Annotated in this window: 110 protein-coding genes and 2 tRNA genes (1 of these 112 running past the window's edge); 55 read left to right on the top strand and 57 right to left on the bottom strand. The window is 69.3% G+C overall.

The window, feature by feature from the left end:
* Positions 1-361 carry the 5' portion of an ABC transporter ATP-binding protein gene (locus IEY21_RS06680; protein ID WP_188902629.1) on the bottom strand. The gene continues 578 nt to the left of window position 1, outside the view, so 361 of the gene's 939 nt are visible here — the first part of the coding sequence; it begins with the start codon at positions 359-361; its stop codon lies off the left edge, out of view.
* Positions 362-488: 127 nt separating this feature from the next.
* Here IEY21_RS06680 and IEY21_RS06675 point away from each other — a divergent pair, with 127 nt between their 5' ends.
* Complete coding sequence (locus IEY21_RS06675; protein ID WP_188902627.1) at positions 489-1,667, top strand: aminotransferase class V-fold PLP-dependent enzyme; 1,179 nt, start codon at positions 489-491, stop codon at positions 1,665-1,667.
* Positions 1,668-1,736: 69 nt separating this feature from the next.
* Here the strand turns inward: IEY21_RS06675 and IEY21_RS06670 are convergent, their stop codons facing one another.
* A complete protein-coding gene (locus tag IEY21_RS06670; protein ID WP_188902625.1) occupies positions 1,737-2,360 on the bottom strand; it encodes a CBS and ACT domain-containing protein in 624 nt (207 codons plus the stop codon).
* Between the two features lie 202 nt (positions 2,361-2,562).
* Here IEY21_RS06670 and IEY21_RS06665 point away from each other — a divergent pair, with 202 nt between their 5' ends.
* Both IEY21_RS06665 and IEY21_RS06660 read left to right on the top strand, forming a co-directional pair.
* The gene (locus tag IEY21_RS06665; RefSeq protein WP_188902622.1) at positions 2,563-3,054 is read left to right on the top strand and encodes an OmpH/Skp family outer membrane protein; all 492 of its coding nucleotides are present in this window, start codon (positions 2,563-2,565) and stop codon (positions 3,052-3,054) included.
* 93 nt (positions 3,055-3,147) lie between these two features.
* Positions 3,148-3,621: an OmpH family outer membrane protein gene (locus IEY21_RS06660; protein ID WP_188902620.1), complete on the top strand. Its 474-nt coding sequence runs from the start codon at positions 3,148-3,150 to the stop codon at positions 3,619-3,621.
* Positions 3,622-3,716: 95 nt separating this feature from the next.
* Here IEY21_RS06660 and IEY21_RS06655 read toward each other — a convergent pair whose 3' ends face one another.
* The 8 genes from IEY21_RS06655 to IEY21_RS06620 form a co-directional block, all read right to left on the bottom strand.
* A complete protein-coding gene (locus IEY21_RS06655; protein WP_188902618.1) occupies positions 3,717-4,238 on the bottom strand; it encodes a pyridoxamine 5'-phosphate oxidase family protein in 522 nt (173 codons plus the stop codon).
* Between the two features lie 82 nt (positions 4,239-4,320).
* Positions 4,321-5,580, bottom strand: a complete 1,260-nt coding sequence (locus tag IEY21_RS06650) for an MFS transporter (protein ID WP_188902616.1) — start codon at positions 5,578-5,580, stop codon at positions 4,321-4,323.
* A gap of 58 nt (positions 5,581-5,638) precedes the next feature.
* Entirely contained in the window at positions 5,639-5,956 is a 318-nt protein-coding gene (locus tag IEY21_RS06645) for a helix-turn-helix domain-containing protein (protein ID WP_188902614.1), read from the bottom strand.
* A gap of 13 nt (positions 5,957-5,969) precedes the next feature.
* Positions 5,970-8,195, bottom strand: coding sequence for a ferrous iron transport protein B (feoB, locus tag IEY21_RS06640; RefSeq protein ID WP_188902612.1), 2,226 nt, complete (start codon positions 8,193-8,195; stop codon positions 5,970-5,972).
* Positions 8,192-8,422, bottom strand: coding sequence for a FeoA family protein (locus IEY21_RS06635; RefSeq protein WP_188902610.1), 231 nt, complete (start codon positions 8,420-8,422; stop codon positions 8,192-8,194). Before IEY21_RS06635 ends, feoB begins: the two co-directional genes overlap by 4 nt.
* Before the next feature lie 157 nt (positions 8,423-8,579).
* Entirely contained in the window at positions 8,580-9,314 is a 735-nt protein-coding gene (locus tag IEY21_RS06630) for an RluA family pseudouridine synthase (RefSeq protein WP_229752935.1), read from the bottom strand.
* A complete protein-coding gene (locus IEY21_RS06625) occupies positions 9,311-9,901 on the bottom strand; it encodes an NADPH-dependent FMN reductase (RefSeq protein ID WP_229752934.1) in 591 nt (196 codons plus the stop codon). The genes IEY21_RS06630 and IEY21_RS06625 overlap by 4 nt, the downstream gene beginning before the upstream one ends.
* Positions 9,902-10,058: 157 nt before the next feature.
* Complete coding sequence (locus IEY21_RS06620; RefSeq protein WP_188902605.1) at positions 10,059-10,340, bottom strand: cold-shock protein; 282 nt, start codon at positions 10,338-10,340, stop codon at positions 10,059-10,061.
* Between the two features lie 468 nt (positions 10,341-10,808).
* Here IEY21_RS06620 and IEY21_RS06615 point away from each other — a divergent pair, with 468 nt between their 5' ends.
* Positions 10,809-11,381 carry a gamma carbonic anhydrase family protein gene (locus IEY21_RS06615; protein ID WP_188902603.1) on the top strand — a complete coding sequence of 191 codons (573 nt, stop codon included), beginning with the start codon at positions 10,809-10,811 and terminating at the stop codon, positions 11,379-11,381.
* Positions 11,378-12,346: a hypothetical protein gene (locus IEY21_RS06610; RefSeq protein ID WP_229752933.1), complete on the top strand. Its 969-nt coding sequence runs from the start codon at positions 11,378-11,380 to the stop codon at positions 12,344-12,346. Before IEY21_RS06615 ends, IEY21_RS06610 begins: the two co-directional genes overlap by 4 nt.
* Here IEY21_RS06610 and IEY21_RS06605 read toward each other — a convergent pair.
* A complete protein-coding gene (locus IEY21_RS06605) occupies positions 12,328-13,233 on the bottom strand; it encodes an SDR family oxidoreductase (protein WP_188902601.1) in 906 nt (301 codons plus the stop codon). The two genes, IEY21_RS06610 and IEY21_RS06605, sit on opposite strands and share 19 nt — an antisense overlap.
* Positions 13,234-13,542: 309 nt before the next feature.
* Here IEY21_RS06605 and IEY21_RS06600 point away from each other — a divergent pair, with 309 nt between their 5' ends.
* Positions 13,543-14,283, top strand: coding sequence for an alpha/beta hydrolase (locus IEY21_RS06600; RefSeq protein ID WP_188902599.1), 741 nt, complete (start codon positions 13,543-13,545; stop codon positions 14,281-14,283).
* On the opposite strand, the gene IEY21_RS06595 is transcribed toward IEY21_RS06600, so the two are convergent.
* Positions 14,280-14,753, bottom strand: coding sequence for a peroxiredoxin (locus IEY21_RS06595; protein ID WP_188902597.1), 474 nt, complete (start codon positions 14,751-14,753; stop codon positions 14,280-14,282). The two genes, IEY21_RS06600 and IEY21_RS06595, sit on opposite strands and share 4 nt — an antisense overlap.
* Positions 14,754-14,801: 48 nt before the next feature.
* Between IEY21_RS06595 and tilS the strand changes: the two genes are divergently transcribed.
* Together tilS and lysA are read left to right on the top strand one after the other, a co-directional pair.
* Entirely contained in the window at positions 14,802-16,409 is a 1,608-nt protein-coding gene (gene tilS / locus IEY21_RS06590) for a tRNA lysidine(34) synthetase TilS (protein WP_188902595.1), read from the top strand.
* 41 nt (positions 16,410-16,450) lie between these two features.
* Entirely contained in the window at positions 16,451-17,650 is a 1,200-nt protein-coding gene (gene lysA / locus IEY21_RS06585) for a diaminopimelate decarboxylase (RefSeq protein ID WP_373290489.1), read from the top strand.
* 24 nt (positions 17,651-17,674) lie between these two features.
* Here the strand turns inward: lysA and IEY21_RS06580 are convergent, their stop codons facing one another.
* On the bottom strand, positions 17,675-18,307 hold the full coding sequence (locus IEY21_RS06580) for a phospholipase A2 (RefSeq protein WP_188902593.1): 633 nt from the start codon (positions 18,305-18,307) through the stop codon (positions 17,675-17,677).
* A 153-nt stretch (positions 18,308-18,460) separates the two neighbouring features.
* Between IEY21_RS06580 and IEY21_RS06575 the strand changes: the two genes are divergently transcribed.
* Together IEY21_RS06575 and IEY21_RS06570 are read left to right on the top strand one after the other, a co-directional pair.
* Complete coding sequence (locus tag IEY21_RS06575; RefSeq protein WP_188902591.1) at positions 18,461-19,066, top strand: TetR/AcrR family transcriptional regulator; 606 nt, start codon at positions 18,461-18,463, stop codon at positions 19,064-19,066.
* 212 nt (positions 19,067-19,278) lie between these two features.
* Entirely contained in the window at positions 19,279-20,046 is a 768-nt protein-coding gene (locus IEY21_RS06570) for a TerC family protein (RefSeq protein WP_188902589.1), read from the top strand.
* A 40-nt stretch (positions 20,047-20,086) separates the two neighbouring features.
* Here the strand turns inward: IEY21_RS06570 and IEY21_RS06565 are convergent, their stop codons facing one another.
* The gene (locus tag IEY21_RS06565; RefSeq protein WP_229752932.1) at positions 20,087-21,049 is read right to left on the bottom strand and encodes a DMT family transporter; all 963 of its coding nucleotides are present in this window, start codon (positions 21,047-21,049) and stop codon (positions 20,087-20,089) included.
* Positions 21,050-21,218: 169 nt separating this feature from the next.
* Between IEY21_RS06565 and IEY21_RS06560 the strand changes: the two genes are divergently transcribed.
* Entirely contained in the window at positions 21,219-21,476 is a 258-nt protein-coding gene (locus tag IEY21_RS06560) for an NAD(P)H-dependent oxidoreductase subunit E (RefSeq protein WP_188902587.1), read from the top strand.
* Between the two features lie 18 nt (positions 21,477-21,494).
* On the opposite strand, the gene IEY21_RS06555 is transcribed toward IEY21_RS06560, so the two are convergent.
* Complete coding sequence (locus IEY21_RS06555) at positions 21,495-22,790, bottom strand: S41 family peptidase (RefSeq protein WP_308424825.1); 1,296 nt, start codon at positions 22,788-22,790, stop codon at positions 21,495-21,497.
* Between the two features lie 187 nt (positions 22,791-22,977).
* Here IEY21_RS06555 and IEY21_RS06550 point away from each other — a divergent pair, with 187 nt between their 5' ends.
* From IEY21_RS06550 to IEY21_RS06520, 7 genes are all read left to right on the top strand, one after another.
* Positions 22,978-24,138 carry a class I SAM-dependent rRNA methyltransferase gene (locus tag IEY21_RS06550; RefSeq protein WP_188902726.1) on the top strand — a complete coding sequence of 387 codons (1,161 nt, stop codon included), beginning with the start codon at positions 22,978-22,980 and terminating at the stop codon, positions 24,136-24,138.
* A 46-nt stretch (positions 24,139-24,184) separates the two neighbouring features.
* Positions 24,185-24,856 carry a TrmB family transcriptional regulator gene (locus tag IEY21_RS06545; RefSeq protein ID WP_188902586.1) on the top strand — a complete coding sequence of 224 codons (672 nt, stop codon included), beginning with the start codon at positions 24,185-24,187 and terminating at the stop codon, positions 24,854-24,856.
* Between the two features lie 74 nt (positions 24,857-24,930).
* Positions 24,931-25,006 (top strand) — tRNA-Ala (locus tag IEY21_RS06540).
* Positions 25,007-25,064: 58 nt separating this feature from the next.
* Positions 25,065-25,141 (top strand) — tRNA-Met (locus IEY21_RS06535).
* Positions 25,142-25,359: 218 nt separating this feature from the next.
* Positions 25,360-26,334 carry an aldo/keto reductase gene (locus IEY21_RS06530; RefSeq protein ID WP_188902584.1) on the top strand — a complete coding sequence of 325 codons (975 nt, stop codon included), beginning with the start codon at positions 25,360-25,362 and terminating at the stop codon, positions 26,332-26,334.
* A 428-nt stretch (positions 26,335-26,762) separates the two neighbouring features.
* Entirely contained in the window at positions 26,763-27,551 is a 789-nt protein-coding gene (locus IEY21_RS06525; protein WP_188902582.1) for an amino acid ABC transporter permease, read from the top strand.
* 50 nt (positions 27,552-27,601) lie between these two features.
* A complete protein-coding gene (locus tag IEY21_RS06520) occupies positions 27,602-29,779 on the top strand; it encodes a HelD family protein (RefSeq protein ID WP_308424824.1) in 2,178 nt (725 codons plus the stop codon).
* Positions 29,780-29,836: 57 nt separating this feature from the next.
* Here the strand turns inward: IEY21_RS06520 and IEY21_RS06515 are convergent, their stop codons facing one another.
* Positions 29,837-30,391 carry a hypothetical protein gene (locus tag IEY21_RS06515; protein WP_188902580.1) on the bottom strand — a complete coding sequence of 185 codons (555 nt, stop codon included), beginning with the start codon at positions 30,389-30,391 and terminating at the stop codon, positions 29,837-29,839.
* Between the two features lie 115 nt (positions 30,392-30,506).
* The gene (locus IEY21_RS06510) at positions 30,507-31,118 is read right to left on the bottom strand and encodes a hypothetical protein (protein ID WP_188902578.1); all 612 of its coding nucleotides are present in this window, start codon (positions 31,116-31,118) and stop codon (positions 30,507-30,509) included.
* Positions 31,119-31,231: 113 nt separating this feature from the next.
* Here IEY21_RS06510 and IEY21_RS06505 point away from each other — a divergent pair, with 113 nt between their 5' ends.
* Entirely contained in the window at positions 31,232-31,690 is a 459-nt protein-coding gene (locus IEY21_RS06505; RefSeq protein WP_188902576.1) for a hypothetical protein, read from the top strand.
* A gap of 81 nt (positions 31,691-31,771) precedes the next feature.
* On the opposite strand, the gene miaB is transcribed toward IEY21_RS06505, so the two are convergent.
* Entirely contained in the window at positions 31,772-33,151 is a 1,380-nt protein-coding gene (gene miaB / locus IEY21_RS06500; protein ID WP_188902574.1) for a tRNA (N6-isopentenyl adenosine(37)-C2)-methylthiotransferase MiaB, read from the bottom strand.
* 257 nt (positions 33,152-33,408) lie between these two features.
* Here miaB and IEY21_RS06495 point away from each other — a divergent pair, with 257 nt between their 5' ends.
* Complete coding sequence (locus IEY21_RS06495; RefSeq protein ID WP_188902572.1) at positions 33,409-34,326, top strand: aminoglycoside phosphotransferase family protein; 918 nt, start codon at positions 33,409-33,411, stop codon at positions 34,324-34,326.
* Between the two features lie 7 nt (positions 34,327-34,333).
* Here the strand turns inward: IEY21_RS06495 and IEY21_RS06490 are convergent, their stop codons facing one another.
* The 5 genes from IEY21_RS06490 to IEY21_RS06470 form a co-directional block, all read right to left on the bottom strand.
* A complete protein-coding gene (locus IEY21_RS06490) occupies positions 34,334-34,813 on the bottom strand; it encodes a hypothetical protein (RefSeq protein WP_188902570.1) in 480 nt (159 codons plus the stop codon).
* A 39-nt stretch (positions 34,814-34,852) separates the two neighbouring features.
* Positions 34,853-35,266: a hypothetical protein gene (locus tag IEY21_RS06485; protein ID WP_188902568.1), complete on the bottom strand. Its 414-nt coding sequence runs from the start codon at positions 35,264-35,266 to the stop codon at positions 34,853-34,855.
* 71 nt (positions 35,267-35,337) lie between these two features.
* Positions 35,338-36,162, bottom strand: a complete 825-nt coding sequence (locus IEY21_RS06480; protein WP_188902566.1) for a hypothetical protein — start codon at positions 36,160-36,162, stop codon at positions 35,338-35,340.
* A 10-nt stretch (positions 36,163-36,172) separates the two neighbouring features.
* On the bottom strand, positions 36,173-37,372 hold the full coding sequence (locus IEY21_RS06475; RefSeq protein WP_188902563.1) for an amidase: 1,200 nt from the start codon (positions 37,370-37,372) through the stop codon (positions 36,173-36,175).
* 36 nt (positions 37,373-37,408) lie between these two features.
* Positions 37,409-37,918: an LEA/WHy family protein gene (locus IEY21_RS06470; protein ID WP_188902561.1), complete on the bottom strand. Its 510-nt coding sequence runs from the start codon at positions 37,916-37,918 to the stop codon at positions 37,409-37,411.
* 107 nt (positions 37,919-38,025) lie between these two features.
* On the opposite strand from IEY21_RS06470, the gene IEY21_RS06465 reads away from it, so the two are divergent.
* Together IEY21_RS06465 and IEY21_RS06460 are read left to right on the top strand one after the other, a co-directional pair.
* Positions 38,026-39,051 carry a hypothetical protein gene (locus IEY21_RS06465; protein ID WP_188902559.1) on the top strand — a complete coding sequence of 342 codons (1,026 nt, stop codon included), beginning with the start codon at positions 38,026-38,028 and terminating at the stop codon, positions 39,049-39,051.
* Positions 39,052-39,102: 51 nt separating this feature from the next.
* Entirely contained in the window at positions 39,103-39,801 is a 699-nt protein-coding gene (locus IEY21_RS06460) for an outer membrane lipoprotein carrier protein LolA (protein WP_188902557.1), read from the top strand.
* A 142-nt stretch (positions 39,802-39,943) separates the two neighbouring features.
* Here IEY21_RS06460 and IEY21_RS06455 read toward each other — a convergent pair whose 3' ends face one another.
* Positions 39,944-40,570 carry a C40 family peptidase gene (locus tag IEY21_RS06455; protein ID WP_188902555.1) on the bottom strand — a complete coding sequence of 209 codons (627 nt, stop codon included), beginning with the start codon at positions 40,568-40,570 and terminating at the stop codon, positions 39,944-39,946.
* Between the two features lie 389 nt (positions 40,571-40,959).
* Between IEY21_RS06455 and IEY21_RS06450 the strand changes: the two genes are divergently transcribed.
* From IEY21_RS06450 to serA, 8 genes are all read left to right on the top strand, one after another.
* A complete protein-coding gene (locus IEY21_RS06450) occupies positions 40,960-41,337 on the top strand; it encodes a hypothetical protein (protein WP_188902553.1) in 378 nt (125 codons plus the stop codon).
* A 21-nt stretch (positions 41,338-41,358) separates the two neighbouring features.
* Positions 41,359-42,048, top strand: coding sequence for a uracil-DNA glycosylase (locus tag IEY21_RS06445; protein WP_308424823.1), 690 nt, complete (start codon positions 41,359-41,361; stop codon positions 42,046-42,048).
* Positions 42,049-42,140: 92 nt separating this feature from the next.
* Positions 42,141-42,413 (top strand): DUF1844 domain-containing protein, encoded by a 273-nt coding sequence (locus tag IEY21_RS06440; protein ID WP_188902551.1) that lies wholly within the window; start codon positions 42,141-42,143, stop codon positions 42,411-42,413.
* A gap of 2 nt (positions 42,414-42,415) precedes the next feature.
* Positions 42,416-42,868: a D-aminoacyl-tRNA deacylase gene (gene dtd, locus IEY21_RS06435; protein ID WP_188902549.1), complete on the top strand. Its 453-nt coding sequence runs from the start codon at positions 42,416-42,418 to the stop codon at positions 42,866-42,868.
* A gap of 70 nt (positions 42,869-42,938) precedes the next feature.
* Positions 42,939-44,045, top strand: a complete 1,107-nt coding sequence (locus IEY21_RS06430; RefSeq protein WP_188902547.1) for a LysM peptidoglycan-binding domain-containing M23 family metallopeptidase — start codon at positions 42,939-42,941, stop codon at positions 44,043-44,045.
* 107 nt (positions 44,046-44,152) lie between these two features.
* Positions 44,153-44,584, top strand: a complete 432-nt coding sequence (locus tag IEY21_RS06425; RefSeq protein WP_188902545.1) for a PaaI family thioesterase — start codon at positions 44,153-44,155, stop codon at positions 44,582-44,584.
* A 35-nt stretch (positions 44,585-44,619) separates the two neighbouring features.
* The gene (aat, locus tag IEY21_RS06420; protein ID WP_188902543.1) at positions 44,620-45,252 is read left to right on the top strand and encodes a leucyl/phenylalanyl-tRNA--protein transferase; all 633 of its coding nucleotides are present in this window, start codon (positions 44,620-44,622) and stop codon (positions 45,250-45,252) included.
* Between the two features lie 95 nt (positions 45,253-45,347).
* On the top strand, positions 45,348-46,970 hold the full coding sequence (gene serA / locus IEY21_RS06415) for a phosphoglycerate dehydrogenase (RefSeq protein WP_188902541.1): 1,623 nt from the start codon (positions 45,348-45,350) through the stop codon (positions 46,968-46,970).
* A gap of 104 nt (positions 46,971-47,074) precedes the next feature.
* On the opposite strand, the gene sodA is transcribed toward serA, so the two are convergent.
* Positions 47,075-47,698, bottom strand: coding sequence for a superoxide dismutase [Mn] (gene sodA / locus IEY21_RS06410; RefSeq protein WP_188902539.1), 624 nt, complete (start codon positions 47,696-47,698; stop codon positions 47,075-47,077).
* 221 nt (positions 47,699-47,919) lie between these two features.
* Here sodA and IEY21_RS06405 point away from each other — a divergent pair, with 221 nt between their 5' ends.
* Positions 47,920-49,557, top strand: coding sequence for a chloride channel protein (locus IEY21_RS06405; RefSeq protein WP_188902538.1), 1,638 nt, complete (start codon positions 47,920-47,922; stop codon positions 49,555-49,557).
* Positions 49,558-49,643: 86 nt separating this feature from the next.
* Here IEY21_RS06405 and IEY21_RS06400 read toward each other — a convergent pair whose 3' ends face one another.
* The 4 genes from IEY21_RS06400 to mqnC all read right to left on the bottom strand — a co-directional run bounded on the left by IEY21_RS06400 (position 49,644) and on the right by mqnC (position 53,584).
* Positions 49,644-51,158 (bottom strand): glycine--tRNA ligase, encoded by a 1,515-nt coding sequence (locus tag IEY21_RS06400; protein WP_188902536.1) that lies wholly within the window; start codon positions 51,156-51,158, stop codon positions 49,644-49,646.
* A 356-nt stretch (positions 51,159-51,514) separates the two neighbouring features.
* Positions 51,515-51,934, bottom strand: coding sequence for a hypothetical protein (locus IEY21_RS06395; RefSeq protein WP_188902534.1), 420 nt, complete (start codon positions 51,932-51,934; stop codon positions 51,515-51,517).
* Positions 51,935-51,997: 63 nt separating this feature from the next.
* The gene (locus IEY21_RS06390; protein WP_188902532.1) at positions 51,998-52,399 is read right to left on the bottom strand and encodes a hypothetical protein; all 402 of its coding nucleotides are present in this window, start codon (positions 52,397-52,399) and stop codon (positions 51,998-52,000) included.
* A 3-nt stretch (positions 52,400-52,402) separates the two neighbouring features.
* The gene (gene mqnC, locus IEY21_RS06385) at positions 52,403-53,584 is read right to left on the bottom strand and encodes a cyclic dehypoxanthinyl futalosine synthase (RefSeq protein ID WP_188902530.1); all 1,182 of its coding nucleotides are present in this window, start codon (positions 53,582-53,584) and stop codon (positions 52,403-52,405) included.
* A gap of 178 nt (positions 53,585-53,762) precedes the next feature.
* On the opposite strand from mqnC, the gene gnd reads away from it, so the two are divergent.
* From gnd to IEY21_RS06360, 5 genes are all read left to right on the top strand, one after another.
* The gene (gene gnd, locus IEY21_RS06380; RefSeq protein WP_188902528.1) at positions 53,763-54,842 is read left to right on the top strand and encodes a phosphogluconate dehydrogenase (NAD(+)-dependent, decarboxylating); all 1,080 of its coding nucleotides are present in this window, start codon (positions 53,763-53,765) and stop codon (positions 54,840-54,842) included.
* A complete protein-coding gene (zwf, locus tag IEY21_RS06375; RefSeq protein ID WP_188902526.1) occupies positions 54,839-56,626 on the top strand; it encodes a glucose-6-phosphate dehydrogenase in 1,788 nt (595 codons plus the stop codon). Before gnd ends, zwf begins: the two co-directional genes overlap by 4 nt.
* 40 nt (positions 56,627-56,666) lie before the next feature.
* On the top strand, positions 56,667-57,608 hold the full coding sequence (locus IEY21_RS06370) for a glucose-6-phosphate dehydrogenase assembly protein OpcA (protein ID WP_188902524.1): 942 nt from the start codon (positions 56,667-56,669) through the stop codon (positions 57,606-57,608).
* 82 nt (positions 57,609-57,690) lie between these two features.
* Positions 57,691-58,365 (top strand): 6-phosphogluconolactonase, encoded by a 675-nt coding sequence (gene pgl, locus IEY21_RS06365; protein ID WP_188902521.1) that lies wholly within the window; start codon positions 57,691-57,693, stop codon positions 58,363-58,365.
* Between the two features lie 106 nt (positions 58,366-58,471).
* Entirely contained in the window at positions 58,472-59,326 is an 855-nt protein-coding gene (locus IEY21_RS06360; protein WP_188902519.1) for a metallophosphoesterase family protein, read from the top strand.
* A 57-nt stretch (positions 59,327-59,383) separates the two neighbouring features.
* Here the strand turns inward: IEY21_RS06360 and IEY21_RS06355 are convergent, their stop codons facing one another.
* Together IEY21_RS06355 and IEY21_RS06350 are read right to left on the bottom strand one after the other, a co-directional pair.
* Positions 59,384-61,183: a fasciclin domain-containing protein gene (locus IEY21_RS06355; protein ID WP_188902517.1), complete on the bottom strand. Its 1,800-nt coding sequence runs from the start codon at positions 61,181-61,183 to the stop codon at positions 59,384-59,386.
* 179 nt (positions 61,184-61,362) lie between these two features.
* Positions 61,363-64,587, bottom strand: coding sequence for a DNA translocase FtsK (locus IEY21_RS06350; protein WP_188902515.1), 3,225 nt, complete (start codon positions 64,585-64,587; stop codon positions 61,363-61,365).
* 105 nt (positions 64,588-64,692) lie between these two features.
* Between IEY21_RS06350 and IEY21_RS06345 the strand changes: the two genes are divergently transcribed.
* Positions 64,693-65,118: a M67 family metallopeptidase gene (locus tag IEY21_RS06345; RefSeq protein ID WP_188902513.1), complete on the top strand. Its 426-nt coding sequence runs from the start codon at positions 64,693-64,695 to the stop codon at positions 65,116-65,118.
* Between the two features lie 13 nt (positions 65,119-65,131).
* Here the strand turns inward: IEY21_RS06345 and IEY21_RS06340 are convergent, their stop codons facing one another.
* Both IEY21_RS06340 and recG read right to left on the bottom strand, forming a co-directional pair.
* Positions 65,132-66,094, bottom strand: a complete 963-nt coding sequence (locus IEY21_RS06340) for a nucleoside hydrolase (protein ID WP_188902511.1) — start codon at positions 66,092-66,094, stop codon at positions 65,132-65,134.
* Positions 66,095-66,139: 45 nt separating this feature from the next.
* Positions 66,140-68,488, bottom strand: coding sequence for an ATP-dependent DNA helicase RecG (recG, locus tag IEY21_RS06335; protein ID WP_188902508.1), 2,349 nt, complete (start codon positions 68,486-68,488; stop codon positions 66,140-66,142).
* 151 nt (positions 68,489-68,639) lie between these two features.
* Here recG and IEY21_RS06330 point away from each other — a divergent pair, with 151 nt between their 5' ends.
* Positions 68,640-69,863 carry a cysteine desulfurase-like protein gene (locus IEY21_RS06330; RefSeq protein WP_188902506.1) on the top strand — a complete coding sequence of 408 codons (1,224 nt, stop codon included), beginning with the start codon at positions 68,640-68,642 and terminating at the stop codon, positions 69,861-69,863.
* On the opposite strand, the gene pyrF is transcribed toward IEY21_RS06330, so the two are convergent.
* Together pyrF and IEY21_RS06320 are read right to left on the bottom strand one after the other, a co-directional pair.
* Entirely contained in the window at positions 69,846-70,676 is an 831-nt protein-coding gene (pyrF, locus tag IEY21_RS06325) for an orotidine-5'-phosphate decarboxylase (RefSeq protein ID WP_188902504.1), read from the bottom strand. The genes IEY21_RS06330 and pyrF overlap by 18 nt on opposite strands.
* A 10-nt stretch (positions 70,677-70,686) precedes the next feature.
* On the bottom strand, positions 70,687-71,433 hold the full coding sequence (locus IEY21_RS06320; RefSeq protein ID WP_188902502.1) for a 3-keto-5-aminohexanoate cleavage protein: 747 nt from the start codon (positions 71,431-71,433) through the stop codon (positions 70,687-70,689).
* 47 nt (positions 71,434-71,480) lie between these two features.
* On the opposite strand from IEY21_RS06320, the gene IEY21_RS06315 reads away from it, so the two are divergent.
* Both IEY21_RS06315 and IEY21_RS06310 read left to right on the top strand, forming a co-directional pair.
* On the top strand, positions 71,481-72,335 hold the full coding sequence (locus IEY21_RS06315; RefSeq protein WP_188902500.1) for a DUF1028 domain-containing protein: 855 nt from the start codon (positions 71,481-71,483) through the stop codon (positions 72,333-72,335).
* A gap of 80 nt (positions 72,336-72,415) precedes the next feature.
* Positions 72,416-72,883, top strand: a complete 468-nt coding sequence (locus IEY21_RS06310; protein WP_188902498.1) for an Rrf2 family transcriptional regulator — start codon at positions 72,416-72,418, stop codon at positions 72,881-72,883.
* Positions 72,884-72,973: 90 nt separating this feature from the next.
* Here IEY21_RS06310 and IEY21_RS06305 read toward each other — a convergent pair whose 3' ends face one another.
* Positions 72,974-73,639 carry a hypothetical protein gene (locus IEY21_RS06305; protein WP_188902496.1) on the bottom strand — a complete coding sequence of 222 codons (666 nt, stop codon included), beginning with the start codon at positions 73,637-73,639 and terminating at the stop codon, positions 72,974-72,976.
* A 144-nt stretch (positions 73,640-73,783) separates the two neighbouring features.
* Here IEY21_RS06305 and IEY21_RS06300 point away from each other — a divergent pair, with 144 nt between their 5' ends.
* A complete protein-coding gene (locus tag IEY21_RS06300; RefSeq protein WP_308424822.1) occupies positions 73,784-74,962 on the top strand; it encodes an N-acetylmuramoyl-L-alanine amidase family protein in 1,179 nt (392 codons plus the stop codon).
* 19 nt (positions 74,963-74,981) lie between these two features.
* On the opposite strand, the gene IEY21_RS06295 is transcribed toward IEY21_RS06300, so the two are convergent.
* Positions 74,982-76,205, bottom strand: coding sequence for a hypothetical protein (locus IEY21_RS06295; RefSeq protein ID WP_188902494.1), 1,224 nt, complete (start codon positions 76,203-76,205; stop codon positions 74,982-74,984).
* 211 nt (positions 76,206-76,416) lie between these two features.
* On the opposite strand from IEY21_RS06295, the gene proB reads away from it, so the two are divergent.
* The 3 genes from proB to IEY21_RS06280 are packed head-to-tail and all read left to right on the top strand — an operon-like array spanning position 76,417 to position 79,261.
* Positions 76,417-77,508 (top strand): glutamate 5-kinase, encoded by a 1,092-nt coding sequence (gene proB, locus IEY21_RS06290; RefSeq protein WP_188902492.1) that lies wholly within the window; start codon positions 76,417-76,419, stop codon positions 77,506-77,508.
* A 60-nt stretch (positions 77,509-77,568) separates the two neighbouring features.
* Positions 77,569-78,321, top strand: a complete 753-nt coding sequence (locus IEY21_RS06285; protein ID WP_229752930.1) for a glucodextranase DOMON-like domain-containing protein — start codon at positions 77,569-77,571, stop codon at positions 78,319-78,321.
* Between the two features lie 25 nt (positions 78,322-78,346).
* Positions 78,347-79,261 (top strand): DMT family transporter, encoded by a 915-nt coding sequence (locus tag IEY21_RS06280; RefSeq protein ID WP_188902490.1) that lies wholly within the window; start codon positions 78,347-78,349, stop codon positions 79,259-79,261.
* A 12-nt stretch (positions 79,262-79,273) separates the two neighbouring features.
* Here IEY21_RS06280 and IEY21_RS06275 read toward each other — a convergent pair whose 3' ends face one another.
* The 6 genes from IEY21_RS06275 to IEY21_RS06250 form a co-directional block, all read right to left on the bottom strand.
* On the bottom strand, positions 79,274-80,677 hold the full coding sequence (locus IEY21_RS06275; RefSeq protein ID WP_229752929.1) for a hypothetical protein: 1,404 nt from the start codon (positions 80,675-80,677) through the stop codon (positions 79,274-79,276).
* Positions 80,678-80,681: 4 nt separating this feature from the next.
* A complete protein-coding gene (locus IEY21_RS06270; RefSeq protein WP_188902488.1) occupies positions 80,682-81,377 on the bottom strand; it encodes a VWA domain-containing protein in 696 nt (231 codons plus the stop codon).
* Between the two features lie 68 nt (positions 81,378-81,445).
* Positions 81,446-83,584: a transglycosylase domain-containing protein gene (locus tag IEY21_RS06265; RefSeq protein ID WP_229752928.1), complete on the bottom strand. Its 2,139-nt coding sequence runs from the start codon at positions 83,582-83,584 to the stop codon at positions 81,446-81,448.
* Positions 83,571-83,852, bottom strand: coding sequence for a hypothetical protein (locus tag IEY21_RS06260; protein WP_188902486.1), 282 nt, complete (start codon positions 83,850-83,852; stop codon positions 83,571-83,573). The genes IEY21_RS06265 and IEY21_RS06260 overlap by 14 nt, the downstream gene beginning before the upstream one ends.
* A gap of 174 nt (positions 83,853-84,026) precedes the next feature.
* Positions 84,027-85,508 carry a glycoside hydrolase family 13 protein gene (locus IEY21_RS06255; protein ID WP_188902484.1) on the bottom strand — a complete coding sequence of 494 codons (1,482 nt, stop codon included), beginning with the start codon at positions 85,506-85,508 and terminating at the stop codon, positions 84,027-84,029.
* A 40-nt stretch (positions 85,509-85,548) separates the two neighbouring features.
* A complete protein-coding gene (locus IEY21_RS06250) occupies positions 85,549-86,874 on the bottom strand; it encodes an HD domain-containing protein (RefSeq protein WP_188902695.1) in 1,326 nt (441 codons plus the stop codon).
* A 188-nt stretch (positions 86,875-87,062) separates the two neighbouring features.
* Here IEY21_RS06250 and IEY21_RS06245 point away from each other — a divergent pair, with 188 nt between their 5' ends.
* Together IEY21_RS06245 and IEY21_RS06240 are read left to right on the top strand one after the other, a co-directional pair.
* The gene (locus IEY21_RS06245) at positions 87,063-88,736 is read left to right on the top strand and encodes an acyl-CoA carboxylase subunit beta (RefSeq protein ID WP_188902482.1); all 1,674 of its coding nucleotides are present in this window, start codon (positions 87,063-87,065) and stop codon (positions 88,734-88,736) included.
* Positions 88,737-88,799: 63 nt separating this feature from the next.
* Positions 88,800-90,011 (top strand): acyl-CoA dehydrogenase family protein, encoded by a 1,212-nt coding sequence (locus IEY21_RS06240; RefSeq protein WP_188902480.1) that lies wholly within the window; start codon positions 88,800-88,802, stop codon positions 90,009-90,011.
* Between the two features lie 96 nt (positions 90,012-90,107).
* Here the strand turns inward: IEY21_RS06240 and IEY21_RS06235 are convergent, their stop codons facing one another.
* Together IEY21_RS06235 and IEY21_RS06230 are read right to left on the bottom strand one after the other, a co-directional pair.
* The gene (locus IEY21_RS06235; protein WP_188902478.1) at positions 90,108-91,256 is read right to left on the bottom strand and encodes a GGDEF domain-containing protein; all 1,149 of its coding nucleotides are present in this window, start codon (positions 91,254-91,256) and stop codon (positions 90,108-90,110) included.
* Between the two features lie 112 nt (positions 91,257-91,368).
* Complete coding sequence (locus tag IEY21_RS06230) at positions 91,369-92,304, bottom strand: nucleoside hydrolase (RefSeq protein WP_229752927.1); 936 nt, start codon at positions 92,302-92,304, stop codon at positions 91,369-91,371.
* A 372-nt stretch (positions 92,305-92,676) separates the two neighbouring features.
* Between IEY21_RS06230 and IEY21_RS06225 the strand changes: the two genes are divergently transcribed.
* The 3 genes from IEY21_RS06225 to IEY21_RS06215 are packed head-to-tail and all read left to right on the top strand — an operon-like array spanning position 92,677 to position 96,466.
* Positions 92,677-94,950: a RelA/SpoT family protein gene (locus IEY21_RS06225; protein WP_188902474.1), complete on the top strand. Its 2,274-nt coding sequence runs from the start codon at positions 92,677-92,679 to the stop codon at positions 94,948-94,950.
* Positions 94,947-95,474: a PH domain-containing protein gene (locus IEY21_RS06220; RefSeq protein WP_188902472.1), complete on the top strand. Its 528-nt coding sequence runs from the start codon at positions 94,947-94,949 to the stop codon at positions 95,472-95,474. The genes IEY21_RS06225 and IEY21_RS06220 overlap by 4 nt, the downstream gene beginning before the upstream one ends.
* On the top strand, positions 95,471-96,466 hold the full coding sequence (locus tag IEY21_RS06215) for a hypothetical protein (RefSeq protein ID WP_188902470.1): 996 nt from the start codon (positions 95,471-95,473) through the stop codon (positions 96,464-96,466). Before IEY21_RS06220 ends, IEY21_RS06215 begins: the two co-directional genes overlap by 4 nt.
* 21 nt (positions 96,467-96,487) lie before the next feature.
* Here IEY21_RS06215 and IEY21_RS06210 read toward each other — a convergent pair whose 3' ends face one another.
* Positions 96,488-97,204, bottom strand: a complete 717-nt coding sequence (locus IEY21_RS06210; RefSeq protein ID WP_188902468.1) for a YqjF family protein — start codon at positions 97,202-97,204, stop codon at positions 96,488-96,490.
* A gap of 198 nt (positions 97,205-97,402) precedes the next feature.
* Here IEY21_RS06210 and IEY21_RS06205 point away from each other — a divergent pair, with 198 nt between their 5' ends.
* Complete coding sequence (locus IEY21_RS06205) at positions 97,403-97,858, top strand: PA2169 family four-helix-bundle protein (protein WP_188902466.1); 456 nt, start codon at positions 97,403-97,405, stop codon at positions 97,856-97,858.
* 112 nt (positions 97,859-97,970) lie between these two features.
* Here IEY21_RS06205 and IEY21_RS06200 read toward each other — a convergent pair whose 3' ends face one another.
* The 4 genes from IEY21_RS06200 to abxC all read right to left on the bottom strand — a co-directional run bounded on the left by IEY21_RS06200 (position 97,971) and on the right by abxC (position 101,771).
* Positions 97,971-99,530 carry a HAMP domain-containing protein gene (locus IEY21_RS06200; protein WP_188902464.1) on the bottom strand — a complete coding sequence of 520 codons (1,560 nt, stop codon included), beginning with the start codon at positions 99,528-99,530 and terminating at the stop codon, positions 97,971-97,973.
* Positions 99,531-99,630: 100 nt separating this feature from the next.
* Positions 99,631-100,035, bottom strand: a complete 405-nt coding sequence (locus tag IEY21_RS06195) for a DUF8082 domain-containing protein (RefSeq protein WP_188902462.1) — start codon at positions 100,033-100,035, stop codon at positions 99,631-99,633.
* Positions 100,032-100,883 carry a hypothetical protein gene (locus IEY21_RS06190; RefSeq protein WP_229752926.1) on the bottom strand — a complete coding sequence of 284 codons (852 nt, stop codon included), beginning with the start codon at positions 100,881-100,883 and terminating at the stop codon, positions 100,032-100,034. Before IEY21_RS06190 ends, IEY21_RS06195 begins: the two co-directional genes overlap by 4 nt.
* A 231-nt stretch (positions 100,884-101,114) precedes the next feature.
* Complete coding sequence (gene abxC, locus IEY21_RS06185; RefSeq protein ID WP_188902460.1) at positions 101,115-101,771, bottom strand: monothiol bacilliredoxin AbxC; 657 nt, start codon at positions 101,769-101,771, stop codon at positions 101,115-101,117.
* A 116-nt stretch (positions 101,772-101,887) separates the two neighbouring features.
* Between abxC and IEY21_RS06180 the strand changes: the two genes are divergently transcribed.
* Complete coding sequence (locus IEY21_RS06180; RefSeq protein ID WP_188902457.1) at positions 101,888-102,109, top strand: hypothetical protein; 222 nt, start codon at positions 101,888-101,890, stop codon at positions 102,107-102,109.
* An 8-nt stretch (positions 102,110-102,117) separates the two neighbouring features.
* Here IEY21_RS06180 and IEY21_RS06175 read toward each other — a convergent pair whose 3' ends face one another.
* From IEY21_RS06175 to IEY21_RS06155, 5 genes are all read right to left on the bottom strand, one after another.
* Positions 102,118-103,062, bottom strand: coding sequence for a class I SAM-dependent methyltransferase (locus tag IEY21_RS06175; protein WP_188902456.1), 945 nt, complete (start codon positions 103,060-103,062; stop codon positions 102,118-102,120).
* A 61-nt stretch (positions 103,063-103,123) separates the two neighbouring features.
* Positions 103,124-104,041 (bottom strand): phospho-N-acetylmuramoyl-pentapeptide-transferase, encoded by a 918-nt coding sequence (locus tag IEY21_RS06170; RefSeq protein ID WP_188902454.1) that lies wholly within the window; start codon positions 104,039-104,041, stop codon positions 103,124-103,126.
* A gap of 152 nt (positions 104,042-104,193) precedes the next feature.
* Positions 104,194-104,655, bottom strand: coding sequence for a hypothetical protein (locus IEY21_RS06165; RefSeq protein ID WP_229752925.1), 462 nt, complete (start codon positions 104,653-104,655; stop codon positions 104,194-104,196).
* Positions 104,656-104,704: 49 nt separating this feature from the next.
* Positions 104,705-105,325 (bottom strand): GNAT family N-acetyltransferase, encoded by a 621-nt coding sequence (locus tag IEY21_RS06160; protein ID WP_229752924.1) that lies wholly within the window; start codon positions 105,323-105,325, stop codon positions 104,705-104,707.
* Between the two features lie 103 nt (positions 105,326-105,428).
* Positions 105,429-105,869, bottom strand: a complete 441-nt coding sequence (locus tag IEY21_RS06155) for a 23S rRNA (pseudouridine(1915)-N(3))-methyltransferase RlmH (protein ID WP_188902452.1) — start codon at positions 105,867-105,869, stop codon at positions 105,429-105,431.
* A gap of 231 nt (positions 105,870-106,100) precedes the next feature.
* Between IEY21_RS06155 and IEY21_RS06150 the strand changes: the two genes are divergently transcribed.
* The 4 genes from IEY21_RS06150 (at position 106,101) to pfkA (ending at position 108,838) form a co-directional block, all read left to right on the top strand.
* Entirely contained in the window at positions 106,101-106,529 is a 429-nt protein-coding gene (locus IEY21_RS06150; protein ID WP_188902450.1) for a hypothetical protein, read from the top strand.
* A complete protein-coding gene (locus tag IEY21_RS06145; RefSeq protein ID WP_188902747.1) occupies positions 106,526-106,807 on the top strand; it encodes a hypothetical protein in 282 nt (93 codons plus the stop codon). Before IEY21_RS06150 ends, IEY21_RS06145 begins: the two co-directional genes overlap by 4 nt.
* Positions 106,800-107,747, top strand: a complete 948-nt coding sequence (gene rsmI, locus IEY21_RS06140; protein WP_188902448.1) for a 16S rRNA (cytidine(1402)-2'-O)-methyltransferase — start codon at positions 106,800-106,802, stop codon at positions 107,745-107,747. Before IEY21_RS06145 ends, rsmI begins: the two co-directional genes overlap by 8 nt.
* A gap of 83 nt (positions 107,748-107,830) precedes the next feature.
* A complete protein-coding gene (pfkA, locus tag IEY21_RS06135; RefSeq protein WP_188902446.1) occupies positions 107,831-108,838 on the top strand; it encodes a 6-phosphofructokinase in 1,008 nt (335 codons plus the stop codon).
* 70 nt (positions 108,839-108,908) lie between these two features.
* Here pfkA and IEY21_RS06130 read toward each other — a convergent pair whose 3' ends face one another.
* Both IEY21_RS06130 and IEY21_RS16810 read right to left on the bottom strand, forming a co-directional pair.
* The gene (locus IEY21_RS06130) at positions 108,909-110,063 is read right to left on the bottom strand and encodes a branched-chain amino acid ABC transporter substrate-binding protein (RefSeq protein ID WP_188902444.1); all 1,155 of its coding nucleotides are present in this window, start codon (positions 110,061-110,063) and stop codon (positions 108,909-108,911) included.
* Positions 110,064-110,092: 29 nt separating this feature from the next.
* The coding region (locus tag IEY21_RS16810; RefSeq protein ID WP_229752923.1) for a hypothetical protein at positions 110,093-110,273 on the bottom strand (181 nt) is incomplete at its 5' end.

Here is a 110,273-nt window from a genome sequence, read left to right as displayed (position 1 = left end):
GCCCCAGCCGCCGGGCCACCTCCACGCCGTAGTGGGTGTCTGTGCCCCTTCGCAGGCGCACGCTGCGGTTCATCAGCTCGCGGGCGCTGTGGCCACGGGGCAGGTGCAGCTCGCCGGACAGATAGCCCACCTGCCGGTGAACGGCCACACGCTGCGCCCATACGTCGTGTCCCAGGATGCGTCCGCTGCCGCCCGAGGCCCGCAGAAAGCCCAGCAGCGTGCGGATGGCGGTGGTCTTGCCCGCTCCGTTGGGGCCGATGAACCCAAAAATCTCGCCCACCGGCACCGTGAGGTTCAGCGGCAACAGACCCACGCCGGGGGCATACAGTTTGCTCAGGCGGTCGGTTTCTATGGCGTGCACTGGCCTCACCTCGTTTGTGGGTCAGTACGCGCCGCCCCGCCCCTTCGTTCCCTGCGGGCGTGTCCCGGCTCGGGGTGGGTCAGACCTCTCGCTTCTATATGCCGCCTGCAGGACTACCCTGGAAGGCATGACCCAGACGGCCCCCGATCTCCAGACTGCCGCCCATGACGCCCACGTGTCCCTCAACCGCGAGCGCCTGATTGCGCCGGGACCGGTGGAGGTCGACCCGCGCGTGCTGCTGGAGCTGGCCCAGCCGCAGATGCACCACCGCGCCCAGGCCGGCATCGAGAAACTGATGGAGGCGCGCCAGAAGCTGACCCGGCTGCTGGGCGATCCCTACGACGCCGTGATCACCACCAGCAGCGGCACGGGAGCCTTCGAGGGCGCCCTAGTGAGCACCACGCCCGCCGGGGCCCGGGTGGTCAATGCCCAGGCTGGGAAGTTCAGCGAACGCTGGGGCGAGATGGCCCAGCGCTTCGGCTACGACACCCGCATCGTGGCGCGGCCGTGGGGCGACGTGCTGGACCCGCAGGAGGTGGCCGAGGCCTCACGCGGCGTCCACACCCTGCTGATCACCCACAGCGAGACGAGCACCGGGGCGCTGCACGATCTCGCCGCCATCGCGGGCGCGGCGCGGGCCCAGAATCCTGACCTGATCATCATTGCCGATGGCGTGACCAGCTACGGCGTGGCCGAGCTGCGGCCCGCCGCGTGGGGGGTGGATGTGATCGTCTCGGGCAGCCAGAAGGGCACGGCCACCCCGCCGGGACTGGGTTTCGCGCTGTTCAGCCCGCAGGTGCAGGAACGCATGGTGCAGGACACCGCCCATGGTTTTTACCTGGACCTGACCCGTGAACTCAAGGGTCAGAAGGCCGGCAACACGCCGCAGACCCCCAACATCAACCTGATGTACGCGCTGTCTGCTGCGCTCGACCGCCCGCTGAGCGTGCCGCTGGAGGTGCTGTGGACCGAGCAGCGCCGCAAGACCGACGCGCTGATCGCCGCCGGCACCGCCCTGGGTTGCCCGCCATGGGCTGAGCGCACCAGCCCCGCCGTGGCCGTGCTCCGGGCCCCCGAGGGCCTGACCGGCCGACAGATTGCCGCCCGGCTGGCCGAACTGGGGCAGCGTGCCCTGCCGGGTCAGGCCCCCCATGAGGACACCGTGTTCCGCATCAGCACCATGGGGTACGCCGACCGCTACGACGCCCTGGGCATCGCGGGCATTCTGGAAGACGCCTTCGCGGGCCTGGGCCGCCGCTTTGAACGTGGTGTGGCGGTGCAGGCGGCGTGGGCCGCGCTGGGGTAAAGCACAGGGTGTTGTAGGCCAAGACCCCCGCCGGGAAGGTGTTCGCCCGGCGGGGGTCTGTGGCACAGCTCAGTCCAGCACGGTGATGCCCGAGTCGCGCACGCGCTGCTTGACGCTCTCGGTCTGCTCGCCGTTCACGCGCAGCACGAAGCGGCGGCGGTCGCCCCGTCCGTCGTAGGTGGCGACGCTGATGATGTTGCTGGGCATGACCGCCTTGGTGGCCCGTTCCAGGCTGCCGGGCGTGTCGGGCATCTCCACCGTGATGCGCTGACCGCCCTCCCGCATGCCCAGAATGTCGGTGAAGGCGCGCAGCACGTCCATGGTCGTGATGATGCCGCTGAGCTTGCCGCTGTCATTCAGAACCGGCAGACCTCCCACGTGGTGTTCCTGCATGCGCAGCGCGGCGTCTTCCATGTACTCGCCCTCGGCCGCCGTGATCACGGGGCGGGCCATCATCTCGGCCACCGTGAGCTTGCTCAGCAGGTAGTTCAGCTCCCACACGCTCAGGGTGGTCGCTTTGCTGGGCATGGCGTCTTTGAGGTCCTTGCGGGTGGTGATGCCCACCAGTTTGCCGCCGTCCATCACCGGCAGGCGGCGGAAGTTGCCCTCCTTGAGGATCTTCAGGGCGTCCATGACGGGCGTGTCGGGGGTGACGGTCACGGGGTCGGCGGTCATCCAGTCGCGTACGAGCATGCTTTGAAGTGTAGTGGATTCCAGGCGGGAGTCGGGGAGGGCAGAAACGTCGCTGCAAGCAGCCGGAGTGGTCCGAACGGGCGGCCGAAGTGGACCGAGGAGCGCAGAGAAAAGCCCCGTCTGACCGGCCCCTGACCGGGGATGTGAGGGGGCTGTGGAGCGGTTCATTCCGCTCAGAAAACAGCGTGCTAGCTTTCATTTTATGAAGATGACCGCCAAAGCCCTGGCTCCCCTTGCTCTCGTCGCCACGTTCGGCCTGGGCACCCTTGCCCCGCACGCACAGACTGCTCCGCAGAAGGTCGGTTTTGTGGACGTTTCCAAACTCCTGGCCGCCCACCCCAACGACAAGGACATCAAGGACATCCAGTCCAAGGCCGATGCCGAACTGGGCGCCCTCGACAAGCAGATCAAGGCCATTGATGCCAAGGGTGCGGGCGCCTCGGCAGCCGAGAAGCAGCAGCGCGAGACGCTGATCAAGACCATTCAGAGCAAGGCCGACGGCTACGACAAGCAGATCAATCCCAAGATCGCGGTTGTGGAGAAGGCCGTCGATACGGCCGTGTCTTCGGTGGCCAAGGCCAACGGTTACGCCGTCGTGATGGACCGGGACGTGGCGGCCAAGAGCGGTCTGGTGATCTACGCCGACCCCACCGCCGAGCTGACCGACGCGGCCCTCAAGGCCCTGAAACCCTGATCTCCGCGTAGCGACGAAGTCCTCACCGCCCAGCGAACGCCCCGCGCCGCACAGCCGCGGGGCTGATCGTGTGCCCCCTCCGGAGGTTTTTTCGTGAACAGATTTCTGATGCTCCTGCCGCTGGCGCTGCTCGCCACCGTTCCGCATGCCCAGAGTGGCAAGAACCGCGTGGGGTTCGTTGACGTGCAGGCCGCCGTCAAGGCGCTGCCCGACAGCAAGGCGTATCTGGACCTCAGCGCCCGCGTGGAGACGGACCTCAAGGCCAAGCAGCAGGGCCTCCAGACGCTGGCTGCCAAGGCGGCCGCCACCGGCAGCGCCGCAGACCGGCAGGCGCTCGTGAAGGCCCAGCAGGCCTACGCCAGCGCGCAGAGCGCCTACCGCGACCGCGTCGCCACGGCTTTCCAGCCGGTGGCGTCCAAGCTGAACGTGGCGGTCGCCAAGGTGGCCAAGGCCAACGGCTACAGCGTGGTTCTCGACCGTCAGGTGGCGGCCCAGAACAACCTCGTGCTGTATGCCAACGACAGTGCCACCAACCTGACCAGCGCCGTGATCAAGGCCCTCAAGTAGTCCCGGGCGTCCACGCCACAGCTCCACAGGAAACCGCCCGGCGAATCTGACCGGGCGGTTTCTTTGGGTGGTGTTTGGACGGGTGGTGTTCGGGTCTACAGGTCGACCGTCTCGTTGGTGCCCATGTCGCCGCGCCGGCCGGTGACCGCTCCCTTGGCCAGCTCGTACAGCGCCTTGATCTTGCCGGGACCCGCCCACAATTCCGCACCGTGGGCGTTGATCTTGATCAGCTGAATGTTGGGATCGTCCTTGCCCCCATCGAAGTAGGTCTTGTAAAAGTCGCTCCACAGCTCGTCGAGCTTGGCGCGGTCCTCGACGAGCTCGGCTGTGCCGGTGATGCTCACGTATTCGCTGGCGTCGGGGTTGGAATAGCTGACGTTGACCTGCGGGCGCCGGCGCATGTCGTGCACGCCCTCGGTGTCCTTGCCGCCGATAAACCACAGGTCACCGTCGAACTCGGTCTGCTGGGTGGTCATGGGTCGGGCGTGCATCCGGCCCGTGTCGGCGGTGGTGGTGAGCATGGCGAACTTGGTGTCCTTGATGATCGCGGCGATCTTCCTGACCGCGTCTTCGTGGCTCAGGTCCTGGCCCGCGTTGTGGTTCGTGTCGTTGGTCATGTTCTGGAGGCTGCCACACCGCGCCGGGCGGGTCTGGGAGGCACGGCACCGTCTGAAGTCGCGGTCAAGGTTTCCGGCACGCTCAATGAGCGAGCTGCGTGCGCTGCGCCCGGTCCGGCACCCTGCGCACGAGCAGCACCCCCAGCATGAAGAACACGGCGGCAATGCCGAAGACCAGGGTGTAGCCCAGGTTGCCGCCCCGCGCGTTGCCCCAGTCCAGCAGGGCGCCCTGCGGAGCGCTGCTCATCTGCGGAGCGACGAAGGCCACATGCCAGATGCCCATGTCGCGGGCGTAGCTGCTCGCACTGGGCATGGCGTCGCTGCCCAGCGCCCAGTCCACGCTGGTAAAGGCCCCGAAGCCCAGGCCGAACAACACGGCGAGCGCCAGGGCCGCTTCGTACCCCGGCGCGACAAGCAGCAGCAGGGCAGCGACCGCCATGGTGGAGCCCGCCACATAGATCACCGGCTTGCGTCCCACCCGGTCGCTGATGCGTCCCCCCACAAGGGCCGAGAGAATGCTGCCCACGATGATGCACGCGAGCATGATGGAGGTGCTTGTGCCGGCATCGCGCTGGCCCAGCACGTCGCGGTTGTAGTACTGCAAGAAGGGCTGCACGCTGTACTGCCCCAGCGCGAACAGCACCCGCGTGACGAACACCCACAGGAACGCCTGATGCGCGAACAGTTCCGTGACGCTCAGGGTGCGGCCCCCGGCGCGGATGGGCGCGGTGCCGGTCGCCTCGGGAATGCCGCGCATGGTCACCAGTGCGGGCAGCAGCAAGACCACGGCGATCAGCACGAACGATACGACCACCGGCAGCTTCAGCAGGCCCACCACAAAGGCGGCGACCGCGCCCAGCAGCTGTCCGGCGGCCTGCAGCATCGCCATCACACCGCTGTAGCGTCCACGCTGCTCGGGGGGAACGAGCTGCGGAATCAGGGCCGAATACGGCGCGGTGGCGTAATTGTTGCCAAATTGCACCAGCAGGAAACCCAGCACGTACACCCAGAACCCGGTCATGCCGCTCAGGGTCATGGCCGCAAAGCCCATGACCGCCAGCCCGACCAGGTTCACGCCCACGCCCAGGCGCAGGTACGGCAGCCGCCGCCCGGTGCGGTCACTCTGCGCGCCCACCAGCGGCGGCAGCACCAGCGCCATGACCGCGCCGATGGCGACGAGTGCGCCCAGGTACGTGCCCTTGCTCGCGGAACCCACGAAGGTCTCCACGTTGGCGGGCATCAGGATCAGCAGCAGAACCAGCCAGTGAAAGGCCGTGCCGAACCAGAAGGCAGACAGCACCCACGGACTGACCGGTGGGCGACCTGGGGCGGTGGAGGTCATGGCGCGGAGTATAGGTGGCGTGGTGGGCACACGGGACGAACTCCGGCCGGGGTCAGCCTCAGCCCGCAGTGCGCTGCAGGTACGCCTCTCCGCGCGGGGTCAGCCGCAGCAGGCCCAGCGGTGTGGCCTCGGCGGGGACGGTGTGATCATCATCTGCGCCGCTGTCGGCGTTGCGGCACATGCTCTTGAGGGCACAGGGCCCGCACGCGCAGCCGCCTATCTCGGGCACGGCCTCCTGCACGTAGCCGCTGGACTGCAGGGTTCTGAGCATGCCGCTCAGGGCCGCCTCGCTGCTGCCCAGGTCGCGGGCGAGCTCGGCGGGCGTGCGCGGCGCTCCGGCCACGGCACGCAGAATCACGGCCAGCGGAGCGCTCACCACCCACCCCCCATCACAGCAGCCTCACGGCGATCTGGTACACGAGGAAGGCCACGATCCAGGCGGTTGCCAGCTGCCACGCCACCGTGGTCCACGCCAGTCGCCGTCCGTGTTCCTGGGCCATGGCCCCCACCGTGGCGATACACGGCGTGTACAGCAACACAAACACCAGATACGACAGTGCCGAGGCGGGGGAAAAGGCCCGGGCGAGCGCCGCCGCCAGAGGCGTCTGGGTATCTGCGGAGGTGTCTGCCCCCAGGCTGGGCAGCGCCAGCACGGTGGGAATGGCCGAAACGCTGGCCTTGATGGTGTCCCAGGTGGCGCTCAGGGTCTGCTGCACGCCGTCCAGCACGCCCAGCGGCTCGGGGTTGGCGGCAATCTCACCCAGGTAGATCTGGCCCAGGGTGCCCACCACGACCTCCTTGGCGATAAAACCGGGCACCAGCGCGCCGGTTGCCTGCCAGTCCCCGAAGCCCAGCGGCGCGAAGATGGGAGAGACGGCCTGGCTGACCGTGCCGAACAGGCTGTCCTGCGGCGGCACGCTGGCAAATTTCTCGCCCGAGACGGCGGGCAGCGCGAGCAGCAGCCACACCACGGCCACGGTGCCCATCACGGTGGTGCGGGCACGGCGCGCAAAGCTGGCGGTCCGCCGCCACGCGTGCTTCCACAGCACCTTCCACGCGGGAAAACGGTACGGGGGCAGTTCCAGCAGCACGCCGCCGCCCTCGGCGGGCAGGGTGGTGCGGCGCAGCACCAGGGCAAAGCCGAAGGCCACCACCATGCCCAGCACGTACATGGCCCACACCAGCCAGCTGCCCGAGCGCGGAAACAGCGCGGCGGCGAACACCACGTACACCGGCAGCCGCGCCGAACAGCTCATGAACGGCAGGATCATGCTGACCAGCACGCGGTCGCTGCGCCGTTCCAGCGCTCGGGTGGCGTAGATGGCCGGCACGTTGCACCCGAAGCCCAGGATCAGCGGAATGAACGAGCGTCCGTCCAGGCCGATGTTGCGCATGGCCCGGTCCATCAGGAAGGCGGCGCGGGCCATGTAGCCGCTGTCTTCCAGAAAGCTCATGGCGAGGTACAGCACAAGCAGGGTAGGCAGGAAGCTCAGGACCGTGCCGACCCCCGGAATGATCGCCCCGACCACCAGATCGCGGCCCAGCGGGAACCAGCTCAGTGCCGCCGCGGCCCAGCCGCCGATGACTTCCTGCAGCGGTCCGCCGATCAGGTCCACAAAGGGCGAGGCCACGCTGAAGGTCAGGCGGAAGACCAGCAGCACCAGCGCCAGGAAAATGGGAATGCCCAGCAGCGGGTGCAGGGCGAGCCGGTCCAGCCGTTCGCTGAGGGTCCGCCGCGCCTGTGCCTGGGGCACAGCCAGCCGCGCGAGGTCGCCCGCACGCGCGTAGCGGGCCTCGGCAATCTCGATCAGTGGGTCAATGCCCTCTGTTTCCAGCGCCGCGAGGTGTGCGTCCGCCGCGTCCAGCAGCGCCGTGTGGCCGGTGGCGGCCAGCCGCCCGCGCACGCTGGGGTCTCCTTCCAGCAGCGCCAGCGCGAGGTAGCGGTGGGCGTGTGGCGGCAGGGTGGGCAGCGCCGCCATGCGGTTGGTCAGGTCGCTGGCGGCGGCCTCGATCGGGACGGGGTAGCGCACCGCTACTCCCAGAGTGGCTCCCTGGAGAACATCACCCATCAGCGCGCCCGTGCCCTGGCTGCGGCTGGCCACCGTTTGTGTGACCGGTACGCCCAGCGCGCGGGACAGCGCGGCGGCGTCCACGGTCATGCCCTTGTTCTTCGCCTCGTCCACCAGATTGAGGGCCACCGCCACCGGCAGCCGGAAGTCAAGCAGCTGCAGGGTCAGGTACAGGTTGCGCTCCAGGTTCCCGGCGTCCAGCACATTCAGCACGGCGTCGGGGGCCTCGTCGAGCAGGGCGGTGCGGGCAACCAGTTCCTCGGGGGTGTGCGGGCTGAGCGAATACGCGCCGGGCAGGTCGAGCAGGTGTACCGGCCGTCCGGCGTGTTCCAGCCGCGCCTCGCGCTTCTCGATGGTTACGCCGGACCAGTTGCCCACCTTCAGCCGCGTTCCGGCGAGCACGTTGATCAGGGTGGTCTTGCCCACGTTGGGATTGCCCACCACCACCACCCGGGGCTCGCTGGCCCCCTTGAGGCGGTCCAGGGTGTCCTGGCACGCGGCCTCGTCGGGAATATGGACATCAGCGGGGGGAAATACGGCAGTCACTGGCGCACTCGGATGCCGCGCAGGTCGCCCGCGCGCAGCGCCAGATCGGTGCCGTTCACCCGGATTTCCAGGGGATCGCCCAGCGGGGCGCGGCGCACCACCGTCACCCGCGCTCCGCGCACAAAGCCCAGTTCCAGCAGGCGGCGGCGCAGCGGATGGGCCGGGTCCAGCCCCACCACATGGGCACTCTCACCCGGGCGCAGGCGATCCAGGGTGCCGCTGTTCACGCGCTCTCCAATATGATACTTCCCATACCCGATCAGTTTAGTCGGGTTTAGAAAAAAGGCAAGGGTGAAAAGCAGCACTGGGGTGGGGACGCCGGAAGAGGGGCCGTGGGGTCCCTCTGGGTGTTCGGAGCTCGTTGGGTGCCCGCCCTCCAGGCGTCTACCCCAGCCCGTCCCAGTACCCCCGCAGGTCTCCGGGCAGGTCCACCTCGGCCACCACCTGTGCCCCGGCCCAGGGAAAGGCGATGCGGGCGGCGTGCAGCGCCTGTCGCGGCAGGCCCAGTCGGGCAGTCAGTTCGGGGGTCTGGCCTGTTTCCATAAAGTCCAGGAAAGCGTCGGGGTCGGCGCCATAGATCTTGTCGCCCACCATCGGCAGGCCCAGGTGAAACAGGTGCGCGCGGATCTGGTGCAGGCGACCCGAACGGGGATACGCCTGGATCAGGGCGTGCCCGGCCCGCCGCTCCAGTACCCGGAAGTCGGTCACAGCAGGGCGCCCGTCTGGAACGACGGCCTGCCGGATGAGCACGCGGTTCGCGCCGCCCAGACCCAGGTCGCCCAGCGGGGCGTCCACGGTACGCCGGTCCCAGTCCGGGGTGCCGCGCACGATGGCCAGATAGGTCTTGCCCACCAGATGGGTCTTGAACAGGGTGAAAAAGCGCCGGGCGGCGTCGGTGTCACGCGACAGGACCTGTGCGCCGCTGGTCTCGCGGTCCAGGCGGTGCGGGGGGGCGAGGGACGGCTCGCCGGTCTCCCGGATCATGAAGCCCAGGACATCGGGCACCTCGGCCCGCGCTCCTGCCCGGACCCGGTGCGTCAGCCACAGCGCCGGTTTGTGGACCACGTAGAAGTCGGGATGTTCCAGAACCACCCGCGGTTTCTCGGCCGGGGCGCTCACAGTTCCCAGACGCTGTGGTAATCGCGCCCCCGCAGCCGCTGCGAGAGGTCCACCGTCCGGTCCACCGTGCGCGCCAGCCGCTCCGAGAGCCATCTGCCCGGCACGCCCGGCGCTTCCCAGTGCGCCGAGGTCGCGTACACGAAATGCGGGTTGATCACGCAGCGAAAGTCGTACATCAGGCCCAGCGCGAAGGCTCCGTGGCTGAGGTAGCCGTGGTCCAGCCCACCCGAGACCAGAAACGTCACCGGTTGGTCAAACCACGCGCCGTGCAGGCCGCGCTCGGTGTCCGAACTGCCGGTGAGTTCCACCAGTGTCCGCGCGCCCGAGCCCAGGCCCCAGTTGTAGACCGGCACGCCCAGCAGCACACCGTCGGCCTCGCGGATGGCCCGGTGGTAGACCTCGGCATTCGGGTGGGCGTAGCAACTGGCGTTGTCGAAGGGGGGCAGCGGGGTGTGCCGCAGGTCCAGGTGGGTGACCGTGTGGCCCGCGTCCTGCAGGTGCCGGGCGGCCAGTTCACACAGCCACACGCTGCGGCTGTCAGGATCGAGACTGGTAGAGAGAACGGCGAACTTCAGGGGCGCGGACATACGCGCAGGCTAGCGTCCCCGCCCGCTGCGGGCACGGTGGGCAGGAGGACGCCACACGCACAACGGAAAGCGGACGCCCGAAAGCGCCCGCCAAGAGAAGATGATGTTGGATGAACTTAAATCTCAGGTTCCCGTCTACAAGAGCGGGGCCTCAGATTTACCAGCGGCTGCCGCCACCACGGTTGCCGCCGCCCATGCCGCCGGTGCTGCCGCCCATAGGAGCGGGAGCGGCGTTGGTCACAACGACATTCTTGGCCTGGGGGCCTTTGTTGCCCTGTCCGGCCTCGACTTCGAACTCGACTTCATCGCCTTCGTTCAGCTTGCGGAAACCGCCGCTCTGAATGGCGCTGTAGTGCACGAACACGTCGGGGTTGCCGGGATGCTCGATGAAGCCGTAACCTTTCTCGACGTTAAACCACTTTACTCGACCTTGAGCCATAACTCTCCTTGCATCTCTAAGTCCGCTGCACCGGTTGACCGCCCTCTGGGCTGACACCGCAATATGGCGCGAGGCTGGAGACTCATGCAGTATCGCATATCCGGAGCATGCTGTGTTCGTATTTGCTGGATGCCCCCGGATTCTAAAGGCCGGATAGACGTCTGGCAGGGGGTTTCTGATCTTTTTGAACTCGGTTGACTTGGCCTGGTGCTCCGCGGACCTCCGGTGAATCGGGAACCAGTCTGGGAACTTGTCCTGAAAGCTCGGCCTGCGAAGTTCGGTGCCGGGACCGGCGTTGTGCGGGCCGGGGGGATGGACAGGTCAACCGGGTGTGATGCCCACGGGGACGCATGCTACGCTGGGGCCCAGTTCATCAGGGTTAAACCCGCTGAGGTGTTTTCGCCAGCGTCCGCTCCGGCTTCCCCAAGTTCCGGGGGCTGGTGGTCACCGCAGCCCACGGAGGATGTCATGGCGCGCTACGCCCTAGAGGGGCATGTTCCTGAAATTCATGCCACGGCCTTTATCGCGCCCAGCGCCGAGCTGATTGGCCGGGTGCAGGTGGCGGCCCAGGCCAGCGTGTGGTTTGGTGCCGTGCTGCGCGGCGATCTGGAGGCCATCACCATCGGGCGCGGCAGCAACGTGCAAGACGGCGCGGTGCTGCACACCGACGAGGGCTGGCCGTGCACGCTGGAGGAGGAGGTCACGGTGGGCCACCGTGCCATTGTCCACGGGGCCAGTTGCGGGCCGGGCAGTCTGGTGGGCATGGGAGCGGTGATGCTCAGCGGGTCCAGTCTGGGTGCCGGGGCCGTGCTGGGAGCGGGCGCCGTGCTGCCCGAGGGTGCCCATGTCCCCGACGGCATGCTGGCCGTGGGCGTGCCGGCCCGCGTCATCCGCTCGGTGCAGGTGGGCGGCAACGCCACGCGCTACATCGAGAATGCCCGGCGGTTTCGCCGCCACCTGCAGCTTGTGGAGGATTCCGGAACCCTGGCGGCACAGGAGAATCCGGTTGCCGGAGTTCCGGAACTCGTGGAGGGTCTGTGAGCGACGAGTTGCGCCGTCCGCCGGCTCCGCCGCCCGCCGCCGGGCCGGACGTCACCGCTGCTCCGCAGGACACGGTGGCCCCACCGGACCCGGTGCCGACCACCGTGGCCCGCGCGACCGCAGGCGGCGTGGGACCCGACCCGGACGCTGAACGCGGCGGAGAAGCCCACAGCGATACCCGGGGCAGCGACGACCTTGCGGAGCTGATTCCGGTCCTCAGCCCCATGTTTCCGGGAGCCGCGCCCTTCCTGGCCCGCTTTCTGCCCCACTCTCCGGCCACGCACGCCGGCCTGAACGAGAGCTTCTGCGACCTGCACGCTTTTTTCAAGTATCTGCACGAGCACTCGTGGTACGGCTACCTGCACGCCCAGCTTGGGGACCAGAGCGCCTATGTGCTGCTGTTCGAGGGCCGCACCGTGACGGCCGCCGCCGGCAGCGCCACCGGGGAACAGGCCCTGGGTGAACTGCTCAACCTCTACGAGCAGGGAGCTTCCCTGAGTGCGCATCCGTTGCCGGCGGCCCACGCCCACCTGCTGAGCGGAATCGGTTCGCGCGCGTGGAAGTTCAACCTGACCGAGGATTTCACCGGCCTGCATGCCCGGCCGACCGGGGCCATCTTCTACCTGCGCGGAGAGATCGTGGCGACCCTGCCTGCCGGTCTGCCCTACGAGGGAGCGTTTCCGGCTCCGCTGCGCCCCCAGACCCTGATTCTGCCGCGCAGTCTGGCCGGCTGGGCGCACCGCCACTATACCCTGACCCTGCGCGGCAAGGACGCCATGAACGCCATTACCAGCGTCTACCAGGGCTTCCGCAGTGAATACGGAGCGGTGGGCCTGGGCTTCCTGCGGGCCCTGGGCGAGCAGCTGACGCCCGCCGAGTACGCCATGCGTTCGGACGCCGCGCTGCACGATTTAGAACCCATGATCGGCAGTTTCCTGAAGACGGGTTACATCCGCTCGGGGTAGGGGCGCTCCCCGCTGGGGTCGGGCAGCGACACGGTGGCCTCCTCGCGGTCCGGGGCATCCTGCTCCAGATACGCCTCGCTCAGCTGCCACAGCCGCAACGCCGCGCCGTCATCAAGGGCCTGCGGAGCGGGGGCCGTCTCGCGCGATTCGGCAAAGTAGCGCCCCGAGACCCGGATGTCGTCCGCCGCCAGATGCACGCTGGTCTGGGCGCCCTGTTCGGGCGTGATGGCAAAGCGGTCCACCACTCCGTACAGCCGGCTGGTCAGGCCGCCGTTGTTGTGGGCAAACCCGGTGGCAACCATGCCGGGGTGCAGGCTGTTGCTCTGCAGCCCCGGTTCGCGCCGGGCAAGTTCGCGGGCAAACAGGACGTTGGCCAGTTTGCTCTGGGCATAGGCGGCCCAGCCGCTGTATCCCCGGCGGAATTCCGGATCATCAAAATGAATGCGGCCCATGGCGTGGGCGCCCGAGGCCACCGTCACGACCCGGGGGGCCTCTCCCCGGCGCAGCAGGGGCAGCAGCTCCCGGGTCAGCAGAAAGGGGGCGAGGTGATTGAGGGCCCAGGTCATCTCGGTACCGCCGCGGTTTTCCTGGCGCGTGCTGTACATCGCCCCGGCGTTGTTGATCAGGACATCCAGTGCTCCGGCGCGGTCGCGGAACTCCGCGGCGGCCCGCCGGACCTGCGCCGGTTCGGACAGGTCGGCGATCAGCGTACCGGCCGCCCCGATCTCTGCGGCGACGCGCAGGGTTCTGTCGAGGTCCCGGCCCACGATGGTGACCTGTGCGCCCCGGCGGGCCAGGTCGCGCGCCGTGATTCGCCCGATGCCTCCGGTGGCCCCGGTGATCAGGACCGTGCGGCCCTGCATGGTTGCGGTGGTGTCTTTGCTCATGGGCGCAGCATACGGGGCCGCGAAAGGCGGGGACGGCGACGCCGCCTACAGGCCACGCTCCACGGCCACTGGGCGCAATAAAGACGAGGCTGAATCGATTTTGATCCGCCCCGTCGCGCTGCGAACTTCACTCGGTTCGCATCTGAGTTGTGCGCTATGAATGTAGTTTAGCCCCTCTGCCGTCACAGGCTTGTCACAGCCAGATGAGAGCGGATTTACCCTTTGTTGACCCTTGGGCCGGTGGACCAGCCGGCGAAGGACTGGGGGCGAGACGGGCGGCAACAGGACCGGGGATGGCACAATCGGCGCATGGAACAGTTTGCGCAGTTCAGCGTGGAGGGGCAGCGGCTGTACGGCATGCTGCATACGCCCGATACGCCCGCGCCGGAATCCGGCTGGCCCTCGGTGGTGCTGGTTCACGGCTTTACTGGCAACCGCAGCGAGCACCACCGCCTGTTCGTGCGGCTGTCGCGGCTGCTCGCGGCCCGGGGCATCGCCAGCCTGCGCTTTGACTGCCGGGGCAGCGGCGACTCGCAGGGGGAATTCGAGGAGATGACGGTGACCCGCGAGGTCGAGGACACCGCCGCCGCCTGCGCCTACCTGCGCCGCCAGCCGGGCGTGGACCCCGAACGGGTGATGCTGCTGGGGTACAGCATGGGAGGCATGGTGGCGGCGCTGGCCGCCCGGGACGTGCGGGCCCACCGGCTGCTGCTGTGGGCCCCGGCCCTGGCCGAGGCGTGGTTGCCGCTGATGCGCGGCGGCCTGTTGCCCCCCGGCGTGACCGACGCGGACGGCTGGCCGGTGGGCCGCGCCTTCTTGCAGGAACTGCCCCGGCTGCGTCCGCTGGAGGCCGCCGCCGCCTGGGGCGGGGTGGCCCATGTGCTGCACGGCGACGCCGACGTGGTCTGTCCGCCCGAGTGGGGCGTGCGGTATGCGGCGGCGCTGGGCTGTGACGCGGTGGCCATTCCCGGCGGCACCCACAACTTCACCAGCCTGGAGACCACCGACATGCTGTACAGCCAGACGCTGCGTTTTTTGAGGGGGGGCTAGGACTGCCCGGCCCCGCTGCGCCGACGCAATTCGTTCAGTGCCGCCGCAGCGTGGGTGGCGGGATCGGCGCCGCGGTGGATATGGGCCAGCGTGCCCTGGGGATCGATCAGAAAAGTAACGCGCGCACTCAGGCCCAGCCACGCTCCCAGGCCGCCCGGCACCCCGTAGGCCCGCGAGATCCGGCGCGTTCCGTCGGGCAGCAGGGGATACGACAGCCCGCAGCGCTCGCGGAAGCTGGCCTGCCGCGCCTCGGTATCGCCGCTGACGCCGACCACCTGTGCGCCCAGCCGCGTGAACTCCGGCAGCGCGGCCTCCAGTCCCTGGGCCTGAACCGAGCAGCCCGGGGAAGCGGCCCGAGGGTAGAACGACAGCACCACCCACCGGCCACGCAGGTCACGCAGGCGGACCATGCGCCCGTCGTCGCTGCGGCTCTCGAAGTCGGGGGCCGGCTGTCCGGCGCGGAGAAACATGCGCTCCATTGTACTGGCGACCGCAAACCGGGGCCGTAAACTGGGGCCGTGTCGCCGTTGATTCGTTTCCTCGCGCCCTACGCGGGACAGGTGGTGGTGCTGGGCGTCTCGGGCGGCGCGGACTCGGTGGCGCTGTTGCGGGGCCTGCTGCTTGCCGGAGCACGTCCGGTGGCCGTTCATCTGGACCACGCCCTGCGTCCCGAGTCGGCCGAGGATGCCGGGTGGGTCGCCGCGCTGGCCGGGGCCCTGGAAGTTCCCTACCACGGGGCGCGGGTGGATGTGGGGGTGGTGGCCGCGCGGCGCGGCTGGAATCTGGAAGACGCCGCCCGCCGGGTGCGCTACGACCTGCTGGGCCGCGTGGCCCGCGAGCACGCGGCCACGGCGGTCCTGACTGCCCACACCCGCCGCGATCAGGCCGAGACGGTGCTGATGGAGGTGCTGCGCGGCGAGGGCGTGATCCAGGGGATTCCGTCGGTCCGGGGCCGGGTCCAGCGCCCATGGCTGGCCGTGGCGCGCCCGGAGGTCGAGGCCTTTTTGCGCGACCTGGGCCAGGGCTGGCGCGAGGACGCCTCCAACGCCGACCCGCGTTTTACCCGCGCGTGGCTGCGCCGTGAGGTGATGCCGGTCCTGAGCGCCCGCTTTCCGGGGGTCGAGGCCGCGCTCGCCCGGCTGGCCCACCACGGAGCCGAGGATGACGCCGCGCTGGAGGCCCTGGCTGCCCGCCTGACCCTCCACGCGCCCCTGCGGGGACAGCCGGAGGCGGTGCTGCGCCGCTGGGTGCGCCGGCAACTGCAGGCCGCCGGGCTGGAATTCCATACCAGCCACCTGCAGGGGCTCGCGCGGGCGCTGGCGGACGGCCAGACCGCGCACCTTACCCTGCCCGGCGCGCGCGACGTGACCGTGACGGCGGGTCGGCTGGACCTGGGGGACAGCCAGGCCACATCACCCGCCGCCGAAGCTGAGTTTGCGCTGCCACCCGGCTGGCACCGGCGCCAGCGCATGCCGGGAGACCGCATCCGGCTGCCGGGGGGAACGCGCAAGCTCAGCGACGTTCTGACCGACCTGAAGGTGCCGCGGGGCGTGCGCGACGCCGTGCCGCTGCTCGTGTCCGGTGACGGGGTGCAGTGGGTGGGCCTGAATCCAGCGGTCTGGGCGGTCGGGGCACGGGAAACGGTGGGTGCGGCGCCCGGGCCCTGGCACACGGCGATGGGCGAGGCGCTGACCCTGGCCCGCCTGTCGGCGCAGGAAGGAGAGGTGCCGGTGGGAGCGGTGGTGCTGGGGCCGGACGGCGCGGTGGTGGGGCGCGGTCGCAACACCTCGCGCGCCGACGGGGACATGACCCGCCACGCCGAACTCGCCGCGCTGAGGGAGGCGGCGGTCACGCTGGGCACGCCGTACCTGGGAGACTGCACGCTGGTGGTCACGCTGGAACCCTGTCCGATGTGTCTGGGCGCGGCGCTGGAAGCGCGGGTGGGTGCCGTGGTCTACGGCGCCGCCAACCCGAAAGCGGGGGCGCTGGGCGGGGTCAGCGATCTGCTGGGCCACCGCTGGGGCCACGCGCCCGCGGTCACGGGCGGCGTCCGCGCCGGAGAAGCGGCCCGGCTGCTCCGGGACACCTTCCGGGGGCTCCGGGAAAGGGCACAGGCCCGGAGCTGAGGAGGATGCCTTAGGCCGCCCCAGCCTCTACACTCGCAGCCGTGAGCGCCTCCCTGTCTCCTGCCGCCCGGACCCCGTCTGTCGCCCGCATTCCCGCCGCCGCGCTGCACGACGCTGCCGGGCGCTTCGGCACACCGCTGTACGTCTACAACGCCGCCGAACTGGACGCCGCCGTGGCGCGGGTGCAGGCCGCCTTCGGAGACGCACGGGTGTACTACGCCATGAAGGCGAACCCCAACCTGAGCGTGCTGCGCCGTCTGTTTGCGGCCGGGGTGGGCTTCGAGTGCGTCAGTCCCGGCGAAATTGCCCGCGCCGAACACGTGGGGGCGGCAGGCGACGCCCTGCTGGTCAACGGGCCGGCCAAGTCGGACGCGGAATACGCGGCGGGCGGGCGGCTGGGGGCCACCTTCATCGTGGACCGCGCCGGGGAGGCCCCACTGCTGCCCCCCGGGTCACGGGTGCTCGTGCGGGTGAATCCGGCCCTGGCGGTCAGCACCCACGACCACCTCGCAACCGGCGCGGCGAACAGCAAGTTCGGGGTGACGCCCGAGCAGGTGCCGCCGCTGCTGGACGCCCTGCGTGCGGCCGGGCACACCCCGCTTGGCCTGCATGTTCACATCGGCAGCGCGATCCGCGACGCCCACGACTTCACGGCGGCCTTCGGGCGGCTCGCCGAGCTGCGTCCCCACACCGGTCCGCTGGCCGTGCTGGACGCGGGCGGCGGCTGGGGGCTGGACGCCGATCTGCCGGGCATCGCCCGCGAGGCCTGGGCCGCCGCCCACGCTTTCGGAGCGCAGCTGTGGGTCGAGCCGGGCCGTTACCTCGTCGCGCGGGCCGGCACGCTGCTCACGCGGGTGGTGGGGACCAAGCGCACCGGGCGTGACTTCTGTCTGGTGGACGCAGGCATGACCGAACTGATGCGGCCGATGCTGTACGGCGCGGTTCATCCGGTGACCGCTGTCGGTAAGGCGGCTGTGGATGAGGCAGCAGGCGAGGTCGGCCTCTGGGATCTTGCCGGCCCCGCCTGCGAAAGTGGCGACGTGCTTGCCCGCGATGTGCCGCTGCCTGCCCCGCAGCGCGGTGACCTGCTCGCCATCGGCGAGGCCGGGGCCTACGGGGCGGCCATGAGCAGCAGCTACCTCACGCGCTCCCGCCCCGCCGAGGCGCTGTGGGACGGCAGCGACTGGACGCTGATCCGCCGCCGCGAGACGCCGCAGGACGTGTGGGCAATGGAACTCTGAGCGGCGTCTCGGTGGGCTGACCGTCTAGAAGCTGTCGTCACCCCCGACCCGGACTCCCTGGTAGTACGCATAGGCGGCGCTGTAACACGCCGGACGCTTGTACCAACTCTTGGCCGCGCAGATGCTCTTCATGTTGGTGTAGAAGGCCTCGTCGGTGGTCTTGCGGTTGGCGCTGGTCCGCTCGTACACCTTGAGGTTGCGGTAGCCGAAGTCGTGAACATTGCACGCGGGCCTGAAGTCCTCGCGGTAGCCCAGGCCCAGGCCGTCGGGGGCGCTGCAGCCGTCGCGGGTCCAGTCCAGGCCCGGATACGGCTGGCCGGTAAAGGCGTAGGCCGCGTACTGGGCATTGTAATTGCCCACGGTTCCCCAGCCGGTGCGCTTGACATACGCCAGCCGGTCGCTGTTCAGGTCCAGACCCGTGATGGCGGGTGCGGCGGGCAGCGTCAGGGTGCCGGGACGCTCGCCGTAGGCTTCCTGCAGGGCGGCGAGCAGGCCCGGATCGTTGCCGTAGCGCTGCAGGATGGCCTGGCTGCCCGCGTCCTGCAGTTCCGGGCGCTGGGCGTAGGCGGCGGGGGCCGTGACGGCCTGAGGGGGCGTCTGACCACAGGCCATCAGGGTGAGGGACAGCGCGGCGGCGGGCAGCAGGATTTGACGCATACAGGCTCCTGAAAGGGGAGGAGAGATGGAGGAGGGCAGGCCGGGGTCTGGCCCACAACTGGGTTGTGTCTTCGTGCGTATGGTAAACCCCGGACCCTGCGGACGGAAAGGTGGGCCGGGCTGACAATGGGGGTATACGGGTCTGCGGGTATCATGAAAGGCGTGACCGTGCCCTCCAGCTCCGCTTCTGCCCCGTTGCCCGAAACCACCCGCGCCCGCATCGGGCAGGAGGCGGCTCGGCTGTTCGTGGCAAGCGGGTACCACGGCGTGTCCATGCGCGAGGTCGCCGAGGCGGTGGGCGTGACCAAGCCCGCGCTGTACCACCACTACGCCGACAAGGAATCGCTGTTTCTGGCGATGCTCGACGGCGCGCTGGCCGGGCTGGCCCGCCTGATCGAACACGCCGCGGCCCAGAGCGGCCTCTCGGCGCAGCTGGATACGCTTGTCAGCGAGCTGGTGGACAGTGCCCCCGAGCAGCGCCTGGGATTGCAGCTGGCCTCGGAGTTGCGGCATGTCTCGCCCGAACGCCGCCGCAGTTTCGAGACCGAGTACCGCCGTGTGTGGATGGGCGGGCTCAGCGCCCTGTTCGAGGCCGCCGCCGCCCGCGGCGAGCTGCGCGCCGACCTGCCGCCACCGGTCCTGACCCGCGCGTTCCTGGCCCTGATCTACCCGCTGGTGACGGGCACGCCGCCCGCCGATCCGCAGGGCACGGCGCGGGCGCTGCTCTCGGTGTATCTGGACGGCGCCAGGCCGCGCTGAGGGCCATTTCGGGCGGCCGGGGATGGCGGGTGGTGTGCGGCGTGCGGTGTCAAACCTAAAGGCCCTTCATCCAGGCGGCATGAACGGTGGTCTGTTTCTCACGGACCATGACGCATAACACGCCGTCAGGGGCGTGCCTCGTGACACACACGACTGGTTGCCAGCGCGGTTCCTGTTCGCGCTTCTCTGGACCCGTGAGGTACTGACCTGTCATGGAAAGTCTGTTTGGCTGGGTGACCCAGCCCGAAGCGTGGCTCGCCTTTGCCACCCTGTTGATGCTGGAAATTGTGCTGGGCATTGACAACGTGATCTTTATTTCTATTCTGGCGGCCAAACTGCCCCCTGAGCAGCGGCAGCGGGCACGCACCGTGGGTCTGCTCGGGGCCATGCTGATGCGGCTGGCGCTGCTGTTCTCCATCGCCGTCATCTACCGCCTGCAAGATGATGTGTTGCGGGTGTTCGGCATGGGGTTTTCGGGGCGCGACCTGATCCTGCTGTTCGGCGGGCTGTTCCTGCTGTACAAGGCCGTCAGGGAGATGCACGAGCAGCTCGAAGGCCCCGGCTCACACGAAGTGGGGGTGGGAGGCGCGGTGTCGGCGAGCTTCGCGGCGATCATCGCGCAGATCATGGTGCTCGACATCGTCTTCAGCCTGGATTCAGTGATCACGGCGGTGGGCATGGCCGACGACATTGGTGTGATGGTCAGCGCCGTGGTCCTGACCGTGCTGATCATGCTGGTCGCCGCGCGGCCCATCGGGGACTTTGTGCAGGCGCACCCCACGGTCAAGATGCTGGCGCTGGCCTTCTTGCTTCTGATCGGCGTGAACCTGATTGCCGACGGCCTGGGCTTCAAGATTCCCAAGGGCTACACGTACTTCGCCATGGGCTTCGCCATCGGCGTGGAACTGCTGAACCTGCGGGCGCGCAGGGGCCGAGCGGTGGAACTGCACGGGTCGGGCCGTCAGCCGGACGCAAACTGAGCCGACCGCACCCCCGGGCCCGATACCTTCAGACCGAAATTCAGGACGCCTTCCCCGTGAGGGCGTCCTGCTCTGTCTCCCGGGCGCTCCGGTCCGTTTTCGGCCAGTTCGCCAGCGTTCCTCCGGCGAGAATGATCCCGGCGACACCCCAGACACTGGGCGGCAGCCGCTCGTGCAGCAACGCGGCGCTCAGGACCAGCGCCACCACCGGGGCCAGCGCCTGCCACACGCTGGTGCGGGCCGCTCCCAGCACCTGTGCGCCGCGTGCCCAGGCTAAGTAGGCCACCACATTGGCCCCCAGGGCGCTGAACAGCACGCCCACCCACGCGAGCAGCGGCGCGCCCGTGCCCGCCTCTGTGCCCAACTGCAGGTGCGGCAGCGCGTACAGCAGGTACGGCACACTACCCAGCACCAGACTGAAGGCCACGAAGGGCAGGGCCCCCAGCCGCGCCGACAGCGGACGGTTGAACAGCGTGTACAGCGCCCAGATCACGGCGGCGCCCACCAGCCACAGCAGCCCCGCAGGCGTAACGGCCACCCCCGGCGCACGGGTGAGCAGCAGCAGGCCCAGCAGTCCGGCAAACGCCACGCCCACCCCCAGCCCCTGACGGCGGGTAAAGCGCTGGCCCAGCAGCAGGCCCAGTGGCAACACCAGCACCGGCACCAGTCCGTTGACCAGTCCCGCCACCCCCGCCGGATTCAGCCGGATGCCGGTCAGAAAGGTCGCCTGAAACAGCGTGTTGCCCAGCAGCCCCACACCGGCCACCGTGAACCAGGTCCGCGCGTTCCAGCGCGGCCAGCCGTGGGCGCGCACGGCCAGCGTCATCAGCACCGCTCCTGCGATGAGCATGCGCCCGGTGTTGGTGGTCTCGGGATTCAGCACCCCCAGCACGGCCTTGAGGACCACCACGTTGGCTCCCCACAGGCAGATGGTGATCAGAACGCCCAGCAGCGCCTGCCGGGTCTGCTGTTCGGTGGGGGGTGAAGAAACGGGCGCAGTCACGCCGCCGAGCATACGCCCCCCGGTCATTTGCAATGGGTCATCTGGAACGGGTCCTCCGGGCGCCGGCCAGCCGGAAGCAGGCCAGCCGTTAGCAGGCCAGCCGTTAGCAGGCCAGCCGTTAGCATGGCCGGACCCGCCCCCCGTTTCCCTCATCGCCCCAGGAGCGCCCATGCCCATCACCCGTCTGGAAATCTGCAACGAACACCTCACCGTGGATCAGCGCGAGGCGCTGCTGGACGCCGTCTGGGCGGCCCTGCGGATCAGTCCCGGTATGGTCACGGCAGACGGCAACGTGGAGCTGGCCCTGTCGCAGTGCGGCCCCGCCGTCCGTGCCGAGGACGCCCCGCTGGTGCGGGTGGACGGACAGGAGTACACCAATGTCACGCCGGCCTTGCTCGTTACCCTGCTGCGGCGCTGGGCCCGCTGAAGTTCGGTCGGGTCCGCGTCAGCGTTCGCTCCCGCTCGGCCCCCCCGCCGAGCGGGGGTCCAGCGTGCCCAGCGCCGCTTCCAGGGTCAGGTCGCGGCCCTGCTCGGTCAGCGCCCGCAGGTCGGTCGGGGCCAGCACGTCGGGCGTGATGCGGTCGGGCAGCGGCTGATCGGCCTCGTTGAAGGCGCGCAGCACCGTCACCGAGACCACGCCGCCGTCGGGCAGCGCATCGAACACCACGCCGCTGTTGCCCACCCCACGGGTCGGTTCGCCCACCGCGACCGCGCCCGCCCGACGGGCGTAGTAGGTAAAGACCTCGGCGCACGAGGCGGTGTTCGGTCCCACCAGAATGGCGGACGGGCCCTTCCAGACCGCGCTGCCGGGCGGAGCGATCTGGCGGTCCAGAAAACGGCCCGACTGCCCGTTCAGGCCGGTGTAGCGGTAGGTGGCCACCGCCTGACCCCGGCGGGTCTGCGAGCGGTACTCGACCGGCGCGAACACGCTGGCGGCAGCCACACATTCGTTCAGGCTGCCGCCGCCGTTGTAGCGCAGGTCCACGATCAGGCCCCTGGCCCCCCCCGAGATCGCCTCGCGCACCCGCGTCAGGAAGAGTGCGGCGGCGTCCTGCGACAGGAAGGACGGATACGAGATCACCGCCACCTTGCCGTCCATGCCGGCCCAGGCCAGCGTGGGCACGTCGCGCGCCTGCAGGCGGCGGGTGCTCAGGATCAGGTTCAGCGGGACGGTGGCGGCCCGCATGACGCTCACGCGGATGGGCTGCGCGGCCCGTTCCAGCCGGATGAACTCGCCGGGGCCAACCGGGGCGTTCTCGCTGCCGCGCTTGCCCGCCGCCTCGCCGTTCACGGTGGTGAGCAGGTCAAAGACCCGCAGCCCTTCTTCCTCGGCCGGGCTGCCGGGCATCACCGACACCACGAGCAGCCCGCCCTCGACCCGCACCACCCGCGCCCCGGTGCGCTGCACGGCCAAGTCCTGCGTGACCTCGCGCAGCCGCTCGGCTCCCTCCGGATCACGGACATTGGTGTGGGCGTCCCCGAATTCCTTGAACAGGTCGCCCAGGACCTCGCGGCCGGTGGCGTAGGAGCAGGCCTCGCCCTCGGGCGCACACTTCACGCGCAGCATGGCGCCGTACTTCTCGCTCAGGACGCGCAGATCGGCCGTGGACCAGCCGTAGTACTCGCGCGTGACCTGCTCGGTCGCGGCCCGGAACAGCTCGCTGGCCGGACTCGCGCCCGCGATGGAGAGGGCGAGCAGCAGGGCCGCAGGAAGGACACGGAACAGCCGGATTGTGGGCACGCCCCAGGGTAACGCGGGGCCGGTGGGGGCAATGGGGGAGGCGCTCTCAATCTGCCTGAACCGGGGGGGCGGTCTTGCCGCGGCCACGCACCCGCCGACCAGGGTTACAGGCCCGTTCCTGCGCCTGCGCTAGCCTGGAGCCGTGAAGTCCGTTCCTGTCAAGAAGGCCACGAGCAAGGCCGCCAGCGTGACCCTCCAGCCCGCCGCCGTCCGGCGCATTGCCGGGCGCTACCCCTTTGGCCACAGCGGCGACATCGCCGACGCCGACGCGGGCATCGCTCCGGGCGAGGTCGTGGATGTCAAGGCCCCCGGCGGGCAGTTCGTCGCGCGCGGCTACTTCAACCCGGAGGGCGCGACCCCACTGCGGCTGCTGACCTGGGAGCGCGAGGACATTGACCTGAAATTCTACCGCGCCCGCGTTCGCTCGGCCCTGAAACGCCGTGCCGGACGCATCCTGAACACCGACGCCCTGCGGGTGCTGCACGCCGAGGCCGACGGCATGCCGGGCGTGGTTGCCGATCAGTTCGGCGCGGTGCTGGCCGTACAGCTGCGCAACGCGGGCGTCGAGCGCCACCGCGACTTGATTCTGAAGGCGCTGCGCGAGGAGACGGGAGCGGCGTGTGCCTACGAGCGCAGCGACACCGGCGAGCGCCGCCGTGAGGGGCTGGAGCTGAAGACCGGGCCGCTGTGGGGCGACCTCCCCGAGCGCGTGACCTTCCATGAAGATGACCTGACGCTGCACTTTGCCCCCATGGAAGCCCAGAAGACCGGTTTCTTTCTGGATCAGCGCGACAACCGCCGCCTGATGCGGTCTCTGGTCACCCCGGGCATGGGCTTTCTGGACGTGTATTCGTACACCGGGGGTTTCAGCCTGCACGCGGCCAGGGCCGGAGCGAACAGCGTGGCGGTGGACAAGGATCAGACCGCGCTGGCGGCGCTGGAGGGGGCCGCGCGGACCAACGGCGTGCAGGTGGGCGTGCGCTGGGGCGACGCGCTGGACGTCCTCGCGGCCCTGGAGCGCGAGAAACGCAGTTTCGGGGCCGCCGTGCTGGACCCGCCCACCCTGGCCAAGCGCCGTGACGACGTGCCGCGTGCCAAGCGCATCTTCACCCAGGGCGCGGCCCACGCGCTGCGGATGCTCACGCCGGAAGGCCACCTGCTGATCAGCACCTGCGCCCACTACATCCGGGTGGACGATCTGCTGGACGCCGCCCGCGTGGCCGCCGCCGAGGCCGACTGCGACGCAGAGGTGGTGGACGTCACATACCAGCCCGCCGACCACCCGCACCTGCTGAGCGTGCCCGAGAGCCTGTACCTCAAGAGCATCCTGCTGCGCAAGCAGGGCTGAGGGCCACGGACGCCGTGCCCCCGCCATCCCTTATGCTGGCGAACAGATGAGCGCCGTGATTCACCTGCAAGCGTTGGGCCTGACCGAATATGAAGCCCGCGCATATACCGCGCTGCTCGCCCTGGGCCGTGCCGTTCCGGCCCGTGTGGCGCGGCAGGCGGGCATCCCCCGTCCCAAGATCTACGAAACGCTGGAGCGTCTGGAGGGCCGCGGGCTGGCCGCCAAGGTGGGGCAGAACCCGCTGGAATACGCGCCCCTGAGCGCCCGCGAGTACCTGGCCCGCGCCCGCCGCTCCTTTGACGACCGGCTGGGGGCACTGGACCGTGACCTCTCGCGCCTGGCCCCCGACCCCGCCCCCGAGGCGGTGTACCACCTGTACGGCGAGGCCGCCATCCGCAGCCTGTGCGAGGACCTGACCCTGAATGCCCGGCACAGCCTGTACATAGCCGGGGAGGCCAGCTTTGCCGAGCATCTCGAGCGCCTGACCCCACGAGGCGTGGAGCTGCGCCGCAGCCACCTTACCGGTCTGCCCGGCATCGCCGCCGAGGGGCAGCGGGCGTTTTTGCTCGCCCGTGACGGAGAGGCGGCCCTGATCGCCCACTTCATCGTCGAGGGCGGGGTGGGCGACCCGCACGGCGTCCACACGCACAATCCGGTGATCATTCACCTGATCGAGGGCTACGTCAATCTGGCGTCTCTTCAGGCCGCATCGGGGTGACCGGCGGCCCCCCGTTGACAAGATGGGGGACCGCTGTTAACCTAGCTGAGCCTTGAGAGAGGCGAAAGAAATCTGGGGCTGTGGCGCAGTTGGGAGCGCGTCTGAATGGCATTCAGAAGGTCAGGGGTTCGAATCCCCTCAGCTCCACCAGATGCCCCGCCGCAGTGCGGGGCGACTTTTTAAGTCTGTGCCTCAGGCACAGCGCTCCGGCGATGTAGCTCAGCTGGTTAGAGCGAACGACTCATAATCGTTAGGTCCGCGGTTCAAGTCCGCGCATCGCCACCAAATGGAGAATCCTGTCCTAGACGGGGTTCTTTTTTTTAGGTTGTGCCGCTTTGCGTGTGGCGGGGCGGGAATCGTTCGCTCCCGCCGTGTTCAGGAGAAAGGCGTTGGCCGGCGCTCTGGGGGTATGGGCTGCCATTCCCCTGCCGCGCGCAACTCAGAAGGCCGGTCCAAGTCCCTCCTCACCGCCCGGGGTGCTGGCCAGGGCTACAGTTCCGGGCATGGACTATGTTCGGCTGGGCAACAGCGGTCTCAAGGTCTCGCGCATCGCCCTGGGCACCATGACCTACGGTGACCCGGAGTGGCGTCCCTGGGTCCTCGGGGAGGAGGAGAGCCGCCCCTTTATCCAGCGGGCGCTGGAACTCGGCATCAACTTCTTTGATACCGCCGACATGTACAGCGTGGGCCGCAGCGAGGAGGTCGTGGGCCGCGCCCTGAAGGACTTTGCCCGGCGCGATCAGGTCATCATCGCCACCAAGGTCTTTAACGCGATGGGACCGGGTCCCAATGACCGGGGCCTGTCGCGCAAGCACGTCATGGACGCGGTGCAGGCGAGTCTGAAACGACTGGGCACCGATTACATCGACCTGTATCAGATCCACCGCTTCGATCCGGAGACGCCGCTGGAAGAGACCCTGGAGGCGCTGCACGATCTGGTCAAGCTGGGCATGGTGCGCTACATCGGGGCGAGTTCCATGCTCGCGTATCAATTCGCCCGCAGCCTGTACTTGGCCGACCTGCGCGGCTGGACCCGCTTCGTGTCCATGCAGAACCATTACAACCTGGTCTACCGCGAGGAAGAGCGCGAGATGATGCCGCTGTGCCGCGAGGAGGGGATTGGCGTGATTCCGTGGAGCCCGCTCGCCCGCGGCTTTCTGGCCGGCAACCGCCGGGGTGGGGAGGCGCGGACCACCCGTGCAGGCAGCGATCCCTTCGCCGACCGGCTGTACCAGACCGAGGGCGACTATGAGATCGCCGACCGCGCCGCGCAGGTAGCCGAGCGCTTAGAGGTCACCCCGGCCCAGGTGGCGACCGCGTGGTTGCTCGCTCAGCCGGGTGTGAGCGCGCCGATCATCGGGGCGAGCAAGATGCCGCATCTGGAACAGGCGGTTGCTGCACTGTCGGTACGCCTTTCGTCCGAGGACATGAAGCAACTGGAAGAACCGTACCGGCCGCATCCAGTGCTGGGCATCTGAAGCGCTGGCCCTGACTGAGTCCATCTGTGGTCAGGGCTGCCGCGCGGGGGCCGTGAGGTTGGACCTGAGGTCTTGCGCCAGAAGGGTTCAGCGCGGGGAAACAGGGAACATGGCAAAAGAAGAAGGCGACCCGCAGGCCGCCTTTGATTTCTTAAAGATAGCGTGGAATGCAGGGCAAGTCAAGATATGCATCTGGAATCCGGGGGGTAGCCGTCGCCGGACAGCCGGCCGGCCGGCCCAGACGGTGTTGACACCCCGCAGACCGGTCGGTGGGCGGTGACTTCCGTTGCCGTTGCACTGCAGAGATGGCGGCCACCCCGCAACCCAGAGCGCTCCCCGGAACAGTCCACGGTCTGTTGTGTCATCATCCACCAAATGAAAACCAGCCAGACATACATTCTCCGTGACGCTCGACCCGGACGAGGCGTATGACGGCTTCGAAACCGGCCCGGCCCACCCCGGCAGGAGGACCGCTGGCCCTGTGGTTGGTGGGCGCGGTGGTGGCCTTTTTGGCGCTGTTCTTCGTGATCACCGCCGTGCTGCGGCAGATGCCCGACCCCATCGGCCCCCGCGCCGACCTGTTTGTGGAGGGGGCGCGCATGACCCTTCAGCTCACGGTGGTCAGCGGCCTGATCGGGCTGGCGATCGGCATGATCGCCGGTATCCAGAAGTCCAGCACGTCGTGGCTGGTGCGCGCTCCGGCGAGCTTTTTCATCTGGCTGGTGCGCGGCACGCCGCTGCTCGTGCAGATCCTGTTCGTATACAACGCGCTGCCGGGCATCCTGGGGGCGATGGGCATCAACCTGCAGCTCAACGAATTCTGGTCGGCAGTGATCGCGCTGTCCCTGAACGTGGGGGCCTACAACGCCGAGGTGATCCGCGCCGGGATTCTTGCCATTCCACGCGGGCAGGGCGAGGCGGCGCGCAGCCTGGGCCTCAGCGGGGGCCAGACCATGACCACCGTGATCTTGCCCCAGGCGCTGCGCATCGTGGTGCCGCCGCTGGTGAACAATGTCGTGGCGCTGCTCAAGGACTCCTCGCTGGCGTCGAGCATCGCGCTGCTGGAACTCACCCTGGCCGGATCGCGCGTCAGTTCCGAGAGCTTTCAGCCCATCCCGGTCCTCACCACCGTGGCGGTCGTGTACCTGGCCCTGACCACGGTCCTGACCCTGTTCACGGACCAGCTGGAAAAACGCACCAAGATCGCCAGCCGGTAAGCTGCCAGCCGGTAAGCTTCAGTCATCCCTGACCCGGTATCCTGGGAGGGATGTCTGCACCCGTCTCCACCCGCCCGCCCGTCCACGACTCCCATCCCGACTTTGAATCCGAGGCCGCCCACCTGACGGGGACCGTGGACGCCATGTTGCGCCAGATCGACTTCTGGGAGGACCGTGACCGCCAGATGGGCGCGGACCTGGAAACGAGCATCATCCTAGGCGATGAGGCCGGTGAACACGCCGCGATGCTCTCGCCGCACGTCCACCACCCGTACTTCGGCAGCCTGAAGGTGCGGGTGGGTGGGCGCGAGCAGACGCTGTACGTGGGCAAGCACGCCTTTCGCGACCTCAAGGGGCCACACAGCGTGGTGGGCTGGGACAGCGAGGTGGGCAGCCTGTTCTACTCGGACGCGCTGGGCTGGATTCCGCGCCGGGGCGGGCAGGGCGTGATCAAGCGCCGGCGTCAGCTGGACATCGCGGCCAAGACCCTGCACCGCGTCACCGACCTGTACGACGACGAGCGCGGCGGCGACACCGGGGGCCGCGAGGAGGTGCTGCTGCGCCGCCTGGAGGAGGGCAGCACTGCCGGGATGCGTGACGTGGTGGAGACCCTGCAGCCCGAGCAGAACACCGCCATGCGCTATCCCGCCGGAACGCCGGTGATCATTCAGGGAGCGGCGGGCTCGGGCAAGACGACCATCGGTTTTCACCGGCTGTCGTGGATGACCCATGCCGAGCGCGGTCCCCACCAGGCGCGGGCCGAGGCGTGCATGGTCCTGATGCCCAACCGTGTGCTCGCCACCTACGCCGCGCGCATCCTGCCCGAACTGGGCATCGGCGGCGTGACCGTCACCACGCCCGAGGGCTGGGCCACCGGGTTGCTGGGCCTGGAAAAGCTGGAGGTCACCGACCGCACCCTGACCCTGCTGCTTACCGACCACGACAACACCCGCCGGGCGCTGGCGTGGCGGCGCGCCAAGTTGCTGGGCGACGCCCGCATGCTGGACGTGGTCCGCACCCACCTGTGGAACCGCTATAACGCCGCCCTGCGTGGTCAGGGCCTGCGCGAGGAGGTGGCGCTGCGCCACCGCGACCCACAGATCTTCACGGTCACGGACACCCAGCTGCACGCCATGCTGCGCGACGTGTTCGCCGCCGACCCGCTGGACGGCTACCGCGCCGGGTTCCGGCGGGCCATCGAGGCCCAGGCGCTGTCGCAGCTGAACGTGACGGACGACGAGGAGGCGGGCGTGCTGCGCCAGCTCTCGGTGCCGGTAACGGCGCTGCTGGGGCGCGTGTTCGCGAGCACCACCCCCGTGACCGAGGCCCGCCGTCTGCTGGCCAGCCCCGAGTCCCTGGCGGCCAGCGGCCTCCTGTCCGAGCGCGAGATTGCCCTGCTGGGCACCGACCCCCTGAGCGGCATTCCCACCCCGCGCCGCGCCCACGCCGACGTGACCGAGCTGCCGCTGATGCTGGCGGTGCAGGCCTTCACCGGGGGTATCGGGCGGCTGGACGGGCGCACCCTGGAACCATTTGACCATGTGGTGCTGGACGAGGCGCAGGACTACTCGCCGCTGCTGTACGCCCTGCTGGGCCGCGCCACCCGCCCCGGCCACCTCACCGCGCTGGGCGACCTGAACCAGGGGATGCACGGCTACAAGGGTCCCAGCAACTGGGAAGCGGTGGGGGCCGTGCTTCCGGGGGCCGAGGTGCTGACCCTGGGCCGCACCTACCGCTCCACCCGCCAGATCACCGAACTCGGTGCGCGGATTGCCGCCACCTACAACCGCGCCGCGCAGGTGCAGGGCGTGGACCGCGACGGTGCCGAGGTTCAGCGGTACACCGCGCCCGAGGACGCCCCATACGGCGAGTTGCCGTTGATTGCCCAGGCGGTCAAGGACGCGCAGGCGGCGGGCCACACCAACATCGCCATCGTTACGCGCCGGGCCGTGGACGCCGACCGGCTGGCCGAACAACTGCGCGACTTCGACACCGACGCCCAGCCCATCACCACGCAGGAACACCGCTTCAAGGGTGGGCTGGTGGTGCTGCCGGTCAGCCTCGCCAAGGGCCTGGAGTTCAGCGCGGCCATCGTCAGCAGCGCCAACGTCCAGACCTACGACGAGAGCACCGAGTACGAGCGCCGGTTGCTGTACGTCAGTGCCAGCCGCGCCCTGCACTGGCTCGCGCTGGTCAGCGTGGGCGAACTGCACCCGCTGGTGGCGTAGGAGAGGGCATAGGAAAAACCGCCCCGGTGTGGGGGCGGTCTGGGCAGGGATGGAGGTTCAGATGCCGCAGTCGGCGACTGGAATGGCCTGCACACTCTTGACGAGGTTGCTGTTCGTGCCGTCGGCGCTCTGGGCCTGCACACTCACGAAGGTTGCGCCCTTCACGGTAAAGGTGTTGACAGGGGTCACCACGATGGCCTGTGCGCCCAGCTTGCCCGCCTTGACGCTGAGGGGAGCGGTGTTCGGTCCCACCACGAATTCAAACGTGGAAGGGTTGCCGGAGGTTGTGTTTCCCAGAGGTTGCGAGTAAACGGTCTTGGTGGTCCCTGTGTCGCGGCCTTCCAGACGGGCCCCAAAAAGGTTGATGGTGCCGTTGAAGGTCACGTCCACGCTCAGGCGAGTATTCAGATTGTCGCAGATGATTGAGGAACCCTTCGCGTAGGTTTGCCCTGTTTGGGTATCGGTATAGGCTGTGGGCAAGGTGTACTGGCTCTGGTAGCTCTTGAGCTGGAGGTTGCTGACCGGCACCACTCCCGGGTCCACCACCACATCCACGCCACAGCTTGCCAGCACGCCCGTCAGTCCCACCGCCGCCATCATTAGTCTTTTCATACAGCTCACTCTCCGGTATGAAGCTGATGCGGGCGTGACTGTCGCCTTCAGAAAACCTGAGGACGGCACAAAGAAAAACGCCGGAGCGGTAGCCCCGGCGCAGTGTAGGAAACGGTTACAGCGAGAGAGGGTTGGCGGTCTGCAACGTGCAGGAGCGGTAGACCGGAATGACCCGCAGGAACCGGCTGTTGATGGTGAAGCTGGCGGTATCGGTGTTGACTGTCAGCTCGGTATAGAAGCCCCCATCCACTTTGTTCTGACCCGTCACGGCCTTCACGGGCAGCGGGTCCTGATCCACAGGCGTGACCTCAATGCCCTGAGAGTTCAGGTTATTGGGCAGGAAGGCACCGGTCGCCGAGTTGGCGTCGAACGTAACACGGTAGTTGCCGTTCGCCAGCTTCTTCAGGCTACTGGCTGGGACGTTCTTGTTGAAGTTGTTGTCGTAGGTGTTCGTGTTCGTTCCCTTGAGCCGCACATCCACGGAGTTGATCGAGCCTGCGGCGGCAAATTCCACCACGACCTGCGTGGAGTACTTGCGGGACGGGTCGCTGGGATTGGTGATGACGTCACACCCGGCGTACTGCGCGGTAGGCGTCAGGCTGGTGGCGTATTCCGTTCTCAGATCTACGATGCGGGCGCTGCCGCTGCCGTCCGGCGCGGAGCCGGAGGAACCACAGCTGGCCAGAATGCCCGTCATACCGATTGCCGCGAACATTAGCTTCTTCATGGCTCCTACTGTCTCTCATCTGCCCGGCGTGTGGGTGATGGCGAAATTTACCGAACCTGAGTTCAAAAGTCATGCTTCACCCATTCTTCGGGTGGGCTGCTACCCTGGAGTCCATGTCCCGACTTCTTCCTCTGCTGCTGGCGGGCCTGCTGGGGGCGGCGACCTCCTGCGCGCCGCGCGTCACCGTTCCCCAGACCCAGATCAATTCCGCCGTCAGCGTCAATGGCCGGCTGCTGACCGTCTCGCTGGTCAACGCCGGCCCGCGCGATCTGCTGCTCAAGAACGACTGCCCCCGGCCCTTCAAATTAAACGTGCTAGACGCTGCCGAGGCCACCCGCCCCGAGATCAAGTTCGGGCAGTTCCAGACCTGTGTGGCTTCTTACCTGCCGCCGCTGCCGTGGCGCGTGGGCGAGCGCATCTCGGCGGTGGTGGAGTTCCCGCTGCAACTGGGCACCCGCACCCTGGAGGCCGAGGCCAGCGTGAACGTCAAGCTGGCCTCGGAGGGCACCGGCAGCGACGGCTTCCGGACCATTCAGGTGAACATTGCGCCGTTTCAGGTGGATATTCGCTGACGTCTATCTTGATCAGAGGCTGTAAAAGAGCGTGGAGCGTGTGGCACCTGGGGCCCACGCTCCACGCTTCTGTGCTGGTTCCTATGCCATCTGCAGGGGACTGCTCAGCGCCGCTGCCTGAGGCTCCAGCCGGGGGACCTCGGGCAGCGGCTGACCGTCTGCGCCCAGGATCTGGCCGTAGAGCATGTGCGGCGTGGCGTGGCCAATCTGCACGCGGTAGATGCCCGCGCCCTCCGCGCCGATGGCCTTGGGCACCACGGTGGGGTGGTTGCCGCGCGTGTGGCCTTCCAGAAAGCCCTCGCTGTGGGCGTCACCGCGCAGCAGCACTTCCTGCACCGTGCCGACCTTCTCGGCGTTCTTGCGGTTGCTCCATTCCTTTTGCTTCACGATCAGGCGCTGGAGCCTCTCGGTCTTCAGCTCACGGGGCAGGTCGGCAAAGTGTTTGTAGCTGGGCGTGCCGGGGCGCGGGCTGTAGATGAACATGTAGGCGCTGTCGTAGCCGACCTCGTCGTACAGGCTCAGCGTTTCCTGAAAGTCTTCCTCGGTCTCGCCAGGGAAGCCCACGATGATGTCGGTCGCCAGGACCACGTTGGGCAGATGCTTTTTGATGTCGGCGATGTGGCCCAGGTACTTCTCGCGGGTGTACTCGCGGGCCATGCGGCGCAGGACCCGGCTGCTGCCGCTCTGCACCGGCAGATGCACGAACTCGCACACGGCGGGCGTCTCGGCCATGGCGGCGGCCACGTCCTCGGTGAAGTTCATGGGGTGGCTGGTCGTGAACTTGATGCGCCGCACGCCGCTGCGCCCCACCAGCCGCAGCAGATCGGCAAAGCTGGGGTACCCGGCCAGCCGCGCTCCTCCGTCCACGCCATAGGCATTCACGTTCTGGCCGAGCAGGGTCACTTCCTGCACGCCCGCCGCCAGCTGCATGTCCAGCTCGCGCAGGATGTCGTCGGGCGAGCGGCTGACCTGGGGGCCGCGTGTGGTGGGCACGATGCAGTAGGTGCAGTGGTGGTCGCAGCCGCGCATGATGGTCAGGTGCGCCTGCAGCTTGCCGCTGGGGGGCGGCGGAATGTGTGCGTGCAGTTCGTCCTTGAACTGCAGGCCCCAGAAGCGCTCGTTGCTCTCCAGCGCCGCCCCGATGTCCAGCAGGCTGCCCGGCCCCAGCAACACGTCCACCTCGAACTTGCGGGCCATCTGCTGGCCCTCTTCCAGCTGCGCGAGGCAGCCCATCATGCCGACCACCAGCGGGCGTGTGGCCTTGACCTTGCGCAGCTGTCCCAGCACGCTGCGGACCTTGTCCACCGGCTTGCCGCGCACCGCGCAGGTGTTGATCAGCACGAAATCGGCCTCGTCGATGCTGCCCACCAGGTCCGCGCCGAAGCTGACCAGCTGAGACTCGACCAGGTGCGTGTCGTACTCGTTCATCTGACACCCGTAGGTGATCATGTGTGCTTTCATCTCGTTTCTCCTCGCTGCCTGACGGAGGGATTCCGGGGCTGGCTCCAGCGTCGCCCGGGTCTGGACCCGGCGGCCACAGGAGAGTTTAGCGTGTCGCCGCGTGCTCTCAGGCCAGCTGGCGTATTCCCTGGGGGTGGCGGGGCCGCTACGCTGGCCGGGTATGTTGCCTTTGTCCCCGCCGTTTGACCATCCGGGCCTGCCGGGGTGGTCCGGGACGTCTCCACGGTGCCCGGTGTGCCTGCCGGGAAGTCCAGCCCATGACTGACCCCTCCGGCCACCCGCCAGAGATCACGTCCGCCCTCGTCCGGCGCCTGATCGCCGCGCAGTTTCCGCAGTGGGCCGATCTGCCCGTGACTCCGGTGGCCTCCGGCGGCTGGGACAACCGGACCTTTCATCTGGGGTCCACCATGACCGTGCGCCTGCCCAGCGCCGGGGCCTACGCCCCGCAGGTGGACAAGGAGCAGCGCTGGCTGCCGGTGCTCGCGGGGCATCTGCCGCTTCCCATCCCGGTTCCGCTGGGGTTGGGTCGTCCCGGCGAGGGCTATCCCTGGCCGTGGTCGGTGTACCGCTGGCTGGAGGGCGAGACCATGATCCCATCATGCACCGCCGACCTGCCACGCCTCGCCGCCGACCTGGGCCGGTTCCTGGGAGCGCTGCAGGCGGTGGACGCCACGGATGGGCCCCCGGCGGGCGCCCACAGCTTCTTTCGCGGCGCCTCCCTGCAGGTGTATGACGCGCAGACTCGGCAGGTCCTGACCGCCCTGGCGGATGAGGTGGGTGTCCGGGCGGCCACGGCGGTCTGGGAAGCGGCCCTGCACACACCGTGGCCGCGCCCGCCCGTGTGGTTCCACGGCGACGTCGCGGCGGGCAACCTGCTCATCCGGGAAGACCGGCTGGCCGCCGTCATCGACTTCGGCTGTGCGGGGGTGGGCGACCCCGCCTGCGATCTGGTGGCCGCCTGGACGCTGTTCTGGGGCGAGAGCCGGGAGGTGTTCCGCGCAGCCCTGCCGCTGGACGCCGCCACCTGGGCGCGGGGCCGGGGCTGGGCGCTGTGGAAGGCGCTGATCACCCTGGAGGAACACCGGGAACCGGAAGCCGGCGCCGACCCGCTCAGGGCTGCTGAGGCCCGGCGGGTCCTGGGTGAGGTGCTGGCCGATTCAGTCCGGGGTTCCTGAAGCCCGTCTACGGTGTGGAGGACACAGGGGCCGCCGGAGCGGCGACCGGAGCCGTTTCCACCCGGTTGAGTTCTACCGTGTAGCCCAGCAGTTCCCGGCCCAGCACCACGGTCCTGAGCACGCCGCTGATCTTGGGACCGTTCAGGACGGCATGCAGGTTGGCGCGGTGCTGGTCTCCGTTCTCGTACAGGTTGAGTTCCAGCGCCCCGCCCGCCTCGCTGCGTTTGAAGGTGCCACTGGCAGCGTAGGCCTTGCGGCTTTCCAGGTTCACCAGAACGCCGGTGGCGCGGCCCTCGCGCTCCTGCACGGTCAGGGTCAGGCGGTACGGCACGCGGCCCGTGCCGCCCACGCCGATGCCTTCGTAGGTGCCGTTGGCGGCGCGTTCCAGCGGGGTCAGCGGGCTGAGGTAGGCCCCCAGGGCACATCCGCTCAGGACGGGGGGCAACAGCAGGGCGGCGGCAGCGGCCAGCGGGCGGTTTGAACGCATACTGGAGCGTACCGGCGTCTCATGAAGTCCCGCTGACCGTTACTGCACGCGCTTGAGGTTCAGCGGGTAGCGCACGCCGCCCACCCGCAGGCTGCCCGTGAACAGGTCGCCGGTCACCCGGCCCCCCAGCAGCGCGTCGGCCTTGGGGGACAGGCCGCTGACCCCAAATCCCAGGACGCTGGCATTCAGCCGCGGAGAGTCTCCGGCGGTGAGCTGGGCGGTCAGCTCGGCTCCGTCGGGTCCGGGCAGCAGCGTGCCCCGCGCCTCAAAACGGTCCCCGCTGCTGCGGTTGTCCAGGCTGCCGCTGAGCAGGTGCGTGACCGGGTCAACCGTGAAGGTCAGGCGGTAGTCCTGGGTCCGGAGCAGGATACGCGCCGAGCCCTCCCAGACCTGAACCGGCTGAGGCCGCACGGCGGGGGCACAGGCGGTCAGCGCGAGTACCGGCAGCCACACAGCCCGCTTGCTCCGGATTCGGGGAACGTCGCCTGCCGGTCCTGACGGCCCCGGAGGCAGAAGCTTGCGGATCACGGCTGGTCGGGTTCCCTGACCGGATAGCTGGAGCTGTTCACCGCCCGCACGCGGCCCTCGGGCTGGGCGTAGGTGGCGTTGATCAGGTCGGTGCGGTGGGCCGTGAACCACGCCCGCAGACCGGGAGCCCGCGCAAAGACCTGGGCGGCCAGCACCCGCTCGGCCTCGGCCCCCCGGCCCGCCAGGATCATGTTCGCGTAATAGCCCGACAGACGGGGTTTCAGGGCGTCCGTTCCCTGACCTTCCGCCAGACCGTCCAGCACCACCTTCAGCTCTCGGGCCGCCTCCTGGCCCGGCACGTAGGCATAGGCGCGGGTCCGGTCGGCAAGCCGCACGCCGTCCCAGCCCAGCACGGTCAGCGGAAAGGGACTCTCGGCAAAGGACCAGTCGTAATACGTCAGGGTGTTGCTGCCCCACACGAATTCTCGGGTGCCGTCGCCGTTCAGGTCGGTCCAGCGGCCCGGGTCGTCGGCAGCGTCAAAAACAGCCAGATTCTCCACCCGCCCGCCGTCCTGCGTGAAGACATACTGGGTAAAGCAGCAGTGTGCTCCGCCCGAGAACGCGCTCAGCACCAGTTCGGGCAGACCGCCGGGCCGGATGGGCTGCAGCGTCGCCTCAATGTCCCAGTCGGTCACGGTCAGCACCGTGCGGGCACCGTTGCGGACGACGGCACGTGCCTGCGCCTCGAAGTTTCCTGCCGGGCGCGGCGTCACCGTCACGGTCAGGGCGCCCCATTTCAGTGGGGTGGGCGCGGCCCCGGCGGCGGGGGTCAGGAGCAGCGCGGACAGCACGGCGGCCAGTGGCAGCAAGGAGCGCTTCATGTCCGTCACTCTAGCCTTCCCAGGCCAGTCCCAGCCCCAGCAGGCGGTCGTCCTCGCCGTGCCGCCCCACCAGCTGCACGCCCACAAAGGGGGTGGCGGTGGGCAGCGACACGGTGGGGGTTCCCAGCAGGCTGAAGGGGGCCGTCAGCCGCAGCACGGCGCGGCGCAGCGGCATGACCTCCTCGGACACGGTGACCCCACCCACCGTGCCCCCGCCCACGGTCACCTCGTCCTGGCCGCTCAGCGGGGGCGGGGTGGGTACGGCGGGGGCCAGGAGGACATCAAAGGCCGTCAGCAGGCCGTCCAGCAGCGCGCGGTACTCGGCGCGGCGGTCAAAGGCGTGCTGGACCTGGGTCTGCGTCAGCGCCGCTCCCTGGCGCAGCGCTCCCAGCGTGAAGGGCAGGAAGCCGGGGTCCTCCGCGCGCAGCGCCTCCGCGTGAACCGCCGCCGCCTCGCTGAGCACGATGGGAGAGTAGGCGTCCAGCATTTCCGGAAGCTGCACAGGGGAGACCTCGGCCCCGCGCGCGGCCAGCCCGGCGGCGAAGGCCAGGGTCGCTTCCCGCACCGCCGGGTCGGTCCAGCCGTCCGGCAGCCACAGGCCCACGCGCACGCCGGTCCAGTCCTGGGGTTCAATGGGCCGCCCGGTCAGTGCGCCGTGTACCCGCGCCAGGGTCGCCACCTCGCGGGCCAGCGGTCCGGCATGGTCACAGGTCCACGACAGCGGCAACACCCCCCCCGTGCTCCAGTCCGGGTGGCCCTGGGTGGGCTTGTAGCCGGCCACGCCGCACCACGCCGCCGGAACGCGGATGCTGCCGCCCGTATCGGTGCCCAGCGCAAAGTCCACCTGATTCAGCGCCACGCTCACGGCCGCCCCACTGCTGCTGCCGCCCGCCACCCGCTGCGGATCATGGGGGTGGGCGGTGCCGCCGAAGCCGTTCATACCGGTGATGCCCAGCGCGACCTCGTGCAGGTGCGTTTTGCCCACAGCACACGCGCCCAGGTCCAGCAGGCGGCGCACGAGCACGCTCTCACCCGGGTCCGGCACGGGCGCGCGGGTGCTCGCATGTAGGGGCCAGCCGGGCACGCCGTACAGGTCCTTGACGCTGAAGCTCAGGTCCGACAGCGGCCCGCCGGGCGCACCCGCCAGGGGCTGCGCCGGGCGGTAGGCCCAGGCACGCTGGGGGTCATAGAAATCCGGGGACAGGGGCATGGGCACAGGGTACGGCCTGGGCGGAGAGGCGGCGGCCTAGAACGGCAGGACCGGCGGCTGCTTCCACTGGCCCTGGCTCAGCGTGAACGGCCCGAACTCCTTCAGGCCCAGCGGCCCGAAATCGGCCGTGAAGGTGCCGTCCAGGCGGTAGGACACCTGCTGGCCGCGCGCCACTTTCAGGAAGGAGGCGGCGGTGTTCAGGGTCACCGGGATGCTCAGGTCGGCGTCCTGATCCGCTGATCCGCGTGCGGGAACGTTCACGCGCGGAAAACTGGCCTGACCCACGTCCGCGCCGTCAATGACCAGCGTGGCAGAGATGTTGGTCATCTTCAGGGCAATCGGGTTGGGATTGGTCACGCGCAGGGTCATGCTCACGTCGGCTACGGGTGCGCCGCTGAGGCCGCCCGGCAGGGACAGCCGGGTCAGGCGCACGCTCTGAACGGCCACTCCGGGCACCTGCAGCACCTGCGGACCGGGCGCACACGCGGCCAGTCCCAGGACGGTCAGGGTCGGTACGGCGAGGGCGGTGGCAGGAAGAAGGCGCATGGGTTCAGGGTAGCGGCTGCGGGCCGGCAGGATGGTGCCCGCCCCCCTCGCCGCTTGCCTGTGCGTGCTTCAGGTCCCTGCCCCGGTCTCCCTGCTACCCTTCGCGCATGAACCAATGGCGATTGGGAAGGTTGGGGCGTGGGGCGGCCCTGGCGCTGGCCCTGGCGGGCGGAGCGGGCGCGGCCACGGTGGAGTTCGGGGTGTCCTACGCGGCTGGGATCGCGGGCGGAGGCGGCGCGCAGGTGGGTATCTCGGGCCTGGAGGCACTGGGCGGGCGCATTTCGGCGGGGCTGTCAACGCGCGCGGCGACGGTGGGCTACGCGCGGGGGCTGGCGTTGCCGCCGCTGGGGGCCGCGACCGTGAACGGAACGGTGGCGCTGGCGTGGCGGGGCGGGGTGCGTGCGGACCTGCGCGGGACCGCCACCGTGGGGCCGGTGGCCCTGAATCTGGGCCTGGGCGCGTTCACGACCTCTGCGGCAAGCACGGACCCGCTCTCGGTGTGGGCCCTGACCCCGCCCGATGCCCGTGACCGTGGCCTGAGCGCTGACCTCAGCGCCCGCTACCGCCTGAGCCGGAGCCTGATTCTGGTGGCGGGCGGCGAACTGAGCGTGCAGACCCAGGGCTTTGTCGGCGTGGAGGGCCGCCGCGACCTGACCCGGCCCGTGCCGCCGCAGGAGGGGACCGGCGCCGCCGCATCTGACTCCACGGCAAATGACCCCGCCGAGGCCGAGACCACCGAACCCGAGACCGAGCCGGTGGGCACGCTGAACTGGCGTGCGGGAGTGCGCGCGGGCCAGGGCGTGCTGGGCGTCACCGCGGGCGTGGGGTACGCCGCCGAGTCAGGCCTGAACCTGGGGCTGGACGCCCTGGTGGGGCCCAGGACCTTCGGGATCACCGGCAGCGTGGGAGCCCCAGATGTGCTGGGGGCGGGCAGCACGCTGCGGCTGTACGCGGCCTACGAGCCGTGGCGCACGTCCGGCGCCCCGCTGCGAACCGGGGTGGAGGCCACGCTGCCCGTGGGGTCCGGCGAATTCGGCCTGAACCTGGGCGGCGGGCGAACCGGGGCCGACACCCTGGGCTACGCGGCGCGCGTGACCTACCGCCTGCCGCTGGAAAGCGTCTCCCAGCCCTGAGCGCCCGCCGGCGGAGGGTGAATCCGCCATCAGCCGCCGCGCCTCCTTCTCATGAGACCGGACAGGATACTGCCAGGCGTGAACAAGTCCCCGAAACTGACCCTGATCGCCGCCGCGTGCGGTGTGTTGCTGACCTCCCTCGCCAGCGCCCAGAGCGCCCAGGACATCATCGGCAAGGTGGACGCCGCGCAGAAGGCCGCCAAGGACATCTCCTTTCGCCTCAGCGGCAACGCCACGCTGGAATCCAGCGCGCAGAAGATCGACCTCACCATCAAGAGCATTCCGGCCCAGAACGTCGCCCGGCTGCAGTTCAACGCGCCCGACGCCCTGGCCGACAACATCGTGGTCGCCGACAAGAACGAGATCCGCCAGTACCTGTACCTGACCAATCAAGTCACCGTGACCTCTGCCAAGAAGGCGGCGGACGGCGCGGGCTTCGGCGGACTGGATTTCACGCAGCTCAGCAGCGTGGCCTCCTTGCTCTCGCAGTATGACGTCAAGCTGCTCTCCACCTCCGGGACGGCGGGCAAGCGCCTGTTTCAGCTGGAGGCGACGCCCAAGTCCGGCACCACCGATAAGACCCGTGTGTGGATCACCGAGGCGGGCTGGCGGCCCACCCGCATCCAGATCGTGAGCAGTGCGGGCAAGGCCCTGGCAGACCTGAATGTGGGCAACTACCGGGTGAACTCGGGTCTCAGCGTCGCCTCTCTCAAGCAGTTGCCCAAAGACGCCCAGATTATCCGGCAGTAACCGCAGGCTGCGGGGGGCGGGGAAGGGCCGGAACTGGGCTCTTTCCCGCCTTCGTTTGTGCCCGCTTGTAGGTGGGCCATATAACTCAAAACCCCTGCCGTATGGGCAGGGGCTGAGGTCGTTTGAATTCTCCGGCTGGTGCTCAGTTCAGGAAGCGGCGCGCTCCGTCATAGCGGTTGGCCCAGTAGGGGTTGCTGAACAGCGGCTCGATCATGGACCTGCCGTGAAAGCTGTTGGCGTTGGCCATCATGCCGTCGCCCAGGTACACGCCGACATGGCTGGCGGTGCGGCCCACGGTGTTGAAGAACACCAGATCGCCCGCCTGCAGGTCGCGCCGGTTGACCGGTCGACCGGCCTTCCACTGCCCGGCGGCGGTGCGGGGCAGCGAGATGCCCATCTGGCGGAACACGCTGCTCGTGTAGCCCGAGCAGTCAATGGCGTTGCCCCCGTTGCCGCCCAGCGCGTAGCGAATGCCCAGGAAGCGGGTGGCGGCGCTGCGAATGAAAGCGCCGCCTGAGCTGCGGGCGGCGGGGGTGCTGGAGTTGGTGGCGCTCGGGGCAGCGGCCCCGCCCAGGTTGAGCTTCTGGCCGATCTGGATGGTGCTGCTGCTCAGCTTGTTCAGGCTCATCAGCTGGGCGGCGTCCGTGCCGGTGGCCCGGGCGATGGACGACAGGGTGTCACCGCTCTTGACGGTGTACGTGGCGGCCAGCGCAGAGGTGCTGGTCAGGGCGGCAACGGTGAGGGTCAGAAACAGGCGGGAGTAATTCATCGACCTCAGAAGTTTAGCGGATCTTTATTTATTTGCCCTTCATTGTCAGGAAAATAGCGGCGAATTATGCGCCTATACGGTCTTTATGCGGTCTCTGTTTTCCCGGATTCTGGCGGAAAAACAGCTCCGGCTCAGTGTTCTCAGGTTTGGCCTCATATTCGCCGGGCAGCGAAAAGCCTGCCGTATCACAGGCTTAAACCCTGATGACGGATTTGTCGCAATATCATCTTTCTCATTATTAGAGGAATGCCCTGCCCTGGGTCTGTTGATGGGGCAGTACGGACAGCCCGCGCCCGGGCCTTCTATACTGACCGTGGACACTGGCTCCAAGAAGTTGCCGCCGCGCCCCAAAGGCTGCCGTGCAGGCCACTCGCCGCCCTGGAGGACCGATGAAGGAACCCATGACCACCGATCAGCTGTTGCAAGGGCTGAAGCATTACCGGCGAATCGCTCGGCAGGACATGTTGCGGGCGGCGGAGACGCCCTACCCGGAAGCCTTCCTGAAGCACGCCGAGAGCCGCCGGGAGGTCTACGTCGCGCTGGGCACCTACGCCGAGGGCCATGCCAGCGACGAGGTCGTGACCCACGCCCTGGAGCTGTACCAGACGCTGCCCTTTGCCACCGGTACGCCGGAGAACGAACATGCCGACATCAAGGGCCGCGAGAACGCGCTGGAAAACTTCTTCCTGCTCGTGGGCCTGGACCCCAAGACCCGCCGCGAGGCCCGCAGCCGCCGCCCCAAGCTGGAAGCTGCCGCTGGGTCCTAAGGCTGTCTTGCTGGGCGGCCCGTGACTCCACCGTACGGTGACGCCGCCGGCGCACGGGCCGCCGCGTTGCTCGCCCTGCAGGGGCGGATGCGCGGCTGCGGGGCCTGTGGTCTGCGGGCCGGATGTACCCAGGTGGTGGCGGCAGAGGGCAACCCCGCCGCCGCCCTGGTGATCGTGGCCGAGGGGCCGGGACGCGAGGAGGACCGGCAGGGGCGCCCGCTGGTGGGGGAGGGAGGAGCGCTGCTTGACCGCATGCTCGCCGCGGTTCATCTCACGCGAGAGGAGGTCTACCTGACCACCGTGCTGGGCTGCCGTCCTCCGGGGGACCGCGCCCCCCGGCCCGCCGAGACGGAAACCTGCGCCGCCCGCTGGCTGTGGCCACAGCTGAATCTGCTGCGGCCCCGCGTGATCCTGAGCCTGGGCAACACGGCCACCCAGGCCCTGCTGGGCACCCGCCGCGGCATCACGGGCCTGCGCGGGCAGTGGTTCCGCCTTGAATCCGGGGAGGAGGACCGGGACGCACCATTGCTGATGCCGCTGTTTCATCCGGCCTACCTGCTGCGCCACCCCACCCGCGCCCCCGGCGGTCCCAAGAGCCTGACGTGGCATGACCTGCAGGAGGCGGCCGCCGTGCTGCGCGGTCACAAAATCCCTGACCGCCTGAGCGTGCTGCCGCCCGAGGACATGACCGACCAGCCGGGACTTTTTTAGGGGCACGGGGGTGTGGGAGCGCGGTTGACGGGAAACACTGATTGAAGGCCCGAGCGGACCACCCGCCGCGCCCGGCCCGTAGACTGTCGGGCATGCCCCATCCTGAATTCGTCGGACTCGTGAATTCCCTGCAGGCCACCGCCGAGGCGGCGCTGGGCGACCTGAACGCTGCGACCGCCAGCGCGGCCCGTGACGGCCTGCTGCAGGAGGGCCGCGCCCGCCAGACGGCCGAGCGCAGCCTCAAGCTGCTGAGCATGCTCGCCGACAAGACGCGCGGCAACCTGGATTTTGCCGAGGCCGAGCTGCTGACCGGGGCCATCCACAGCCTGCGGACGCGGCTGGACAGCGGACCGCACGGGAACTGACGGTGAGGGCCGTCATTCAGCGGGTGACCCAGGCCAGTTGTACGGTCGGCACGGAAACCACCGGCCAGACCGGGCCGGGACTGCTCGTGCTGCTGGGGGTCGCCCCCGAGGACACCGTTCAGACCGCGCACAAGCTGGCCGCCAAGATTTCCAGGCTGCGGATCTTCAACGATGACGCCGGCAAGATGAACCGCAGCGTGCTGGACTTAGACGGCTCAGGACGGGCAGGCGGAATCCTGAGCATCAGCCAATTCACGCTGTACGCCGACACCCGGGCGGGCAACCGCCCCAGCTTTATCGGCGCCGCCCCGCCCGAACACGCCCGCACGCTGTACGTCGCCTTCAACGCTGCGCTGCGGGACCTGGGCCTGTCGGTTGGAGAGGGCCGCTTCGGTGAACATATGGTGATTTCCCTGAGCAACGACGGTCCGGTGACTATCACGCTGGAACTGTAGGGCGCGCACCATGAGGAGCTGGCCCCGCTGCGTGCCACAGTTCTCACCTGCGGCCCCTATGCTGCCGGCCATGACTCGCCGCACTGCCGTCCTGTTCGCCGCTTCCCTGCTGTTCGGCATGGCCGGGGCCTACACCGTCAAGGCGGGCGACACCCTGTATTCCATCGCGCGGGCCAACGGCACCACCGTGGCCGCCCTGATGAAGCTCAATGGGCTCCCGGATACCGCCCTGGAGATTGGCCAGGAGCTTCGTTTGCCGGGAGCGGCCCCGGCTCCGGCCACGCCCGCTCCTCAGCCGCCCGCCAAACCCCCCCTTCCCGCACCGTTGCCCGAAGATCAACTGACCCCCACGCCTCCGGCGGCCACCGTGGCGGGCGTGAATATCCGGGTGCCTGCCAGCCTGCGCATGGGCGAGGCGTTCATCGTGCAGCTCTCGGGGACGCGGGCCGCCCAGGCCACCGTGCGCTTTCCCAGCGAGGTCGGCGAGGACGTCCGCCGTCCCAACGAGGTCCTCAAGCCGGTGGGGGCGGCGGGCGAGTACGTTGCGCTGGGCCGCGTGGTGCTGGGCAAGACCACCCCGGTGGTCTACGAGGTCAGCCTGAACGGGGAGCTGGTGCGCGGGCGCATTCCGGTGGTTGGTCTGGACCAACCCATTCAGCATCTGAACCTGCCCACCCGCATCAGCGGTCTGTTGCAGGACCCCGGCCGGGCCGCCGAGGACGCCGCCGTGGAAAAGGCTTACGCCCTGCGCACCCCCCAGGTCTGGACCCGGCCCTTTGCCCCGGCCATGTCGGGGGTCAAGGCCACGAGCAGCAGCTTCGGGCAGCCGCGCACCTATCTGGCGGGTGGTCCGGTGGCCTACCACTTCGGTACCGACTATCCCGCGCCGGTGGGCACCCCGGTGCTGGCCGTCAACGACGGCAAGGTGATCCTGGCCGGCAAGTACCCGGTGCGCGGCAATCTGGTGGTCATTGACCACGGCGCGGGCGTTGCCAGCCTGTACTTTCACCAGAGCAAGCTGCTCGTCAAGCCGGGTCAGACGGTCACGCGCGGTCAGAAGATCGGCGAGGTCGGCACCACCGGCCTGAGTGCGGGGCCGCACCTGCATCTGGAAGTGCGGGTGCGCGGTGAGGGGACCAACCCGGAAACGTGGATGAACCGCTTGTGGCCCCGCTGACCGGCGGCGGTGGGCTGAGCCGGCTGGCCTGAAGTGGCTGGCCTGAGGTGGGGCCTGGGTCCGGGTGCCCCGCCCCCCGCAGCGGTATCCCTGCTACCCTGCGCCCCATGTCCCCGACCCCTTCGCGCCCGTTGCCCAGCCTGGACGAACTCAACCGGCTGGGCGAGGGCAAGTTGCCCGGCCTGATCGGCATCCGCTTTACCCACCTGGAGGCCGGGCTGGTTCACTCGGAGCTGACGGTGCGCCCCGAACTGCTCGCGCCCAACAGTTATCTGCACGCCGCGAGCGTGGTGGCGCTGGCCGATACCAGTTGCGGCTACGGTACCCGCATCCTGCTGCCCGAGGATTCAAGCGGCTTTACGACCATTGAACTCAAGAGCAACCACCTGTCCACCGCCCGGGAAGGCACCATCACCTGCGAGGCCCGCAGCGTGCATGCCGGGCGCACCACCCAGGTCTGGGACGCCACGGTGCGCGGACCGGAGGGCCGGGTCATGGCGCTGTTCCGCTGTACCCAAGCAGTGCTGTATGCACGCTGAGCGGCGCCGCGCTTGTGTGCCGCGTTTTCGCTGAGGTGCCCACCGCAGCCGCCTTCCTGAACCACGCCGACCCCCTGACCTGCGAGGTGGCGCGGGGCTACGCCGGGGGCGCCTTTCTGATGGACAACGGGGAGGGCGTGCAGTGGTACAGCGTGCGGGGACGCGCCCTGGTGCCCCTGACCGAGGCCGACGGCCTGCATGTCGCCCGGCGCCTGCGCCGTGAACTGCCGCGCTTTGAGGTGCGGGTAGACACCGCCTTTGATGAGGTGCTGGAGGGCTGCCGGGGCCGGCTGCCGGGCGCTCCGGCACGCGACGGCGAGTGGATCAGCCCCGAGCTGACGGCCCTGTACCATCACCTGCACGCCACCGGGCTGGCCCATTCCTTTGAGGTCTGGCGCGGCGGTGAGCTGGCGGGCGGCATCCTGGGCCTGGCGCTGGGCGGCGCCTTCATTGCCGAGAGCAAGTTTCACCGCGTGACCAATGCGAGCAAAGTTGCGCTGGTCACGCTGGCCGGGCATCTGCACGCGCGCGGCTTTACGCTGCTGGACGCCCAGATCCAGAACCCCCATCTGCAGACGCTGGGGGTCTACGAGGTCGGGGCGCGGGAATACGCCGGACGGCTCGCCGGGGCGCTGAAGGTGGACGCGGCGCTCTCACCGTGGGTGTGAGGAAGCAGGGGCGCGTAAAGATCAGCCCGGCCTCCGCCGGGTCACCGCCTAGATAAACCGCGTCCTGCGTCACGCATCCCGCGTACCCTCTGGACATGAGCGCTCCCACTTCCGCCCCCGCCGTTCCGGCCCCGCAGGTGCTGCGCGTGCTGATCTGCGACGAGATGAACCCCGGCAATCTGGAACACGAGGGTTTTCAGATCGACTACCAGGGCAACATGGAGCGTGCCGAGACGCTGCGCCGTCTGCCCGACTACGACGCGCTGATCACGCGCAGCCGGACCCGGGTGGACCGCGAGCTGATCGACGCGGCCGGCCCCCGGCTGAAGGTGATCGGGCGCGGCGGCGTCGGTGTGGACAACATTGATCTGGAATACGCCAGCCTGCGTGGTCTGCTCGTGCTGAACGCCCCCGAGAGCAACAATGTCTCGGCAGCGGAACTTGCCATGATGCACCTGATGGCGGCGGCGCGCGGCCTGACCCGAAGTGACCGCCAGACCCGCGCGGGGGTGTGGGACCGCAAGTTCCTGGGCATCGAGCTCAAGGACAAGACGCTGGGCATCGTGGGGCTGGGGCGCATCGGCAGCATCGTGGCCGACCGCGCCCAGGGCTTGCGCCTCAACGTGGTGGCCTACGACCCCTACGTGCCGGGCAGCAAGTTCGAGCGCCTGGGCGTGGCCCGCGCCGAGACCCTGGATGACCTGCTGGGACAGGTGGATTTTCTGACCGTTCACACGCCCCTGACTGAGGAAACGACCGGCATGATCGGCGCACGCGAACTCGCCGTGATGAAGCCCGGCGCCATCGTGGTCAACGCGGCGCGCGGCGGCATCATCGCTGAGCAGGCGCTGGTGGACGCCCTGCACAGCGGGCATCTGTTCGGGGCGGGGGTGGACGTGTTCGTGGACGAGCCGCCCACCGCCGAGCACATCTTTCTGGGGGCCCCGAACCTGGGCATCACCGCCCACCTGGGCGCGAACACCCACGAGGCGCAGGAGCGGGTGGGCGCGGAGATCGTCTCGCGGGTGCTGTCGGCGCTGCACGGCGACGTGAGCAAGGGGGCGGTGAACGCTCCGGCGCTGGACGCCAAGACCCTGGAGGCGTTGGGCGGGTACCTCACGCTGGGCGAGAAGCTGGGCCGCATCCAGGCGCAGCTGCTTCCCGGCGCGCATGACGTGGAGGTCACCTTCCGGGGGGAATTCCCTGCCGACCCTGCTCCGGTGGTGACCAGTGTGCTGGTGGGCTACCTGTCGGGCAGCACCGACGAGATGCCCAACATGATCAATGCCCGCGCCCTGGCAAAGGAACGCGGCATCAACCTGGCCATCCGCGAGGAGACCGACAGCCCCGACTACCAGACCGAGGTGATCGTGAAGGTCAGCAGCCGGGGAGCAGACAAGACCCGCACCCGCACGGTGGGCGGCACGGTCTTCGGGCGCAGCCCGCGTCTGACCCGCCTGCGCGACTACCGCGTGGAACTGGAACCCGAGGGATATATCCTGATCGCCAGCAACCAGGACAAGCCGGGTGCCGTCGCCAAGCTCAGCAACATGCTGGGAACCTGGAGCATCAACATTGCGGGCATGGCCCTGGGCCGCGCCGAGCGGGGGGGTCAGGCGCTGTTTACCCTGACCCTGGACGACAGCCTGAGCACTGAGCAGTTGCAGGCCGTCCGGGATCTGGATGTGATTGACAGCGCGTACCTCGTGCGGGTCTGATTAAAAAGTCGGGCGGCCCTCCCCGCAGGCCGCTGTGAAGAAGCCAGAAAACTGCCCCCGACCGAGTGTGGTCGGGGGCAGCTGTGAACAGGTCCGGATTCCGCTTACTTCGCCTCGGCGTAGCGCCGTGCCACTTCGTCCCAGTTCACCACGTTCCAGAAGGCCTCCAGGTAGTCGGGGCGCTTGTTCTGGTAGTTGAGGTAGTACGCGTGTTCCCACACGTCCACACCCAGAACTGGGGTGCCGCTGGTGCCGGAAATGGCCTCGCCCATCAGGGGGCTGTCCTGGTTGGCGGTGCTCACCACGGCGAGTTTGCCGTTCTGCACGACCAGCCATGCCCAGCCGCTGCCGAAGCGGGTCTTGGCGGCGTCCTCGAACTTCTTTTTGAAGTCCTCGAAGGAGCCGAAGGCCCCCTCGATGGCCGTCATCAGTTCGCCGCTCGGCTTGCCGCTGGCGTTGGGGCCCATCACGGTCCAGAACAGGCTGTGGTTGGCGTGGCCGCCCGCGTTGTTGCGCAGCGCCGTCTTCTTGTCGGCGGGCACGCTGTCCAGTTTGGTCACCAGTTCTTCCACCGGCAGGTCGGCGAACTCGGTGCCTTCCAGCGCCTTGTTGGCGTTGTCAATGTAGGCCTGGTGGTGCTTGGTGTGGTGGATCTCCATGGTGCGGGCGTCAATGTGGGGGGCCAGCGCGTCGTAGGCGTAAGGCAGTTTGGGAAGTTGGTAAGCCATAACAGTGTTGCTCCTTTCCGGCCGGAACAGATGCGGGCACGGTGCACGCGCCTCCCGGCCAACGGTCCTCATCTTAACGGCCTGTGTCGCGCGCGGCAGACCACTCCTGACTTAAGAAGGGCTTAATCTGACACGACTGGGTCCTACAGGTGCCGAGTCCCCGCCGGGTCTGCGCGGCAGGCAGCGACGGGGGCCCGGCGCTTTGCTCTAGCATGGCCGGCATGCGTTCTCCATTGCCCCGCGCCGTGCTGACCCGTCTGGAAACAGGTCGGGTGGTGGTGCTCAGCGTGCTGCTGGGCGCGCTGGTGGGTGGCCTGAGCATCCTGCTGCGCATGAGCCTGGACGCCCTGCTGCGCTGGGGATCGGTGCTGACCGGTTACTCGCCGCCCGGCACGCCCGGCGAGGGCGGCCTGATGATGGCCTTTGGCGAGGCGCTGCCGTGGGGCCTGCTGACCCTGCCGGTGGTCGGGGTGGCCTACACCCTGCTGGTGCCCGCCGCACAGGGCGACGCGATGACCCAGCTGGTGCGCGGCTACCACACCCGCGGGCAATGGCCGCCGGTGGTAACGCAACTGCGCACCCTGCTAGGTACCGGGCTGGCCTATACCTCCGGCCTGCTGGTGGGCCGCGACTCGGCCTTCACCAGCGTGGGACAGCTGGGGGCGCGGCTGCTGGGCCGGGTGACCCGGCTGGACGCGGTGGAGGTCCGCACCCTGACGCTGGCGGGCGCGGCGGCGGCGCTGGGTACAGTGCTGCACGCGCCGCTGGCCGCCGCCGTGCTGGTGGCCGAGGTGCTGTACCGCCGCTTCGAGTTTGAGTTCGAGGTGGTGATGCCCTGTGTTCTCGCCGCCGTTGCCGGCACGGCCGTGTATGGACTTGCCTACGGCTTTACGCCCCTGCTGAGCTTTCCAGAGGTGGGCACGCCGGCCGCGCCACAACTGTTGCCGTTGCTGCTTGTGGCGGTGGTGGTGACCCTGGTGGGGCTGCTGTCCCTGATGGTCGGCAAGGCCATCCCGGACGCGTGGACCACCGGCTGGCCGCGCCCGGTGCTAGGAGGGGTGTTTGGTCTGTTGACCGCGGTGCTGGCCGTGTTCGCCACGCCCGCGGTGCTGGGCGACGGCAGCGGCTGGGTACAGCTCAGCGCCTCGGGCTTCGTGGGCACCGAGGGTGGGATGCAGGGCATCTGGCGCTGGCTGCTGCTTGCGCTGGGGGCCCGGCTGGCCTTCGGCGGCGGCGTGCTGCCCTCGGTGGGGGTCGGCGGTCTGCTGGGGGCCGGGCTGGGCAGCGTTCTGGGCGCAGATACGGCGCTGTCCACCATGATCGGCGTGGTGGCCTTTCTGACCGTTACCCTGAACGTACCGCTGGCGGCCGCGCTGCTCGCCGTGGCCTGGGGCGGCGAAGCGCTGCTGCCCACGGCGCTGGTGGCGAGCGGTCTGGCCCACGCCCTGAGCGGAACGGCCGGCCTGCTGCCCTCTCAGGTGGCGTCCCGTGGCCAGAGCGGAGTGCATCTGGGGGGCGCGGCCCTGCTGCCCGACACCGTGCGCTTCATTCCGCGCCGTGCGCCCGACGCTCCGGCGGTGCCCTATGACGCCCTGCCCGCGCAGGCAGCCGCGGCTTCTGACGCCGAGACGGGAGGACGCGAACTGTACCGCCGGGGGGTGCCCCCGGGCTGGCGTGGCGCCCGCCTCAAGCTGCTCAGCCTGCCGCCTGGAGTGGAGATTGTCGGCATCGTGCGGGACGGCACGGTGAGGTTGCCGCGCCCGGAACTGCTGCTCACCCCCGATGACGAACTGGTGTTTCTGGCCCGCCCCGACGCCTACGCCGCGCTGGAAGGACTGTTGCGGCTGCCCGGAGCATGACGCCCTGATCAGGGCATGCAGACGGAAGACGGCTCCCCACCTGAATCCTGGGGAGCCGTCCTCTGCCTTGCCGTCTGGAGCTGAAGTTACCGCAGCTTTTCCCGGATCCAGCCGCTCAGTTCGCTGATCTTTACGCGCTCCTGGGCCAGCGTGTCGCGGTCACGGATGGTCACGGTGTCGGTCAGGCTGGGGTCCTCGCCCTTGCCCACGGTGTCGAAGTCCACGGTCACGCAGTACGGCGTGCCGACCTCGTCGTGGCGGCGGTACGCCTTGCCGATGTTGCCGCTGTCCTCGTACAGCACGCGGCCCAGGCCCAGGCCCTGCAGCTCGGCCTTGATGGCCCGGGCGACCGCCGTGATCTCCTCGCGGTTGCGCGCCAGCGGAATGACCGCCACCTTGATGGGCGCGAGGTGGGGACGCAGCTTGAGCACGATGCGCTCGCTTCCGTTTTCCAGCGTCTCGCGGGTAAAGGCCTCGCTCAGCACGGCGAGCAGCGCACGGTCCACGCCCGCCGAGGGCTCGATCACGAAGGGCACCACCGGCTTGTTCGTCTCGGGGTGGGGAATGGTCAGCTTGGCAATGCTGTCGTTGTTCTCGGTGACGCTGGCGACCAGACCCAGCTCGGCCTGCGCCTTGGTGTGGGAGCCGAGGTCATAGTCGCTGCGGTTGGCGATGCCCTCGATTTCCTCATGGCCCAGCGTGGGGTAGTCGTACATCAGGTCGTAGGTGCGCTTGGAATAGTGCGCAAGGTCCTCTGCCGGCACGTCCAGAATCTCGATCTTCTCGCGGGGCACGCCCTGCGCCTCCCACCACGCCAGGCGTTTGTCCAGCCAGTGCTGGTGCCAGTCCTCGTCGGTGCCGGGCGTACAGAAGAACTCGATTTCCATCTGCTCGAGCTCACGCACCCGGAAGATGAAGTTGCGCGGCGTGATCTCGTTGCGAAAGGCCTTGCCAATCTGCGCGATGCCGAAGGGCAGGCGGCGCGAGGTGCTGTCCACCACGTTCTTGAAGTTGGTGAAGATGCCCTGGGCGGTTTCCGGGCGCAGGTAGCCGTAGCTGTCCTCGTCGGCCACCGGGCCGATGGTCGTCTTGAACATCATGTTGAACGGCTTGGGCTCGGTCCAGTCCCCGACCTCGCCGGAGAAGGGGTCGCGCACGCCCGCTGCCTTCAGCGCTTCCGAGGCGCGCGCCGGGCTGGCGTTCAGCGCCGCCACCACCGCCGGAAAGTTGGCCGGGTCTGCGCCCATCTCGGCGGCGACCCGCGCCACCACGTCCGCTTTCTGGTCCTTGACCAGATGGTCCAGGCGGTAGCGCTTGTTGTTCTTCTTGTTGTCCACCATCGGGTCCGAGAACGTCGCCTCGTGGCCGCTGTGGCGCAGAACCAGGCGGTGCATGATGATGCTGGAGTCCAGGCCCTCCATGTCGTCACGTTCGTAGACGTTGCTTCTCCACCACGCGGCCTTGATGTTGTTCTTCAGCTCCACGCCCAGGGGGCCGTAGTCGTAAAAGCCCTGCAGGCCGCCGTAGATCTCGGACCCCTGAAAAATAAAGCCCCGGCGTTTGCACAGGCTGACCAGCTCTTCCATTGATGATGCGGGCATAGGTGTCCTCCTTCCGGGCCCTGACCATCTGATGCAAAAGAAAACGCCCCAGACGGCAGCTGCTTGGCCCGTCTGGGGACGCGAAGGTTCCTCCGCGCGGTTCCACCCCAGTTCCAGCGTGCGGCTGTGCCGCTTTCACTGGCCCTCTTTAACGCAACAGCTCCCCGCCGCCTTTCACACGCTGCTTTTGCCGCCTGACTCCCACCGTCTCAGGCTCGCTCGTGGCCGCTGGCGCGCTACTCCTGCGGATCAACGCTGCGGGTATTGTGGCGCGGGACGGGGAAGGGGTCAAGGGGAGGGAGCGGAGAGGTGGGGGGATGCAGAACCAGGACGAGGGTCGGCCGAAGTGCTGAAGCTCACTTCGTGTGATGGGGAGGCCTGGGCATGACAAAGCTCCGGCGCGCCTCCTCCGAGGCCAGGGCGGGGACGTCATAGAAAGGGCCGAGCACCTGTTCCCGCTCCTCCCAGTCCAGCAGGTCGCCATTCCGGGCCGCGAACTCCTCCCAGCTCTGGCCCGGCCGCCTGCGCTCCAGCACCAGAAAAAAGTAAACGGTGGTGAGGGTGGCGTTGTATTTGTCGTGCAGCCCCAGCCGCTGCGCCAGGGCGAGGAGGCCGCTGTTGAAGGTCGCCAGGGCTTCCAGCACCGGCAGGTCCCCGAGCAACTGCCACGCCAGATGAATATGGGCAGAGTGACCGAAGCGTCCGTGCTGGGCCACACAGCGCTTGAAGAGGGTGTCGAAGCGGACGTCGGCGGACGGAGGTGCCGGCTCGTTCATCCGGGTAGCTTAGCCAAAACCCCTGCCTCTGCAGCCTGCAGCCCACCCCGCTGAGCCGCACGGTCAGCGAATGAACCACACGATGCAGCGCGTTTCGTGCCCGGTAGTTTCCAGGGCCCGCGCGAAGGCTTCCCAGGCACACAGCCGGTCGTGCATATCGGGAGCGGCGTGGGCCAGCAGCGCGCTCAGGTCTGTCCGGGTCAGCCAGGTCTCACCGGTGATGTCGCCATCCTCGAACAGCAGGTCGGCGCTGACCTGCACGCTCATCTGGGCAGGGTGGGGCCGATCCGCGACATTTGCAGCGTGCAGAAGTGCCTGCAGCTCATCGGCGTCGGGAATCAGGAACCGCGCCTCGGCGTGCCAGCCGCCGGTCTGGTGAACATTGACCGGAAGGGGGCCCACCCCCTGAGCTCCCGCTTCGCCCAGGCGGCGGCGCTCACAGATGACATACGCCAGCGCGAGCATTCTTTAACCGGCGGCTCCGACCGCGCGGCCCTCTTCGGGATTGTTCTCGGCGCGGCCCAGCGCCGAGTGAACATCCGGCCAGTCGATGATCTCAAAGCGGCTGTTGCGAATGGCGGGAGTGAAGCCGGCGTCCACAGCAATCCGGATCAGCTCGCGCACGGTGGCCCGGTGCCGCCCGTGGCCCCCGGCTGCCGAGACCACATTCTCCTCAAGCATGGTCGAACCCAGATCGTTCGCGCCGTAGTACAGCGCGGCCTGCGCCACCTTGAACCCCTGTGCGGGCCACGACGCCTGAATGTTGGGAATGTTGTCCAGGGCGAGGCGGGCCACGGCGAGCTGCTGCAGGTACTCATGGGCGGTCGCGCCGGGGGCCTTGCCGTGCAGCCGGGTGTGTTCGGTCTGCAGGCTCCACATCGCAAAGCCGGAAAAGCCGTTGCCGCCGTACTCGCGCGTGGCCCGGTCCTGCTGGTCGCGGATCTTGAGCAGGTGGCGGGTGCGCTGGGCATACGTCTCACCAAAGCCGATGACCATGGTGGCGATGGTATACAGCCCCTTGCGCTGCGCCGCGTCAATGATGCGGAACCAGTCGTCGGCGCCGATGCGTGCGGGCGCGGCCTTCTGGCGCACCTCGTCTTCCAGGATCTCGCCGCCCGCTCCCGGCAGGCCGTCCAGCCCGGCCGCGATCAGGGTGTCCAGCAGCGCGTCCAGGCTCAGCCCGAAGGTCTTTTCCATGAACAGCACTTCCTCGGGCGAGAAGGCGTCGATGCGGATGGTGGGGTGGTTCGCCTTGACGTGCCGCAGCAGCCCGGTGTAGTAGTCCAGCCCCAGTTCGGGGTTCACGCCGCCCTGCAACAGGATGCGCGTGCCGCCGACATCCTCGAGTTCCCGGATCTTGGCGCTGATCTCCTCGTAATCCAGGGTGTAGCTGTCTTTCTGCCGCTTCGTGCGGTAGAAGGCGCAGAAGTTGCAGCCCACATTGCAGATGTTGGTGTAGTTGATGTTGCGGTCGATCAGGAAGGTCACCACGTCCGGGTTACGGCGCTCCAGGCGCAGGGCGTTGGCGACCCCGGCAACCTCCGGCAGGGGCAGGCCGTACAGCGCCTCGATCTCGGCGGCGTTCAGGCGCTCGCCACGCGCCGCCTTCTCCAGAACCTCGGCGGGGACGGTGGGGGAGGGGGCGGTCATGGCTGTACGCTAGCACCCCGGTCCAAGTCAGAAGGCCCTCAACATCACAGCCGTCCCCGCCGCATCATTAGAGTTGTGGGCTGCCACTCTCAAATCCCCAGGGGACAGGGGCGCGTATGATGCCCCTCATGAACGGTTGGAGCGCTGGAAGCGGTTCCTGCCTGCTGGAGGTAACCATATGAAGATAGGCATGATTGGCCTGGGAAAGATGGGCGGCAACATGGTGCTGCGTCTCACGCGCGGTGGCCAGGAGGTCGTGGGCTACGACCGCAGCGAGGACAGCGTGGCCCTGATTGAGTCGCAGGGTGCCCGCGGAGCGCGCAGCATGGACGAGCTGATGGCCGCGCTGGGAGACGCCGGACAGCGGGCCGTGTGGGTGATGGTGCCGGCGGGCAAGATCACCCAATCGGTGATTGACGACCTCGCCGGGCGCCTGTCTGCCGGGGACATCATCATTGACGGCGGCAACAGCAACTTCAAGGACACCATGCGCCGCGCCGAGGAACTGCACAGGCGCGGCATTCACCTGGTGGACGTGGGCACCTCCGGCGGGGTCTGGGGCCTTCAGGAGGGCTACGCCATGATGGTGGGCGGTGACGAGGCGGCCGTGGAGCGCCTGCGTCCGGCGCTGGAAGTGCTCGCTCCCGCCCGCGACCAGGGTTGGGGCCGCATGGGCCCGGCGGGTTCAGGGCACTACGTCAAGATGGTCCACAACGGCATCGAGTACGGCATGATGCAGTCTTACGCCGAGGGCTTCGAGCTGATGCGCCACAAGGAGGAATTCGACCTCGACATGGCGCAGGTCGCCGAGCTGTGGCGTCACGGCTCGGTGATCCGCTCGTGGCTGCTGGACCTGACCGCCGAGGCCCTGAAGAACTCCACGGACTTCAATCAGCTCTCGGACTACGTGGCCGACAGCGGCGAGGGCCGCTGGACCATCATCGACTCCATTGAGCAGGGGGTGCCCACCCCGGTGATCACCCTGGCGACCCAGATGCGCTTTCGCAGCCAGCAGGAGGTCAGCTACGCCGGGCAGATGCTCTCGGCCATGCGCCGCGCTTTCGGGGGTCACGCCGTCAAGACGCTGGAGACGCCCAAGCGCGAAGGCCTGGTGCCCGAGGTGCAGCCCGGCGAGCATCCCAAGACCGCCGCGCCCGAGAACATCTCTGCCGCCGCTCGGCAGCCGCAGCACGGAGACGGCTCGGCCGCCGAGCAACTGGGTGAAACCGGACACGACCGCGTGAAAGGCACCGAATGACCCCGGGGCGCGGCAAGAAAGGAGCCGACCCGCAGGCCGCCGGTGAGCAGCCCAAGACCGCCGCAGCGAAGAAGAGTACCGCGGTGAAGAAGGGCGCTCCGGCCGAAGAGGCCGCGGCAGATTCCAAGACCAGGGCCGCCACCCCGGCGGGCCGTCAGGCGGTCAAGCAGACCGTGAGTGAAAAGGCGGCGCAGAAGGCGAGCAGCCCCGGCAAGAAGCCCAGAAAGTCGCGCCAGCGCGTGCCCAGCCGCGCCGGGGCCGACGGCCAGAACCCCTTCCGCACCCTGATGCGCCGCAACCGTGCGCCGGAACCAACGACCCTGGTGATCTTCGGAGCCACCGGCGACCTGTCGCGGCGCAAGCTGCTGCCGGCCGTGTTCGGGCTGTGGCAGGACGGCCTGCTGGGCAGTGCATTCAACATCGTGGGTGTGGGCCGTCAGGACATGACCGACGAGCAGTTCAAGGACTACGCCGTCGCGGCGCTGAAGGAAAGCAAGGAAACCGACGCCATCGAGCCGGGCAGCCTGGAAAAGTTCCGGGAGCTGCTGTACTACGAGTTCGGTGATTTTGGCAGCGACGAGGTCTACGATCTCGTGGGCAAGGAACTGGACCGTGCCGAGAAGGCACATGGCGGGCGCAAGAACGCACTGTTCTACCTCTCGACCCCGCCCAGCCTGTTTGAACCGATCAGCAACGGTCTGGGCCGCCTGGGGCTGGCCGACCAGTCGGAGGGCTGGCGGCGCATCGTCATCGAGAAGCCCTTCGGGCGGAATCTGGACAGCTCCCGCGAGCTGAACGAGGCGATCCACCGCGTCTGGGACGAGTCCCAGGTGTACCGCATTGACCACTACCTGGGCAAGGAGACGGTGCAGAACCTGATGGCCATTCGCTTCGGCAATGCCATTTTCGAGCCGCTGTGGAACCGGGGCTTTGTGGACCATGTGCAGATCACGGCTGCCGAGGACCTGGGTCTGGAGGGCCGGGCCGGGTACTACGAGGAAGCGGGCGTGGTGCGCGACATGTTGCAAAACCACCTGATGCAGCTGTTCGCGCTGACCGCCATGGAAGCGCCCGCCGCCTTCGATGCGGAGGCCATCCGTGACGAGAAAACCAAGGTGTTGCGGGCCGTCAAGCCGATTCCTTCGGGCCGCGTCGACCGGGTGGCGGTGCGCGGGCAGTATGGCCCCGGCAGCATGGACGGCGAGCGGGTGCCCGGGTACCGCCAGGAACCGGGCGTCAAGCACGGCAGCCGCACCCCGACCTATGTGGCGCTCAAGCTGGAGGTGGACAACTGGCGCTGGCAGGGCGTGCCCTTTTTCCTGCGGACGGGCAAACGGCTGCCCAAGAAGGTCACCGAGATTGCCGTGGTCTTCAAGCGTCCGCCGCTGGGCATCTTTCCTGGGGGGCTGGAGCGCAATGTGCTCGCCTTCCGCATCCAGCCCGATGAAGGCGTGAGCCTCAAGTTCTCCAGCAAATCCCCGGGACAGGAGATGGTGCTGCGCGAGGTGGTGATGGACTTTCGCTACGATGCGTTCGGCGCACAGCTCGAAAGCCCGTATTCCCGCCTGCTGCTCGACGCCCTGATCGGCGACGCGACCCTGTTTCCCCGCGAAGACGAGGTGGATCACGCCTGGCAGATTGTGGGCGGCATTCTCGACTCCTGGGACACCCCGCCCGGCGGCACGGGCGACGCCCCCGACTTTCCCAACTATCCGGCCGGCAGCTGGGGACCGGAGGCCGCCGAGGAACTGATTGGTCCGGACCGGCGCTGGAGGCGACTGTGAAGGCGGCAATGCGCAGACCGTGGATGCGGGGAAACACCCCATGACCGCCACCGACGCCCATCTGATCGGCCCGGTGGAAACCAGCGTGCGTAAAGCGCAGGCCACGCTGGACGAGCTGTGGCAGCGCACCACCGTGGAGACCCGGGCCTACACCGGCAACATCGTGGCGTTGACCGTCCGCAAGCACCGGGCGCGGGTGGAGGAGGCGCTGCGTGGGCTGGAAGGGCGTTATGCCGGACGGCAGATCATCGGGGTCATGGACGGCACCGATGACCTGAAGGTCCATGCCAGTCTGGTGCCGCAGCGCGGCGGCCTGTTCGTGGAGCGGCTGACGCTGGACGCCAGCACCGAGCAGCTGCAGGGAGCCATCTTGCCCCTGCTGCGGCCGGCCACGGTCAACCACGTGTGGTGGGGTGCCGACACCAAACCCGGCGGGCCGCTGCTGCGCGAGCTCACCGACATCGCCGATCAGGTGATTGCCGACAGCCTCACGCTGGACATCCCCCCGGCGCGGCATTACGCCCTGGCCGATCTGGGCTGGAGCCGTTCGGCCGGCTGGCGCGAGGCGCTGGCCCAGGTGTTCGACAGTCCGGAGGCCGCGCGGCAACTGCAGCATGTGGATCACCTGAGCGTGCGCTACGCCGGCACCAAGGATCTGCCCGCCCGGCTGTACGCCGGTTTTGTCGCCGACACGCTGGGCTGGCCCGACCTGAAGGGCGTGGAATTCCGGGCGGCGCGGTGTGGCCGTGAGAACGGGGACCTGTGCGGCGTGGAACTGTCTGGCCCGGGGGTGCGCTTTGTGCTGCACGGCGTGGAGGGAGAGGTGGTCCGCGTAGAAACCCGCTGGGAAGACAAGAAACACGTCAGCGAGGTCAATGTGCCGGCCATGACGCTGGCCGAGGGGCTGGGCCGGGTGATGGCGCGCCCGGAACGCATCGAGAATTTTGAGAATGCCTGGGCGCTGGCCAAGGAGACGCTGTGAAACAGAGCAACGGTGGTTGGTGCAGGGCAGCGGAAGTGGTGCGGGCTGAGCGTACAGGCCTCCAGACGCCGGGGAGCCGGCCATGAATCTGAAGGTGTTTCCCACCGCGCAGGCGGCGGCCGACGCGGCGGCACACGCCTTTGCCCGCGCGGCGCGCGAGGCGGTCGCGCAGCGGGGCAGCTTTCATGTCGCGCTGTCTGGGGGGGGGACCCCCAAGCTGATGTACGCGACCCTGCGCGAGCTGCCGGACATTCCCTGGAAGTCGGTTCATGTCTATTTCGGCGACGAGCGCAGCGTCGGTCCGGACAGCCCCGAGAGCAACTACGGCTCGGCCCAGCAGCACCTGCTGTCCTACGTGCCAGTGCCACCCGCGCAGATTCACCGCATGGAGGGAGAGCGCCGTCCCCTGGAACCCGCTGCGGCCGACTACGCCGCCCTGCTGCCGGCCTGCATGGACGTGAATCTGCTGGGCATGGGCGATGACGGCCACACGGCCAGCCTGTTTCCCGGCACGCAGGCGCTGGACGCGGACGGACGGGTGGTCGCGAACCACGTGCCGCAACACGACACCTGGCGTCTGACCTTCACCTTCCCGGAAATCAACTCGGCGCGCGAGCGCTGGATGCTCGTCACCGGCCGTGGCAAGGCCACCGCCCTGGCCGATGTGCAGGCCGGACGCGGCGACCATCCCGTCGCGCGGGTCGAGGCCCCGGTGTGGTTCGTGGACGCGGCGGCAGCTGGAAAAGCTGAGGACTGAGTTCGCAGAGGACCGAACTCGGGCTGTCTCGCTGTACCCAACAGACCGTCGGCCGCTGCGTTGCCGACGGTCTGTTGGGTACAGGCTGCCCTAGAATGCCCGGGACATGCGCGTGGCGATCATCGCGGACATTCATGGCAACGCCGATGCGCTGCAGGCTGTGCTCGCGGACGCCCGCGCGCAGGGAGCCGAGCAGTTGATCGTGAACGGGGATGTGGTCAACCGGGGCCCGGATTCGGTGGCCGTGCTGGACACGCTGTTGTCGCGCTCCGACGTGACCTTCACGCTGGGCAACCACGACGATCTGCTGCGGCTGTGGGACGCCCGCAGCGCCAAGTTGCCCCCCGAGTGGTTTGCCGACCCCTTCTGGGGGGCCACCGACTGGAGCGCCCGGCAACTGGACTGCGCCGGACTGCTGCACGTGCCCGCCGACTGGCCGATGACCCTAACCCTGCAGGAGTCGGGGCTGCCGCCGGTTCTGGTCGCCCATGGCTCGGCGCAGGATTACCGCGAGGGACTCAGCGAGCGCACCCCGCCGCAGCGGGTCGACGAACTCAGTGCCGGACACGGCGTGCTGGTCGGCTCGCACATCCACCGCCCAGCCCACGCGGAGGTCGGCGGCGTGCTCGTGCTGAACACCGGAGCGGTGGGCGCACCGGCCAACGGCGATCCACGGGCCCAGTACCTGCTGCTGACCTCTGGACCGGGTGGCTGGCACGCCGAGTTGCGGGCCGTCCCCTATGACCGTACCGGCGTGCTGGCGCGCTTTGACAGCAGCGGACTGCTGGACACCGGCCTCAGCGCCCGGATTTTCCGCGATGAGGTCCTGACCTCACGCAGCCTGTACACGCCGTACTGGATGTGGACGCAGGAGGACGGCCTGCCCCGTGACGACCGGACCTGGGACGAGTTCCTGCGGCGGCGTGGGCTGACGCCGGGACACGCGAGCGCCGGGTCATAACACAGCACACAACAACCCGCCCGCCGTGAAACAGGCGGGCGGGCAGGGGGGCAGGGATTATTTGAAAGTGGGGGGAATCAGCACGCTGTCGATGGGGTAGATCACGCTGTTCCCCACGACGATGGGCGTGGCCTTCAGCGTCGAGCCGGTGATGGTGTCGCCGCTCAGCACGCCGATGTTCACGACACCGTTGTTGGCTTTGAGGTTCAGGCTGCTGCCTTCCATGCTGCGCAGCTGTGCGCCCTGCAGTTCCGTCTCGGTCACGCGGCCGGTAACCACGTGGTAGGTCAGGACCTGCTTGAGCTTGGCGTCGTCGGCGAGCAGCATGTCCAGCGTGGCCTTGGGCACCTTGGCAAAGGCGTCGTTGGTGGGTGCGAAGACGGTCACGTCGGCGGCCATCAGCGCGTTGACCAGTCCGGCCTTCTGCAGCAGGCTCAGCAGGGTGCTGAACTGAGGTTCGCTCTGCAGGCGCTGTCCCAGCGTCTCGGCGCCGGTGGCCGTGGGGGTGGGCGAAACCGGAGCGGGCGAGGGCACGGCCGCGGGCGCCGCAGGGGCCGCCGGCGTGGTGGTCGTGGTCGTTGTCGAGGTGGTGGTCGTGGCGGCGGGGGCCTCAGCGGGTGCGGGGGGAGCGGGCAGCTGCAGGGTGGACGGCAGCAGCACCTTGTCAATCACATAGATGACGCCGTTGTCCGCGCTGTCCACCATGGCGGATACGGTGGCGCCGCCCACCATCTGGGTGCTGCCGGACAGTTTGAGGTCCAGACTGCTGCCTTCCACGCTGCGCAGCTGCGCGTTCTTGCCCAGCTGGTCGCCCATGAGCTTGCCGGAGACGACGTGGTACAGCAGCACCTGCTTGAGCGTTTCGGGATCGCTGGCGATCAGGGCCAGGGTCTCGGGGTCCACCGCCGCAAAGGCGTCGTTGGTGGGCGCGAAGATGGTGTAGTCGTTGCTCATCAGCACGTCGGTCAGCCCGGCGTCGCTGAGCAGCGAGCGCAGCGTGCTGAAGCGGTCGTCGGCCACGATCACGTCGTACAGCGAGTTGGTGCTCATCTCGGCCGTGTCCGTGGTGGTCGCCGTGGCGGCCGTGGCAGTGGTATCGGTGGTCGTTGTGGTGCTCGTGCTCGTGTCCGTGGTCGTGGTGACCGGAGCCACAGGAGCCACCACAACCACGGCGGCGGGCATCGGGGTCGCGCCGCTCAGGGGCAGGGCGGGGATACTGGAGACATCGGCGGCGGCGGGCGCGCTGACCGGGGTGTTCGTGGCAGGGGCGGCCTGGGCCACCGGCGCGGCGGTGACGGCAGGAGACTCGGCCGGCGTGGGGACCTCAGCCATGTCCTGCGCGTCCTGAGCATTGGCGATGGCGGGCGTCAGGACGGTGTCGATAACGTGAACGATGCCGTTGCAGGCCACCACGTCGGCCTTGGTGACGGTGGCGTTGTCGATCATGACCTTGCCGTTGCTGACCGTCACCAGGAAGCTTGAACCCTGGACCGTCTTGCCCGAGGTCATGCCGCTGACCTGTTTTGCCGTGACCTTACCGGCCACAACGTGGTACAGCAGAATGGTCTGGAGCATCTCGGGGTCGTTCAGAGCTGCGGCCAGCATGTCGCTGGGCATCTTGGCGAAGGCGGCGTTGGTGGGTGCAAAAACCGTGTAGGTTCCACCCCGGAGGGTCTCGGTGAGTCCGGCGGCCTCCACGGCGGTTGCCAGCGTGCTGAAGTTGGGGTCGCTGGTGACGATCTGCGCGATGCTCATGCAGCTGGAGGCGGGCTGGGCCACGGGTGCGCCGCCGCCCCCGGCGAGGGCGGGAGTGGCCAGCATCAGGCCGAGCGTGATCAGACTGGTCTGCTTCTTCATGAAATCACCTCTGAGTGGAAATGAATTGCTCTGTTGTCCGGCACTTAATCTTCACCACGTCAGATGAAAATGCAACTTAAAGAAGCTTTGAGACAGATCACCTAAACGAAAGAAACGCCCCTTTTGAGGGCTTTCTCATTCTGTGTTCATGTGCCTTGGTGGTTGAAGGCCGAAGGTGGTCAGCCGAAGAACTGTGGAAGATCCGCCTCGGAGATCAGCACGTCGCGCGGCTTGCTGCCCTGGTGCTTGCTCACGATGCCCATCGCCTCAAGCATGTCCATCAGTTTGCCGGCGCGGGCATGCCCCACCGAGAGGCGGCGCTGCAGCCGGGAGACGCTGCCCTGGCCCTCCTCAATACAGATCTGGGCGGCCTGACGCAGGTAGGGATCGCTGAAGTCCATGTTGCCGCGCTCCGCGCCCGGTCCGCTGGCCTCGATGCCACCCTCGAAGTCCGCGCCGTAGGCCTCCACGAAGTCGTCCTCGAACACCATGCGGCGCAGCAGGTCAGAGATGCGGGCCGACTCGACCTCGCTGATGTACGGCCCCTGCAGGCGCACCGGCTTGATCAGGCCCGGCTGGTAGAACAGCATGTCGCCCATGCCGGTCAGGCGCTCGGCCCCCATGCTGTCGAGGATGGTGCGCGAGTCGTGGCTGCTGCTCACCGCAAAGGCGATGCGGGCCGGCACGTTCACCTTGATCAGGCTGGTCAGGATGTCCACGCTGGGCCGCTGGGTCGCCAGGATCAGGTGCATGCCGGTGGCGCGTGCCATCTGTGCCAGACGCATGATCGCCGACTCCACTTCCTTGGGGCTGGTGATCATCAGATCCGCAAGCTCGTCGATGATGATCACCAGATGGGGCAACTCGGTCTCGCCGGTCTGGCGCATCTTGGCGTTGAACTGCTCGAGGTTCTTGGCCCCCACCGCGCTCATCATCTTGTAGCGCCGTTCCATGTGGGCCACCGCGCCCAGCAGCACGCCCGCCGCGTCCACCGGATTGGTCACCACCGAGCGCACCAGATGCGGGATGCCGTCGTACGGCGTGAGCTCCACCATCTTGGGGTCGATCATCAGGAAGCGCAGTTCGGTGGGCAGGTACTTGAACAGCAGCGAGGTGATCAGGGTGTTGACGCACACCGACTTGCCCGACCCCGTGCTGCCGGCCACCAGCAGGTGCGGCATCTTGGCAAGGTCGCCGACCATCAGTTCGCCGTCAATGCTCTTGCCCAGGATCACCGGCAGCTTGGCGCGGGTGCTGCGAAAGGTCGGGGCCTGGGCCGCCTGATGAAACGTCACCGGCTCGCGCTCGGCATTGGGCACTTCCAGACCGATCACGCTCTTGCCCGGTACCGGGGCCTCCACCCGCACCCCACCCACCGCCAGGGCACGCGCGAGGTCGTTGGAGAGCGAGGCGATGCGGCTGATCTTCTCGCCGGGAGCGGGCTCGATCTCGTAGCGGGTGACGGTGGGTCCCCGGGCGTAGTCGACCACCTTGGCCTGCAGGCCAAAATGCCGCAGCGTCTCGTCGATCAGGCCCGCACGCTGGCGCGCCGAGACCTCCAGCGCCGCCGTGTTCAGGGCCGCCGCCGGAAACGGGTCGAGCAGGGCGTAGTCCGGCACCGCCAGCGCAAGGGCCCCCACCGGAGGAGCAGCCGGCGCGGCGGAGGCGCGGGGGCGCTCCGAGGGAGCCGGCTCCGGTGCGCTTTCCCAGGGAGCGCTGGAGCCCCCGGCCCGCGCGCCTCCCGCCCCCGGCCTGGGTGCGCCGGTGGCAACGGTGGCCAGCGTTCCCGGGGACCGGGCAACCGGGGCACTCTGGGGGCCAAAGGGCAGATCGTCGTCGTCCCAGTCGCCGAAGGGATCCACGTCCCCGCTCTGCGAGGCGGGCGCGGCCTGGGCACCCGGCGCGGCCGGAGGAGCTCCCCAGCTGTGTTCGGCGCTGGCCGGATCGCCGGACAACCCGGTGGGTGCGGAGGCCGGCACCGAAGTGTCCGGAACCGCGGTGATGGCGACCACAGGGCTGGCGACCACGGGGCCACTGGAGAAATCAAAATCCAGGGGCGGGGGTGACGCTTCCGGCATGGGCGGTCCGGTGATCGCCTCGGCGTGACGCCGGGCCTGTTCCTGGGCCTGCGTGAGCAATTCGCGCCAGTGCTCCTGATCGCGCAGGGTGTCATCGGGGGCGTTGTTCAGCGCCTCGGCCAGCTCGGCAGCGACCTCGGTCGGGGCGCGGTCAAAGGCCGCCGTCAGGTCCGGCCAGCCGGGATAGGACACCGCGCGTCCCCGCCAGGCCGTGAATTCCTGGGCCAGCGCCTGCCAAGCGTCCAGGCGTTCACGGTGGGCCGGCCACTCGCGCGCCAGGACCGACACATCTGCCCGGGCCAGCGCCTTCTCGGCGGCCTTGCGCTCGCGCTCCAGCTTGCCCGCCCGCCCCGACAGCCGCTGAATCTCCGAGACCATGGCCCGGCGCAGCCGCTCCAGCGCTCCGCTGGCCTGGGTGCTCGCGAGTTCCACACTCAGCTCGTGCCGGCCGTGGCGCACCTCGTTCTCCAGCGCCTCGGCGTCGGCCCCGGCGCCGGGAGCCTCGCGGGCCACCAGGGCACGCAGGTCGCGCGCGGCGTTGTTCACGAAGGTCCGCAGCACCCCCTGCCACTGCGCTAGGTCGCGTTCCAGGGTCCGCAGCCCGGCCTCGTCCTGGGCCCGCAGGTCCCGCTGGGCGGCCCGCAGCTCCTCGTGCTGGGCGGCCAGTTCCGGGGCGTTGGGGTACAGCCGGCGCAGGGCGTCCAGTTCGCGGCCGTGGGCGGCCAGTCCCTGCCGGGCGTGGCCGCGGGCCCGCGCCGCCTCCCGCCCCTCCTGCCGGGCCTCAATCGCTCCCTGCACGCCCGCCGAGGCCCCGCCGAGCAGCATGCTGATCTGCCGGAAGAACGCCTTGAGCATGGTCAGGGGAGTCAGCCGCAGCATGACCTCCAGCCCCAGCGTCAGGGTCACCAGTGGCAGCAGCGCCGCCGCGTAGCTCAGGGCCCGGAACGGCGGACGCATGACCCGCTCGGCGAGGGCGCCCGCCTGCCCCGGCTGGAAGACCTCGTGCAGCGCGAGCAGCGAGGCCACCACGAGCACGCCGCCCAGCAGGCGCCGGGTCAGGTTGCGGACCCCACGTCCCAGGAAGACCAGCGTGCCGTAGGCGATGGGCACCACCGGCAGCAGGTACGCCGCCCAGCCCAGTTCGCCCAGCAGGACGCCGCGCGCCCGTGACATGAATCCGGCGTCGCCCACGTCCGCGTCTGCGCCGCCCTGAAACAGCAGCAGGGTTACGCCCAGAAAAATTCCCAGCGCGAACAGCACCAGTCCCAGCGCCTCGCCGTCGAAACGGCTGACCGGGGGAGCGCTCTTTGTGCGGGCCTTCGCCATGCGGCGCAGTGTACCCCAAAGCGGGGGGCACCGCATGGGAAGACAGGCGGCCAGGACAGTGTTTGGAGGCGTGTACCGGAGGAGCGGACCCCCTACAATGACCGGGTGTCCCTGACCCTGCCCGCCGTCCTGGCCGCCGCGCTGTGGGCACACGCCCAGCGCGAGGCTCCGCGCGAATGTGTCGGTGCGCTGGGCGGCGTGGCCGTGGAGGGCGGGGGAGACCGCGCCGTGGCGCTGTATCCGCTGGCCAACGTGTCGCCGTGGCCCGAGCGCGAGTACCTGGCCGATCCGCTTCAACTGCTGCGGGCGCTCAAGGCCATGCGCGAGGGGGGGCTGTCGCTGGTCGCCCTGTACCACAGCCACCCGCGCGGCCCGGCCCGGCCCAGCGCCACCGATACCCGGCTGGCGGCGTATCCGGTGCCCTACGTGATCGCCGACCTGCAGGGGCGGGTGCTGCGGGCCTACCGCTTGCCGGACGGCACCCCGGTGGCGCTGCAGGTGGACTCCGGCCCCGGAAGCTCGGAAGGGTAAGCGGGGCGCACCGTCACTCCAGTGTGCCGAGCCGTTCCAGCAGCAGCGCGAAAAACGCCTCGTCGCGCACACCGACGGCCACCTGTGCGTTGGCGGGCTGACCCGTCACGCCGTACAGATCACAGACGGTGCGGCCAAAATTCAGCCCCGGCTGGGTCTCGATCTGCACGTTCATGGACTGCCAGTCCAGGAGTTCGGGGCGCACGGCGGCGGCGGCGGCCAGCGGATCGTGCAGCGCGCCGCCGCTCAGGCCGTAGCGCGTGCGGTAAACGCCCGCATAGAACGTGAGCAGCTCGGCACAGACCCGGCCCGCGCGGTTGCCCAGGGTGCGCAGCGCCGTGATGCGCTCGGGCGTGGCGATGCACTGCATGGTCACGTTCAGGCCCACCATACGCAGCGCCACGCCGGAGCCGAACACCACCGCTGCCGCGTGCGGGTCGGCAAGGGCGTTGAATTCCGCCGCCGGGGTGCGGTTGCCGCCGGTGGTGCTGCCGCCCATCCAGACCACCTCACGCAGCAAACCCGGCAGCTCCGGGGCGAGCCGGAAGGCCAGCGCCACGTTGGTGAGCGGACCGGTGGCGAGCACGGTCACCTCGCCGGGCCGGGCGTGGACCGTGCGGATCAGGAAGTCCACGGCGTGTTCGGCCTGCGGCGGGTGCGCGGGCGGCGGCAGATCGGCGGCGGGCAGGCCCGAATCTCCGTGGACCGCCGCCGCCGTCATCGCCTCGCGGACCAGCGGCCGGTCGGTGCCAGCGAAGTACGGCACGCCCGCGCCCGCCGCACCGGCCAGCGTCAGCGTGATACCGGCGTTGCGAACGGTGAGCGGCAGGCCCACGTTGCCGTGAACGGCGGTGACGCCCAGCACCTCCAGTTCCGGGCTGGCGCAGGCGAGCAGCCACGCCACGGCGTCGTCCAGACCAGGGTCGCCGTCCATGATGATCGGCAGGGCGGAGGAAAGGGCCGGGTCTTGGCTCATGCGCCGATTGTAGAGACCGGTGGCGCGGCGGCTGGACTCAGAGAATCAGATCACCTCGCGGTAGGCCACGCTCTCGCTGCGGCTTTGCAGCTCGCTTCTGAGGTACTGCAGCCGGGGATGCTCCAGCCGGGGGTCGTGGGCCAGGATGTGCTTGGCGAGCTCGCGGGCCTGCTCGATCACGTCCGCATCGTTGGCGAGGTCGGCGAGCCGCAGGTCGGGGATGCCGCTCTGGCGGGTGCCGCGCAGCTCGCCGGGACCGCGCAGCTTCAGGTCGGCCTCGGCGATCACGAAGCCGTCGGTGGACCCCTCGATGATCTTGAGGCGTTTGCGGGTCTTCTGGCTGTGTTCCCCGGCAATCAGCACGCAGTAGCTCTGCGCCGTGCCGCGCCCCACCCGGCCCCGCAGCTGGTGCAGCTGCGCCAGCCCGAAGCGCTCGGCGTTCTCGATCACCATGACGGTGGCGTTGGGCACGTCCACGCCCACCTCGATCACGGTGGTGGACACCAGAATGTCGAATTCGCGGGCCCGGAAGCGTTCCATCACATGGTCTTTCTCGGCGGCGCTCATCTTGCCGTGCAGCAGGTCTATGCGCGCCTCGGGCAGGATGGTCTTGAGGTCGTCGGCGAGCTGGGTGGCGGCGAGCAGTTCCAGGGTGTCGCTTTCCTCGATCAGGGCGGTGACCACAAAGGCCTGCCGTCCCTCGCGGATCTGCTTCATCACGAAGCCGTAGGCCTGCACGCGGTGGGTGTCCTGCAGCAGCTTGGTCTCGATGGGCGTGCGGCCCGGCGGCAGCTCGTCGATGACCGACAGTTCCAGGTCGCCGTAGGCGGTCAGCGCCAGGCTGCGCGGAATGGGCGTGGCCGACATCACGAGCACGTCCGGGCGGCTGGAGAGCAGCTTGCGCCGCTGCTGGACGCCAAAGCGGTGTTCCTCGTCCACCACCGCCAGCCCGAGGTTGTCAAAGCGCACGTTCTCCTGGATCAGTGCCTGGGTGCCCACCACCACGTCCACCTCGCCCTCGGCGATGCGGGTCTGCATTTCCAGCTTGTCCTTCGGGGACATCGCGCCGATCAGCAGGCCCACCCGCACGTCCAGCCCCCCCAGGTAGCCGCGCAGGTTGGCGTAGTGCTGGCGGGCCAGAATCTCGGTGGGGGCCATCAGGGCGCCCTGGTAGCCGTCACGCACCGCGAGGTACAGCGCGCACGCGGCCACCGCCGTCTTGCCCGAGCCCACGTCGCCCTGTACCAGCCGCGCCATCTGCCGCTCGCCGCGCATGTCGTCGGTGATCTCCAGCAGCACCCGCCGCTGCGCATTGGTAAAGGAAAAGGGCAGCACGGCCTCGAAGCGGCTGATGTCGTCTCCGCGCGCCTGGAAACGTTTGCCCTGCAGCACGGCGTCCTCGCCCTGCAGCAGCATCCGCAGTTCCAGAAACAGGTACTCGTCGAAGCGCAGCCGTGACAGGCCCCGGCCCAGGTGCGCCTCGTCGCTGGGAAAGTGCAGCCCCCACAGCGCGTCGGCCAGATCGGTCAGTCCGTACTTGCGGCGCCAGTGGGCGGGCAGGTAGTCGTCGGGCGGCGCGGCTTCCAGCGCCCGGTGGGCGGCGCGGCGCAGGAATTCCTGCGAGATGCCCTCCTTGCTGTCGTAGACACCCACGATGCGCCCGGTGCTCAGGCTGTCCTGGGCGCCCGAGAGCGTTTCCAGGTGTTCCACGCCCAGCTGCACGCTGCGCCCGAACCGCTTGACCCGTCCGGTGAGGACCAGCGCAGCGCCCTCGCGCAGCTGCTTTTCCACCCACGGCTGGTTGAACCACGTCGCCTTGACCCGTCCGCCCGACGGCGTTTCCAGGGTCACGTCGATGACGAGCATGCCCGGACGCGGGTTGCGGCGCGATTTGGCGACCACCCGGCCCTCCACCGTCACCTTCTGACCCTCCTCCACATCCGAGAGGTCGGGCAGGGCGCGGCGGTCCTCGTGGCGGTGGGGGTAGGCGTGCAGCACGTCGCGCAGGGTGTGCAGACCCAATGACGCGAGCTTTCTGGCCCCGCCGGGACCGGTGTCCAGCCGGGTCACCTCGGCGTCGGGCGAGAGGCGTTCTCCGGGAGCGGCGGTGGACGTGGCCTGGCGGGCGGCGGGGCGTGGAGTGCGGGGCGCAGGTGTGCCCCGGTCCGGGTCGGTCAGCAGGCCCAGCGCGGTCCTGAGAACGTCCTCGCGCTCCTGCGTGCTCAGGCCAGCGTACCCGCCCAGCACCTCGCGTACCTGCGGAAAGGGATGGCCCAGCGGCGAGGCGAGCAGTTTTTCCACGCCGCCCGCCACCACCCGGTCGTGGCAGCCGGCGGCCAGTTCTGCCGCCAGCGGACGCCGCAGCCGTTCACGCAGTTCGCTTACCGTCGCCATCTTGCCCCCTTTCTCCGGGCCGCAGGCTAGCAGAGCGGCCTGCGGGCGTCCGTGATGGCCTTCGCTGTAAAACTGGCCGGGTCCGCCGGGGCGGTTCGCCATGCCGGACAGGGCAGTTCCGCGCCGGTCCCGGCTGCCCTTAGACTGCCCCATGTCTGCAAGCTCTGCTGTTCCGTCCACGGTTCCCGCCAGCGGGGACCTGCGCACCCAGTTTCCGCCGCTGGATGCGGGCCGCGCCTACCTCGACAACGCGGCGGGCGGCCTGCTGCCGCGGCGCAGCATCGAGGCGATCACCGCCCACCTGGCCCGCTACGGCGCGACCAACGCCCTGCCGGGCCACCAGCCGGGGGCCGAGATCCTGGCCCTCAAGCACCGCGCCCGCGAGGCCACGGCGCTGTTCCTGAACGCCCAGGCGCCGGACGTGGCCGTGGCCCAGAGTGCGACCGCCCTGGCCTTCCGGCTGGCGGCGGCGTTTGCGCGGCTGTGGGGACCGGGCGACGAGGTGATCGTCTCGGGCCTGGAACACGAGGCCAACGCCAGCCCGTGGCGCGAACTGGAACGGGTGGGGGTCACGGTCCGGGTCTGGCACGCCCGCACGCCGGACATGCGCCTGCACCCGGAGGACCTCGAGGCGCTGCTCTCGGAGCGCACCCGGCTGGTCTCGGTCACGGCGGCCAGCAACGTGCTGGGGGTGACCGTGGACATTCCGGCCGTCACCGCCCAGGTGCGCGCCGCCGGAGCGTGGACCGTGGTGGACGCCGTGCACGCCGCGCCGCATACCCTGCCCGACGTGCAGGCCTGGGGCGCGGATTTCGTGATGTTCAGCCCGTACAAGGTGTTCGGGCCGCACCTGGGCGCGCTGTGGATTCACCCCGAACATCGTGAGCACCTGCCGTGGCCCAGGCTCAGCTTCGTGCCGCAGGGCGACATCACGGGTCTGGAGTACGGCACGCCGCAGTACGAACTGCTCGCCGGATGGCTGGGCACCCTGGACTACCTGCGCGAACTGGGCGGGCACACCACCCTCAGCCGGGAGGCGCTGGAAGCGGCGTACACCCGCATCGCCGACCTCGAAGCCCCGGTCGCCGCGCGGCTGGTGGAGGGATTGACCGCGCTGCCGGGCGTGACCGTGTACGGCCCGCAGGACCTACAGGGCCGCGTGGGAACCGTCGCCTTTCGTGTGGCCGGCGAGGCCCCGCTGGACACCTCCGCGCGCCTGACCGCCGCCGGGGTGGACGTGGGGGCCGGGCATTTCTACGCCGTGCAGCCCCTCACCGATCTGGGCCTGTACCCCGAGGGCGTGTTGCGCGCGAGCATCGCCCACTACACGACCGTGGAGGACATCGAGCGCCTGCTCTCAGGAGTGCGCGGCTAGAGCGGCATTCAGGTCGTCCCGGAAGCCCCGCGCCGCCGTGACGCTGGCCGCCACCTTCAACCCGTCGGCGTACTGCACGCCCCGGCTCGCGCTGGCCAGGGCGCCCAGACCGCCCTCATGGAACGCCGGAGCGAGGTCGGCGGCGGCGGCTCCCTGTGCGCCCAGACCGGGCAGCAGCAGCAGGGCGCGCGGCATCAGGGCGCGGAAGGTGGCGAGGTCCCCGGCGTGGGTGGCTCCCACCACCGCGCCCACCGTGGCGTATTCGGGGCCGGTTTCCTGATCCGGCAGCTCCTCGGCGTTCAGGCGGGCGATTTCCACGGCGATCCGCTCGCTGACTCCACTGCCCTGCAGGTCGTTCTGGCCGGGGTTGCTCGTCTTGACAAGCACGAAGACCGCGCCTCCCTGCTGCTGCGCCGTTTCCACGAACGGAGTCAGGGTCTCGAACCCCAGAAACGGGTTGACCGTCAGCGCCGCGCCCGCGTGCTGGCCGCCCAGCCACGCCCGCGCGTAGGCCTGCGCCGTGCTGCCGATGTCGCCGCGTTTGCCGTCGAGCAAAACCGGCAGCCCCAGGGTGCGGGCGGCGGCGCAGACCTCCTCCAGAATGGCCAGACCTTCGAGTCCCAGCGCCTCGTAAAAGGCGAGCTGCGGCTTGACGCACGCGGCGTAGGGCGCGCAGGCCTCGAGGACCTCGAGCGTGTGCGCCTTCAGGTGGGCAACGTCGCGGTAGGCCTCGGAGCGCGGGTCCAGGCCCACGCACAGGCGGGTGTTCAGGCGGCGCGTGCGTTCGGTCACAGCTTGGGCGAAGGTGGGCATCGTGCGGAGGCTAACACCTGCCGGGGCTGGGATGCAGGGGGCCCAGGCCCAGGATCTCGCGGGCCACCCGGACCAGCTCGGCATTGTCGGAAGCGGGCAGGTCCCCCGGCAGCGTCAGGGTGTCTTCCAGTCCGGTCCGGGTACCCAGACCCCGGCGCCCCGCCTCGCGCAGCACGGGCCACGCGCTCTGGCCCAGGCCGTGCAGAACGGTGGGTTTGTCCAGGTCTGCCGCGTTCAGCAGGGCGAGCATCCCGAGCAGTTCGGCCCGGTACGCCCGCACCGGCTGGTCCGGCAGTTCCAGCAGCACGCGCAGCACCTCACGGCGCCGGGGCCATTCCAGGAAGGTCCGCACCGCGTCGGCCGTCCACAGCCCCGCCTCCACCCCGATGCCCCGGTCCAGCAGCAGCGCGGCCAGTTCTGGCGAGTGCGGCTCATGCCAGTTCACCGACACGAAATCGGGCGTCACCGTCCAGGCCCGGATGGCGGTGGCCCGCGCCCCGGCGTCCCGCAGAATCCAGAAGCCGCTGGATACCCCCAGCGCAACGCCGGGACACGCCTCCCGCACCGCCGTCAGGGCCTGCGCCACGTCGTCGGGCTGCAGGCTTTCTTTGCCGTCCGCAGCGCGGGGATGCAGGTGCAGCGCGTCGGCCCCCGCCGCCACCGCCGCGCGGGCGGCCTGGGCGAGTTGTGCCGGCGTGACCGGCACCCCCGGATGGTCGGCGGGCGTGCGGGGACCGTTCAGGGCGGCTTTCAGCATGCGCTTACTGTAGGGCGTTCCCGGCACGCAACCCCTATCCTCCAGGCATGACCTTTTCCATCGTGGGGAGCGACCCGGTCACGGGTGACGTGGGTGTGGCGGTCGCCAGCAAGTTTCTGGCGGTGGGGGCGCTGGTGCCCTTCGTACGGGCCGGCGTGGGCGCGGTGGCCACCCAGAGTTACGTGAATCCCAACTTCGGCCCCGATGGGCTGCGGCTGCTGGAAGGCGGTCTCTCGCCGCAGGAGGTCGCCGCCCGATTTCAGGCCGAGGACCCGGGCATCGCCCAGCGTCAGTTCGGCGTGGTGGGGGCCGGTGGCCACAGCGTGACCTTCACCGGGCCCGCCTGTCACGGCTGGGCGGGCGGCGTCAGCGCCCCCGACGTGGCGATTCAGGGCAACATCCTGACCGGTCCCGGCGTGGTAGAGGCCATGCACGTGGCCTGGAACGACGCGGCGGGGCAGCCGTTGCCGCGCCGCCTGCTCTTTGCCCTGCGTGCCGGGGACAGTGCGGGCGGAGACAAACGGGGACGCCAGTCGGCGGCGCTGCTGTGTGCCGGGCCGGGGCGCGGCTACGGCGGCCTCACCGGCGACTGGGTCAACCTGCGTGCCGATGACCATGCCGATCCCTGCGCCGAGCTGGGACGCCTGCTGGACACCTTCGATCTGCTGTTTGGCCGCCCGGCCGAGACCCGGGAACTGACCCCCGCCGAGCTGGACTGGCTGCGCGGCGTGCTGGTGCGTCAGGGCCATGCGTCTGCCCTGCCCGGCGGCCCGTGGGACGCCGGCACCGAGGCTGCCGTGTGGGCGCTGTACGGCACCGAGAACCTGGAGGAGCGCTACGTGCCGGGCGGCCAGTTCGATCCGGTGGCGTTCGCCTACCTGCGCGAGCGTTTCGGCGCCTGAGGGGAGCGAACCGGCCCAGGGGGGTGTCCTGACCGGTGCCCCGCCCGCGCCGCAGGACCAAACTGCTCTAGACTCCCGCCATGCGCCTTTCGGCCACCGATGTATATGCCTTTCAGGCCCTGGGCTTCCTGGGCACGCAGGATGCCGGGCGCTGGGTGTCCAGCGAAGAGATCAGCGAGGCCACCGGCGTCCACCGGCCCTACCTGGTCCGTATTCTCGCGGCGCTCGGCAACAAGGGCGTCGTCAAGAGCAAAAAGGGCATCGGCGGCGGCTACGCCCTGGCCCGCAAGCCCGCGCTGATCAGCCTGTGCGAGGTGGTGCGTGCCATAGACGGTCCGGTCGCGCCTCTGTCGTGCATCAGCCTGAACTGGCACGAGGCCTGCGAGGAAGAGGAGCGCTGCCATGTCCGCGCCACCGTCTACACCCGCATGCGCGACGCCATGCTGGGGGTGTTGCAGGAATTCAGTGTGGCCGATCTGGTCACTGATGCCCGCCAGGGGGTCAGCTACGGACACTGTCTGGGGCACCTGCTCAAGCCGAACGCCTGAACGGCGAGTACCAGCAACGGAAACAGGGGCGGCGGGACGAGACTAGTGTTTGGGTCCCGTCCCGCTGCCCCTCTCTATGCCCTCTGCCTGCTACTTCAGGTAGGGGTTGAAGCGGCCCAGCGTCGTCGCGTCCGGCTGGGCCGACGACCGCACCACGCGGTTGCCGCCGAACACCATCAGCAGGCGGCCAGCCGCGTTCGCCGAGGCGTTCAGGGTGCCCTGCCGGACGGTGTACGGCCCGGTCAGCACCGCCTGCATGGTGCTGAGGTCAAAGGCCAGGGTACTGCCGCTCAGCCGGGGGGTGTCGGCCTTCACGCCGCCGCTGGCCGTGACGAAGGCGGTCTTGACGTTCAGGATCAGGCGCGGGGCGCTGAGGTTCCTCAGGCGGGCGTCGGTGTAGCTGACGCCGCCGGTGGCCGTGACGGTGCCCGTCTTCAGGTCATAGACCACCTGCGGGGCACGCAGGGTGCCGCCCTGCTGCGTGGTCAGGGTGGCGTCCTGGGCGGTCAGGGTCTGGCCCGGCAGCAGCTGCAGGCGGCTGGCCGTGAGTTTCAGGCCCCCCTGGCGGTCGGTGACGGTGCCGCCCTGGGGCAGCTCGGTGGCGCCGGTCTCGAGGTTCAGGTTCTGCGGGCCTCGCGGAGCGACATTCAGGCCGCCGAAGGTGACCGCCTGCGCGCCCACAAACAGCGTGATGGCGGCCAGCGCGGTGCCCAGCCGCAGGGAAAAGGGCCGACGGGAGGGGGAGAGGAACTTCATCCCCCCAACCTATCCCGGCGCGGCTGAGCGGCGTGAGGGAAGCCGTCAGGTGCGCTTCAGGTCCCGGGGCCGGGCGGGCACACGGCCTCCGCTTCTCATGGCCTCCCATCCGGCCGGACCGTCTGGAGCGTTACACTCCGCGCAGTGAACGTCCTGCTCTGTCTGTGGGGGCGTCCGGCTGCTGGCTCAGGACGCTGCCTTCTTCTCATTCGTCGCGCTGCCCTGCTGGGGGTCCTGGGCCTCTGGGGCCTTGCCGGGGCCGCGCCGCGCGTGGGCACCCACGACGGCTTCACGCGGCTGGTGTTTGATCTGCCCGGCGCGGCCACGCCGTCCTCCAAGGTCACCGCCAGCGCCCAGAGCGTCAGCGTCAAACTCAGCGTGGGACAGAAGAGTGTGGCCCTGAAAACCGAGCAGGGCCGCCTGAACGCGGCCGGGGTCACCGGATACGCGGTCAAGGGGGGCACGGTCACGGTCTCGCTCGCCCGCGCTCAGGGCAGCCCCAAGGTCAGCGTGCTGCCCCGCAGCGCGGGTCAGGTGGCGCGGCTGGTCATTGACGTGCCCACCAGCGCCGCGCAGACCCCGGTCGCTGCCGCGGCCCCCCGGCCCGCCTCGGTCATCCGGCCGGCGAGCACCGCCCTGAGCCGCCCCCGGGTGGTGCTGGACGCGGGGCACGGCGGCGTTGATCCGGGCATGCAGAGCGCGTGGGTGCGTGAGAAGGAAGTGACCCTGGACGTGGCGCTGCGGACCCGCGCCGAACTGGTCAAGCACGGCGTGGATGTGGTGATGGTCCGCACCACAGACCGCGACCTGAGCCCCGACAAGGTGACCGACCTCGACGCCCGCTCGCGGCTGGCGACCACCGGTACCGTCAGCGCGTATGTCAGCATTCACGTCAACGCGGGCGGTTCGGCGGCGCAGGGCATCGAGACGTATTACTTCGGGCAACCGCTGGCGGGCAGCAACACCAGCCGCGCGGTCCGCGAGAACGGCGGCGGCAGCGTGGGTGAGGAACTGACCCGCCGCGCCGCCGGCAGCGCCCAGAATCTGCTGGGAGACATCCTGGCGCAGGCCAAGCTGTCGTTCTCGCGCCAGCTGGCCCAGAAGGTGCAGTCTCGGCTGGTGCAGTACACCGGGGCCGTCGACCGGGGCGTGCAGACCGACGCCTTTTACGTGATCCGCAATCCCACCACCCCCGCCATCCTCGCCGAGGTGGGTTTTGGCAGCAGCCCCACCGAGGGGCCCCGGCTGGCGACGCCCGCGTACCGCGAGAAGCTCGCGCAGGGGCTGGCGCGGGCCATCCTGGATTTCCTGAACACGAAGTGACCGGCCGGGCGGTGGGCACTTAGGGTCCCAGCCGCCGCAACTGCACGCGGTAGACACCCCCCACATCCTCGCGCCACGCCAGCGTGGCCGTGCCCGCCGGATCCACCGCCAGCGCGGGGGAACGGGCGTCGCGCCGGGGGTCGCGGTTGACGACCCCGGCGTCCTGCCATGCCCCCCCGGTCCAGCGGGCCAGCCGGACCTGTCCTGTGCCCGCGCGTTCCTCCACCCAGGCAAGCAGTGGCCGCCCCGCGCCGTCCAGGGCCAGTGCCGGAGCCGAGGCGAACCCGGTGCTGAGTGCGCCGCCCAGTGTCGTCCAGCGCTCACCGGTCCAGCGCGACGCATACAGCGTGTCCTGGCCGCCCCGGTCTTCCAGCCACGCCACGACGGGCCGCTCCCGCGCATCCAGCACGAGCCGGGTGGAGGCGACGTAAGCGTCCGGGTGGCGGTTGAGGGAACCGCCCAGCGCCTGCCAGCCCGTACCGGTCCAGCGTTTGACGAACACGTTGCTCGCGAGGACCTCGCCCTGCAGCCACGCCACCGTGGGCTGTCCCGCCGCACTCAGGGTCAGCGCGGGCGTGCGCGAGAACACGGTGAGGTCGTTGAAGGCCGGACTGCGGGTCCAGGTGCGGGCCGCCGCGTCCCAGCGGCGCACGGTCAGGCGGCTGCCGTAGGGATTGCGCAGCGACTCGCCCCACGCGATCACCGGCTCGCCGCCCTGCGCCGCCACCGAGCGTGTTCGCGCAGCGTACGGCAGGTCGTCGCCCAGGTAGCGGGTGCGCCAGTCGGTCCACGCGCCGTTCTGAAAGGCCCGGAACACCACGATGTCGTTGTCGCCGAAGTTCTCGTTCCACACCACGACCGGCGTGCCCGCCCGGTCCAGCGCGAGGTCCAGGGTAGAGGCCGGGCGCGGAACGTCGTAATTCAGAACGCCGCCCAGCGCCTGCCACATGCCCCCTGCCAGGCGCCATACCGTGACCTTGCGCGATTCATAGAAGCCCTTGCCGCTGTCGGCCTGGCCAGCGTCGGCGAGCAGCGCGAGGACCAGTGCGCCGTTCGGCGCGGCGGCCAGCCGCAGCTCTCGCAGCGCCCGCCCCGGGTCGGGCACCGGCGGCGCGGGCAGCGGGCGCAGGCTCAGGGGCGCGGACGGCAGAACCGCCGGTTCCCCTGAACCGCCCGCCAGGGCCCCACCGCACAGCGCGGCGCAGTACAGCAGAATCCATCCGGAGGTGCGGTATCCGAGCATGCAGGCTCCTTGAAGCGGGGCACGGGAAATGCAGGGCTGGAACGGGCAAAGGGGGCAACGTCAGGAGTCGGGAGACGGGCAGGAGGGGGGAGAGGGGCAGGAGGGGGGGACGTGTCTCTATTGTGCGGCGCGTCGGCTGTGGAACTCAACGGTGCGGGGCTGTCGAGGCTGGCCCCGACCCGCGCGGTCACGGCGCACTATCCTGCGCCCCATGCGGGTGGTCTTGAAACTGGGCACAAGCGTTCTCACGGCGGGCGGCGACCGCCTCAGTCGGCCGCGCATGGTGGACCTGATGCGCTCGCTGGTGGCGGTGCGCGCCGCCGGGCACACGGTCGTGCTCGTCAGCAGCGGCGCGGTGCTCGCCGGCTGGGAAGCGCTGGGCTTTCCGCCGCGTGACCGCACGCTGGCCGAAAAACAGCTGCTCGCGGCGGTGGGACAGGGCCGCCTGATGCACACCTACGCCGTGCTCGCCGAGCTGTACGGCGTGACGGTCGCGCAGGTGCTGCTCACCGCCGACGATTTCCGCGACCGCACGCGCTACCTGAATGCCCGCACCACCCTGGACGCCTGCCTGAGCCGGGACGTGCTGCCGGTGATCAACGAGAACGACGCGGTGGCACTGGAGCAGATCAAGGTGGGAGACAACGACACGCTGTCGGCCTTCGTGGCGAACCTCGTGGACGCCGATCTGCTCGTGATTCTCACCGACGCGCCGGGCCTGTACACCGCCGATCCGCGCGTGGACCCCCACGCCACGCTGATTCCGGTGGTCGAGCGTGTAACGCCCGAGATCTGGGCGCTGGCCGGGGGCGCGGGATCTCACCGGGGCACCGGGGGCATGCACACCAAGATTCAGGCCGCCGAGATCGCCACCCGCGCCGGCACCCCGGTGGTGATTGCGCCGGGCGACGCTCCCGACGCCCTGGCGCGCATTGTGGGAGGCGAGGCGCTGGGCACCCGTTTCCAGGCGGCGGGGTCGCGTCTGGAAGCCCGCAAGCGCTGGATTCTGGCCGAGACCGCCCCCGGCCGGGTCCACCTGGACGACGGCGCGGCGCGGGCGGTCCGCGAGCGGGGGGGCAGCCTGCTGCCTGCCGGCATCCGGACGGTGGAGGGCGAATTCCGGCGCGGCCAGACGATTCGCCTGCTCGCCCCGGACGGTGCGGAGGTGGGCCGCGGGCTGGCGCGCTACGCCTCGGGCGACCTGGGGCGCATTGCCGGGCACCACTCGCGGGAGATCGAAGCGCTGCTGGGCTACACCTACGGTCCCGAGGCGGTCCACCGCGACGATCTGGTGCGGTTGTAGCCGGGAGCCGGGCGGGCCACAGTTCGCCCCGGCCCACCGCGTGAACCTATACTGGCGCGCGTGCCGCTCCTGCCGCTCCTGACCGCCGCCCTGCTCATCATTCCCGATCCGGCGGGCGACGCGCGTGGGGACGGCGGGTACGTGCTGCCGCGCCGTCCGGCCCTCAGCGCCGACGCCCTGGACCTGCGGTCCTTCCGCGCCGAGGTGAGCGGCAAGACCATGCGCTTCACGGTGGATTTCGGGCAGATCGGCAATCCGTGGAACGCGCCGTCGGGATTCTCGGCCGGCGTCACCGACATCTTCATCAAGACCGGGCCCGGCGGGCAGCAGGTGCTCGCCGACACCGGCCTGCGGACCCGCAACGGCGTGGGCTGGCAGTACCATCTGCGGGTCACGGGCTTTGGCAGCACCCTGGAACGCGTGCAGCCGGACCAGACGGCCCAGAGCCTGCCGGCGCCGACCGTGCGGGTGGAGGGCACCAGTCTGGTCATCGACACCGACGTGCCCGCCGGAAATTACGGCTACTGGGTCACGAGCAGCGTCTACACGCCCCTGTCGGCCGCTGGAGTGCTGCGGCCCTCCACCGACACCGTACCCACGGCCCTGCAGGCCGGGCGGGCAGGAGCGCCCACCCCGGTTGACGTGCTGGCCCCGGCGGGGGACGTGCGGGCCTTCAGTGACGACACCCTGGCCCCGGTAGGCGAGACGCGCGAGTGGCCGGTGATCGTCCTCGCGGTGCTGGGCGGCCTGGGTCTGCTGCTGACCGTGGGGGCCACCGTGGTGGTGTGGCGCCGGTTGGGGCCGCGCACATGAGGGGTAGGCGCGTGGGGGAAAGGCCATGACGCCCCAGACACTGCCCGCGCCCCGCGTGCAGGTGCCCGCCCCGCTGCTGATCCTGCTCGCCGCCGTGCTGTGGGGACTGCTGGGCATCTTCGGCAAGGGAGTGCAGGCGCTGGGCGTCTCGCCGCTGGAGGTGGCCTTCTGGCGGGCCGCGCTGGGCGGCGTGCTGTTCGCGTTGCACGCCGCCGTGACGCGCGCTCCGCTGCCGCGGGGCCGGGACCTGTGGGTCACGGTGGCCTTCGGACTGGCGGGGGTCAGCGTGTTCTACGGGGCGTATCAGCTGGCGGTGCGGGCGGGCGGGGCCAGCCTCGCGGCGGTGCTGCTGTACACCGCTCCCGCCTTCGTGGCCGTGATGGGCTGGGCGCTGCTGCGCGAGCGGCTGGGCGCGCGCGAGTTGCTCGCGGTCGGCGGTACGCTGGCAGGCATCACCCTGATCAGCCTGGGCGGGGGCCAGGGCGTGAGCGTCAGCGGACTGTCGCTGGCCTTCGGCCTGATCGCCGGATTCACCTACAGCCTGTATTACCTGTACGGCAAGGCGTTTTTCGGGCGCTACTCCCCGGCGGCGCTGTACGCGGTGGCGCTGCCTGTAGGAGCGCTGGGGTTGCTGCCCTTCGTGGACTTCGTGCCCAAGACGCCGCCCGCGTGGGGGTATCTGGGAGCAGTCGCGGTGTTCTCCACCTACTTCGCGTATCTGGCCTACAGCGCGGGACTGCGCCATCTGGCGGCCACCCGCGCCAGCGTGATCGCCAGCCTGGAGCCGGTGGTGGCGGCCGCGCTCGCCGCGCTGCTATTCAGCGAGCGGCCCTCTGCCGTGGCGCTGGTGGGGGCTGCGCTGGTCATCGGCGCGGCCCTGTCCCTGAGCCTGGAAAACCGTGCGCCGGGCCGGACCGGACCGGGGGCAGACGGGAAGTAGCGGGGCGCGGCCCTAGAACAGCCGCAGGCCCCGGCGCGTGTGCGGAAAGCGCGCCTGGGTGACCTGGGCAGAGAAATCTTCCAGGGTGTCCTGCACGGCCCGCGCCTCGCGAATCAGGCCCGCCGTGACGCTCTGCACCTGCGTCTCGCGTTCCTGCTCCCAGTGGTTCAGGACACGTTCATTGAGGCGGGCGTGGTCGGGGCTGGTCACGTCGCGCGGGGGCGCGAGGCGGTCGCGGGCGGTCTCTAGGTAGGCCACGAGGTCCGCGGCGCGCGCGACCTCAGTAAAGCGGCCACTGTCCCGGAGTTCGGCGACCTTGGCAAGCAGGCGCTCGCGCTCCAGCACGGCGCGGGCGCGCTCGCGGCCCTGGATCAGCGCCGCGCTCGCCGCCATGCCCACCAGCGCGAGCGTGAAGGTCAGCAGCGACCAGTGTTCCGGCGTGGCCGTGGCCTCGGGCGCGGCGCTCAGATCGGTGAGCTGGCCCTGCTGCGCGGCGTTGGCGGCGATCTGCTGGGTCACGCGCAGGATGCCGTCCCAGTTCAGGTACCCCTCCACCCCCAGGTACAGGGCCGTCACCCCCAGAATGCCCGCGATGTACGCGGCGGGCCGGGCCATGCCCGGGGTACGGGTCGCCAGCTTGGCGCGGTAGGCGAGTTCATCGACCAGCCACAGCAGCAGCACGCTGAACATGATGCCGGCGGTCAGGGCGATGACTGTGAGGTACAGGCGGCTTTCGGGGTTGAACAGCAGATTGATGCTGACCCCGCTGATGATCCCCACGAAGAACTTGCTGAACACCGCAAACCCGTTGAACACCCGCTTGCTGCCCGATCGCGTCTCGGGCGGACGGACCGGGTGGCCTGCCTGCGCCAGCTCGGCCAGCGCCCGCTCCTGGTAGAAGGCCTCGGCGCTGCCCAGCTCGGGGCGCGCGCCGCTGCGCAGCAGGGCCTCGAAGCGCTGCTGCCGCGCGGCCTCGATCTCCTCGCCCGCCCGCACGTACTCGCGCTCCACCCCGCCGCTCGCCTCGTTCATGAAGTTCAGGTGCTCCTGCTGCCGCGCCCAGGAGGTCCGCACGCCCACGCCGGTCTCGGCGAGCACGCGGGTCAGGGTGACGCGGGCCACCTCGTGGTTGACGCGGTACTGTTCGATGCTCAGCTGCAGCAGGCGCGCGCGTGAGGTCAGCACGCCCCGGGCCGCCTCGTCGTCAATCAGCGGCAGCTCGCGGCCCAGTCCGTCGAGCAGGTCCGAGAAGTGCTGCGGCGACAGCACCGGCATGAACTGCTCGGCGCGGATGGCCTCGGGGCGCGGCAGGGCGGGGGCGTAACTGCTGAGGTCGAATGCTCCGGGATCGGGAGCTTCGGCCGCAGGCTCCGGCGGCCTCAGATGCAGCCCGGGCAGGGTCTTGTCCTGGGTCATCCGGTTATTTCCGGGCCTTGTTCACGGTGGCCGCGAAGGTCGGGTAGACGTTGTTCAGGTCGTAGGCTCCCGCCGTCAGCACGCGCGCGTCCTCTCCCGCCTTGCCCAGCGTCTTCACGAAGCCGTCGCGGATGGAGTCGCCGTTTTTGTCCTTTTCCGGGCTGAGACCCGCCAGAAACACGCCGCGCAGGTCCTTGCTGCCCAGCAGCTTGCCAAAGATGCCGCCCAGTTTGGCGCGTGCCGGATCATCGGCGAGCGCGCCGTCGGTGAACAGCACCACCACGTCGCCCACGCCGGCGGTGCGCGCCGTCAGCGTGCTCGCCTTGCTCAGGGCCGCCGTAATGGCGCTGCCGCGCCCGCTGCACGGCTGGGTCAGGGCGTCGGTGTAGCGCAGGATGTCGGCCTTGCTCAGACGGGCACCGTTCTTGGACTGGAACCTGAAATCCGCCACCGTCTGCACGCCGCCGCACACCCGCAACAGGCTCAGGGTGTCGCCGGAGCGCAGCTGGTTGAGCATCACGCTCTGGGCGAGCAGCCGGGCCTGCGCGGCGTACTGGAAGGCCGGATTCTTGCTGCTGCCGGTCATGTCCACCGCCACCACAAGGTGCAGCGGCGGCGTGCTCAGGCCCAGCATGTTTGCCGCGCTCATGGGCACGGGGGTCAGCAGGGGCAGCAGGCTCAGAAAGGAAAGAGGGGGCATGAAGGGCTCCTTGGAGGAAAGGGGGAAAGGGTGGGGTTAATTTAGTAGGGACGCGGGGGCATACCGCCCTATCCCGGGGGTACCGGATTTTTCGGATTCAGGCCCGGTAGGGGCAGCGCCACGCCGCCGGTCCGCGTGACGCCGGGGGGCACGGCGACCTCCCGCAGGTCATGCGGCAAATCGCGCAGCAGCCCGATCTCGCGGCAGGCCGCCTGCTGGCGGTACAGGTCCACGGGCACGCTCTGGCGGCCGTCCGGGTCGCCGATCCAGACCGCCATGGCGTACTGGGGGGTCACGCCCGCACACCACGTGTCGTTGATGTCGTCGGTGGTGCCGGACTTGGCCCCCAGTGGCATGGCCTTGCCGCTCAGGCGCTGCAGGAAGCTGGGGCGCAGAAAGGGCACGTGTCCGGCGGCGTCATTGACCGCGCCGGTGAGGAGATCGAAGGTCTCGTAGGCCACCACCGGGTCCCACAGCGGCTGACACTCCGGGCGGGGCAGCGGCAACGGCTGACCGCCGAGGCCATACACCTCGGCCAGCAGGTGTGCCCTGCACAGCGTTCCGCCGTTCGCAAAGCTGGCGTAGGCGGCCGCCACCGTCAGCGGCGCGGCGCGGTAGGTGCCCAGCGCCGGGCTGGAACGGTTGGCGGGGTCTTCCCGGTACCCCACGCCCGCGAGCACCCGGCGCAGCGCCGCCTCGCGCGCGGTGCCCACCTGCACGGCCACGGTGTTGAGGCTGCGGGCATTGGCCTCGCGCACGGTGACGGCGCGGCCCAGAAAGGTGCCGGAATTGTTGCCGATGGCCCGGGAGCCGTAGCGGGTGGGCCCGTCGGTGAAGGTGCTGAGCTGGGTCAGGGACGCCGCGTCGCCGCTGCCAAAGGCGGTGGCGTACAGCAGCGGCTTGACCGTGCTCGCCACCGGGCGCTGCGCGGAGACGGCCCACTGCCGTCCGGGCTCGCTGCTCTCGCCACCGCCGGTGCTGCTCGCCAGCGCCACGATGCCGCCGCCGCGCACGTCCACGACCGCCGCACCCTCGGCGATGCCCGGCGGGCGCGTGCCGGTGGCGCCCTCGCCGCTCACGCGCCGCACCAGCGCGGCCTGGGCCCCGGCGTCAATGGTGAGCACCACCCGGCCCACCCGGCTGGGATTCAGTCCCGCAGCGCGCAGTTCGCGCCGGACGAGTTCCTGCATGGCCCACACCGGCTCGGGGGCGTTGCGGTAATCGGGGTTGCGCGCCGCGCTCACCACCCGCAGGTCGCTGCCGCTGCCTGCATACTCGGTGCGCCACAGCCGGGGCTGCAGCGGCACCGAGGCCGCCGCAAGGCGGTCGTTTTCCGAGATCAGCCCGTGCGAGCGCAGGATGTTCAGCGTGAGCAGCTGCTGGCTGCGCATCCAGCGAAAGCGTGCGGTGGCGGTCTCGGGCGGCGTGGCCTCCGAGACCAGATAGCGCCCCGGCGCGGGCAGCAGGCCTACCAGAAAGGCGCTCTGCGCCAGCGTGAGGTCCGCCGGGTCCACGCCGAACACCGCCCGCGCCGCGTCGTACACGCCCTTGCGCTGACCAATGCCGATCCACGGCAGGCTGTTGACGCTCATGGCCAGAACCTCGCGCCGTCCGTAGCGCCACGTCACCAGCGGAGCCAGCACGAACTCGGTGGCCTTGCGGGTCAGGACCAGGCCCATACCGCGCCGGTGGGTGTCATAGTCGAAGTGTCCGGCGAGCACGTTGTTCTTCAGCAGCTGCATGGTCAGGGTGCTGCCGCCCGCGCCGCTGAGCAGGGCGCGCGGCAGCCGCCCGAGGTCCACCCCGACATGCGAGAAGAAGCGCACGTCCTCCTTGGCGACATACGCGAGCAAGAACGCCTGCGACACCCCTGTCAGCGGCACGCTCAAGGACTCGCGGCACGGCACGGCGTTGGTGGTCTGGTCCTCGCGGCAGTGGTCGATCACGCCCAGCGGTGCGCCGCGGCGGTCCTGCACCTCGATGGGGCGCAGTTCCGAGCGCAGGTTCCAGACCCGCCCGAAGGCCCCGGTGCTCCACGCTCCCGCCACCCCCAGCCCGATCATGCCCAGGGTGAGGGCACCCACCGTCGCCAGCCCGGCGCGCAGCACGCGGCTCAGGGTCCAGCGCCCCCGCTTTCGCCGCACGAAGGGAGTGCGCGGCCAGGGGTTGCGCCAGAAGGTCATGGCCCGGCGCTCAGCGCGCCGCATCCACGACGCCCTCAGCCGCCGAGCGGAACTGCCAGTCGCGCGCCACACTGTTCCACAGTCCCGAGACGCCCACGAGCAGGATCAGCACGGTTCCCAGCGCGGCCAGCGCGCTGACTGCTCCGGCCCAGGTCACGCCGCCCCGGGGGCCAGACCGGCGAAGCCGTGGAGCAGGCCTCACCTTCTCACGCGTCACGGGCGCAGCGGCGGTCGGCAGCCCCACGGACGGCAGGCCCGAGGAATACGGACGGGGTTTGCGCACGAAACTCATCGGTAAAGGATAGGCGGGCAGCATGAGCGCCTCATCACACCAAAGGCGCAGCAAATGAGGGTTAAAGGTGTGCGGGCGGGAAGCCGCCCCCGACGGTCCGCCTGCGTCTGGCAGGCAGGGGCCGCTCAGGGGGGCTGCTCTGAAGCTGCGGAGCAGGTGGGGGCCTGCGGGCGCTTACTCCTGAATCAGCACCACGGCGCTGCGGGCCGGAAGCGGCAGGTCGGGTCCGGTGGCGAGCCCGTCTGCCGTCCAGGTATGGGTCTGGCCGCCGAGCACGTCGCGGTACGTGCCGGGCTGCACGCCGCCCACGGGCAGCCTGGCCGCGCTGCGGGCACCGTTGATCAGAACATAGGCGCGGCTGTCCCCGGTGTGGCGGGCGTACACCAGGGCCTCGCCCACCGCGTACAGCACCGTGAACTCCCCGCGCCGCAGCGCCGGAGAGCTGTGACGGGCAGCGATCAGGGTCCGGGTGAGGGTCAGGGTACCGTGATCCCACTCCCCCGCATCCCACGGAAAGGCGCGGCGGCAATCGGGGTCGGGACCGCCGGGCAGGCCGATCTCGTCGCCGTAGTAGATGCACGGCGCGCCCGGGTAGGTCATCTGGAAGACCGTGGCGAGGCGGTAGGCCGTGACGTCGCCCCCCACCGCCGTCAGAAAGCGGGCGGTGTCGTGCGAGTCAAGCAGGTTGAGCTGAGCCTGCACGATCTCCGGGTGGTACAGGTGAGCGACCTCGCTCATGCGGGCGGCAAAAGCCGGAGCGTCCACGGGGTCCACCCGGCCCGTGCCGCTGCGTTCGTTCATGGGATGGTCGAGCGTCCTGGCCCCAAAGAAGGCCAGACAGGGGCGGGTGAAGTGGTAGTTCATCACGGCGTCGAACTGATCACCGGCCAGCCAGCGGTGGGCGTCGCCCCAGATCTCGCCCACGATGTAGGCCTCTGGGTTGATGGCCTTGACCCGGCGCCGGAACTCCTGCCAGAACGAATCGTCGTCGATCTCGTTGGGCACGTCCAGCCGCCAGCCGTCAATGCCAAAACGCACCCAGTACTCGGCCACCTCCCACAGAAAGTCGCGCACGGCCGGGTGATCGGTGTTGAACTTGGGCAGCGCGCGGTTGCCCCACCACGCGGCATACCGGGCGGGCTGCGACTCGTCGTAGGGATTGAGCGGCCAGCCCTCGGGGTGAAACCACTCGCGGTAGGCGCTGGCCTCGCCCTGTTCCAGCAGGTCGTTGAACTGAAAAAAGCCCCGGCTGCAGTGGTTGAACACGCCGTCGAGCACCACGCGCATGCCGCGCCGGTGCGCCTCGTCGATCAGGGCGCGCAGCGCCTCGTTGCCGCCGAGCATGGGGTCCACCTGAAAGTAGTCGTGGGTGTGGTAGCGGTGGTTGGAGGCCGACTGGAACACCGGGCAGAAGTAGATGGCGTTCACGCCCAGGCCCTGGATGTGGTCCAGCCGCTCGATGACCCCCCACAGGTCGCCCCCCATGTAGCGGTTGTATTCCGGCTCGTCGCCCCAGCGCTGCAGGTTCAGCCCCGTGACCCGGCCGCTGCGGGCAAAGCGGTCGGGAAAGATCTGGTAGAACACCGCGTCCTTGACCCACTCGGGCGTGATGGGATGGGTGGCGGCGGTCCGGGCGTTCGGCAGCAGGGCGGTCATGGCGCGCGCAGCATAGCCCAGCCGGCCTGACAGGGTTCGTTCACGCCTCGCCGTCGGTGTTCTGGTCTGTTGTGGTCTGCGCCCACGTCTGCACGAAGGCCCGTGCGCCCGCCGCGTCCCGCACCTCGCCCAGGGCGGCCGCCTCGTTCACGGCGCGCAGGGCCGCTCCCACACGTGGGCCGGGAGGAAGGCCCAGCAGCGCCATCACCTCACGGCCGCTCAGCAGTGGGGGAGGGGGGGCGGGCTGCTCCTCCAGCGCTTCCAGCACGCGGTTCATGGCACGCGCGTAGGCGTGGCGGCTGGCGGCGTTGCTGCTCGGGCCGCGCGCCGCCTCGCGGTCGGCGAGCATCACGCTCAGCAGGTCGGGCAGCAGGTCCCGGCGGCGGTGAACAAAGCGCCGGGCCTCCCGGTCCCCGGCGGGCAGCGGGACCATATGGGCCTCGATGAGGCGCGACACATGCCTGACGTCATCTCCGGGCAGCTTCAGGCGGCCCAGGCGCTGGGCTGCCAGGGCGGCCCCCAGCTTGTCATGGCCGTAAAAATGGGTGCGGCCCGTCTCCGGGTCCACGGTGCGGGCGCGCGGTTTGCCCACGTCGTGCAGCAGGGTCGCCCAGCGCAGCGGCAGCGGGGCATCGGGCCGGCGGGCGAGCAGCTGATGCAGCGCCTCGACCCCGTGGTGAAACACGTCCAGGTGATGAAACCCGCCCTGCTCCAGCCCGATGCCCTCGCGCAGTTCCGGAACGCTCAGCGCGAGCAGATCCAGCGCTTCCAGGCGCAGCACGCCGTGCGCCGCGCCGGGATGCGTCAGCAGGGCGTGCAGTTCGTCGCGGACGCGCTCGGGCGCGGGTGGGCTCAGCGTGCCGTCCGCCAGGGCCGCCGCCACCCGGCGCACCTCGGCTTCCGTGTCGGCTTCCAGCCGGAAACCCAGCGTGGTTTCCAGCCGCGCCGCCCGCCACGCCCGCAGCGGGTCCGAACGCAGGTTGGCGGCCGAGACCATGCGCAGCCGCCGCGCCCGCAGGTCGGCCCGTCCGCCCGCCGGATCCAGCACCCGGCCCTCCCCGGTCACGGCCAGGGCATTCACCGTGAAGTCACGCCGCAACAGGTCGTCGGTCACGTCGGCCGGGCGCGGCACGAGGTCGTGCTGAACGCCGCCGGGCAGATGGACCCGCCAGTAGCCGCGCTCCTCGTCCAGCGCAAAGGCCGAGCCCCCCAGTACAGCTGCCATCGCCCGCGCCGCCGCCGCGGGGTCGGGCACCACCCAGTCGAAATCCTTGGGGGCCACCCCGCGCAGCCAGTCACGCACCGCGCCGCCGACCAGCAGGCCACCCGCCGGAAACGGCGGCAGGGGCGGGCGGCGGCGGAACATGCCGGTCATGCTAGGGCATCCTCGCGCGCTGCAGGAGTGCTGCAGGAGTAAAGGAAGACAGGCCCTGGGTGCGCGTCGGCGTTCTGCGCAGCTGGGTGCGGGGGCGGTGAACGTCCGGCACCGGGGCAGGAACTGTGCCTCCGCCTGCTCCCCTCCCTAACGGGCGTTTGTTAGACTGCTGGGCACAGATGACCGATACCGACACCAGCGCTCCGGCGCCCACTCCTTCTGTCCCCGACTCCTGGGCCCAGGCCCTGGCCCGTCTGGACGCCGACCAGCGCCGGGTTCGTGCAGGCGGCGGCGCCAAGGCCCAGCAGCGCCAGCACGACAAGAACCGTCTCACGGCCCGCGAGCGCATTCAGCGCCTCACCGACGACGGCACGCCGTTCGACGAACTCATGACCTTTGCCGGCTGGGAGATGTACCAGGACGTGGGCGGCTGTCCCAGTGGAGGCACGGTCACAGGCATCGGCACGGTGGCGGGCCGTCCGTGGATGATCATCGCCAACGACGCCACCGTGAAGGCGGGCGCGTTTTTCCCGATCACCGCCAAGAAGGTGATCCGCGCGCAGACCATCGCCTTTGAGAATCACCTGCCGGTGATCTACCTGGTGGACTCGGCCGGCGTGTACCTGCCCATGCAGGACGAGATCTTTCCCGATCAGGACGACTTCGGGCGGGTCTTTTACCTGAACGCCCGCATGAGCGCAGCGGGCATTCCGCAGATCGCGGCGATCATGGGCAACTGCGTGGCGGGCGGCGCGTACCTGCCGGTGATGTGCGACACGCTGATCATGACCGAGGGCTCGGGGCTGTACCTCGCGGGGCCGGCGCTGGTGCGCGCCGCCATCGGTCAGGTCGTGGACTCCGAGGAACTCGGCGGGGCCGACATGCACGCCGCGATTGCAGGAACCGTGGACTACAAGGAGCCGGACGACGACGCGGCCCTGAAGCGGGTGCGCGCCCTGGCCGATCTGTACGCGCAGGGCGACCCCGCGCCGTGGGCCCGGCGCCGCGCTGAGGTCCGCGCCGCGTCGGGGCGCGACCTGACCGGGGTGGTGGGGTTCGCGGGCGGCCAGACCTACGACGTGCGTGACCTGATCACGGCCATCACCGACGGCGGCGAATTCCACGAGTTCAAGCCCGAATACGGCGAGACCATCGTGTGCGGGTTCTCGCGGGTGGGCGGCTATCCGGTGGCCTTTGTCGCCAACCAGCGCACCGTCATCAAGAAGAAGCTCAAGTCCGGCGGCGAGCCGGGGCTGCGGACGCGCATTGAGGTCGGCGGCGTGATCTACGGTGACAGCGCGGACAAGGCCGCCCGCTTCATCCTGGACGCCAACCAGGCGGGCGTGCCGCTGGTGTTCCTGAGTGACGTCACCGGTTTCATGGTGGGCCGCGACTCCGAACAGGAGGGCATCATCCGCCGGGGGGCCAAGCTGGTGAATGCCGTGTCCAACTCCGTGGTTCCCAAGATCACCATCATCACGGGCGGATCGTTTGGGGCCGGCAACTACGCCATGAACGGCAAGGCCTACGGGCCGCGCTTCATCTTCGCGTGGCCCAGCGCCAAATACGCCGTGATGAGCGGCAACGCGGCGGCCAAAACGCTGCTGGACATCCAGCTCGCCGCCCTGAAACGTGCCGGGCACGAACCCGACGACGAGGAACTGCAGCGTCTGTACGACGAGGTCAAATCCAAGTACGACACCGAACTCGATCCCCGCTACGCCGCCGCGCGGCTGTGGGTGGATGAGATCATTCCCCCCAACGATACCCGCGACCGCCTGATCCGCGCCCTGGACGCCTGTGCCCAGAACCCCCAGCAGGAGGACCTGCGGGTAGGCGTGTTCCAGGTTTAGCCGCCAGCTTCACCGTTTTCTGCTCCATCTCCCTTCTTCTCTTCACTACCCGGAGGCACCACCATGACCAGCACCCTTGACCGCAGCGCCCAGACCCCCAGCCCCAACGTGCAGCCCATGAACGATGACCAGCGCACCATCGTGGGCGCCCTGAGGGCCTTCCTGAAGAACAAGGTCGAGCCGGGCGCCGCCGAGCGCGACCAGACGGGCGAGTTCCCGCTGCAGATCGTTCAGGAACTGGGCGAGATGGGCATCATGGGCGCGCAGACGCCCGAGGAATACGGCGGCTCCGCGCTGGATACGGCCACGTTCGCCATGATCATCGAGGAGATCGCGGCGGTGGACGGATCGCTGTGCCTGACCGTCGCGAGCCACAACTCGCTGTGCCAGGGCCACATTCTGATCGGCGGAACCGAGGCGCAGAAGGCCAAGTTCCTGCCCGACCTCGCCGCCGCGAAGAAGCTGGGCGCATGGGGCCTGACCGAACCGGGCAGCGGCAGCGACAGCGGCGGCCTGCAGACCCGGGCGGTGGAGCAGCCGGACGGCAGCTGGGTGCTCAACGGCTCCAAGAACTTCATCACCCAGGGCAGCGTGGGCGGCACCTACGTCATCCTGGCACGTACCGACGCCGCCCGCGAGGGCAAGGGCAAGAATGACGGCATCAGCGCCTTCGTCTTCAACCGCGACGAGGTTCAGGGATTTTCCATCGGGCGCAAGGAAGACAAGCTGGGCCTGCGCAGCAGCGACACCGCGCAGCTGATCTTCGAGGACATTCACCTGCCCGCCGAGGCGCTGCTCGGCGAGCGCGGCAACGCCTTCAAGGACGTCATGAAGGTACTGGATGGCGGGCGCGTGGGGATTGCCGCAATGGGCCTGGGCCTGGGCCGCGCCGCCTTTGAGTACGCCGCGAAGTACACCCTGGAGCGCGAGCAGTTCGGCAAGCCGATCGCCTACAACCAGGACATTTCCTTCCGCCTCGCGAACATGGACACCAAGCTGGAGGCCGCCCGCTTGCTGATCCGCAAGGCCGCCGACCTCAAGGACGCGGGTGAGAACTTCACCGTGCCGGTGGCCCGCGCCAAGCTGTTTGCCACCACCGTGGGCGTGGAGGCCTGTGACGAGGCCATTCAGATGCTCGGTGGGTATGGCTACATCAAGGAGTACCCGGTCGAACGGTTCTGGCGCGACAACCGCCTGACCCGCATCGGCGAGGGCACCGACGAGGTGCAGCGTCTGGTGATCAGCCGCGACGTGCTCAAGCGTTTCGCCGACTGAGCAGACCCGCGCGGAGTACCCGCAGGGGCAGGGCCGGTTCCGGAAGGGAGCGGCCCTGCCCCTGTGTTCCGCGTCCACGGCCTGCGGCCCGGCAGATCAGGCGGTCAGGAAGGTATGGTCGGGCATCCGGTCGGGGTCGGCGAGGACCACGCGGTTGCGGCCCTCCTGCTTGGCGCGGTACAGGGCGCTGTCGGCGCGGGTGGTCAGCCGGGTCAGGGTGTCTCCCGGCAGGCAGGCGGCCACCCCGAAGCTGGCGGTGATCTGTCCCACCGGGTCGTAGGGCGCGGCGCTCAGGGTAGCCCTGAGCTGCTCAGCCAGGGCGGCGGCGGCCTCTGCGGGCGTGTGCGGCAGCACGAGCATGAACTCCTCACCGCCCCAGCGGCCCGGGGTGTCTTCCGGCCGGGCAAAATCCGTCAGCAATCCAGCGATGTGCAGCAGCGCACCGTCGCCGGTCGGGTGGCCGTACAGGTCGTTGACCCGCTTGAAGTGGTCAATGTCGAACAGGATCACGCTGCCACAGTCTCCCCGCTCTTCATCCCGCAGCAGGCCCTCAATCTGCCGGTACAAGCTGCGGCGGTTGGGCAGGCCGGTCAGCGGGTCGGTGGAGGCCTCGTATTCCAGCACACGCTGTTCGTGCGACTGCGTGGTGAACCTGTCCTTGTACCATGCCAGCGCATGAACGAGCAGCAGGATGGCTCCGGTCGACACCTGCAGCTGCAGGGTGAACAGCAGCTGTCGCAGCGCTCCGTTCAGCGCGAAAGACAGCACGGTCAGGCCGAAGGAGGCGATGAAAGCGCCCAGAGTCAGGATGCCGGCCGGCCGGATATTGAAGATCAGGTAACTGATGATCGTGTTGGCAATGAGCATCAGATAGAGATTCAGGTTGCCCTGGGCCGATGAGTTCTGGACGGCGGCACTTCCAAAGTAGGACTGCTCGAGAATAAATACCAGGTTCAGGGTAAAAATGACCCTGAGCAGCAGGTCCACCGGGCGGCCCCGGGAGACCCAGTACACCGCCCACAGGCACAGCAGCGACAGCGTGGGATAAAAGCCCAGCAGCTCTGGACTGGGCGTTTCCTTGCGCAACTCAACGCCCCACAGCACGGCGATCACCGGCAGACCGCATGCCAGGGTCATCAGCGCCAGCCGCCGGTGCAGCGCCTGCCGCAATTCCTGCTCGGGAACCACGGCAGCACGCTCTGTGACGTGCGGTCCAACCCGACGGTCCGGAGGGCGCGGCGACATATGTTTCATATTAAACATCCCACGGATCGGTGCCCTCATGTTCTGCCCACCTTTGGAGCTGTCCCCAGGGTATTCCCCCGGCATGGTCCTGTGGGGCAGCCCTTCCATACGTCTACGGGTACCGTTTGATCCGCTCCACCAGCAGCGCGAAAAATCCGTCGGCGTCCACCTGCGTCACGACCTGCACGTTCTGTGGCCGCCCGGTGACATGCCAGACATCCGCCACGGTCCGGCCCGCGCTGGGGCCATCGGTCAGGTCTATCTCCACATACATGGAACGCGAGACAAACAGGTCCGGGCGCAGCAGCCACGCCGCCGTCATGGGGTCGTGCAGCGCGCCGCCGTCCCAGCCGTAGCGCTCGCGGTGGTGTTCGGCGAAGAATTCCAGCAGCACGGCCACGAACTCGCCCGCCCGCGTGCCCAGATTCCGGAAGGCCTGCACGCGGGCGGGGTGTGCGATGGCCTGGTGCGTGACATTCAGGCCGAACATGGTCAGCGGCACGCCGGAGGAAAAGACGATATGCGCGGCGTGGGGATCGGCCAGGGCGTTGAATTCGGCGGCGGGCGTCCAGTTGCCCGTGTCGGTGCTGCCGCCCATCCAGACCACCTGCCGGATCAGCGGCGCGATGTCCGGGGCGAGACGCAGGGCCAGGGCCAGGTTGGTCAGCGGCCCGGTGGGCAGCAGCGTGATCTCTCCGGGCCGGGCCCGCACCGCCTCGATGATGAAGCGGGCGGCGTGACCGGCCTCCGCGCCCCGTTGGGGAGGGGGCAGATGCGGGCCGTCCAGCCCGCTGTGCCCGTGAACAGCCTCGGCGCTGATGCGCGGGGCCACCAGCGGCCGGTCGGCTCCGGCGTAGATGGGCACGGAATGTCTGGTCAGTTCGCGGGTGACCAGGGCGTTGCGGGTGGTGTGTTCCAGGCCCACATTGCCAAACACCGTGCCGATGCCCAGCACGTCCAGTTCCGGGCTGGCCAGCGCGAGCAGGATGTTGATGGCGTCGTCGTGTCCGGGGTCGCCGTCCAGAATCACGGGCGTGGGCGGGATCATGCCGGGCATTGTGTCATTCCTCAGTTTAGGTGTCGCCCATCTTTCAATTCCATCGTAAGCTCCGTGCCATCTGTGTCAGGCAGGGGCCGGTACACTGGGGTCATGAATGGCCTGCGCGAATTTATTGACTGGCTCCGGGAGGTCCTGAGGGGCCAGCCGCACCCCCAGCCAGTGCCCATTCCTGTTCGCGTGCGCGACCGGCGCTGACAGCTCCTGCACTCACCTTATCTGCGCCCGCCCTTCCGGTGGGCGCTTTTGCGGGACGCCCGTGGGCTGCGCCCTGGGGTTTGCAGCGCACTGGGCACTGATGCGGAATGACCGCGCGCCGGGCGCGCTATTGTGCCGGGCGTGCCAGGGCGCGGGGATCACGGGATGGAAGAACTCAGGGTACTGGTGGCGGGTCGTCCGGCGGCAGAAAGAGACGGCATCGAACGGGCCTATGTCTTTGCGCGCGACGCGCACGCCGGGGTCAACCGCCGCAGCGGCGAGCCGTACATCACGCATCCGGTGGCGGTGGCCGTGGTTCTGGCGCGGCTGGGCATGGACAGCGACAGCATCATGGCGGGGCTGCTGCACGACACGGTCGAGGACGTCGAGGCCGTGACCTTCGAGCAGATCGAGGCGGGCTTCGGGCGCGATGTGGCGCGCATCGTGGAGGGCGAGACCAAGGTCAGCAAGCTCAGCAAGCAGGGCTCGCAGGCCGCCCAGGTCAGCGACGCCGGGCGCGACATGCAGGCCGAGAACCTGCGCCAGATGCTGATCGCCATGACCGACGACATCCGCATCATCGTGGTCAAGCTGGCCGATCGGCTGCACAACATGCGCACGCTCGGCAGCATGAAGCCCGAAAAACAGCTGCGTATTGCGCGTGAGACCATGGAGATCTTCGCGCCGCTTGCGCACCGCCTCGGGATCGGGCAGATCAAGTGGGAACTGGAGGACCTCAGCTTCCGCTACCTGTATCCCGACGAGTACACCTACCTGCAAAGCCGCCTGCGGACCCGTCAGGAGGAGCGCGACACCCTGATCGGCGAGGCCGTGACCGAGTTGCAAGAAGCCCTGACCGACGACCTGGAACTGCCCGAGTGGGTCAGCGACATCGACATTGCCGGGCGCAGCAAGCACCTGTGGAGCATCCACAACAAGATGCAGCGCGAGGGCAAGGGCCTGGAGCAGATCTTCGACCTGCTGGCCATCCGCGTGATCCTCACGCCCAAGGAGCTGATCGTGCCGGCCGGCACCGACGAGAAGCGGCGTGAGCGCGCCGAGCAGACGCGCGAGAAGCGCATCTGTTACCACACCGTCTCCATCGTCCACAGCATGTGGACCCCGCTGCCGGGCCGCTTCAAGGATTACATCGCGGTGCCCAAGCCCAACGGCTACCAGAGCCTGCACACCACCGTGATCAGCCAGAGCGGCCAGCCCATCGAGGTGCAGATTCGCTCGCGGCGCATGCACGAGGTCGCCGAGTACGGCGTGGCGGCCCACTGGATGTACAAGCAGGGCGCTCAGCTGGCCCAGCGTGACCGCGAGAACTGGATTCTGCAGCTGCGCGAGCTGCAAGACGAGATCAACGACGCCAGCGATTACATGGACGCCGTGAAGACCGACATCCTCGGTCAGCGGGTGCGGGTCTTCACGCCGCGCGGTCTGGCGATCAGCCTGCCGGCGGGCAGCACCTCCATCGATTTCGCCTACCACATCCACAGCCGCATCGGGGAGACCACCGTGGGCGCGCGGGTCAACGGCAGCATCGTGCCTCTGTCCCACAAGCTCGGCAACGGCGACATGGTGGAGATCGTGACGAGCAAGAACGGCCATCCCAGCAAGGACTGGTTGAACTTCGCCGTGACCCGCAGCGCCCGCGCCAAGATCCGCCACCATTTCCGTCAGCTGGAACGCGACGACGCCCTGCAGCGCGGTCATGACATGCTCGAGCGCCACCTGCGCAAGCGGCAGCTGCCGGTGCGCCAGCTGATGCGTACCAAGCTGCTGGAGGACGCGGCCCAGAAGCTGCTGGGCAGCCGCAACCCGGACGAGCTGTACTTTGCCCTGAGTGCGGGCAAGATCACCCCGAGCACGGTGGGCAAGGTGCTGTCTCCCAGCCTCGCGAGCGAACAGGGCACCGCGCCCTCCAAGCGCGCACCCAAGCCCCGCCCGCCCGAGAGCGGCGGCGTCTACGTGGAGGGCATGTCCACCACGACCAAGCTCAGCAACTGCTGTTCGCCGATCCGGGGTGACCAGATCATGGGTTACCTGACGCGTGGGCGCGGGGTGAGCATCCACCGCATCGACTGTCCCAACATGATCCGGCTGCTCAAGGACGAACCCGAACGCTGCGTCGCGGCGAGCTGGGACGTGGGCACGGCGGGACAGACCCTGGTGGATCTGGATGTGGTGGCTCCGGACCGCTCCGGGCTGCTGGCCGACATCCTGGGCGTGCTGAGCGCCGAGAAACGCAGCCCGCTGAAGGTGGAGGCCAATGTGGATCTCAACGACGTGGCCCACATCCTCTTGCGGCTGGGGGTGCGCGGCAACGCCGATCTGGAGAACGTGCGCGCCGCCATTCAGAAGGTCGAGGGCGTCACCGACATCGTGCGCCTGGGCCGCAACGGAGGGCGTGGGCGCAGCGGAGCCAGCGCATGATGGGGCCCGTGCAGGGGCGCAGCGTTCCGGTGGCGGCGGCCCCGGCCTCGCCCGTCTTGCGCGCCGTGACCTGGGGCGTGCCTGCGCTGCTGATGGCGGGGGCGTTCATTCCCGACGAGGACAGCACTCCACTGCAGCGGGGCGCGGCGGTTGTTCTGGCGCTGGCGCTGCTTGCCTGGTTCCTGCTGGCCCCGCGCCGCCTGGCCTATACCCTGACCCCGGACGCCGTGGTGATCCAGCGCGCTCTGAACCAGACCCGGCTGCCCTACTCGGAGCTCAGCGCCAGGACCACCTCCGGCATACTGGGCCTCCGCACCTTCGGGACCGGGCTGCCGGGGTACCTGAGTGGTCATTTTCTTCTGGCCCATGATGAGCAGGGCGTCAGGCGGGTGCTGGCGGCCGCATCAAGGGGCCGGGGCGGCGTGCTGCTGCAGTCGGGAAGCCGTCACTACTTCCTGACGCCCGCCGATCCGGGTGCGTTCCTGGCAGAACTCGCGCGGCGCGGCGCACAGGTCACCTCATGAGTGTGGTGCTGCTGCCCGATCTGGGCGACCTGTTGCGTCTGCATCCGCAGTACAACGCCGGAACCGTGGTGGAGATTTTGTTGCACCTGGGAGAAGGGGACGTTCTCTGGGCCACCGACCCCGACCCCGATCACCCGCTGCGCGACGCCCTGCCCGCCGCGCGCATACGAATTCAGGAGGGCTTCACGGCCGACTGGGCCTGGGCCGAGGCCGAACACGCGCAGCTGCAGACCTTCCTGCAGCAGTACCCCCAGGGCCGCGACCGGCTGAGGCAGGTGGGGCAGGCCGAGCGCGACCTCGCCGCGCTGCTCATCCGGCCCCTGACCGCCCACGGTGTTCTGGCCCCCGAGATGCTGGACGCTGTGCAGACCTACCACCAGACGGTGCGCGGAGCGCTGGACGAGGGACCAGGAACGTGCTGGCGGGCGCGGCGGCTCTCGGAGCTTGCCGCGCGGCTGGCGGGCCATCGCGGGGTGGTGCTCGTCCCGCTGGATGACCTGCCGGAGTTGCTGGCGCTGCTGCCCGGCGCACGTGTGCCCAGCCTGGACACCTTCACCCCCGGTGAGACCAGCCGCCTGCGCGCCCTGGCCGACCGCGCGTGGCGGTTGCAGGAGGATGACGACCTGAACGCCCTGCTCACGGCCCTGGACCGGGAAACCGGAACGACCGGACGACCGGACGCGGTGACACCGCCTGCCGAACTGCACGCCGCCGCCGCCAGCATTTATCTGGCTGTGGGGGACCTGGCGGGGGCCCGCGAACGGCTGGAACGGGCCGCCCACGCCCTGCAGGGCGAGCTGCCCCGCAGTCTGGCCGGGCTGACCCTGGCGCGGCTGGGGCAGGTACGCGACGCGCTGGGCGACCGCGAGCTGGCCGTGCGGACCTACCGCGCGGTGCTGGCCCTGAACCATGTGCCCGCCGTGGCCCGCCAGACGGCAGAGGCAGGCCTGAAGGAGCCGTTTCGCCTGAGCCTGGACAACCCGGACGCCTGAAGGTGGTGGAGGGGGCCCGCCCTACCGCACCCGCTCCAGCCCCCTTGCCCGCACGCGCAGTTCCCCGGCGTGCAGCAGGTGGGGTTCTCCGCCCAGGTCCAGTCCCAGCGGCGCGGCCAGCGTGTTGTGGCGGATGACCGCCTCGGCCCGGCGCAGCGGCCACACATCATGCTCGATGCGGCCCCGGTACACCCGCCCGCGCGGATCGGCGCTGTACAGGTTCAGCCGGTTGGTCAGCCAGTCTTCCAGGCTGCCGGGCGGCGCGCTGATGGGGTCGCCGACGGGCCGGTACGCGGCGGCAAACCGGCCGGGCGGAGCCTGACGGTGGGTGCGCAGGCTGGCGTAACGGGTGACGCCGTTCTCGCGCGACACCCACATCCGGGCGTCAAAGTACGGAAGATGAAAGAACTGCCGCGCCAGGCGCACGGCCAGGGGCTGCGCGGCGTCCAGGCTGTAGAACCACACCCCCGCTTCGCCCCCGGCCGTTACGTAGGTGCGCAGGTTCAGCTCGGGAAAGGCGCTCAGCCCCGGCACGCCCGGCACCCCGCGCGGGGCCACGTCTGCCATGCGAAACGGCACCGCGCCCAGCCACGCCTGGCCACGGTAGGTGTCGAGGACCACACCGGGGGGCAGGGTGCGTGCCAGGGTGTCGGGGTCCACGGGCCAGTGCATGAAGCACAGGTCGTGCCAGGCCATGCGCAGAATCCAGGGGTGACTGGCGGTGGGGGTGGAGGACATGGGCCAGAGGCTAGGTCAGAACCTTCAGCGCAACTGCAAGAAAGTCAGTCGGGGGCCGGGCGTCTCCAAGCCTCAAGACCAGTTCAAGGCTGTGTGAATGGCGTCTTATGCCAGCGCAATGGTTTGTCGACCTGCACTCCCTAGCCTGTGGGCACGAGAAACGCCCGTTTCAGTGGGCGTTCACCGAAGGAGCGACCCATGATGAACAACGAACAGGCCACCGACAAACTGCAGTATCTGCTGGGCACCCTGCGCGACGGCGAGAAGGGGTTTTCCGAGGCCGCCGAACATGCCGACGACCCCAAGCTCAAGAGTCTGTTCAGCGAACGCAGCGCCCAGCGTGCCCAGCTGGCCGGTGAGGTCGAGGCCAAAATTGCCAGCCTGGGAGACAAGCCCCGCGAGGGCGGCAGCGTGGGCGCGGCCCTGCACCGTACCTGGCTGAACGTGCGTGACGCGGTGACGGGCCGAGACGATTACGCGGTGGTCGCCGAGGCCGAGCGCGGTGAGGACACGGCCATTCAGAACTATCAGGATGTGCTGGACGACAAGGAGCTGCCCGCCGACCTGCGCGCCTTCGTGGAAACCCAGTACGCACAGGTCAAGGCCAGCCACGATCAGATCCGCGATCTCAAGCACAGCATGAAACCCGACTGAGCGCGTCCCTGGACATCATCCCCACAAGGCCCGCCGGGTTCATGCTCGGCGGGCCTTGTGGGGATGGGGGAGAACGCGACCTCTTGCGGGCCTGGACGAGCAACCGTGGCGCTTAATTCCGGCGGCGGCGGCGCAGGCGCTCCATCGCCGCTTCCAGGCTCAGACGCATGCGTTCCAGGGCCTGGGCAAGGTCCCCGATCTCGTCGTTGCGGGCGGCCTGCACCGGGCGCGACAGGTCGCCCATGCTGATGGCGTCGGCGGCGCGCACCAGCCGCTGGATGGGCTCGGTGACCTGCCGGGCAGCGCGGGCGGCAAACACTCCGGCCAGACCCAGGCCCAGCAGCGAGGCCAGCAGCACCAGCAGCAGGGTATTGCGCAGGTTGGTGGCCGCCTGGGCGTTGGGCAGCCCCACCGTGATGCGCCGGACATACTGGTCGTCTCCGGCATTGACCGGTGCGGCGACCGCCCGTCCGAGCTTGTCTTCGCGGAACGTGACCCGGCTGACCACGTACTCGGTGCCGTCCAGCTTCAGGGTGCCACTGTTGGGGTGGGTGCGGGTCCAGTCGGTGAGCTGGGTGTTGAACTGTCCGTTGAGCTCGGGGTTTCTGGAGCGCAGATAGCTTGCGCCGCCCGGCACCTCGACCCGTACGAATCCCACGTCCGAGCCGGCGATGATGCTGTCGAGCTGCGCGTAGGTCAGGCTCTGGCTGCCGGTGGTCAGGTTGGCCCCGACGGCAGCGGCCACTGTGCGGGCGTTGGCCTGCACGACCTGACGCTGCATCGTGGGCAGGGTCAGCGCGAGTACTCCCAGCGTCACGGCGCTGGCAAGGACCAGCGGAACCAGGGCGCCCAGCGTGAGCTGCCGGGCCAGGCTGTTGCGCCGCAGCCCCGCGCCCTTGCCCAGCTCGCCCACACCCACGCCGGGCACCAGCATCGGCGCGATGGGCGCGGCCGAGGTCCCCGGCGTTTCCGGGGTCTCGGTTTCCGGCATGCCGAGGCCACCGGTAAAGTCCGACCACACGTCGGCGGACGGCAGTGAGGACGCGCTGTCTTCCAGGGCGGCCGCAGACGACCCCACAGACGAGGGGCTGCCCGGTTCGAACGGGTTGGTGGTCGGGGGCGGCAGGTCACTGCTGAACGGGAAGGAAGTGCCGGCGGAGTCCCCAAACACCGACAGGTCCGGGGCAGCTGTCAGGCCGCCGAAAGCCTGAGCGGTGGCCCGGGTTTCGGGCGGGGCGTCCAGGGTGGCCGTCCGTCCACCCGAGGAGGCTCCGGCGCTGGTGATCCCGGAGGGTTCGGGCGCGCTGGACACAGGAGCCATGGGAGAGGGCCAGGCGGTTGCCGGCAGCAGGGGCGCAAGCAGGGTGTCGTCGTGGGGATCGGCGACGCGCCGGGCGGTGGGGAGGGGGGCGACTCCCTGAAACGGCTCGGACAGCTGCTGGGTGTCCTCGTGGACCGTTTCCAGCGCGACCTCTGCGTCCACCGACTGGAACACGCTGAGCAGCAGTTCCGCGCGGGCGCGGGAGGTGGGCTTCATCAACCGCCCCGCACGCCGGGCCGCCAGCTTCCGTGCCTGCTCGGCATTCAGACCAAAGCGGTCAATCAGCTGCTGTTCCAGTTCGGGTTGCCGTGCGGCGTCCACCGGCTGCCGGATCACGATGGTGTATTTCATGCTGGTTATTCTCCCTTGATGCTGCGCGTCACGGTGTGCTGGGACGCGGTCCGGCCTGTGGTGCCCGGTGCCGGAGGTGGCCCCTGCCAGCGCAGACGGGTCATGCCAGACCCCGCTCGCGCAGCTGGCGCGCAAAGGCCTGCAACTGCTCGGGGCTGAGTTGACCGGCCAGTTCCGAGAGCAGGGCGCTCACGCTGGCCTGCCGGCCCGGTTCATCCAGCGCTTCATCGACCATCAGCGCCGCCATCGGACCGACGACCAGGGTCAGGCACTGCGTTACCGTGCGGATCAGTTCCGGCGTCACCGGCTGCTCGTGCTGTCTGGCCCGGCTGATCCAGCGCTGGGCCTCTTCCATGTGGCGCTGCAGCTCGGTCACGCTCAGGTTGCCCAGCCGCGCGACCGCCTCGGCGCTGCGCTCGCCGTTGATCAGGTCCATGATCCGCCATACGTGAAAGGGCAGGGCCGTTGTATCGGACAGGCCTTCGGGCCACCGCAGGGGGCTCATGCCCGCCCCATCCGGCCCAGGCCGGCGGCCAGCCATTCGGGCCGTGCGGGCAGATCGCCCAGCGGCAGGTCGCCCAGGCGTACGCCCACCCGCACCAGGGTCTCGCGCAGGGCCAGGTACAGCGCCGGGCGCCATTCCTCGACCGGCAGGCCCGGATCAACGGTCAGCTGACCGCGCTGCAGGGTGATCTCCCGCGCAAAGGGGTCCAGACACGGGTGATCCTCGCTCAGGCGGGTGGTAACCTGCCGCCACGCGTCGTCCAGCGGGGCGCTGTGGTGAATGGTCCGCAACAGGTCCTGCCAGAACCCGACCAGGGCCTCACGGTCCCCTTCCAGGCCCAGCGCATAGGTCTGCCCGCCGGCGCCGGAGGCCGGAAGGTCGCCTCCCGCGATCCGCCCGGCGTTCCAGAAGCTGCACGCCGCGCCGGACACCAGCAGTCCCGAGAACAGAGCGCGTTCCAGCCCGTCCCTCGCCTGAGGCCACGCGGTGGGCAGCGGGCGCGGCGAAACGGCGCGGCAGGCCCACAGCAGCTCGCAGATCATGGGCGCGGCCTCGCTGAGCGTGACGCGGGCGCGCGGCAGGCCCGCGAGCGTGACCGCCCAGTCCAGCGCCTGTCCACCCACCGTGAATCCGCCCAGCAACCGGCCCTCCAGCCACACGAACCGCGCCCAGCGCGGACCCTGCACGGCGTCGAGCACCCCACTCCAGCCGCGTTTCTGGCGAACGGCCAGGTCGCCCAGAACCTCGGTCCAGGGGTAGTGGTCGGTGCTGAGGGCGGCATACACCACCCGGTCGGTGGGCGCGGACGGAGGAGACGTGGGAAGCGGAAGGGTGAGGGCATCTGTCATGTGTCGTCCGGGGAAAAGAGGGTGGCGTGCGTGCCGAGGCGCAGACGGCGTGAACGGTGAACGATGACATAACACCCTGTGACCTCTTACCATCCGCTTACAGAACAAGAAAAACCCACCCCCCGGCGGCTCTTTCGGGCCAGGGCGTGGGCGGGTTTATGGGAGGTGGTGGGCTCCCGGACGGGCCCAGTGCTGGGGTGGTCTCAGCGCTGGAGCTGTCTCAGGACGGGATTAATCCAGTTCATCCAGCAGGGCCTGGACCCGGCCCTGCAGGTCGCCGCGAACCTGGGGCGCGCCGAGCTGGTGCAGGCCACCGTGATAGGCGTCGGGATCGCCAAACAGGCGCGAGAGCAGCTCGAATTCGCGCTGCGAGCGCAGGCTGGCGTCATCGCGGAACAACGTCACGTACTGGTCCTGAAAGGCCCAGTCGCTGAGCTTGCCGTCCAGGAAGTCGCGCATCAGGCGGCGGTACGGCTCGATGTTGTCGTCGGTCTGCACGGTCGCTGCGCCGCTGCGCCGGGGCACCTGCGCCTCGAACACCGGGGACAGCGCCTCGGGGGTGATGTCCCAGTTGTTCACCTCGAACTGCACCTGACCGTCCTTGAACAGCATCAGCTGCGGGCTGTGGTGAATGATGCCGGTGCGCTGCGCCACATGGTTGCTGGCCGGCCGCCAGTCCACCACCCGGATGAACCCCACCGGCAGCTCATGGTTTTGCAAGAACGTTTCGAGGACCCCGAAGCCCTGCATGGTCTTGTGGCAGGTGCCGGCCTTGAACACGGCGGCCAGCGGGTATTCCGTGAGGAACTGGTCCACTTCCTCGGGGGTGGTCAGGGGAACAAGCACCTGTTTTTCGGCCTGTGTCTCGGTCTGGGCAGTCTGCGTCATGCCTCCAGCATACCTGCCGCTTTAGAAAACGAAGTGAGGCGGCGCACAAGTGGGGCCGGGCCAGCCGGCGGCCGGTGGTCCACAGCGTGTGCAGGCACCGTGTTCTATCCTGAGTCATGTCCAGACCAGCGGACGCCACCGAATTCTTCAGCATCACCCTGGGCGAGGTCACGGTCAGCGGCTGCGTCACCCCGGAAGTCCTGCGGCGCGTCGAGGACGGCGAGCGCATCCGGTTCACCGTGTACGAGGCGATGACCGGAGAAACCGAACTCGGAGACTGGGTGTGCAATTTTGCGGGTGGGGAACTCCTGCCGCTGTCCCTGCCGGAAGACACCTGATTCAGGGTCTACCCGCTCAGCTCCCAGGCCACCACTTTCAGGTGGGCGGCCCCCGGATAATCCTCGCCCACGCCCAGCCGCCGCGCCGCGCGGCCGCGCCGTCCGGCTTCGGCCAGTCCGGCCTCCACCATGCGGTCAAAGGTGGTGGGGGAGACGCCGGCGTGGTTGAGCAGTGTCAGCAGTGTGCCGCCCGGCGCGGTGACCTCTGCGGCCAGCGCCGCGAGGCGGGCATAGTCGTGCTCGGCCCGCCAGACACCGGCCTTGCTGCGGGCAAAGGAGGGGGGGTCCAGAATCACCAGATCGAACACGTCGCCGCGCCGGTGCAAGCGGCGCAGCCATCCGAACACGTCGCCGTACAGAAAATCGGCGTCCGGGGCATCCAGACCGCTGAGGGCGTAGTTTTCCTGTCCCCAGGCGAGCACCTTGCGTGACAGGTCCACGTTCTTGACCGTGTCTGCGCCGCCCAGCGCCGCGCTGAGCCCGAAGCCGCAGCTGTAGGCAAAGGTGTTGAGGACCCGCGCCGGAGCGTGGGCCCGCACCCAACCCCGAGCCGGGCGGGCGTCCGCGAACAGGCCGATGCTGAGGTCCGCGCCGGGGCGGATCAGGAAGGGTACGGCGCTTTCCAGCGCCGTGATCTCGCCGCGCGCCTCCCCCCACACCGGCTCCGGCGGAGAGAGCCACTCGCGCGCCACGTTGGCCGCGTGCCGGGCCTCGGGAGGCCGGCGCTTGAGGTACACCGCCGCCAGCCCCGCTGCCGTGCCGCAGGCGGCGGCCAGGGCCACCTCGTCCTGCACGGTCAGGTCGGTGTACAGGCTCAGCACCCCCGCGTCGCCGGCGAGGTCCAGCGCAAACTGTCCCCCGCTCTCGGTGGTGTGAACCCCCCGGTAAAAGGTGGTGCCCTGGCCGGGAAGATGGGCGCGGCGGGCCAGCAGGGCGGCGAGATCCGGAATCATGGAAACAGGCGGAGGGTCCGGGCGGCGCGGCCTGTGTCGCGGTCGCTCTGCGCGCGCCGCACTACGGCCGGCCTCCCAGAATCCACCACACTGCCGCCGTCGCCACCGCCGTGACCACCCAGAAGCGCAGCGTGACGTGGGTTTCGGGCCAGCCGCTCAGCTCGAAGTGGTGCTGGATGGGGCTCATGCGGAAAATCCGCTTGCCGCGCAGGCGGAAGGAGGCGACCTGGATCACCACGCTCAGGACGGCGGCCACCGGAATGATGGCGGCCAGCGGCAGCAGCCACACGTCGGCGTACAGCACGTACGCGCCCGCCGCGATGGCTCCGATGGCGTGGCTGCCCATGTCGCCCATGAACACGCGGGCCGGGTGGGCATTGAACCACAGGAACCCCAGCAGCACGGCCACGAGCAGCGCCGAAACCGGCGACAGGGCCAGCAGCGGCAGCAGCACGATGATCGCCACGCCGCCCAGCAGGCCGTCGAGGCCGTCGGTGAAGTTAAAGGCGTTCACGCTGCCCACCATCACCAGCGCGAGCAGCAGCGTGTCGCCGATCTGCCCGAAACCGGGGACCAGTTCATGCGAGGCGAGCGGCGCGGCAAACCAGCCGAACAGCAGGCCCACCAGCAGCTGCAGCGGAAACTTCTCACGGGCGAGCAGTTCCTTCTTGCCGCGGCCCTGCATGCGCGAGCGGACCTTCAGGAAATCGTCGGCCCCGCCGATCAGGCCCATGCCCAGCGCGGTCAGCATGATCAGCAGTTCGCGCGGTCCCCCGGCGTTTCCGGTGAAGTACAGCGGAAAGAAGACCAGTGCCAGCGCGAGCACAAAGGCCACACCGCCCGCCGTGGGGGTGCCCTCCTTGACCAGATGGGTCTGCGGGCCGTCCTTGCGGACCGGCTGGCCCCAGCCCCGCGCCTTGCTCAGGCGGATAAACAGGCCGACCAGAAACCAGGACAGCAGCGCGGCGAGGACGGTCAACGCCGCGCCTCCACGGTCGGGCGGCGGACACTTGGCCGGGCGGGGAAGTCTTTGCTCATCTCAAACGCGAAGGGTAGCACGCCCGTGTCGCGGGCCTTTGCGGACCGGGCGGGCGGCCCCCGGTGCGTCGGCCCGGTCCGGTCCGCCAGACCTCAGTTCGCCAGATAACGGATAAATTCTCGCATGGCGTTCACGCACTCATTCTTGTGGCCCTCGGCGCTGCTGCCGGTGACGGTCCTCAGGATACCTGCGTCGCTGAGGTACAGCTGCGCCACCTTGTAGGTGGCCCCGCCTTCGCGGTAATCGTAGGCGGCGAGCACCGCCCAGAAGCCCGCGCGGTCCACCGGCTGGGTGACCACCCCCGATACGTTCTTGCTGAGCTGCGCCCGCAGCTTACCTGCGAAGGTCAGCGCCTCATCCTGCGAGGCGAGCACCGGAAAGGCCTGCCCCGAGCGTTCCTCACGCAGCAGGCAGCCCCCGCCCGCGTCGGTCCACAGGTTGGCGTCTCCATTGACCGGCACCCAGCCTTTCATGGGCACGATCAGCGCGGCGGCGGGCGTGCCCAGGGTGGTCAGGGCCAGCACGGTAAGGGACAGACAGCGCATTGTGGGCATCGTGACCCTCAAGCTAACAAAGCGTTTCTGGCAAATATTAAGCCGGGGCTCATGAGTCCCGCGCCCCCAGACGCGCCTGCAGCCCGGCCTTCACGGCGGGCCACTCGCCGCGCAGCACGCTGAACACCACGCTGTCGCGGGCAAAGCCGTCCGGCCGGACCTGATATTGGCGCAGAACGCCTTCCTGTACGGCCCCCAGCTTGTGCATGGCGCGGACGCTGCGGGCGTTGCGGGCGTCCACCTTGAAGTGGACACGGTTGGCTCCCAGCACCTCGAAGGCGCGGGTCATCAGCAGAAGTTTGGCCTCGGGATTGACGGCTGTGCCCTGTGCGCCGGGCAGCAGCATGGTCCCGATTTCTGCCCAGCGGTCGGCGACACTGATCTCGCTGTAGCTGATGCGCCCGACCACCACGCCCGAGTGGAGCAGCCGCACCGCAAAATTGATCCGCCGGGGCAGGGCGTTGAGGCGGGTGATGTACTCGGCCCAGGCCGCCTGCGTCGCCTCGGTCGGCCCTCCGCGCGACAGGAAGCGCACGGTCTCCTCATCGGCGCCCGCGTTCAGGTCGGCGGCGTGCGCTGGACTCAGTCCCTCCAGCGTGATGAAACGTCCGGTCAGGGTGGGGGTCTGGAACCACTCGGCTTCGGAAGCAGGCGGAACGTCGGAGGTCACGGCCAGACTCTAGCGGACGGGCCTAGGCGCCGCCTCTGAAGAGCTGTGTACCGGACGGCTGTGTCGCCATAACAACCCCTTCCGGCTGCCGCTGCCATCCCGGCTACCCCCGGTGGTACGGCTCTCCCGCGCTGATGGTCGAGGCCCGGTACAGCGCCTCGGCGAGCACCACCATCGCGAGGTCGTGCGGCAGGGTCAGCCGGCCCAGGCTCCACAGGGCGGCGGCGGCAGCCCGCAGTTCATCGGTGTGGCCGTCCGGGCCGCCCACCGCGAAGGCCAGTTCGCCGGTGCCGCCCAGGGCGCGGGCATCGAGATCGGCACTCAGGCCCTCGGAGGTGAACTGCGTGCCGCGCGGGTCAAGCAGAATCAGCGGCGCCTTGCCGGCAGCCTTGCGGATCGCCGCGCTCTCGGCCTCGGGCGTCTTGCCGGCCACATGGCTGAGCTGCACCTTGTGGTAACGCTTCAGACGGGTGGTGTACTCGTCCCAGCCCATGCGGGCGTAGGCGAGTTTGGGCGTTCCGACGGTGATCAGGTGCAGGCGCACAGCCCGCAGGGTACCGCAGCTCCCGGCCGTGAAGTGAGGCCCATCCCGCTTCGCAGGCGTGCTTGCCGCTAAACTGTGCGGCATGAGGCATGAGCGACTCCAAGAGCGCCGCTGGGCCGGGAGGATGAACTCCGGGCGAGGCGATCCGGCGTCTGGGGTAGGAATCCTCCAGGCTCCCGACGTTCGGGAGGCCCGGTGCGGGCGCTGTGCTCCTGTTCACCGGAGCGGCGCATGAACTACGCGGCGACGCTGGCCGTCCTCGTGGTGCTGGCCTTCTGCTTTCCGTTGACCGTGAGGCTGGGCGCAGGACTGGGCGTCTCGGAGACGATCTCGTTCTCGGTCCTCGGCGCCCTGTCCATTTTCGCGCTGGCCACCTATCTGGTGCGCTGGCAGGTGGGCCGTCACCGCGTGGACCTCAGCCGTCTGGAAGCCGCGCGCGCGCAGATTCTGGCGGACCCGGAAAATCCCCGGTCGTATTTCGTCCGGGGAGAGCATCTGGGTGCGCTGCTGCTGCGGCTGGACCGGCGGCGGGAAGCGTCGGAGGTGATCGACCGCTATGCCCGGCTGGGCGGCGCGCGGGAATCGGAGATCGTGGCACTTCGTGAGGCATTGTCCAGGGCGCAGCGGCGGCAACGCCGGGCCCAGGGGGGAGAAGTATGAGGGCCTACAAGGGCATCGTGGAAAATGGGGTGGTGGTGGTGGTCGGCACCCGCCTGCCCGAGGGGACCGTCGTGACCGTCACCGTGGGCGAGGGCGAACTGCTGCGTGCCCGCATCACCAATGTGCTCAAGCGGCCGCGCAAGGTGCGCGTGCGCATCAAGCCCAATATCGGAATGGCGACCGGCACCGTGGACACGCGGGACACGGGTGCGCCGCGCACTCTGGGGGGCGGGACGCTCGCCCTGGAGGGTCCGCCTTCCCTGTCCGGCGATGCCTGAGGCCGGGCCGGTCACGGCAGAAACCGGCACAGAGGGGGAGGCGCGGGTCTGGCTGGTGCCCACCCCGGTCGGCAACCTGGGAGACATCACCCTGCGCGCCATCGAGGTGCTGCGCGGAGCAGACGCCGTGGCCTGCGAGGACACCCGCCGGACCGGGGCATTGCTGTCGCACCTGGGCCTCAGCCGGCCGCTGGTGAGGCTGGATGCCCACACCATGCGCCGGGCGCCGGGCGTGCTGGAGAAATATCCCCGGCTGGCCTACGTGTCCGACGCCGGAACCCCGGGCATCAGCGATCCCGGCGCGGAACTGGTCACGGCAGCCCTGGAAGCCGGGGTGCCCGTGGAGGTGCTGCCCGGCGCGACCGCCTTCGTGCCGGCGCTGGTGCTCTCTGGGCTGGGCAACGCGCGCTTTACCTTCGAGGGCTTCCTGCCCCGCAGCGGCAAGGAGCGCAAGGAGCGCCTCGCCGCCATCGCCGCCCGCCCGGAGACCAGCGTGGTGTACGAGAGTCCCCACCGTCTGGCGGCCACCCTCAGCGAACTGGCAGCGGTCTGCGGTCCGGCGCGGCCGGCAAGCGTCACGCGGGAGCTGTCCAAGCGCTTCGAGGAAACGGTGCGGGGCACCCTGACCGAGTTGGCCGGGCGCTTTGCGGCGGGCGCACGCGGCGAGATCGTCCTCGTCGTCTCGGGCCGTCCGGCCCATGAGGCCGCCCCGGACGCGGCGCCGCCCCCCGACCACGCGGCCCTGGCCCAGGCGTGGGCCGCCGAGGGCCACCGGGTGAGGGATATACGTGACCGGCTGGTCGCCGCCGGTTTGCGTAAGAATGACGCTTATGCTCTGGCCCTGCGGGCCACCGAGTCGCCCGATGCCCCGTTGTCTGATGCCCCGTCGCCCCCTGATGCAGACCTCCCTGAGGAACCCCGGCCCCTGCCCTCCTCCTGAAGCTGCACCGCACCGTTTCTTCCCCTGGCCCGCGCGCGGGTGACCTCCGCCCCCCCCGGACGCCGCGAAAGTGAGACCCCGACATGACTGAATCCCTTCCCGCCAAGCACCCCAACTCTTCCGGCATCCAGCGTCTGGCCGTCCTGACCAGCGGCGGTGACGCGCCGGGCATGAACGCCGCCATCCGGGCGGTGGTCCGCACCGCCAGCTTCGAGGGACTGGAGGTGCTGGGCGTGCGCCGGGGCTTTTCCGGCCTGCACCGCGGCGAGATGAAGCTGCTCGGCCCGCGCGACGTGGCCAACACCATTCAGCGCGGCGGCACCATCCTGCTGACCGCCCGCAGCGCCACCTGGCGGACCCCGGAAGGCCGCGCCGCCGGCGCGCGGCACCTGCGTGAGCAGGGCGTGGGCGGCCTGATCGTGATTGGCGGGGACGGTAGCTTTCACGGCGCGCATCTGCTGGAGCAGGAGCACGGCATCCGGGTGATCGGGGTGCCGGGGACCATCGACAACGACCTGTACGGCACCGACCACACCATCGGGTACTTCACGGCTGTGGAGACCGCGCTGGACGCCGTCGACAAGCTGCGCGACACCGGGGCCAGCCACGAGCGCATCTTCGTGATTGAAGTGATGGGCCGTCATGCCGGCCACATCGCCCTGGATGTGGCCGTGGCGGGCGGCGCAGAGGAGGTCTTCATTCCCGAGGATGCCCGGCCCATCGGGGACGTGGTTCAGGTGGTCAAGGACAGCGTTGCCAAGGGCAAGCTGGGCAGCATCGTGATCGTCGCCGAGGGCTTTCCGGGCGGCGCACAGGGCGTGGCCGACGCCATTCAGGCGGGCACCGGTCTGGAGACCCGGGTCAGCATTCTGGGCCACATCCAGCGCGGCGGCACTCCGGTGTCCAGTGACCGCATCCTCGCCAGCCGTCTGGGCGAGGCGGCCGTGTACGCCCTGATGGACGGCGTGAGCGGCGTGATGGTCGGCCGGCAGGGCGGAAACATCATCCAGACGCCGCTGCACGAGACCTGGGAAAAACGCAAGGACGTCAACCGCGACCTGTACCGCTGTGCCAAGACCCTGAGCGTCTAACGGCTGGGGGACCACCAAAGGGGCGGGGCGGGGAAGACCCGATCCCCGCCCTCGCCCCTGTCCGCTTCCGTTACGGTCGGGGAGGCTTGACCGTCGACTGCGCCGCCAGACTCTGCTTGCCCGCCTGGACCTTCATGATGTACAGCGTGACCGAGTTGCGGTCGCCGACGCTGTTGAAGGTCACGTCGCCCGACAGCAGGCCCTTGAAGCTGCCCTTGCGGATGGCGGTCTCCACCTGGGTGCGGGTGGGCAGCTTGCCGCCGTTGGCCTTGGCGGCGTCCAGAATACCCTGGGCGATCACGTTGGCCGAGTCGTAGGCAAAGGCCGCGTATCCGGCCGGCACGGTCTTGAAGGCCTTGCGGTAGTTGGCCGTGAAGGTCTTGGCGGCGGGCAGGGACTCCAGCGGCGCCACAATCGTCGTGTAGTAGATGTTGTTGGCACCCTTCGCCGCGATCGTGGCGAGTTCGGTGCTGTCCAGACCGTCGCCGCCGACCACGGGGATGTCGATGCCCGCGTCACGCAGCTGCCGGATGAAGATCCCGATCTGCGTGTAGATGCCGCCGAAGTACACCGCGTCGGGCTTTTGCAGCTTGATCTTGGCGATGATGCTGGAAAAGTCGCTCTTTTCCTCGGTGCCCTCGTTGACGATGACCTTGGCGCCGCCGGCCTTGAGGGTCTGTTCGACCTCGGCGGCCAGGCCCTCACCGTAGGAGGTCTTGTCATTCAGGATGTAGACCGATTTGGCTCCCAGCTTGTCCATCATGAACTTGGCCCCGGCCGGGCCCTGGGCGTCGTTGCGGGCCACGATGCGGTTCATGTTCGCCAAGCCCCGGTCGGTTACCTCGTTGGCAGTCACGGCTGGGCTCACCATCGTGACGTGGCTGGCCTTGAGCGCCTGACTGGCCGGAATCGCCACGCCGCTGTTCATGGTGCCCACCACGCCCAGAATCTGGCGGTCCGAGGCGATCTTGCGGGCGGCGGCGGTGCCGGTCGCTGGGTCGGCCTGATCGTCATACCCCACGAACTGCAGGTCAAAGCCCAGCTTCTTGAAGGCGGCCTTCTGTTCCTCGACGGCCAGCTGCGCGCCGTTCTTGAGCAGCGTACCGGTAAAGCTCTGGCTGCCCGAGAGCGGCGAGAGGCTGGCGATCTTGATGGTCGTCTGTGCGCTGGCGACGCCCCCGGACAGCAGAGCGAGGGAAAGCAGATTCAGGAATGTCTTGTTCATGGGTCCTCCAAAAGAAAGGGCTGCCCCGATCAGATTTTCTGATCTGGTACAGGGTGAAAATCATCAATACGGCTCAATGCAGATAGAGTCACCCTAACCTCTGGGCAGGATGAAGTCAAATCAGTGTCCAGCTCAGGAGTTGCACCTTGCATAGCGCAGTGAATATCCGTGCTGGCCGAGGAATTCTGCGTTTTTACTGAAGATCCGGAG

The organism is Deinococcus aerophilus, assembly GCF_014647075.1.
GTDB classification, from domain to species: domain Bacteria; phylum Deinococcota; class Deinococci; order Deinococcales; family Deinococcaceae; genus Deinococcus; species Deinococcus aerophilus.
This window is presented reverse-complemented; position numbering and strand designations above follow the sequence as displayed.

Coding starts and splice junctions, on each gene's coding strand:
- IEY21_RS06520 (WP_308424824.1), top strand. CDS start 27,602: ATGTCTGCACCCGTCTCCACCCGCCCGCCCGTCCACGACTCCCATCCC.
- IEY21_RS06230 (WP_229752927.1), bottom strand. CDS start 92,304: ATGATCCCGCCCACGCCCGTGATTCTGGACGGCGACCCCGGACACGAC.
- IEY21_RS06310 (WP_188902498.1), top strand. CDS start 72,416: ATGCGCCTTTCGGCCACCGATGTATATGCCTTTCAGGCCCTGGGCTTC.
- IEY21_RS06390 (WP_188902532.1), bottom strand. CDS start 52,399: ATGCTCGCGCTGGCGTATGTCATCTGTGAGCGCCGCCGCCTGGGCGAA.
- IEY21_RS06210 (WP_188902468.1), bottom strand. CDS start 97,204: ATGTCCTCCACCCCCACCGCCAGTCACCCCTGGATTCTGCGCATGGCC.
- IEY21_RS06490 (WP_188902570.1), bottom strand. CDS start 34,813: ATGCGTTCAAACCGCCCGCTGGCCGCTGCCGCCGCCCTGCTGTTGCCC.
- pyrF (WP_188902504.1), bottom strand. CDS start 70,676: ATGCCCACCTTCGCCCAAGCTGTGACCGAACGCACGCGCCGCCTGAAC.
- IEY21_RS06205 (WP_188902466.1), top strand. CDS start 97,403: ATGATGAACAACGAACAGGCCACCGACAAACTGCAGTATCTGCTGGGC.
- IEY21_RS06580 (WP_188902593.1), bottom strand. CDS start 18,307: ATGCGTCAAATCCTGCTGCCCGCCGCCGCGCTGTCCCTCACCCTGATG.
- IEY21_RS06625 (WP_229752934.1), bottom strand. CDS start 9,901: ATGTCCGCGCCCCTGAAGTTCGCCGTTCTCTCTACCAGTCTCGATCCT.
- IEY21_RS06615 (WP_188902603.1), top strand. CDS start 10,809: ATGGCGCGCTACGCCCTAGAGGGGCATGTTCCTGAAATTCATGCCACG.
- IEY21_RS06395 (WP_188902534.1), bottom strand. CDS start 51,934: ATGAACGAGCCGGCACCTCCGTCCGCCGACGTCCGCTTCGACACCCTC.
- IEY21_RS06275 (WP_229752929.1), bottom strand. CDS start 80,677: ATGACCCAGGACAAGACCCTGCCCGGGCTGCATCTGAGGCCGCCGGAG.
- gnd (WP_188902528.1), top strand. CDS start 53,763: ATGAAGATAGGCATGATTGGCCTGGGAAAGATGGGCGGCAACATGGTG.
- IEY21_RS06525 (WP_188902582.1), top strand. CDS start 26,763: ATGACGGCTTCGAAACCGGCCCGGCCCACCCCGGCAGGAGGACCGCTG.
- IEY21_RS06505 (WP_188902576.1), top strand. CDS start 31,232: ATGTCCCGACTTCTTCCTCTGCTGCTGGCGGGCCTGCTGGGGGCGGCG.
- pfkA (WP_188902446.1), top strand. CDS start 107,831: ATGACTGAATCCCTTCCCGCCAAGCACCCCAACTCTTCCGGCATCCAG.
- IEY21_RS06495 (WP_188902572.1), top strand. CDS start 33,409: ATGACTGACCCCTCCGGCCACCCGCCAGAGATCACGTCCGCCCTCGTC.
- proB (WP_188902492.1), top strand. CDS start 76,417: ATGCGGGTGGTCTTGAAACTGGGCACAAGCGTTCTCACGGCGGGCGGC.
- IEY21_RS06195 (WP_188902462.1), bottom strand. CDS start 100,035: ATGAGCCCCCTGCGGTGGCCCGAAGGCCTGTCCGATACAACGGCCCTG.
- IEY21_RS06465 (WP_188902559.1), top strand. CDS start 38,026: ATGAACCAATGGCGATTGGGAAGGTTGGGGCGTGGGGCGGCCCTGGCG.
- IEY21_RS06650 (WP_188902616.1), bottom strand. CDS start 5,580: ATGACCTCCACCGCCCCAGGTCGCCCACCGGTCAGTCCGTGGGTGCTG.
- IEY21_RS06265 (WP_229752928.1), bottom strand. CDS start 83,584: ATGCGGCGCGCTGAGCGCCGGGCCATGACCTTCTGGCGCAACCCCTGG.
- IEY21_RS06480 (WP_188902566.1), bottom strand. CDS start 36,162: ATGAAGCGCTCCTTGCTGCCACTGGCCGCCGTGCTGTCCGCGCTGCTC.
- IEY21_RS06475 (WP_188902563.1), bottom strand. CDS start 37,372: ATGCCCCTGTCCCCGGATTTCTATGACCCCCAGCGTGCCTGGGCCTAC.
- IEY21_RS06455 (WP_188902555.1), bottom strand. CDS start 40,570: ATGAATTACTCCCGCCTGTTTCTGACCCTCACCGTTGCCGCCCTGACC.
- IEY21_RS06670 (WP_188902625.1), bottom strand. CDS start 2,360: ATGCTCGTACGCGACTGGATGACCGCCGACCCCGTGACCGTCACCCCC.
- IEY21_RS06425 (WP_188902545.1), top strand. CDS start 44,153: ATGTCCCCGACCCCTTCGCGCCCGTTGCCCAGCCTGGACGAACTCAAC.
- IEY21_RS06605 (WP_188902601.1), bottom strand. CDS start 13,233: ATGAGCAAAGACACCACCGCAACCATGCAGGGCCGCACGGTCCTGATC.
- sodA (WP_188902539.1), bottom strand. CDS start 47,698: ATGGCTTACCAACTTCCCAAACTGCCTTACGCCTACGACGCGCTGGCC.
- IEY21_RS06220 (WP_188902472.1), top strand. CDS start 94,947: ATGATGGGGCCCGTGCAGGGGCGCAGCGTTCCGGTGGCGGCGGCCCCG.
- IEY21_RS06150 (WP_188902450.1), top strand. CDS start 106,101: ATGAACTACGCGGCGACGCTGGCCGTCCTCGTGGTGCTGGCCTTCTGC.
- IEY21_RS06510 (WP_188902578.1), bottom strand. CDS start 31,118: ATGAAGAAGCTAATGTTCGCGGCAATCGGTATGACGGGCATTCTGGCC.
- IEY21_RS06575 (WP_188902591.1), top strand. CDS start 18,461: ATGAAAGGCGTGACCGTGCCCTCCAGCTCCGCTTCTGCCCCGTTGCCC.
- IEY21_RS06180 (WP_188902457.1), top strand. CDS start 101,888: ATGTCCAGACCAGCGGACGCCACCGAATTCTTCAGCATCACCCTGGGC.
- IEY21_RS06235 (WP_188902478.1), bottom strand. CDS start 91,256: ATGTCGCCGCGCCCTCCGGACCGTCGGGTTGGACCGCACGTCACAGAG.
- IEY21_RS06340 (WP_188902511.1), bottom strand. CDS start 66,094: ATGAGCCAAGACCCGGCCCTTTCCTCCGCCCTGCCGATCATCATGGAC.
- IEY21_RS06545 (WP_188902586.1), top strand. CDS start 24,185: ATGAGCGCCGTGATTCACCTGCAAGCGTTGGGCCTGACCGAATATGAA.
- IEY21_RS06450 (WP_188902553.1), top strand. CDS start 40,960: ATGAAGGAACCCATGACCACCGATCAGCTGTTGCAAGGGCTGAAGCAT.
- IEY21_RS06250 (WP_188902695.1), bottom strand. CDS start 86,874: ATGTTCCGCCGCCGCCCGCCCCTGCCGCCGTTTCCGGCGGGTGGCCTG.
- IEY21_RS06260 (WP_188902486.1), bottom strand. CDS start 83,852: ATGAGTTTCGTGCGCAAACCCCGTCCGTATTCCTCGGGCCTGCCGTCC.
- serA (WP_188902541.1), top strand. CDS start 45,348: ATGAGCGCTCCCACTTCCGCCCCCGCCGTTCCGGCCCCGCAGGTGCTG.
- IEY21_RS06600 (WP_188902599.1), top strand. CDS start 13,543: ATGGAACAGTTTGCGCAGTTCAGCGTGGAGGGGCAGCGGCTGTACGGC.
- IEY21_RS06560 (WP_188902587.1), top strand. CDS start 21,219: ATGCCCATCACCCGTCTGGAAATCTGCAACGAACACCTCACCGTGGAT.
- IEY21_RS06350 (WP_188902515.1), bottom strand. CDS start 64,587: ATGGCGAAGGCCCGCACAAAGAGCGCTCCCCCGGTCAGCCGTTTCGAC.
- IEY21_RS06330 (WP_188902506.1), top strand. CDS start 68,640: ATGTCTGCAAGCTCTGCTGTTCCGTCCACGGTTCCCGCCAGCGGGGAC.
- IEY21_RS06190 (WP_229752926.1), bottom strand. CDS start 100,883: ATGACAGATGCCCTCACCCTTCCGCTTCCCACGTCTCCTCCGTCCGCG.
- IEY21_RS06470 (WP_188902561.1), bottom strand. CDS start 37,918: ATGCGCCTTCTTCCTGCCACCGCCCTCGCCGTACCGACCCTGACCGTC.
- zwf (WP_188902526.1), top strand. CDS start 54,839: ATGACCCCGGGGCGCGGCAAGAAAGGAGCCGACCCGCAGGCCGCCGGT.
- IEY21_RS06175 (WP_188902456.1), bottom strand. CDS start 103,062: ATGATTCCGGATCTCGCCGCCCTGCTGGCCCGCCGCGCCCATCTTCCC.
- IEY21_RS06655 (WP_188902618.1), bottom strand. CDS start 4,238: ATGACCAACGACACGAACCACAACGCGGGCCAGGACCTGAGCCACGAA.
- IEY21_RS06405 (WP_188902538.1), top strand. CDS start 47,920: ATGCGTTCTCCATTGCCCCGCGCCGTGCTGACCCGTCTGGAAACAGGT.
- IEY21_RS06360 (WP_188902519.1), top strand. CDS start 58,472: ATGCGCGTGGCGATCATCGCGGACATTCATGGCAACGCCGATGCGCTG.
- IEY21_RS06355 (WP_188902517.1), bottom strand. CDS start 61,183: ATGAAGAAGCAGACCAGTCTGATCACGCTCGGCCTGATGCTGGCCACT.
- IEY21_RS06295 (WP_188902494.1), bottom strand. CDS start 76,205: ATGCTCGGATACCGCACCTCCGGATGGATTCTGCTGTACTGCGCCGCG.
- IEY21_RS06675 (WP_188902627.1), top strand. CDS start 489: ATGACCCAGACGGCCCCCGATCTCCAGACTGCCGCCCATGACGCCCAC.
- IEY21_RS06130 (WP_188902444.1), bottom strand. CDS start 110,063: ATGAACAAGACATTCCTGAATCTGCTTTCCCTCGCTCTGCTGTCCGGG.
- pgl (WP_188902521.1), top strand. CDS start 57,691: ATGAATCTGAAGGTGTTTCCCACCGCGCAGGCGGCGGCCGACGCGGCG.
- IEY21_RS06665 (WP_188902622.1), top strand. CDS start 2,563: ATGAAGATGACCGCCAAAGCCCTGGCTCCCCTTGCTCTCGTCGCCACG.
- IEY21_RS06515 (WP_188902580.1), bottom strand. CDS start 30,391: ATGAAAAGACTAATGATGGCGGCGGTGGGACTGACGGGCGTGCTGGCA.
- abxC (WP_188902460.1), bottom strand. CDS start 101,771: ATGACGCAGACTGCCCAGACCGAGACACAGGCCGAAAAACAGGTGCTT.
- IEY21_RS06595 (WP_188902597.1), bottom strand. CDS start 14,753: ATGTTTCTCCGCGCCGGACAGCCGGCCCCCGACTTCGAGAGCCGCAGC.
- recG (WP_188902508.1), bottom strand. CDS start 68,488: ATGGCGACGGTAAGCGAACTGCGTGAACGGCTGCGGCGTCCGCTGGCG.
- IEY21_RS06165 (WP_229752925.1), bottom strand. CDS start 104,655: ATGCCCACAATGCGCTGTCTGTCCCTTACCGTGCTGGCCCTGACCACC.
- mqnC (WP_188902530.1), bottom strand. CDS start 53,584: ATGACCGCCCCCTCCCCCACCGTCCCCGCCGAGGTTCTGGAGAAGGCG.
- IEY21_RS06430 (WP_188902547.1), top strand. CDS start 42,939: ATGACTCGCCGCACTGCCGTCCTGTTCGCCGCTTCCCTGCTGTTCGGC.
- IEY21_RS06270 (WP_188902488.1), bottom strand. CDS start 81,377: ATGCCCCCTCTTTCCTTTCTGAGCCTGCTGCCCCTGCTGACCCCCGTG.
- IEY21_RS06460 (WP_188902557.1), top strand. CDS start 39,103: ATGAGACCGGACAGGATACTGCCAGGCGTGAACAAGTCCCCGAAACTG.
- IEY21_RS06215 (WP_188902470.1), top strand. CDS start 95,471: ATGAGTGTGGTGCTGCTGCCCGATCTGGGCGACCTGTTGCGTCTGCAT.
- IEY21_RS06315 (WP_188902500.1), top strand. CDS start 71,481: ATGACCTTTTCCATCGTGGGGAGCGACCCGGTCACGGGTGACGTGGGT.
- IEY21_RS06255 (WP_188902484.1), bottom strand. CDS start 85,508: ATGACCGCCCTGCTGCCGAACGCCCGGACCGCCGCCACCCATCCCATC.
- IEY21_RS06145 (WP_188902747.1), top strand. CDS start 106,526: ATGAGGGCCTACAAGGGCATCGTGGAAAATGGGGTGGTGGTGGTGGTC.
- IEY21_RS06240 (WP_188902480.1), top strand. CDS start 88,800: ATGACCAGCACCCTTGACCGCAGCGCCCAGACCCCCAGCCCCAACGTG.
- IEY21_RS06200 (WP_188902464.1), bottom strand. CDS start 99,530: ATGAAATACACCATCGTGATCCGGCAGCCGGTGGACGCCGCACGGCAA.
- IEY21_RS06280 (WP_188902490.1), top strand. CDS start 78,347: ATGACGCCCCAGACACTGCCCGCGCCCCGCGTGCAGGTGCCCGCCCCG.
- IEY21_RS06400 (WP_188902536.1), bottom strand. CDS start 51,158: ATGCCCGCATCATCAATGGAAGAGCTGGTCAGCCTGTGCAAACGCCGG.
- IEY21_RS06245 (WP_188902482.1), top strand. CDS start 87,063: ATGACCGATACCGACACCAGCGCTCCGGCGCCCACTCCTTCTGTCCCC.
- IEY21_RS06305 (WP_188902496.1), bottom strand. CDS start 73,639: ATGAAGTTCCTCTCCCCCTCCCGTCGGCCCTTTTCCCTGCGGCTGGGC.
- IEY21_RS06440 (WP_188902551.1), top strand. CDS start 42,141: ATGCCCCATCCTGAATTCGTCGGACTCGTGAATTCCCTGCAGGCCACC.
- IEY21_RS06530 (WP_188902584.1), top strand. CDS start 25,360: ATGGACTATGTTCGGCTGGGCAACAGCGGTCTCAAGGTCTCGCGCATC.
- IEY21_RS06370 (WP_188902524.1), top strand. CDS start 56,667: ATGACCGCCACCGACGCCCATCTGATCGGCCCGGTGGAAACCAGCGTG.
- rsmI (WP_188902448.1), top strand. CDS start 106,800: ATGCCTGAGGCCGGGCCGGTCACGGCAGAAACCGGCACAGAGGGGGAG.
- IEY21_RS06225 (WP_188902474.1), top strand. CDS start 92,677: ATGGAAGAACTCAGGGTACTGGTGGCGGGTCGTCCGGCGGCAGAAAGA.
- IEY21_RS06320 (WP_188902502.1), bottom strand. CDS start 71,433: ATGCTGAAAGCCGCCCTGAACGGTCCCCGCACGCCCGCCGACCATCCG.
- IEY21_RS06570 (WP_188902589.1), top strand. CDS start 19,279: ATGGAAAGTCTGTTTGGCTGGGTGACCCAGCCCGAAGCGTGGCTCGCC.
- IEY21_RS06620 (WP_188902605.1), bottom strand. CDS start 10,340: ATGGCTCAAGGTCGAGTAAAGTGGTTTAACGTCGAGAAAGGTTACGGC.
- miaB (WP_188902574.1), bottom strand. CDS start 33,151: ATGAAAGCACACATGATCACCTACGGGTGTCAGATGAACGAGTACGAC.